The sequence below is a fragment of the Planotetraspora silvatica genome, from assembly GCF_016863315.1.
Taxonomy (GTDB): domain Bacteria; phylum Actinomycetota; class Actinomycetes; order Streptosporangiales; family Streptosporangiaceae; genus Planotetraspora; species Planotetraspora silvatica.
On record NZ_BOOQ01000045.1, the window covers coordinates 1 to 115,343 of the forward strand.

Below are 115,343 nucleotides of genomic sequence, written 5' to 3' on the forward strand. Positions count from 1 at the left end.
TTTTCATTTCCCCCGGCAAAGTCCCCCGCAAAGACGAACACCCCCCGCTACACCGCAATAGCCGGCGAGCACCCGGAGACGCGGGTCGGGAGTCACACCATGGTGATCTGCCCGTAGGCTGACAACGTGGAATACCGTGCCGTCGAGCAAGCGATCATGGATAGAGGAGTCGAGTGGGACTTCGATCCCACCCTCGACCGGGTCAGGGCCCTGATGGAGCTCCTCGGCGACCCTCAGAAATCCTTCCCCGTCATCCATATCGCCGGGACCAACGGCAAGACGAGCACCGCGCGGATGACGGAGTCGCTGCTCCGGGCGCGTAATCTCCGGGTCGGCCGCTACACGAGCCCGCACCTGTCCTCCATCAGGGAGCGCATCTCCGTCGACGGTGAACCGCTGTCCGAGGAGCGCTTCACCGAGGTCTACCTGGACGTCGCCCCGTACCTGGAGATCATCGACGCCAAGACCGGCAGGCTCAGCTTCTTCGAGGTCCTGACCGCCATGGCGTTCGCGGCTTTCGCGGACGCGCCCGTGGACATCGCCGTCATCGAGACGGGTATGGGCGGCACCTGGGACGCCACCAACGTCGCGGACGGCGCCGTCGCCGTCATCACGCCGATCTCGCTGGACCACACCGAGTACCTGGGCCCGGACGTCGAGACGATCTCCAAGGAGAAGGCCGGCATCATCAAGCCGGGGGCGACGGCCATTCTCGGGCAGCAACCGCTTCCCGCGGCCGAGGTCCTGGTGAGGCGGGCGGCCGAGGTGGGCGCCACGGTGGCCCGGGAGGGGCTGGAGTTCGGCGTCCTGCACCGCGAGCTGGGCATGGGCGGGCAACTGCTCCAGCTCAGAGGGCTCAACGGGGTCTACGAAGACGTCTTCCTCCCTTTGTACGGCGAGCACCAGGCGAGTAACGCGGCCACGGCGCTCGCGGCGGTCGAGGCCCTGTCGGCCGGCGGCGACCCCCTCGGAGACGAACTCGTCAGGCAGGCGTTCGCGGAGGTCACCAGCCCGGGACGGCTGGAGATCGTCAAACGTGGCCCCACGGTGGTTCTCGACGCCGCACACAACCCCGGCGGCATGGAGGCCACCGTGGACGGCCTGACCGAGTCGTTCGGGTTCACCCGGCTCGTCGCCGTCGTCGCGATGATGGCGGACAAGGACATCGACACCATCCTCGAATTGCTGGAGCCGGTCGTCGAGGAACTGGTGGTCACGAGGAACTCTTCTCCTCGGTCGATGGAGCCGGAGGAACTGGCGGCCAGGGCCGAGAGCGTGTTCGGCACCGACCGGGTCCACGTGGCCGAGCGTCTCGACGACGCCATCGACATCGCCGTCGGGCTCGCGGACCAGGGTGACGAGTTCGGCTCCGGCGTCCTGATCACGGGATCCGTCGTCACGGCGGGCGACGCCCGCGTGCTTCTGAAGGGCGGCAAGTGATCGCGGAGCAGCCGGCGACGAAGGAGGGCCGCATGTTCGAGGTGACACCCGGCATGCGGCGGCTCGGTTCGAGCGTGCTCGGCATGGAGGCCATCGTCGTCGCGCTCACCACGCCGGTCGCCATCGTCATCAATCACGTACAGGCGGCGCTCGCGGTGGCGGTCGGCATCGGCCTGGCCGTACTGTGCGTGGTCGTCGCGGGCATGCTCAAGCGTCCCTCCGCCTACATAGCCGGCAGCGTCATCCAGGTCCTGGCCATCGCGACAGGCTTCCTGGTCCCCGTGATGTTCTTCCTCGGGGTGATCTTCGCGGCCCTGTGGATAACTGCCATATTCGTCGCTCGCCGTGTCGAGGGGACGACTAAGCGCTAAAGTCGGCAACCATGGCCGTCCCTCCCGTTCCGCAGGCTCGGACCGCTGTCATGGTCAAAGCCGTCCGCGTCCCTGTCTTCCTCGACGTCGTCGTCGGGCTGCTGACCGCGGTCGCGCTGCCCCTGGCGGTCGTCGCGATCCCCAACACCATCTCGATCGTGGCCGCGCTGCTGCCGCCGGACATCCCGCCCGTGTCGATGATGCGGGCGCACGGTCTGGCGTTGCCGGCGATGTTGCTGACGGTCCCGCTCGCGGCGATCGCCGTCCGGCGGTTCCGCGCGGCGCCGGTGCTGGTCGCCGGGCTCACGCTGCTGGCACTGGCCGACGTCGCCGGAGGCTACGCGGAGTCGACCTGGCTGGTCGGCGTCCTGCGGGTGCTCCACGGGATCGGCGCGGGCATGCTGGTGCCCGGCACGCTCGCGGCCGTCCTCGAGCGACCGCGGAAGAACGTCCTGCTGCCCATCTGGGCGGGCATGCTCGCGGCGAGCCTGCTCTCGGCGCAGGCCCTGGCCCTGTGGCCGCTCGACAAGGTCGAGTCGTGGCGGGTGACCCTCCAGCCCTATCCCCTGCTGACGGGGATCGCGCTGGCCCTCGCCGCCGCCTATCTCGTGCTCTGGCTGATCGGAGGCGACGCCGAGCGCGCCTCCGCGTCGTCCGACGACACGGCGGCATCCGCCGACCAGGACGCCGAGACCGCCACCGGGTCCACGGCCGCGCAGGGGGAGGCCGCGGGGAACCGGTCCACGCGCGTGGAGCGGGTCAGGCTCGCGCGTACGGCCGTGCCCTCCGCGGGCATCGCCGTCCTCGCGATCGGCATGACGTTCGACTGGTCGCCGAACCTCGTCGTCATCGCGGCCGCCCTGGCCCTGGTCGTGATGCTGGGACTCGTCGCGACCGGGACGTTCGACGAGCCGGGCGGGCGGACGCTGGCCTTCACCAACGTGGCGGTCGGGCTGGTCGTCCTGCCGACGGTGGCGCAGACCACCTATCTCGAGCTGGGCGGGGTCGGCGGGCCGGGCCTGTCCGGGATCTGGCTGCCGTTCGTGCTGGCGGCCGTGGCCGCCGTGCTGGCCGCGCTCCTGGCCGGACGCGCCCCGCTGTCGATGGTCTTCCGGCTCACCAACGGCGGTCTGGCCGTGGTCGTGGCCGGGCTCTGCGCGATCAGGCTGCTCGTGCCGCAGCCGTATGGTCCGCCGCTCGTGGTGCCGTTCGTCCTGCTCGCCGTCGGAGCCGCCGTAGCGCTGGTCAGCGCGCTCAGGCTCGCGGGCCAGGGGTCGGCGCTCCTCGGCCTGTCGCTGTGCGTCCCCGCCGTGATGGCGGGCTTCCTCCTCGGCTCGGGGATCCAGTTCCTCCTCCTCCAGGAGGTCAGCCGTTCCACCGATCCCAGTCAGCAGGCCGTCCTCGGCGGGTTCGTCGACGCGCTCCACACCGGGGCGCTGGCCGGTGGCTTCGTCGTGGTGGTCGTCATCGTGCTCGCGTCCGTCCTGGCACGCCGGGACGCGGCCTCCGGCACGGCCTTCGCCCACGGCGGTGCCGTACGGGGTGAGCAGGTGGTGATCCCGGCTCCGACGCCTTCGCCCGAGGGGGAGGACGGCGCGACCGGAGAGTCGCTTACGGACCGGTAAGCTGCCGTTGCGCCGGCTCTGCCGTAGCACTGAGGCCTCGGAGAACGCGGCCGCCGGGAGATCCGGTGGCCCGAACGCGGGACATCCGCGGCCGAGGCCGTCTGTGCGACCGCGCGACCCTGCGCAACCATGTCACCGAGCACTTGAACGAGGAGAGAATCCGTGTCCGAGCGTACCCTTGTCCTGATCAAGCCGGACGGTGTCCGTCGTGGCCTCATCGGCGACGTCATCGGCCGCATCGAGCGCAAGGGCCTCACGATCGTGGCGATGGACCTGCGCACGCTCGACGCCGAGACGGCCAAGGCCCACTACGCCGAGCACTCCGAGCGCCCGTTCTTCGGGGAGCTGGTCACCTTCATCACGTCCGCGCCGCTGGTCGCGCTCGTCGTCGAGGGCCCGCGGGCGGTTGAGGCGTTCCGTGCGCTCGCCGGCCTGACCGACCCGGTGAAGTCGCCTCCCGGGACCATCCGCGGCGATCACGCGCTGGAGATCGGCGAGAACATCGTGCACGGCTCCGATTCGCCGGAGTCCGCGGCCCGTGAGATCAAGATCTTCTTTCCGGACCGTTTCTAGTCCTTGCCCCGCCTGAGGCCCCGGCCAAACCGGGGCCTCAGGTGTTTTCCAAGGTGGTGGCACATCCCTGGCCCGGGAAGCGCAGATTTTCCCCGTGCCTGATAGCTCGATGTGCCCAGTCATGGGTACATCGCGTTACGATTCGAGTGCGATGCGTTATCCCGCCAACCACCTGAAGGAAGGCTTCCTTCCGCATGGGCAGCAAGCTGACATTCCTGGGCCGTGACATGGCGGTTGACCTTGGCACGGCGAACACCCTGGTCTACGTGCGAGGGCGCGGAATCGTGCTCAACGAGCCGTCCGTCGTCGCCATCAACGTCACTACCGGCAAGATCGTGGCGGTCGGGATCGAAGCGAAGCGGATGATCGGGCGCACGCCCGGCAACATCGTCGCCATCCGTCCACTGAGGGACGGGGTCATCGCGGACTTCGACGTGACCGAACGCATGCTGAGGTACTTCATCCAGAAAGTCCACAAGCGCCGGCACTTCGTCCGGCCCCGCATCATCGTGGCGGTTCCCAGCGGCATCACGGGAGTCGAGCAGCGCGCGGTGAAGGAAGCGGGATATCAGGCAGGAGCACGGCGGGTCTACATCATCGAGGAGCCCATGGCGGCCGCGATCGGTGCCGGCCTGCCCGTCCACGAGCCCACCGGCAACATGGTGGTGGACATCGGGGGCGGCACCACCGAGGTGGCGATCATCTCCATGGGCGGCATCGTCACGAGCCAGTCGATCCGCGTCGCGGGCGACGAACTCGACGACGCGGTCATGTCCTTCGCGAAGAAGGAGTACTCCCTGATGCTGGGGGAGCGCACGGCGGAGGAAGTGAAGATCGCAATAGGGTCCGCGTACGCGCTGGGCGAGGATTTCCACGCCGAGATCCGCGGCAGGGACCTGGTGACCGGGCTCCCGAAGACGGTCGTCATCTCAGCCGAGGAGATCCGCAGGGCGACCGCCGAGCCGGTCAACGTGATCGTCGACGCGGTCAAGTCCACGCTGGACAAGTGCCCGCCGGAGCTCTCCGGTGACCTCATGGACAGGGGCATCGCCCTGACAGGCGGAGGCGCCCTGCTCAGGGGCATGGTCGATCGGCTCAGGGAGGAGACCGGCATGCCGGTCCACCTCGCTGACAACGCGCTCGATTCGGTCGCGCTCGGCTCCGGAAGGTGCGTGGAGGACTTCGAGGCGCTCCAACAGGTCCTCGTCCAGGAGCCTCGCAACTAAGGAGCCGTTCATGAGAGACACCCGCCGCGCCCGTCTCGTGATCGGAGTCCTTCTGGCGGCCGCGTTGATCCTCATCACTGTGGATCACCGGGCCGCCAACGGGACCCTCCTGGCTCCAGTGCGCGACGTAGCGTCCTCGGTGTTCGGGAGCGTCGAAGGGGCCACTGCGACCGTCACCGGGCCGATCACCGGCTTCTTCAAGACGATCAGCAACGCGCCGGGCGCGGAGCGGGCCATCACCGCGCTCCGCAAGGAGAACGCACAACTGAAGAGCGACCTGGACGCGCAGCGCCTGAACCGGGATCGGGTCGTGAAACTCGACCGGATGCTCGGACTGGCGGGTCTCGGCCGCTACCGGATCGTGCCCGCCCAGGTCGTCGCCCGCCGTGCCTCGCCCGGCTTCGAGGACGCCGTCGAGATCGACATCGGCACCGGCGACGGTGTGCGGACCGACATGACGGTGCTCAGCGGTGAGGGCCTGGTCGGTCGCGTCGTCCACGCGGGCCCGAGCACGTCGACCGTCGTCCTGCTGACCGATCCCGCGCTTGCGGCGGGCGCCCGGATGGAGGGCGGCAACGAGCTCGGCGTCGTGAACGGCCTCGGGGAGGCCGGAGGCAATGACAACCTCATCAAGTTCCGGATGCTCGACTCTTCGTCTCCGGTGCAGGTGGGGCGCAGAATCGTCTCCTTCGGCTCCCAGGGAAGCGCGCCGTACGTGCCGGGTGTGCCGATCGGGGTGATCGAGCGGGTGGACACCACGCCCGGAGAGCTCACCAGGACCGCCTATGCCCGGCCGTTCGCGGACTTCTCGTCGATCGACGTCGTGGGAGTGGTGACCGAGGCGCCCAAGCGTGACCCGCGTGACTCGGTGCTGCCGCCGGTTCCCAAGCCCGCGGTCTCGCGCCAGGCGAAGCCCGTTGAGCGGCCCAGACTGCTGCCCGCGCCGAGGCCGGTCGAGACGAGTCAGGCCGAGACGCGTGAGACCGATCAGACGGTGGAACAGCCCGCCGCGGCGGCCCCGGGCGCGAACGCGCGTTTGAGGCAGTCCGAGCCGCCGAGGTCGGGGCACGAACCGCGGGAACAGACCCGTCTCGCGCCGTCGCCAACGCCGGAGCGCGCGGCGCCGGGACAAGTGGGACAGGCGGGGGATCAGCGGAGACAGGACAGGGGGGCCTGATCCTGATGTTTCGCAACCTCGTCGCGGCCTTGCTCATCCTCGCCGCTCTGGTGCTTCAGGTCGGCCTGGTGAACAGGGTGTCGCCCAGGATCGCGCCTGACCTGGTGCTTCTCGTGGTCCTCAGTCTGGCGGCGCTGCGCGGGGCGGCCGTGCCGGGGGCGGTGATCGGCTTTTGCGGTGGTCTCGCCTACGACCTCCTGCCGCCCTCGGACCATGCGCTCGGACAGTGGGCGCTGGTGATGTGCGTCCTGGGATTCCTGGCGGGCCGGGCCGGCGGGCAGTTGTCCCTGCTCGTCGTGGCGTTGTGCGCGGTCATCGCTCCCGGCCTGGCGGCCGGGATCGGCGCGTTGCTCGGTGATCCGGGAGTGACCTGGACCGTCCTCAGGACGGCGTGGCTCTGGGTCGGCCTGTGCAATCTCGTGTTCGCCCCCGTGGTGCTCTGGGCGGTGTCGGCACTTCAGCCCAAGCGGCGGGCCAGAGGGTCGGAGTTCGTGACGAGCTACAGACGGGGGACGGCATGACACGGTTGAGGGGGCGACTCTTCGTCCTGCAGGTGCTCGTCGTCGCACTGCTCGTGGTGCTGGTCGTGCGCCTCTGGCAGGTCCAGATGGTGCAGGGCAAGCAGTTCGTGGCGGTGGCCACGGAGACACGCACCCGGGAGGTGCGTGTACCCGCCCTCAGGGGGGCGATCCTCGACTCGACCGGTCACCCGCTCGTCCGCAACCGTCCCAGCCTGGTCGTCTCGATCGACCCGGCCCGGTTCGAGCGGATGCCCGACGGCGGCGACTCCGTGCTCAGGAAACTGTCCGCGGTTCTCGGGGTGCAGTTCCAGGCGCTGAAGCAGCGGATCCGCCCCTGCGGGCCCGGGATCTCCCGGCCGTGCTGGCCGGGCTCGCCGTACCAGCCGACTCCCGTCGCCGACCACGTCACCAGCCGCCAGGCCTTGCAGATCCTGGAGCGTCAGGAGGACTTCCCCGGCGTCACCGCGGAGATCCAGGCGATTCGCAACTACCCGTACGGCAAGAACGCGGCGCAGCTGCTCGGCTACCTCCAGCCGGTCACGAAGGAGGAGTTGGAGCGGCGCGAGGGACTCAAGGCCAGCTACTCGGGCGTCGACCTGATGGGCCGCGACGGGCTCGAGGCGGAGTACGACGCCGCGCTCAGAGGCCAGCCCGGTGTGCGCCGGGTCCAGGTCGACCGCATGGGCAAGACCATCGCGGTGCAGCAGCAGGCGGCACCGACTCCCGGCGACATCCTCATCACCAGCATCGACGCGAAGGTCCAGGCGATCACCGAGAAGGCGGTCTCCGACGCGATGCGGGACAACCCGCAGGCGGACAGCGCCGCGGGCGTGGTCCTCGACGTCAAGACCGGCCGGGTCATCGCGATGGCCAGCAGGCCCACCTATGACCCCTCGGTCTGGACGGGCGGCATCGCCGAGAAGGACTACAGGCACCTGCTGTCCGACAAGTCCGGCAAGCCGCTGGTGTCGCGGGCGATCAAGGGCACGTACGCCCCCGGATCGACTTTCAAGATCAGCTCGGTCGCGGCCATGGTCGCGGACGGCCAGCCGTTGCACGGCACCTACGAGTGCCCGAGCGCGTACAACGTCGAAGGCCGGGCGTTTCCCAACGCCGGTGGCATGAGCCTGGGCTCCATCTCTCTGCACACGGCGCTGGTGAAGTCGTGTGACACGGTCTTCTACCGCGCCGGATACGAGGAGTGGCTGCGCGACGGAGGGAAGACGGCCAAGTCGAAGGTCAAGGAGCCCATGTCGAACATGGCCCGCTCCTTCGGCTTCGGCAAGCTCACGGGCGTCGACCTGCCGGGCGAGTCGGCGGGCCTGATCCCCAACCGCGCCTGGAAGCGCGACCTGTGGAACGCCACCAAGGACCAGATGTGCCGGCGGGCCAAGACCGGCTACCCGGAGATCAAGGACGAGGCCCGAGCGGCGTTCTCCAAGCGCCTGGCCAACGAGAACTGCCTCGAGGGCTACATGCTCCACGCCTACGAGGCGGCCAACTTCTCCATCGGCCAGGGCGACGTGCAGGTCACCCCGCTCCAGCTCGCCCGGGCGTACGCCGCTCTGGTGGGCGACGGGAAGCTGCGCAGCCCGCGGCTCGGCTGGGCGCTGGTCAAGCCTGACGGCACGCTCGTCAAGGAGATCCCGGTGCCGGTGGTGGGCAAGCTGCCGATCAACACCGAGACCCGCGACTACATCCGCAAGGCGCTCAGCGAGGTGCCCTCGGACGGCACGGCGGCGGGCGCGTTCGCCGGGTTCCCGATGGGCGTCGTGAAGATCGGCGGCAAGACCGGTACGGCGGAGGTCTTCGGCAAGGCCGACACCTCGTGGTTCGCCTCGTTCGCCCCCGCCGACAACCCGCGCTTCGTGGCCGTCGTGCTGGTCTCGCAGGGTGGATTCGGCGCCTCGGCGGCGGCTCCCGCCGTCCGGCAGATCTGGGAGGGGATCTTCGGCCTCGGCAAGGGCGACGACGGCAAGGCGGTCAAGGCGGCGCTCCCCGATGGGAAGCCCGCGAGCCGTCTCCCGGTGATCAGGCCTGACGGGACCGTGGGCCGGTGAGGCGGCGCCATGCCTGAGGCGCTCAGGGTCGGCAGACGATCCCTCGTCAAGCGCACGGTCGGCCAAGGTTCGCCGATCTGGCGGATGGACGGCGTGCTCTTCGCGGCGATGATCGCCCTCAGCGTCATCGGGACGCTGCTGGTGTGGTCCTCCACCCGGACCTGGATCTCCAACGAACCGACCGCGCTGGCCAAGAAGCACGTGCTCAACCTGTGCGTGGGCCTGGTGCTCTATTTCGTGGTCGCGATGGCCGACTATCGCTGGCTGCGGACCTACGCGCCGGTCGTGTACGGCGTCGCGATCCTGATGCTCCTGCTCGTCATCACGCCCATGGGCTCGACGATCAACGGCCACCATTCGTGGATCATGGTCGGGGGCGGCTTCGCCGTACAGCCGGCGGAGCTGGTCAAACCGGCGTTGATCGTGATGATGGCCCGCCTGCTCGCGCGGCACACCGAGGGGAAGAAGAAGGACCGGCCGCGGCCGCTCGACGTGGCGTTGTGCCTCGCCGCCGCGGGCGTCGCGGCGGCCCTGGTCATGCTCCAGCCCGACCTCGGCACCACGATGGTCCTCATGGTGATCACCGGAGGGGTCATCGTGTTCGCGGGGCTGCGCAAGCGCTGGATCGCCCTGGCGCTGGTCGCGGCCGTCGCCTGCGGGTCGGCGGTGTGGTCGCTCGGGCTCATGAAGCCCTACCAGGTGGCCCGGTTCACCGCGCTGATCAACCCGGCGAGCGACCCCCGCGGTGTCGGCTACAACAGCACCCAGGCGCTGGTCGCGATCGGGTCGGGCGAGCTGTTCGGCAAGGGCCTGTTCCACGGCGGGCAGACCACCGGGCGTTTCGTGCCGGAGCAGCACACCGACTTCATCTTCACGGTGGCGGGCGAGGAGTTCGGCTTCGTGGGGACGGTCACGGTGGTGGCCCTGCTCGGGGTGGTCTTGATGCGCGGCCTGCGGATCGCGCGGATGTGCGAGGACCGCTTCGGCGCCCTGGTCGCAGGCGGGATCGTCACCTGGATGGGGTTCCAGACCCTGGTGAACGTCGGCATGACCATCGGCATCATGCCGATCACCGGCGTGCCCCTGCCGTTCGTGTCGTACGGAGGTACGGCCGCGTTCGCCAACATGGCCTCGCTCGGCATTCTCCAGGCGATCCACATCCGGGAGAGATGGACCTGACGACGGCCCGGAGCGCTTCCGGGCCGTCCCATCCGGCGACCGAGCTGGGGTGCCTGCCGGAGCCGATACCCTGGACGCATGTCTGTCGAGTCATTGTTTCCTCGCCTGGAAGCGCTCCTGCCCAAGGTGCAGAAGCCGATCCAGTACGTCGGGGGTGAGCTCAACTCGACGGTCAAGGACTGGGACGAGGCGACCGTCCGCTGGGCGTTGATGTACCCGGACGCCTACGAGGTCGGCCTGCCCAACCAGGGCGTGCAGATCCTCTACGAGATCCTCAACGAGCTGCCCGAGACGATGGCCGAGCGCACCTACGCGGTCTGGCCCGATCTCGAGGCGCTGATGAGGTCGGAGGGCGTCCCTCAGTTCACCGTCGACGCCCACCGGCCGGTGCGCGCCTTCGACGTCCTCGGGGTGTCCTTCTCCACCGAGCTGGGTTACACCAACCTGCTGACGGCCCTGGATCTGGCGGGGATCCCGCTGGACGCGGTGGACCGGACCGATGACGACCCGATCGTCCTGGCCGGGGGCCACGCCGCCTTCAACCCCGAACCGATCGCCGACTTCCTCGACGCCGCCGTCCTCGGCGACGGAGAGCAGATCGCCATCGCGATCTCCGAGGTCATCCGCGAGTGGAAGGGCGAGGGCGCGCCCGGCGGCCGCGACGAGTTGCTCATGCGCCTCGCCTCCACGGGAGGCGTCTACGTCCCGAAGTTCTACGACGTCGAGTACCACCCCGACGGCCGCATCAAGCGCGTCGTCCCCAATCGTTCCGGCGTCCCCTCCCGTGTCTTCAAGCACACGGTGATGGACCTGGACGAGTGGCCCTATCCGAAGAAGCCGCTGGTCCCGCTCGCCGAGACCGTCCACGAGCGGTTCAGCGTGGAGATCTTCCGCGGCTGCACCCGGGGCTGCCGCTTCTGCCAGGCGGGGATGATCACCCGTCCGGTCCGGGAGCGGTCGATCACCACGATCGGCGACATGGTGGAGGCCGGCCTCAAGGAGTCCGGCTTCAGCGAGGTCGGCCTGCTGTCGTTGTCCAGCGCCGACCACTCGGAGATCGGTGAGGTCGCGAAGGGGCTCGCCGACCGGTACGAGGGCACCCAGACGGGTCTTTCGCTGCCGTCCACGCGGGTGGACGCGTTCAACATCGATCTCGCGAACGAGTTCTCTCGCAACGGCCGCAGGTCCGGGCTCACCTTCGCGCCCGAGGGCGGCTCCGAGCGCATGCGCAAGGTGATCAACAAGATGGTCACCGAGGAGGATCTGATCCGCACCGTCACCACGGCCTACAGCCAGGGGTGGCGGCAGGTGAAGCTCTACTTCATGTGCGGCCTGCCGACCGAGGAGGACATCGACGTCCTCGGCATCGCCGACCTGGCCAAGAAGGTCATCAAGGCGGGGCGTGAGGCGACCGGTTCCCGGGACGTGCGCTGCACCGTGTCCATCGGCGGGTTCGTGCCGAAGCCGCACACCCCGTTCCAGTGGGCCGCCCAGTGCGACCACGAGACGGTCGACCGCCGCCTGCGTGAGCTCCGCAACGCCCTGCGGGGCGACAAGGAGTACGGCAAGGCGATCGGATACCGCTACCACGACGGCAAGCCGTCGATCGTGGAGGGCCTGTTGTCGCGCGGCGACCGCCGCGTCGGCTCGGTCATCCGGGCGGTCTGGGAGGACGGCGGCCGGTTCGACGGCTGGAGCGAGCACTTCTCCTACGAGCGCTGGATGACCGCCGCGGAACGGGTGTTCTCCGGCGGCGCGGTGGACGTCGACTGGTACACCACGCGGGAGCGTGAAGAGCACGAGGTGCTCCCCTGGGACCACCTCGACGCGGGTCTCGACCGTGAGTGGCTCTGGCAGGACTGGCAGGACGCCGTGAGCGACGTCGAGGTCGAGGACTGCCGCTGGACGCCCTGCTACGACTGCGGTGTCTGCCCCACCATGGGGACGGAGATCCAGATCGGCCCGACCGGCAAGAAACTGCTCCCGCTCACTGTGGTCTGAGGTGTCCTGGGCCGGAATGCGGTCCTTCGCGCCCGTGCGGGGGAGGCTCTCCCGCGATACCACAGGGCCGTTCCAGGACCTGGAGCGGCCTATCCTGAAATTCGATGGACCGAGATTCGGAAGGACGGCGGAACTCTGAAACCCGTTCCCGATGGGCCGACACCCCCGCCCGTGGTGCAGCGCCTCCGAGTGCGTTACGCCAAGCGGGGGCGACTGCGCTTCACCAGCCACCGTGACATCTCCCGTGCCGTCGAAAGGGCGGTACGGCGAGCCGGCATCCCGGTGGCGTTCAGCGCGGGCTTCAGCCCTCATCCGAAGATCTCCTACGCGGGTGCCGCCCCCACTGGGGTGGCGAGCGAGGCCGAGTATCTCGAGATCGGAGTGAGCCGGCCCTGCGATCCCGACCGGATCCGGGCCGACCTCGACGTCTCGCTGCCGCCGGGACTGGACGTGCTCGAGGTGATCGAGGCGCGTGCCGGGAGCCTGGCCGACAGGCTGGAGGCTTCGGTGTGGCAACTGCGGCTGCCGGGGGCCGATGTGGCCGCGGCGGAGCAGGCGGTGAAGGAGTTCGAGGCGGCCGACCGCGTCGAGGTCGAACGCCTGACGAAGAAGGGAATGCGGCGATTCGACGCCCGCCAGGCGGTGCGGTCGATGGCCGTCATGGACGACAGGGAGAGAACGGCAGGTCAGGAGCCGGGCCCGCCGTGTGTCATACTTCGTATGGTTGTTCGGCATGAAACACCTGCCGTTCGACCCGATGACGTACTCATGGGTCTGCGTCTCGTGGCAGGCTTCGCGCCGCCGTCACCTCCCGAGGTGACCAGGCTGGCGCAGGGGCCGCTCGACGCAACGACCGGTGAGCCCGCCGATCCGTTCGATGTCGAACGGGCAGACGGGGACCTATAAGACTTGCCGCCGCGGCCCCAAACAGGAGGCAGCGGCGGACGTGAGGACAAGAGCCTCCGCGCGGCGCGGAAACGTGCCCGGAGGCCGACGGGAGAGCGCCCGCATGCTCGAGAACGACCCTGCCGACGGGGCTGTGCGCCTCGACGGTGAAACGACCAACGAAGGCCGGGAGCAGGACTCCGGGACCGGAACGACGCAGGTGACCAGCGGTGTCGTGGTGACCTCACCACGCCGTCGTGCGGCCAGCCGACCGGCCGGGCCGCCGCCCGAGCCGGACGAGACCGAGGCCAGGCCGGCGATCACCACGACGACCGCCGCGGCCGCGGCGGTCCAGCCGCCCGCGGACACACCCGCGGAGCAGGCCCCTGCCGAGGTGGCGGAAAAGCCCAAGCGGGCCACCCGCCGTCGTGCCTCGGCCAAGGCCACTCCGGTGGAATCCGACGAGCCCGCCACGACCGGCGTGGCAGCCGATGCCGGTGCCCCCGCGGCCGATGTCGCCGCCCCCGCGGCCGGTGACGTGGTGGCCGAGGCCAAGCCGGCGCGCCGTACCCGCACCAGGAAGGCGGCCGAGGAACCGGCCGCCGCATCCGCTCCCGACGCCGAGGAGGCGCCCCCGAGCAGGCGGCGCCGTACCCGCAAGAAGGACGAGAGCGTCCCCGAGCGGTCCAGCGCGATGAGCGCGGCCGAGGCCGAGGTGGCCGCCGCCCTCCGATTCGGCCGGACCGACGAGCGCCCGCAGGCCGATGACCTGCTCGACGTCGAACCGCTCGACGACGAGCAGGCGCCCGCCGACGAGCAGGCGCCCGCCGACGCGGCCGTCGACCTCGCCGAGGACGCGGATGAGGACGCCCGCGAGACGATCGACGAGCCGGCCGCCCAGACCAGGGTCGTCGCCGACCCGTTCGGGACGTTCGAGCGCGAGTCCGCGCCGCCGTCGGTGACGTTCCAGCCTCCCGCGGCGATCTTCCAGCCACTCTTCCAGGCCCCCGACCCGTTCGCGGCCGCGCCGGCCCGGCCTCAGCCCGCCGTACCGGCCGCGTGGCCGGAGGAGCAGGACGAGGCGGAGGAGACGGACGAGGCGCAGGACGTCGGCGACGACGAGGACGGCGCCGACGGTGACGCCGACGGCGACGGCTCGACCCGCAGGCGCCGCCGCCGCCGCGGCGGCCGGGGCCGGGGAGCCCGGTCCAAGGACGCGGAGGAGGGCGAGGAGTCCGAGGCCGAAGAGGCTCAGGTCTCCGCCGCCGAGGAGGACGACGAGCAGTCCGCGGAGGACGCCGACGGCGACCAGGGCGGTTCACGTCGCCGTCGCCGCCGTCGCCGCCGCGGGGGAGACGAGGCCGAGGCCACGGTCGACGACCCGCCGAACACGGTGGTCCGCATCCGCGCGCCCCGCGCCACGCGGAGCACCTCGGTCGACGAGGTCCAGAGCGTGCGCGGGTCGACCAGGCTCGAGGCCAAGAAGCAGCGCCGCCGCGAAGGCCGTGAGCTGGGACGGCGCCGCCCGCCGATCATCACCGAGTCGGAGTTCCTGGCCCGGCGCGAGTCGGTCGAGCGCGTCATGGTCGTCCGGCGCCGTCACGGTCGCACCCAGATCGCGGTGCTCGAGGACGGCGTGCTGGTCGAGCACTACGTCGACCGGGAGTCGAGCCAGTCGTACGTCGGGAACGTGTACCTGGGCAAGGTGCAGAACGTGCTGCCCTCGATGGAGGCGGCGTTCGTCGACATCGGCAAGGGCCGCAACGCCGTGCTGTACGCCGGTGAGGTCAACTTCGACACCGCCGGTCTCGAGGGGCAGCCCAAGCGGATCGAGGCGGCGCTGAAGTCCGGCCAGTCCGTGCTCGTCCAGGTCACCAAGGACCCGATGGGGCACAAGGGTGCGCGGCTGACCTCCCAGGTCAGCCTTCCGGGCCGCTACCTGGTCTACGTGCCCGACGGCTCGATGACCGGGATCTCCAGGAAGCTCCCCGACAAGGAGCGGACGAGGCTCAAGCAGATCCTCCGCAGGGTCATGCCCGAGAACGCGGGCGTGATCGTGCGCACCGCCGCCGAGGGCGCCTCCGAGGAGGAACTCAGCCGCGACGTCGCGAGGCTCTCCGCGCAGTGGGAGAACATCCAGCGCAAGGCCAAGTCGGCCAGCCCGCCCGAGTTGCTCTCCGGTGAGCCGGACCTGACGGTCCGGGTCGTCCGCGACGTGTTCAACGAGGACTTCTCCTCGCTGGTCGTCGAGGGTGACGAGGTGTGGCAGACCGTGGACGACTACGTCCGCTACGTCGCGCCCCATCTCGCCGAGAGGCTCTCGAAGTGGGACGGCGACGGCGACGTCTTCGGGGCCTACCGGGTGGACGAGCAGATCGCCAAGGGCCTCGACCGCAAGGTGTGGCTGCCCTCGGGCGGCTCCCTGGTGATCGACAGGACCGAGGCGATGACCGTCGTCGACGTCAACACCGGGAAGTTCACCGGTCAGGGCGGCAACCTGGAGGAGACGGTCACCCGCAACAACCTGGAGGCGGCGGAGGAGATCGTCCGCCAGCTCCGGCTGCGGGACATCGGTGGCATCATCGTCATCGACTTCATCGACATGGTGCTGGAAGGCAACCGTGACCTGGTGCTCCGGCGGCTGCTGGAGTGCCTGGCCCGGGACCGGACCAAGCACCAGGTGGCGGAGGTCACCTCGCTGGGCCTGGTCCAGATGACCCGCAAGCGGGTCGGCCAGGGCCTGCTGGAGGCCTTCTCCACGCCCTGTGAGTGCTGCAACGGACGAGGCCTGATCCTCTCCACCGATCCGGTGGAGGCCAAGCCTGAGCCGCGGGGCACGCAGGGCAAGATGGCCATCGAGAAGTCGGTGGCCGAAAAGCTCGGGGCGAGCGAGGGTGCGGTCGTCGCGGCGTCCGTCAACGGACGGGACGGCGTCACCGACGCCATGGCCGACGACGACGACACCCCACCCGCCCACTCGCGGGGACGTCGCCGTTCCCGCAGGAAGCAGGCCGAATAAGCCGCTTGACGGCAAGTTCGCCTCCCCGGTGTTCCGCCCGGTTCGACCTGGGTGCCGCTAATCCGGTACCCTTGTCATCCGGTGCGCCCGCTGGCGCGCCTGGCTTTGCGCGCCCGCCCGGATCGCCGGTCGTGTCATCGACAGCAGCTGGATGCGGGGCGCGCATCTACGCATTTAGCCAGAAGAAGGGTTCCGCGGTGTACGCGATCGTTCGTTGCGGCGGCAGGCAGCAGAAGGTCTCCGTCGGGGACGTCCTCGAGGTGGACAAGGTCACCGGCGAGGTGGGTTCCTCGGTGGCGCTGCCGGCGCTCCTCGTCGTCAACGACGGCGATGTCACCACCGACGCCGCCACGCTTGGCAAGTTCCAGGTGACCGCCGAGATTCTCGGTGAGACCAAGGGCCCCAAGATCCGCATTCTCAAGTACAAGAACAAGACCGGTTACAAGAAGCGCCAGGGTCACCGCCAGCGGTACACCCAGGTGAAGGTAACCGGCATCAACCCCGGGAAGTAGTGAATCATGGCACACAAGAAGGGCGCCTCGTCCACCCGGAACGGCCGTGACTCGAACGCTCAGCGGCTCGGCGTCAAGCGCTTCGGTGGCCAGCTCGTGAACGCAGGCGAGATCATTCTCCGCCAGCGCGGCACGCACTTCCACCCGGGTGACAACGTCGGCCGTGGTGGCGACGACACGCTGTTCGCACTGGCCGCCGGTCACGTGCAGTTCGGCACCAAGCGCGGTCGTCGCGCAGTCAGCATCATCCCGATCGCGGAGTAGATCCGCCCGGGACAAACGTTGCAGATGAGGCGGACCGAGCACTCGGTCCGCCTCATCGTTTTTATAGGGGGAAGCGGCAGATGGCCGATTTCGTGGACTACGTCGTCCTGCACACCAAGGCGGGTGACGGCGGAAACGGCTGCGCCTCCGTCCATCGCGAGAAGTTCAAGCCGCTCGGCGGCCCGGACGGCGGAAACGGCGGCCGGGGCGGCGATGTGATCCTCGAGGTGGATGCGAACACCTCGACGCTGCTCGAGTACCACCACCGGCCCCACCGGCACGCGGGGAACGGCAAGCAGGGCATGGGCTCCAACCGTGACGGCGCCAACGGCGAGGACATCGTCCTCACGGTCCCCAACGGCACCGTGGTGAAGGACGCGCGGACGGGCGAGGTCCTGGTCGACCTCGTCGGTGCGGGCACCCGTTACGTCGCCGCTCAGGGCGGCTTCGGCGGCCTCGGCAACGCCGCACTGGCCAACGCCAAGCGCAAGGCCCCCGGGTTCGCGCTCCTCGGCGAGCCCGGCGACGAGGCCGAGATCGCGCTGGAGCTGAAGACCATCGCCGACGTGGCGCTGGTCGGCTTCCCCAACGCCGGCAAGTCGTCGCTCGTCGCGGCGCTCTCGGCGGCCCGGCCGAAGATCGCGGACTATCCGTTCACCACGCTGATCCCCAACCTCGGCGTGGTCACGGCGGGGGAGACGGTCTTCACGGTCGCCGACGTGCCGGGACTGATCCCCGGCGCCTCCGAGGGCAAGGGGCTCGGGCACGAGTTCCTGCGCCATGTGGAGCGCTGCTCGACGATCGTGCACGTCCTCGACTGCGCCACGATCGAGCCCGGGCGTGACCCGCTCACCGACGTCGACGTGATCGAGGCGGAACTGGCCGCATACGGCGAGCTGCAGGACCGGCCCCGGCTGGTCGTGCTCAACAAGGTCGACGTCCCCGACGGCCGGGATCTCGCGGACATCGTCCGGCCCCTTCTGGAGGAGCGGGGCCTGCGGGTCTTCGAGATCTCCGCCGCCACCCACGAGGGCCTCCGGCAGCTCACGTACGCCATGGGCGAGATGGTGACCCAGGCGCGGGCGGCGGCCCCGGTCGAGGAGCCCACCCGACTGGTCATCCGGCCGAAGCAACTCGGCGATACCGGGTTCGCCGTCCGGCGGGTCGACGAGAACACCTTCCAGGTGACCGGGGAGAAGCCGGAGCGCTGGATCCGCCAGACCGACTTCACCAACGACGAGGCCGTCGGATACCTGGCCGACCGCCTGGAGCGTCTCGGCATCGAAGAGGCGCTGATCAAGGAGGGTGCCCAGATGGGCGCGGAGGTCGTGATCGGCCCGATGGAGGGCGGTTACCTCTTCGACTGGCAGCCTTCCGAGGGCACCAGGACCCGCGTGGGCGGGCCCCGGGGCACCGACAACAGACTGGTGTAGGTCCGACGGGCAAAGGAGCGGCGTGGCAGGCAGGGAGCGGATCCGGGAGGCTTCGCGGCTGGTCGTCAAGGTGGGCTCGTCATCCCTGACGACCCCGCAGGGCATGATCGACGTGGATCGCGTCGACGCGCTCGTCGACGTGCTCGGCGCGCGGCGCCAGGCCGGCACGCAGCTCGTGCTGGTCTCCTCCGGGGCCATCGCCGCCGGCCTCGGACCGCTCGGCCTCCGGGCCCGGCCCAAGGACCTCGCCACCCAGCAGGCCGCGGCCTCGCTGGGCCAGGGCGTGCTGATCGCCCGCTACACCTCCTCCTTCGCGCGGTACGGCCTGCGCGTCGGGCAGGTGCTGCTGACCGCCGACGACATGATGCGGCGATCGCACCACCGCAACGCCCAGCGGACGCTGACGAGGCTCCTGGAGCTCGGCATCGTCCCCGTGGTCAACGAGAACGACACCGTGGCCACCGACGAGATCCGCTTCGGCGACAACGACCGGCTCGCCGCCCTGGTGACCCATCTCGTCCACGCGGACGCGATGGTGCTGCTCTCGGACGTGGACGCCCTCTACGACGGCGACCCGCGCCGGGAGGGCGCCACGCGGATCGCCGACGTCCGCGGGCCCGAAGACCTCGAAGGTGTCGAGCTCGGCACGTCGGGCCGGGTCGGGACCGGCGGCATGATCACGAAGGTGCAGGCCGCCAAGATCGCCACCGGTGCGGGAGTGCCCGTGGTGCTCACCGCGGCGGCCCACGCGGCGCAAGCCCTGACGGGGGCCGACGTCGGCACCTACTTCCACCCGGGGGGCCGCCACCCGGGCACCCGCCTGCTGTGGCTCGCCCATGCCGCCACAGGCCGGGGCCGGCTGCACCTGGACGCCGGAGCGGTCGACGCCGTGGTGGGCCGGCGCATGTCACTGCTCCCCGCCGGCGTGGTCAAGGTCGAGGGCGACTTCGCCGCCGGCGACCCCGTCGACCTGTGCGGACCGCAGGGCAGCCCGGTGGCCCGCGGCCTGGTCAACTACGACGCCTCCGAGATCCCCGAACTGCTGGGCCGGTCCACGCGCGAGCTGGCGAGCGCGCTCGGGCCGGAGTACGAGCGAGAGCTGATCCATCGGGACGACATCGTCATATTGGAGCCGGAGGGGTAAATGGAGCGCGAGGCCATGGCTGAGGCGGAGGAGTTCCTGGCGGTCGCCCAGGCGGCCAAGGACGCCACGACGGTGCTCGCGCCGCTGCCGCGAGCTCCCAAGGACGCGGCGCTCCGGGCGATCGCCGACGCACTGGTCGCGGCGACGGACGAGATCGTCACGGCCAACGCCGCCGACGTCGAGCAGGCCCGGCGGAACGGCACGTCCGAGGCGATGATCGACCGGCTCAGGCTCGACGCGGGGCGGGTGGAGAAGATCGCGGCAGCCGTACGGCAGGTGGCCGACCTGCCCGACCCGATCGGCGAGGTCGTGCGGGGGAGCACGCTTCCGAACGGCCTCGAACTGCGCCAGGTCCGGGTTCCGCTGGGCGTCATCGGGATCATCTACGAGGGCCGGCCGAACGTGACCGTCGACGCGGCCGTGTTGTGCCTGAAGAGCGGCAACGCCGTTCTGCTCCGGGGCTCCTCCAGCGCCCACTCCTCCAACCGCGTCCTCGTGCGGATCATGCAGGAGGCGCTGGAGGGGACCGAGGTGCCGGCGGGAGCCGTACAGCTCGTGCCGGGCGTGACCCGCGAGTCGGTCAAGCACCTGCTGCGGGCCCGCGGGCTGGTCGACGTGCTGATTCCGCGCGGCGGCGCGTCGCTGATCAAGAGCGTCGTGGAGGAGTCGTCCGTTCCGGTGATCGAGACCGGCGTGGGCAACTGCCACGTCTACGTGGACGCCGGCGCCGACGTCGAGATGGCTCTCAAGATCCTCGTCAACGCCAAGGCGCAGCGCCCGTCGGTGTGCAACGCGGCCGAGACGTTCCTGGTGCACGCCGACATCGCTCCGGAGTTCGTCCCGAGGGCGCTCGCGGCGCTCAAGGACGTGGGGGTGACCGTCCACGGAGACGAGCGCATCCGTTCCTACAGCGCCGACGTCGAGCCCGCCACCGAGGACGACTTCACCGTGGAGTACGTCTCGCTGGACATCGCGGCGGCGGTCGTCGACTCGCTGGACGAGGCGGTGGCGCACATCAGGCGGTACGGCTCCGCGCACACCGACGCCATCGTCACGCGCTCCCAGGCGGCGGCGCGGCGGTTCGTGGCCACCGTGGACTCGGCGGCCGTGGCGGTGAACGCCTCGACGCGGTTCACCGACGGCGGCGAGTTCGGGTTCGGCGCGGAGATCGGGATCTCCACCCAGAAGCTCCACGCGCGGGGCCCGATGGGCCTGCCCGAGCTCACGTCCACCAAGTGGATCTACGTCGGCGACGGGCACGTACGCCTGTAGCGCCGGCGGACAAGCGCCGCGTCTCCGGGGCCGGGAAGCGGCGCGCCTCCGGGGAAATGTCGGAGGCGCCCGCTATGGTAGGCGCTCCTATGTCTGGACGTCTCGGGCGGGTCGGCCCGTACACGCTCCTGGAGCGCTTGGGCCGAGGCGGAATGGGCGAGGTCTACCTCGCCGCCAACCGCCGGGGCGAGCATGTCGCGGTCAAGATGCTCCGCGAGCCGATCGAGGCCGACTCCGACGCACGGTTACGGCTCGACCGGGAGATCCGCGCGTTGCGGAGGGTCGAGAGCCCCTACGTCGCCGAGGTGATCGACGCCGATCTCTCCGGTGACCGGCCCTACCTCGTGATGGAGTACATCGAGGGCGAGACCCTGCTCGAAGCCGTCCAGCGGGGCGGCGCCATGGAGGAATCCGACCTGATCCCCCTGGCCCAGGGGCTGGCCACCGCTCTGGCGATCATCCACGCCGGAGGTGTGGTGCATCGCGATGTGAAGCCCGCCAACGTGCTGGTGCGCGAGGACGAGCCGATCCTGATCGACTTCGGGATCGCCCAGATGCTCGACGCCACCCGGCTGACCCTGACGGGCACCTTCCTCGGCACTCCCGGCTACGCCGCGCCGGAGTTGTTCGCCGACGAGGTGGTGGGCGAACCCGCCGACGTGCACGCCTGGGCCGCCACTGTGGCGTTCGCGGCCACCGGCCGCCACACGTTCGGGCGGGGGACCGTGCAGTCCCAGATGTACGCCGTTCTCAACGGGAAGGCCGATCTCGCCGGCGTTCCCGCCTCTCTGCTGCCGCTCGTCAGGGCGGCCCTCCATCGCGACCCGGCCAGGCGGCCCACCGCGGCGCTGCTGTCCGACCGGCTGGCCAGGCTCGCCCGCGTGTCCGGCGACACACCCCGTGGCACCGCGACGCAGCGCCGTACCCGGCCGGACAAGGCCGGGACGGAGGCGGACGTTCCCGAGGGGGAGGACCAGGAGGCGGACGGCACGGGCGGAGGCCGGCGGGTTCGCCCGAAGAAGGGCGGCACCACGAAGGCCAAGGCGGCGAAGACCAGAGGGGCGAACGGCGCCGCGGTGAACGGCGGCTCCCCGGGCGGCTCGGCGGGTGGCGCCGGGGGCGGCTCCCCGAGTGGTTCCGCCGGAGGCTCGTCGGGCGCGGGTTCGGTGAACGGAGGTTCGGCGAGCGGCGGTTCCAAGAACGGCAAGGGGGCCAGGGCGGGAAGCGGCGCCTCGGCGGCCCGGCGGCCGAGGGCGGGCGACAGGGCCGAATCGGCTCTGGCGGTCGAGGCACCCGTCGCCGGGACCGGTGCGGGCATCCCCACGGGCGGCACGGTCCTGCTCGCGCTGGGGCTGCTCGGTGTGCCGTGCGTGGTGGTGTCGGTGGTCGAACCGCTGGCCACGTTCGCGATCAGCGGAGCCTTCGCGGTCGTGACCAGAGCGGCCTGGGTGACTCACTGGATCGTGCGGAACCGCCGGTCGCACCGCACGCGGGGGCTCCTCGGCGTCCTCAGCTATCCGGTGACGCTGGTGGGCTCGCTGGTGTCCGGAGTCGTGTGGCCGGGGGCGCCCGCGGCCGCGGCGGCCTTCCTCGCACTCTGGCTGACCGCCGGGACGCATCTGGAGGCCGAGTGGTGGACTCAGGTGGCCCCCGTCACCGTCGCCGGAGCCGTCTTCGGCGTCGTCGTCGGCGGGATCATCGGCCGGGAGATCGAGCGGATGGGCGCGAGGATGCCCGAGCTCAGGAGGGAGCCGCTGCGGGCGCTGGCCGTGTTCGGCGGGTTCGTCGCTCTGTGCGCGGGAGCCGTACAGGCGGTGTCCCTGTTCTTCTAGGGGCGCCCGCGTCTTCTAGGGGCGCCCGCGTCGACCGTGGCACCCCTGTCAGTTCTCCCTGCGCGCGAACCTGTTGAAGATGCGCTCGCCCGCGTGGACCGCGCCTTCGGCCACGTCGCGGAGGACGCCGATGAAGGGATCCTGCGACTGTGCCCAGGACTCGCGGTAGGAGTTCGCCGCGGCCTTGATCTCCTCAGTGATCTTCGTGTTCGCGTCGTCCTCCCGGCGAGGGTAGGTGCCGCCGAGGATCGCGTCGTAGCTGCCCGAGCGCCGCCAGCGGTCGAGCTCCGCGACCCGGGTGACCGCGAACGGGTGTGTGGTGCCGAGGAGGTTGAGGACCTTGAGCAGGCCGTCGCGGACGTCGCCCGCGGTGTCGTACTCCCTGGCCTGGTCGAGGAAGGCCTCGATGTTCATCTCATGCAGGCGCGATCCGCCGGCCAGCTTCATGAGGGCCCGCAGCGCCGCCTCGGGGTCCTGCCCGGCGAGCAGTCCGCCGCGGTCTGCCGACATCTCGGCCTTGCGCTGCCATTCCTCGAGGGCCGCCACGATCACACGCAGGCCGATGTAGCCGAGCGGGATCCAGGCCACCCGGGTGGCGAGGCGGGTGAGGACGGCGAGCATCGTGCCGTAGACCGCGTGCCCGGAAAGGATGTGCGAGGTCTCGTGGCCGATGACGAACCGCAACTCCTCCTCGTCCATGAGATCGAGCAGGCCGGTGGACACGATGATGAACGGCTCGTCGAAGCCGACCGCCATGGCGTACGCCTTCGGGTCCTGCTGCACGTAGATCTCCGGGATCCGGTGCAGGTCAAGGATGTAGGCGCTGTCGCGGCCCATGTCGTAGAGCGCGCGGAACTGGGTCTCGTCGGTGCGAACCGCGGACGCCAGGAACATCAGTCGCAGGCGGCGCTCGCTGAACAGCCCCGACATGCGCTTCAGCACCGAGTCGAACCCGCTGAGCGAACGCATCGCCACCAACGCTGAGCGGTCGGCGGGGTGTTCGTATGCTCGGGAGCTGATGCCGGGCAGCTGCACGCGATTGCGATCCGGAGTGGTCATGTCCGCATGCTATGCCTCGTCGGCTGGGCGTGCGCGGGGCGGCGGATCCCCGGGAGGTGGCGCTGAGAGAGGGGTGGTGTCCGATTACTCCCGGTATGCAGGTTAGGGTCCGTCCCATGAGAAATGGGGCTCCGACGCGGCGTCTCGGCATCATGGGCGGCACCTTCGACCCGATCCACCACGGGCACCTGGTGGCCGCCAGCGAGGTCGCCCACCACTTCGATCTGGACGAGGTGGTGTTCGTCCCGACCGGACAGCCGTGGCAGAAGGCCGAGAAGACGGTGTCCGCGCCTGAGGACCGCTATCTGATGACGGTGATAGCGACGGCCTCCAACCCGCGCTTCTCCGTCAGCAGAGTCGACATCGACCGCCCAGGCCCCACCTACACCATCGATACGCTGCGTGACGTCGGGGCGGCGTACGGGCCGGGCGTGGAGCTGTACTTCATCACGGGTGCCGACGCCCTCGCCCAGATCCTGAGCTGGCGGGACGTCGAGGAGCTGTTCACGATCGCCCACTTCGTCGGTTGCACCAGGCCCGGACACACCCTCCAGGACCCCGGCCTGCCCGACGGCAAGGTCAGCCTGATCGAGATCCCCGCCCTGTCGATCAGCTCCTCGGAGTGCCGCGAGCGCGTGGCGGACGGCCAGCCGATCTGGTACCTCGTCCCCGACGGCATCGTGCAGTACATCAACAAGCGCGGCCTCTACCAGGACGGCAATCACTGACGAGCGTGGATGGTGTGCCGGCAGAGATGCAGTCCGGTTCCTCGGAGATGCCAGCCGCGTCGGCAGCCGGGCGCCAGATGCCGCTCCAGGTTCCTCGCTTGATCGGCGTGCCGCGTGAGGTCGTGAACACCAGGCCGGCGTCACGAAGCATCGGCCTACGCGGGTTGGTCCGATCCTCGATCTGTATCAGCGCCGGCGGGAGCGCCGCCAGGTGCTCTGACAACGCAGCCAACACGCCATCAGAGAGGGGAATCGTCCTGAAACTCTTGGGTGTCTTGGGGGGTCCCAGATAGGCCACATTGCCCTTAGCCGAACTCGTGATCAACTGCTGCTCGACCCTAAGGACCTTGCGGCGAAAATCGATCTTTTCGACTTCCAGTCCGAAGATCTCCGATGGTCGCAGACCCGTTCCAACCGCCACCAGGGCAATAGACGACAGACGTCAGCTCTTCCGAGGCGTTTCATTACTATGGCATCGAAATGCCGCATTCGATGAAGAAGCTGCGGCCAGCTCCGTTCATCGGAGCTGGCCTTTCTTGGCGAGCGGCTGCCGCGGCCTCGTAGTTCCACGCCGAGAGGCTCGCTTGCTCTGAAGTTCCTTCGACGTAGCCGCTCGTCGAGTGCGACCTCATGTCGCAGCAAGGTCCACATCCTTCGCTGGACATTCATGCCAGGTTTGCTCGCCATTAGGCGGGTCCGCGCACGATCGGCGTGATCGCTTCCCGCCGGGGAGAAGCGAAGGCCCAATTCCGCATCCTCACTTTTCCCGCTGATCGATTCATGCAGTCACAACCGAAGCGTTGGCGACACCTGCTCTGGTATCGACCACGCAAGGGAGATCCCAGCAGCCCAAATGGAGCGTTCCTTCACCGGTCTATCGAACACTCGAACATGCCGGCCCAAATCGATCTGATCAAGGAAGATCCCATGGGACGAATTCTTGTGAGGCCACGAAAAGCCGCCCAAGCGCTGGCGTTGGCCACGGCGCTGGCCACGACGATGGTGGTCCAGGCGGCTCCAGCGTCGGCCGCCGGAGGCCCCGACCTCGCGGCTGTCCGGAGCCTGCCCCTTCCGGTGGCAACGGTCTACCAGCCCGAATATATCGGCCCCAACTGGCTCTCATTCCTTACATCGGGGAGCCCCGATATCAGCGCCGACGGCAACGTTATCGGCTACACCGTGAATGGTCCTGGTGGCCGCTGCGACGTCGCGTCGTACGTGGTGAACCGGAAGACCGGAGAGACGAAGACTGTCGGTACCCCTGGTCCCACCACCACCATCACGGATCTAAGTGAGAACGGCAGCCAGGCCGTCTATATCAAGGGATGCAATGGCAGCGACGGCGTCTACGTGCAGGATCTGGCGACGGATGTCGTCACCCGGGTGGATGTGAGCAGCACCGGTCAACTGCCAGGCGGGTACCAATCCATTAGAGGGGTTGAGTTCGACGGGGTGCGTACCGTCGTGTTCGGATCATTCGCCACGGGTTTGGCCCCAGGCGCGCCGCTGAACATGGAAAACCTGTACCTCCACGATCTCGTGACCGGCGAGACCCAATGGCTCAGGGATCCTCAGGCCCCGATCAATTCCTTCGTCTACTCCGCTGCGGGGGTGAGCCCGGGTGGCCGGTACATCGCCTTCCTGTGGCGGGACCCGACGAATGTGACGGTCACGCTGTCGGTCTTCGACCAGGTCACCGGACGCTACTCCCGGGTCATCAGCACGCCCAACGCTTCGGCGATATGGACCTCCCCGTCCATCAGCAACAGCGGCAAGCTGGTGTTCGCCACCAAGGAACGGTTACTGCCGCAGGACACCGACAACCTGCCCGACGTCTATCTCCGGGATCTCGTGAGCGGGACGACCACATTGGTCAGCGCCGATGAGAATGGAGCGGCTGCTGGAACGGGCGCCGCACCGGAGATCACTGCCGACGGCAGGTACGTCGTCTACACGAGCCCGGGACCTGAATTCAAGCTGATGTTCCGGAATGTCATTACAGGGAGTCAGCGGGTGCTGACCGGCTTGGACGGCACTCCGCTGCAGTACCCCACCACGGACCCCGTTGAAGTCCCCTTCGTCAAGTTCGGTTTGTCCCGGACCGGCCGCTACCTCACGGTCCAGGCGAACGCCGAGAACGGGTTTCCGGCCATCGTCCTGCGTGACCAGGCTCAGGACTGTGCCGGTGACTTCGCCACGAGCACGGGCTCCGGCACCATCTACGGCTCGCCCGGGGACGATGTCATCTACGGTTCACCCGGCCCGGACACGATCTATGGCGGCTACGGCGGCAGCGACGTCATCTGCGGCATGGGCGGTGACGACACCATCGACGGCGGCCTCGGCGACGACGCCATCTATGGCGGCGAAGGCACCGACCGGGTCGAAGGCAACGAGGGCAATGACGTGGTCGACGCGGGGTCCGGCGCGGACTCGGTGAACGGCGGCACCGGGACCGACGCTCTGCTGTATCGCTCGGCCACCGCCGGGGTGGACGTGAGCCTCAGCCGGGTGACTCCCAACGGGATGCCGGGCGAGGGCGATCAGGTCTTCAACGACTTCGAGGCGATCTTCGGGTCGGCCTACAACGACACGCTGAGCGGCCGTGAGACCGCTGAGTGGCTGTTCGGCCTGGGCGGTGACGACACGCTGCTCGGCATGGACGGCAACGACGAACTGTACGGCGGGGACGGCAAGGACGTCCTCGTGGGCATGGCCGGCGACGACTACCTCAATGGCGGACCCGGCTCGTCGAACTCGTGCGCCGGCGGCCCCGGCATCAACACCTTCAACGACTGCAAATACATTTCCGGCTAGCCCTGACCGACACTAGACGGCGCAAGCGTCTCCCGGTGGTGCCGGGAGACGCAGCGCCATGTCCAATTGGCTTCGCATCGAAGAGGTCAGGGCACACCGAGGGCACATGACCACCAGAAACCGTGGACATCAACGAGAGACGTTGAAAGGCGAAACTACGGCCTGACCAGCATCGATCCGTATCACGCCTGGTCAGGTGACCAGCGTGCGCGCTACATCAACAAGCGCGGCCTCTACCAGGACGGCAACCACTGACCAGCGCAGGTGTGCGTCCGCTGGTAACGCTCCAGCACTCCGGTCCCTCCACCCCGCATGATCGACTCGGTGGTGTCCTCAGGGAGCGTCGACATGCGGCTTGATCCGGACGGATGATCAATAGGCGCCCGCAGGGTCGATCAGAAGTCGAACTGCTCCAAATGAATGCGGCGATCAGGCACACCGGCGCGACGTAGGGCCTGCCGGGCCGCGGTCGTCATCCCGGCGGGACCGCACAGGTACACGTCGTGCATGGCCAGGCTGGGAATGAGGGCCCTCAGTGACCGTCCGGTCAGCGGTACGGCACGGCCGCGCCGTGATCCGGGTGTCTCGTCGACGGTGTAAAGGACCTTGGCGCCCCGCGCTGCCGCGATGGCGTCCAGCTCGTTGCGCAGGATCAGGTCCTCGTCCCGGCGAGCCAGGTAGACCAGCGTCACCTGGCCCGGCAAGGTCTCGAAAAGCGCGCGCAGCGGGCTGATGCCCACGCCACCGCCCACCAGCAGCACCTGGGGACGCCGCCGGCGAGCCGCGGTCAGCGCGCCGTACGGACCCTCGGCCCACACCCGGACACCAGGCCGCAGACCGGCGAGTGCGCGGCTGTGGTGGCCGACCGCCTTTACGGTGATCCGCAGGAAGCGGGGGTTGGGCGGAGCGGATAACGAGTAGGGATTGGCGGTCCACCACAAGCCCCGAGTCAGGAATCGCCAGCGGAAGAACTGCCCGGGCTCGGCGCCCAGCTCGCGGAGGTGCTCGCCGATCAGATAGACCGACACCACGCCGGGCGACTCCCTGCGGATCTCGGCCACCGTGAGACGGTGACGCAGACCCCGGCGCACGGGCGTGAGGAAGCGATACCAGATCAGCAGGATGGCGGCAGACGCGTAAAGAGCCAGCCACAGGGCTGTGGCCAGTGGGTCGCCGAGGAAGTCCGGCCCGAGCAACTGGTGCCCGTACGCCAGAAAGATCCCGGCGTAGGTGACGAAATGCAGGTAATGCCAGAGCTCGTAGGGCAGCCGGCGCCGCACCTTCCGGACCGAGACGATCCCGACGCCGACGAGGAGCGCCAGACCGACCGTCGCCTCCGGCAACTCGGGCCCGTCCACGATCAGTCTCACGGAGCCGCCCAGCAGGCCCGCTCCGGAGCCGTCGATGCGGGCAGCGGTCGCGAAAACCATGTGCGCGAGCGAGAGCACGATCGTGTACCGGGCGATCACCGCGTGCCAGCGGGCCAGGCGGTCCGAGCCGATCCCCCGGTCCAGCAGCGGCGTCCGCGACACCAGCGTCACGAGAATCGCGCAGGCATATCCGGCGAGCAGGCCGGTGAGCCGGCCCGCCCAGGCGAGCCAGCCGTCCAGCCCGTTCACCGAGCCCATCCCCGACCAGCATCCGGAGGTCGCGGCGACGGCGCCTCCGGCGATCAGGATGAGCACGACCAGCGGATGCGCGTGCGGCGCCGCTGCCCGTTGAGGCATCCTGCGCCGCCTGGGCGCGGTGGGAACGGCTTTGCCGTCGTGAACGGGTCGCACGGCCGCGGCGTTCCTCACTGCCCGACGCCTTCGAGCCCGGTGAGCTCACCCGCGTGAGCCTCGGCCATCGTCGCGGCGAACGCCTTGGTGTCCGCGTCGGCCCCCTCGTCCTGCTCTCCCTGCGCCACCAGCACGGACTGCCTGAGGAAGTCGCGCGCGTGCTGGGCGAAGAGCCGGTCGAACGCCGCGCCGTCGGCCGCGTTGATCGCTTCGAGATCGGCCGCCGTCACCATGCCCGGCATGTTGTGTCCCTCGTGCACGTTCACGTACGGCACGCCTGACCGGTCGAGCAGGCTGTGCAGGCGCCCCAGCTCGGCGCGATGCGCGGCGCCGAGGGTCATGGACAACGACACGATCTCCGGGTTGGAGGTCTTGTCCGGGGCCAGATCGAAGAGCCGCACGGCCTGCTCGGTCATCGGGATCATCAGTTGCAACCACGCGACGTCGGTCGCGTTGAAGGAGTCCGACGAGGTGACCGCTGGTGCCGGCGCGCCGCCCGGAATCGGCTGCACGGCCTGCGCCTGCGCTGCCAGATGGCTCGAATGGGCGGCCGGCCCGGCGGCGACGCACCGCGTGACGAGCAACACCGCGACCACTGCGAGGATCGGCGCACCGATCGTGCCCGCTCGCATGTCAGCTCCTCTCGCTAGGGCCGCTCGGATCTCGGAAGAAGCGAGGCCCAGATACGAGCGAACGCATGAGATCTCCTCACAAGCAGGCGACACCGGATCTGCTCGGTCTCAGACCGTGAGGCCATGACGAGAACGCTCTCCGTACAGAGAGTCCTTTCTTTATGGAGACGCTGTGGAGACTCGCCGAATCACAGAAAAATCGAGCCGAATGCGATTGGCAACGAACCACACGACATGGGAACGATCCACAAAGACTCCCTGGGAACGCGACATCATTCCCTTGCGGAAATATGCCAGCCGTGATCTTTCGTGCGCCCAGCAGGACGGCGCTGACGACGTGACATTGCGGCGGATCTTTGTGTCCGTAAGCTCGTCGCCTGCCGGTGGAAGTCCCGTCCGGGTACCTCCACCGTGCCGGTGACCCCGCGAATCGCGGAATCACCGGCACGGTCGTGCGAAGTGGGGATCGGTCAGCTGTTCCAGCCGGGGGTGGTGCCGCACTTGGCGTCCGCGTTGATGCAGATCTTCACCAGCGCGCCGAGCTTCTCCGGCTTCCATGCGTTCATGAAGTCCCCGTGCATCGAGGACGCCATGCCCGACGACAGCTTCAGGCCGTTACCGCCGAGGGAGTTGTAGCCGACCATGAGCGAGATGTTGGGGACCGCTACCGGATACTTGCCGGAGCACTTGCCGTTGGTGGCCGGCCCCATGTGCGACTTGTGGTCGGGCGAGTCGATGTGCTTGCCGTCCCAGCAGTCCTCGAACGTCACCTGACGAATCAGATTGCCGCCCTTCGCGCAGACCGGCCAGTTGCCGTCGGCGCTGCGTCCGATCTCCGCGCTGCCGGCGCACCAGAACTGGCCGGAGGCGCCCTTCGGCGTCGCCACCTGTCGCTTGGCGTCGCCGGTCACCATGACCAGACCCGGGGGGAACGGCACGACCGTCGACGGGTCCTTGAGCCGGGAGCCGTAGTACACGCGGAAGTTCTTCATTGGGACCGGCTTGCCGTCACGCAGCAGTTGCGGAACCCAGTAGGCGCTGTGGTCCCCGGGCGCGTTGCAGGTCGTGGGGCTCGTGAACAGCTTGGCCGGCGTGGTGGTGGCATTCACTTTCGGACCGAAGAAAGTGTGCATGTGGGAGGCGCCAGGCAGACCGGGCAGCACGATCGGGTCGTCCGCCGCCCGGGCGGACATCGAGCAGTCGGTGTGGAACTCGGGGACTCGCACGATTCCCGCGGGGACCTTCTTGGGTGCGACCTTGTGGTAGACGTCCAGGGCCTGCTTCCATGCGGCCTGGTTCACCGGCACCCAGCCGCCGCGAACGGCGCCGGCCGCCGCACTGCGCGACGGTGTCGGCGAGGACGGTGCCGACGGCTTGGGGGGCTTGGCCGACGTCGACGGCTTGGCCGGCGTGGACGGCGTGGCCGGCTTGGCCGGCGTGGACGGCGTGGACATTGCGGCCCCCGCGGCCGAGACGGTATCCGTATCGGTTGCTGACTCGAGACCGGTGGACTGGGACGAACCGGAGACGCCGGGGGGCGCCGCCTGGCTGTTGCAACCGGTGGTCAGGGCCACGGTGAGCAGCAGGACGGCAGCCACAGGTGGGAGTTTACTTACGCTGTTTTGCCAATTCATCGAGGGGCGCACCTTTCTCTCGGGGAGGAACAATACAGCCCCGTGACCCTCTCTTTGGAAGGTAATGGTTAGGTCTACTTCGACCCACCCGCATTGCGTCCGACCTGCCGCGTCAGTCCGATGTACTTTTCCTTAAATTCTCAAAAAACTGTTATCCGACGATGATCCAGAGCGTCAGCACAATTGCCGGTTCCTTTGACTCGCAGGACAGTCCGACGTACGCATTGGACGGGCGCACCTTTTCGTTCGAGCGCGTGCTGGCCGCGCCCGGGACGTCGTCTGGCGGCATTGGGTCGACTCGGACCTGCTGGCGTCCTGGGGCCCCGCCGCCGATGACGGTCACCGACTGCGCTCTCGAGCCGCAGGCGGGCGGGCGCATCAACAAGCGCGACCTCTACCAGGACGGCAACCACTAGATGTTCCGGCGGTGCGCCCGACCGTCGCGCCGCCGACGGCTAAGGGACGGTGCCCTCGCAGGTGACGATTGAGTGTGGGCCCGACGAGGTGTTCTCGCTGATCACGTCTCCGTCAACGTAGATCTGGCAGGTCACCTCGCCGGACTCGCCGCAGTTCTGCAGCTGGACGTAGGTGAAGTCGCCGGAGCTCATCTCGTAGCTGATTCCCTGCGGCAGGGTCGCGTTCGACGTCTGCTCGGCCCCGGCCGGGCTCTGCATCACCACGTCGACCGTCTCCGCGGTGCCGCCGATCGAGTAGTGCACGTAGTGCGGGCGTTCCCCGATGGGGACGGAGGTGGGAATGTCGTCGGCGGCGGGCGGCGGCGCTTCGCCCCGGCTGAGGACGGCGATGACGACCGCTGCCAGGAGGACGGCGCCGACGATCAGCATGATCCGTCCGTGGTACGCCTGGGGAGGTGCGGGCTCGGCCGGTGGGGCCGTCAGCTGCCTCTCGGGTTCAGGAGTTGACATGGATCGCTCGCCACGCTTCTTCGATCGCTCAGTGCGCCGGCCTATTGCCGCATGGTGCGCTTCGAGGGAGCGCTCCGCGAGCGAGAGAGACCGCATTGTTACTCACGTGAGCGGTATCCGGTAGTCCAAACCGGTCAGTCGTACCTCCTGCGAAACGACGGACCTCGCCCTCCTCTGAGCAGGTGCGCGGGAAGGCCGGGAAGCGCTGATCGAGGAACACCTCGACGATGTCGCCGGCGCACGGCAGGATCGAGGGGTGACGCACTTTCTCATCTCCTTCCCCAGCGCCGCCATGGTGATCTCGGACGAGGATTTTCCTGACGTGGTACGCGACTCCCACGCGGTCATCCAGGAGGCCAAGGATGCCGGCGTGTACGTCTTCGGCGGCGGGATAGACGAAGCCGTCGCCCCCGTCCTCGTGGCCGGTGACGGCACGGTGACGGACGGCACCTATCCGCAGACCACGCAGTTGAACGGCGGGTACACCATCTTGGACCTGCCCTCCCGCGAGGCGGCGCTGGAGTGGGCGAAGAAGATCGCGGCCTCCTGCCGCTGCTCGCAGGAGGTTCGGGCGTTCCAGTACGACCCGCTCACCTGACCGCGTACGGCCACCCCCGCGCCGTCGGCATGTCCCGCCTTCTCACATGCGGGCGGTGCGGACGCGGTCGGTCGGCGTCGATGCTCATCGGGCCGAGGGCACACCGAGGGGCGCATGACCGTCGAAAACCGCGGAGAGCAGCGAAAGCCATTGAAAGTCGAAATCGCTGCCTGGCCAGCATCGTTCCTGGTCCCGTTGGATGGAAAGGGCTCACTCGAATGGCCTGATCGACGGTTCGGAACTCCTGGGCGAGCGGTGATCGTTGAGCTGCCTGACGGCCCTGCTGCGGGAGGCGTTCATGCAGTTCATCGAGAGCAGCATCATCGGGGTCCGATCCGCTGTCCTGACGTTCCGGCAGCCGGGCTCACCGATGAGATTCCTCCTCGTCCCGATGCTGCATGTCGCCGAACAGGCATTCTACGATCAGGTGTCGGAGCGGCTGCGCGAGTGTGACCTCATCGTCGCCGAAGGGCAGCCCTATGCCGATCTTCCCTTGCATCGGAGGCTCGCCAGGATCCGCGCCGACGGCCTCGTCCACCAGCTGGTCGGCCTTGAGGTCGAATCGCTCGATATTCCCGTCCTTTGGCCTGACGAGGACGATGAGACCAAGCCTGCCAGGTGGCTCAACATCGTCATCGACACTGTCGCCGCGGTGCCGGACTGGCTGATGGCCATCAGGTGGCCGGGACGCGCCATCGACATCACCGACCTCACCGGACATGATGGGTGGGCCGGCGGGCGCGCGAAGACGGCCTGGCGCAGGGCCATCCTTCATGACCGCGACAAGCAGCTCCTCGACTGCCTCGCGCGGATCCACCAGGAGCGAGGCAAGGAGCCGATCACGGTGGGCGTGCCGTGGGGCGCGGCCCACATGATCGCTGTGGCCGGCTACCTCTTCTCCGAGCTCGGTTACCGCGTGGTTGCGGCGGAGTGGCTGAACGTCCGCACCGCTCGCTGAAGGCGCCCTGCCTTCGGTGCTGTTCGTGAACATACGGTGGGAGAGGGCGGCGACATCTGCCTGAGCTTCGAGGGTGTTCGCCGGCAGTTGATCCGGGCGAAAGGCATCCGGGGTACCTGGCGGGGCTGTCGATCCGGGGGAACGGCCCGATGGCTACGCCGGGCCGCGATTCCTCCAGTCCTTCCGAAGGACGAGGACCAGACTCGCGAATGCCTTCACCAGTCCCAGGCCGCCGAGGACCACCGCGATGGTGAATGCGTACGACCACGGCAGGTTCGCGAAGTCGGGGCTGAACATCACGACAGCGGCCAGCCACCCGAGCCCGACCAGCCCGACGCCGCGCACGATCCTGCGCCAGGAAGACTGCGGAGGTTGCATGCCGCATACTCTCCCAGATCCAGGTACGGCAGAAGCCGCCCTCCGATCGGAGAGCGGCCTCTGTGTTCGAGCGGTGACGGTCAGAAGACGACGCTGTGCGCTCCGCCACCGGAGATGGAGACGATCCCGATGCGGCCGGTCCGGATGCCGACGGGAACGGTGCGGTTGGTGGTGCTGCCGTCGCCGAGCTGACCGGAGAGGTTGTCTCCCCAGGTCGTGACCGGTCCGGCGCTCGGGTAGGCGAGGCTGTGGAAATTGCCCGCGCTGATCAGGGCGATCCCGGTGAGGCCGAGGACGGCCACCGGGGCAGACCGGTTGGTCGTCGTCCCGTCGCCGAGCTGGCCGGAGCTGTTCAGGCCCCAGGAGCGGACGGTGCCGTTCGTCAGCAGGGCCAGGCTGTGGAAGCCGCCCCCTTCGACGGCCTGCACGTTGGTGAGGGCGAGAACGCTCACCGGAACCGTGCTCATGGTGTTCGTCCCGTTGCCGAGCTGGCCGAAGTCGTTGCGCCCCCAGGACCGTGCGGTGCCGTCCGTCCGTACGGCCAGGCTGTGGAACCCGCCTGCGGCGATGGATCGGACGGCGGTCAGGCCGGAGACCGCGACGGGGAGCGAGCTGCTGATCAGCGTGCCGTCGCCGAGCTGGCCGAAGACGTTGGACCCCCAGGTCCGGACGGTGCCGTCGGACAGGAGCGCCATGCTGTGGTCGATGCCCGCGGCGATGGCGACCACGCCCGTGAGGTTGAGGACCGGCACGGGAAGCGCCCTGTCGATGTTCGTGCCGTCCCCGAGCTGGCCGTTGTCGTTGTTCCCCCAGGCCATGACGGTGCCGTTGGACAGCAGCGCGAGGCCGTGGTTGGCGCCCGCGGCGATCGCGCGGACGCCGAGCAGGTTCGCCACGGTGCCGGGCGTGGAGTGGCCGACCCCGCTGCCGTCGCCGAGTTGGCCGTCGCTGTTCAGCCCCCAGGCCTCGACGGTGCCGTTCGTCAGTAGCGCCAGGGTGTGAGACTCCCCGGCCGACACCTGCGAGACGTCGGCGCCGGTCTCCCCGGCCGCGGTCGCCGGCGTGTGCCGTTCGTTCAGTGTGGCGTCGCCGAGTTGGCCGGAGCTGTTGAGGCCCCAGGCCTTGACCCGGTCGGTCGGCGCGGCCGAGGCCGGGCACGCGCCCAGGGTCACGACCATGGTCACGAGCGTCACCCCGATTCCGGCGGCGGCCCGGCGCGCCCAGGCGGTGGGCGCAACGGAAAGCGAATGCATAGATCCCCCGAAGAACACACATGGAGATTCGCCGGGACTGCGCATCACGCGCCTCCGGCGTACCCGAGATGATCAGGACGGTACCAAAGGCGCCTGTGACCAGCGGGGACGCGTGAAGTCGCTCGCGTGCCGCGTCCTAGGACGGTTCGAGCCGCCTGCGGAGCCTCCGGGGGAGGAGCCTCAGCGCGGGCGTCACTGCTCCTTGAGGCGGTCGGCCACGGAGTCGTAGCGCCTGAACGCACGGACGGAGAGACCCGTGATCAGGACGAGCACGGCGCAGGCCACTCCGCCGCCCGCCCACGCGGGAACGAGCCCGAACGCGCTTGCCGTCGCGCCCGCCCGCAGATCCCCGAGCCGGGGACCGCCCGCGACCACGACCATGAACACTCCCTGCATGCGCCCGCGCATCTCGTCGGGCGCGTAGGTCTGCAGGATCGTCTGCCGCCACACGGCGGAGACCAGGTCGGCGGCGCCGCCCATGGCCAGCAGGACGACGACCAGCCACAACTGCTGGGCGAACGCCGCCGCGGCCACGGTGAGGCCCCACACCGCGATGACGAAGGTCAGCGCCATTCCCTGGCGGCGCACGCGTCCCATCCATCCCGAGAACACGCCGGCCGTGACCGAGCCGATCGCGATGCTCGCCGACAGCCACCCGAAGGCGACGGTGGATCCGTCGAACCGCTCAGCCGCCATCTGGGGGAACAGTGCCCGGGGCATCGCGAACGCCATGGCGATGATGTCCACGGCGAAGGACATCATCACGATGGGCTTGCTCACGATGTAGCTCAGCCCGTCGACCACCGAGCGCAGGCCCGGCCGGGAGATCTCACCCAGCGGTTCGAGGCGCGGCAGCCGTATGGCGGCGTAGAAGCCCGCGCCGAACAGGATGCCGTCGACCAGGTACGCCGTGCCGTAGCCGCCCTGCACGAGCACCACGCCGGCCAGCAGCGGGCCCAGGACCGAACCGAGGCTGCTCACCAGGAAGTTGAGCGTGTTGGCCGCGGCGACGCGCTCCCTCGGGAGCAGCCTCGGGATGATCGCGCCGCGCGTCGGCGAGGTGATCGAGAATCCGATCGACTGCAGGACGACCGCGACCAGGATGAGATAGACGTTCTTCAGCCCGGCCCACGTCTGGATGAGCAGGGCCAGCGTGGCCAGCCAGGCGACGACCGACCCGGCGAGCAGGAGTTTGCGGCGGTCGACGGCGTCGGCGATGGCGCCGCCCCAGAGCCCGAAGATCACCAGTGGGATGAGGTTCGCGGGGCCGAGCAGGCCCACCCACAACGATGATTTCGTGATGTCGTAGATCTCGGCGCTGACGGCCACGGACGTGAGCTGGAAGCCGATGAACGACACTCCCTGGCCCACGAGCAGCCGACGGTAGGCGGGGATCTTCAGTGGACGGACATCGAGCGCGACACGTCTCAGGCCTGACTCGACCTCCGTCATCCCCAACCCCGCCGATCTAGGACATATGTAATATCGGGGCACTTTACCGATATGACCTGGGCCGCCACCCACCGGGCAGGAGCTCCAAGCCGGAATCGGTGGTCACCGCTACGCGTTGAAATGTCTACGCCTGGGGATAACTCGGGATTGTCGGCGTGTCCCGATAGGGTCACTCCGGGAAACAGGTTGTGGGGACCACCATGGAGTGGGCACCCTGGAGATGCCGTCAAAGGAGGACAGAGCCGCATCGTGACCGCATCTGAGAGATCAATACAGCTGGTGAAGGTCGCAGCCGAGGCCGCCGCTGAGAAGCTGGCCGACGACATCATCGCCTACGACGTGAGCGACCAGCTCGTCATCACCGACGCGTTCCTACTCTGCTCCGCGTCCAACGACCGTCAGGTCCGCGCCGTGGTAGATGAGATCGAGGACCGCCTGCGCATCGAGGCCGACGCCAAGCCGGTTCGCCGGGAGGGCGAGCGGGAGGGCCGCTGGGTGCTCCTCGACTACCTCGACATCGTGGTGCACGTCCAGCACGAAGAGGACCGCACCTTCTACGCCCTGGAGCGGCTGTGGAAGGACTGCCCCTCGATCCCGCTTCCGGAGAGCGTCACCCAGGTGGCCGCCCAGCGCTCCCGCGGGGCTGGTCAGTGACGCAGCGGTACTCGGTGACGCAGCGGAATTCAGTGACGCAGCGGTACGAGGAGGCGGAGTGAGCCGCCGGATCGTCTGCCTCCGTCACGGCCAGACCGTGTGGAACGTCGAGAGGCGCTTCCAGGGGCACACCGACATCGCCCTCGATGAAACCGGTGTCGCGCAGGCGGCCCGGGCGGCGTCCCTGCTCGCGGCACTGCAGCCCACGATGATCGTCTCGTCCGACCTGCGCCGGGCGTACGACACCGCCTCCGCTCTCGGACGCGTCAGCGGTCTCGAGGTCGTGGTCGACAAGGACCTACGGGAACGTGGTGGCGGCGAGTGGGAGGGCCTCACCCGGGAGGAGATCAAGGCCGGGTGGCCCGCCGAGTTCGAGGCGTGGGACGCACCCGGCGGCGAGCACGTGACCGACGTGGCCGAGCGCGTCTCGGAGGCGATCCTCCGGTGGTCTGCGAGGACCGGTGACGACGGTCTGCTGGTCGTGGCATCGCACGGCGCGGCCCTCCGCCTTGGCATCGTCCGTCTCATGGGCCTGCCGCAGGAGTTGTGGCCGGCCCTGGGCGGCCTCGGCAACTGCGCGTGGTCCGTCCTGGAGCAGGGCCGTAAGGGCTGGCGTCTCCTGGAGCACAATGCGGGCACCCTGCCCGAGCCTGTGATCAGCGACGACAGTCCGGCCGCCACCGCCGACGCCTGATCGCGCCACGCCGCCGGGGATCACACTGGCGCGGACCACATCGGTGCTCCGCGCCGGTGTGGTGAGCGCTCCCGAGCCGTTCGACTGAGCCGTCCCCCCGGATGCCTTGTGCGGGCCGCACCCGCGAGCCGTCCCCGGGCTGATTCACGCAGCCGTACCCGCGAGCCGTCCCACGGGGCGCCGTGTGCGGGCCGTGCCAGCGCCGTGTGCGGGCCGTGCCAGCGGAAGTCGTGATCGTGGGCGCATGACTTCTCCACCATCGAATTCCGTACAGTCGGCTTCCGCGCGGCCCAACGCGATCGAGGCCGAAGGCCTGGTCAAGCGCTACGCCGAGACGACAGCACTGGCCGGCCTCGATCTGGCCGTCCCGCCGGGAAGCGTGTGGGGCCTGCTGGGGCCCAACGGCGCCGGCAAGACCACAGTGATCCGCATCCTCTCGACACTGCTGCGCCCGGACGCGGGCCACGCCTCGGTCTGCGGCGTCGACGTCCTGCGGCGCCCCGAGCAGGCGCGCGCTCTGATCGGGCTGACGGGCCAGTTCGCGGCTGTGGACGAGGCGCTGACCGGGTTCGAGAACCTGCTGCTCGTCGCCCGTCTGCTCGAGTTTCCCGGACGGCGGGCGCGGGAGCGGGCGGGCGAGTTGCTCGAGCGCTTCGGGCTGGCGGAGGCGGGTGGCCGCCTGGTCAGGACGTACTCGGGAGGCATGCGCCGCCGGCTGGACGTCGCCGCGAGCCTGGTCGGGACCCCGGCGGTGTTGTTCCTCGACGAGCCGACGACGGGGCTGGACCCCCGGTCGCGGGGTGACGTGTGGGACCTGGTGCGCGGCCTGGCGGCCGGCGGCACGACGGTGCTGCTGACCACGCAGTACCTCGAAGAGGCCGACCAGTTGTCCCAGGGGATCTCGGTGATCGACCACGGCCGGGTCGTGGAGACCGGCACACCGGCGCAGCTGAAGGCGAAGGTGGGACGGCAGACGATCGAGTTGCGGCCGGTCGAGCGCGACCGAGCCGGGGACGTCGAGGAGATCGTGGCCGATGTCACCGGGGTGCCGGTCGTACGGGACCGAGAAGGGGGTCTGGTCTCGGCGGCGCTGCCGCTCGGCAGCCGAGCCGGAGCTGTGCTGGCCGCGGTCGCGGCCCGGCTGGAGATCGCGGGGATCGAAGTGGCCGAGATCGGCGTGCGACTGGCCAGCCTGGACGAGGTGTTCCTGGCTCTGACCGGGCCCGACGCTCCGGTGGAGGCCGCACGATGAACCCCATGCGGACGGCCCGCCACAGCGTGACGCTCGCGTGGCGCGACATCGTGAAGTTCCGGCACACCCCGGATCAGCTGCTGGACATCCTGCTGATGCCGGTGACGTTCGTCCTGACGTTCGTCTTCCTGTTCGGCAACGCGGTCTCGGGTGACTGGCACGCCTACCTGCGGTTCGTGATCCCGGGCATCGCGATCCAGGCGCTGATGTTCGCCTCGCTCGGCAGCGCGCTCGCACTCAACACCGATCTGCGCGACGGGGTCTACGACCGGTTCCGCAGCATGCCCATCGCCCGGTCGGCGCCCCTGATCGGACACATCCTCGGCGACTCGGTCAAGTACGCGCTGTCCGTCGTGCTGGTGTTCGCGATCGGGGCGGCGTTGGGCTTCCGGTTCGGCGGTGGCGTGCCGGCGGTGGCGGGCGCGGCCGGGCTGATGATGGCGTTCGCGCTCGCCACCTGCTGGATCGGCGTGCTGATCGGCGTGGTGGCGAGGACCGCGGAGACCGTCCAGGCGCTCAGCATGGTCCTGATCTTCCCGCTCACCTTCGGGAGCAACGTCTTCGTCCCGACCGCGAAGCTGCCCGGCTGGCTGCAGGCGTGGGTGAGGATCAACCCGGTCACCCAGGTGTCGGACGCGGTGCGGTCCCTGACGCTCGGCCTGCCCGCGGCCGGATCGGTGCCGTCATCGCTCGCCTGGTCAGCGGGCATCGTGGTGGTCTTCGCGCCGCTGGCCGTGCTCGCCTACAGGCGCCGGGGCTGATCGTCGGGAAGGTCGCGGGCGGAGTCGGCGAAGGGCCGGCCGGCGCCGGGGCTAGCCGGCGGACACGGACTCACGGAGCCGGTCCAGGGCGACGGCGGCGTCGAGTGAGGCCGCGGCCGCGTACTCGTCGTCGAAGACCTCGCCGAGCTCGGCGCGGGCACGTCGTTCGCTGTCGAGGACGTCGGGATTGCCGCGGTCGGGGGTGCCGCGCAGGGCCGCGGCGAGGCCGAGCGACGTGGCGGCGGAGCCGGGGCGATGCTCGGCCAAGGCCACATCGGCCAGCGCCTCGGCCACTCCGGCCGCTCCCAAACGCGCCGCCCCGCCCGCGTTGAGGTCTCCGGCGGCGTCACGCAGGTGGGCGCGCGCCTCCTCCAAGTCTCCCGACAGGATCGCGAGCCGGCTCAGCTCGACCAGGGCGAGGACGCGCATCTGGGTCTCGGCCCATCTCTCCCCCCGCAGGCCCGCGATCACCTGGGCGAGCGACCCCCTCGCACCCCTGTGATCTCCGGCGGTACGGGCGGCGGTGGCCAGCCCGATCCGCACCGTGGCGACCACGGTGATGAACCGGCCTGCCAGCCCGGCGCGTTCGGCGTTCGTCAGATCAACGAGAGCCTCCGCCGCCTGCCCGGCGCGCAGCCGGTGGAGGCCGCGTTGCGCCTCCATCCAGGCGGCGTCGGACGTCGCACCCAGGGCTCGCATCAGGTCAAGCGCCTCGCCGGCGGCTTCGATGGCCGCGCTGTGCCTGCCGGACATGCCGTGGAAGCCGGCCAGGATGCTCGCGGCCGAGGCGATGCCCCACCTGTCGCCGGTCGCGGTGAACCTCGCGTGCGCGCTTTCGTAGTGCGTTCCGGCCGCGTCGAGGCGGCCGTCGTTCTGTGCGGCGTACCCGGCCAGCAATTCGGCCTGGGCCGAGATCCAGTCGTCCGGATGCGTGGTCAGGCGTCCGTCGCGGGCCCCGCCGTGGAGTTCGCCCAAGATCATGACCATGAAGGCGACGGCGGGATGCCACAGACGTTCGTCGTCGCCGGCCAGCGCACGCGCCGTGGCCGCCGACGAGGCGCTCCGGGGGGGATCGCCGCCGCTCTGGTACAGGGCGTGGTACGCGTACGCGGTGGCCAGGGTGCGGCCGGGGACGGCGGCATGGCTGGGAGCGGGGGCACGGCTGAGGGCGGCGGCGTGACTGGGAGTGGCGGTGGGAGCGGGGGCGTGGCTGAGGGCGGCGGCGGTGCGGCGACTGAGGGCGGTGGCGTGCCCGCCCGGCGGGTCCAGCACGCGGCGCAGCCATCCGACCGCGTCGTCGTGGGTGTCGCGCAATACCCAGAACCATCCGAGTGCGGCGGTCAGCCGGACCGCGGTCCGTTCGTCGCCGCTGTCCACGGCCCAGCGCAGGGCGGCGGTCAGGTTGCCGTACTCCCGGTCGAACCAGGCCAGGTGCTCCAATTGGGCGCCGGCCCGCAGGCCGGGCTCCGCGGTCTCGGCCCGCGCCAGGTAGAACGCGGCGTGCGCCCGCCGCGCCCGATCCGCCTCGCCGGAGTCCGCGAGCCTCCCGGCCGCGAAGGCGGCGATGGTGTCGAGCATCCGATATCGCGACGGCAGTCCGGGGGTCTCGACCATCTCGACGAGCGACTTGTCCACCAGCGCCGAGACCGCCTCGGCGATCTCGTCCTGGCTGACGCTTCCCGCGCATACGGCCTGGGCCGCGTCCATCGTCGCGCCTCCGGTGAAGACCGCCAGCCCACCGGCCACGGTGCGCTCGGCCTCCGTCAGGAGCCGCCAGCTCCACTCGACCACGGCCAGCAGGGTCTGGTGGCGCGGCAGCGCCGTCCGGCTGCCCCCGGTGAGCAGCCGGAACCGGTCGGAGAGCCGGGTGGCGATCTCCGCGGGGCTCAGCGACCGCAGGCGGGTGCAGGCCAGCTCGATGGCCAGCGGCAGACCGTCGAGGCGCCGGCAGATGTCGAGGACGTGGGGCAGGTCGCCCGGAGTGAGCGTGAATCCCGGGCGCACGGCCGCGGCACGGTCGAGGAACAAGCGCACCGCCGGATAGCCGGCGGCGCCGGCGAGCTCCACGTCCTCCGGCGGCAGCCGGAGCGGCCCGACCGGATGGAGGAACTCGCCGGAGATGCCGAGCGGCTCCCGGCTCGTCGCGATGATCCGGACACCGGGGCAGCCGGCGAGGACGCGGTCGGCCAGGCGGGCGCACGCCTCGATGAGGTGCTCGCAGTTGTCCAGCACCAGGAGCGTGTGCCGGTCGCCGATGCGCGCGGCGAGCCTGGCCGCCGCGCCGTCGGTCCTGCCGTCGTCTCCGGCGTCGGTCCCGCCTCCCGCGTCGGTTCCGTCTCCGGTTCCGCCGCGCAGGCCGGCCTCCCGCAGCCCGAGCGCGCGGGACACCGCGGCGGGCAGCCATTCCGGGTCGCGGACGTCGGCGAGCTCGATCGACCACACGCCGTCGGCGTACTGAGCGGCAAGCGTCGCGGCGATCTCCTCCGCGAGCCGGGTCTTGCCCGCGCCGCCCGGCCCGACCAGCGTCAGGAGCCGGGCCTCGCCGAGGACGTCGCCGACCCGGGCCACGTCGTCCTCACGCCCCACGAAGCTCGTCACCGGCGCGCGGAGATTGCCGCGCCGATCGCCGCGCCAGCCGCCGCGCCAGTCGCCGTGCCGCCCGGCGCCGTCCGGTGCTCGATCGCCTGCTCGATCGCCTGCGCGGACGTCCGCCCGGACGCCTGGCCGTACGGCACGGCCGTGCGCACCCTCGGATGCGCCCAGCGGTACGGCAGGCGCCGGGGTGCCCCGCAGGATCGCGGTGTGCACCTCGCGGACGGCGGGGGAGGGGTCGGCGCCCAGCTCGTCGGCCAGAACCCCGCGCAGCTCCTCGAACACCAGGAGCGCCTCGGACGGCCGGCCCGCGGCCGCGAGCGCCCGCATGCGCAGCGCGCTCAGTCGTTCCCGCAGCGGGTGCGCCGCGGCCAGGGCTGCGAGCTCGGTCGCCAGGTCCGCCGGGTCCCCGCCGGTCGCCAGCTCCACCTCGGCGCGGTCCTCGACGATCCGCAGCCGGAGCTCGCCGAGGCGGGCGGAGGCGGCCGCGCCGAACCCGGTCGACGCCAGATCGGGAAGCGGTCCGCCCCGCCAGAGCCGCAACGCCTGGTCGAACAGGTCGCCGGCGGCCGTCAGGTCACCGGCGTCGCGCCACGCCCGCCCGTCGGCGGCCAGCCGTTCGAACACTGGGACGTCGACGTCTTCGGCGGGCACGGCCAGCCGGTAACCCGTGGGCAGCAGCTCCAGGAGGCCCTCGGCGGGAAGGACGCGCCGCAGCCGCGACACCAGGGTCTGCAGGGCGTTCGCCCCGCCCGCCGGAGGCCGGCCGTCCCAGACGGCCTCGACGAGCTCCGCGCCGGAGACCGCCCGGCCGGGATCCAGCGCGAGCCGGGCCAGCAGGGCGCGCAGACGTGTTCCCGGGATGTCGACGGTCCGGCCGGTGTCGTCGAGGACCTCCAGAGGTCCCAGCAGCCTGATCCGCATGTGTCCAGCGTCTCACGCGCCCTGCCGGACGCCCTCCCGTCAGCCGACAGTGATCTTGTCGACGTTCGGCCCGCCGTGGCCTGACGTCGCGGTGGCCCTCACCGTGTTCGTCCCGGCCCTGAGATTCGCCGTGACCACCCGGTCTGCCCAGGTGTCCCAGCCGCCGGTGCCGTTGAAGGCGACCTTCGAGGCCACCACTTTGCCGTTGACGGAGATGTCCATCGGGCGGTTCGCCGTGGTCCCGTTGGCGTACCGGATGGTGAGCGGCGTGGGTCCCGCCGCGGCGGCGTCGACGGTCCACTCCACGTAGCCCTTGGCCCTGTCGCCGTAGTCGACGAAGCCTGAGCCGGTGTACCCGGTGTGGTCGGTGGACGCCCCGGCCATCGACAACCGCGCGTCCTCCGCCTGGTAGACCTTCGACGGGGACGGGCCCGTCCCGCCGAACGTCACCGTCTGTGTCGAGGTGTTCCACCCGGTGACGCGAACGCCCGCGGCGGAGCCCCGGTAGGTGACGGTGAGCGTCTTCGACTCACCCGGCCAGAGGCTGATCGCGTTGTCCGACCACTGGGCGGGCAGGACCGGGGTCCCGGACGCGTCGACCACGTGGGCGTCGAGGTAGAACGCGGGGACCTTCCCCGTGCCTGTGTTCTTCACCGTGACCGTCGCGGTGCCCGCCGACGCCGACGTGGCGGTGACCGAGATCGGTGCCTGCGCCATGCCCGTCAGGCCCTTGAGGTCCGCGTACGACGTGGTCGGCGTGTAGTACCAGTCGCTGTCGTCGTAGTCGAGCGTGTCGTTCGCGGTCGACAACCAGTAGACGTTCCGGTCGATCTCGCCGGACTTGTCGCTCAGCGTCAGCCGCAACAGGTAGGTGGAGGGGAGGCCGCTGATCGAGGGGATGGTGACCGCGGTGGCCCGGCCGCCGTCGGCGGGTGCGGTGACCTTCGCGGTGTTGCTGTACTTGTTCGTGCCGTCGAGGGCGAAGACGTCGGTCTTCACGGTCAGCCTCGCGGCGGGCGTGTGGGTCGAGTTGACGACGACCACGGACTTGTCGTCGTAGGAGTACTGCACGTGGAGCGGCGCCGTGGCCTTCTTGGTCCCCCAGTAGGCGCCGCCCTGGTCGAGGTAGGTGTCGAACAACTGCCAGTGCAGCGAGCTCCAGCCGCTGTTGAGCATCCAGTAGATGACGCCGGTCGAGGGGTCGGACGCGTCGGTGAAGTTGCGCCCGAACGCCTCGAACTGGGCGCGCACGTTCTCGTACTGGGCGAGCTGGGCCTTGCGCACGTAGTCGTCGAGGCCGGTGGGCGCGCCGTACCGGCCCACGAGGGCGTTGTTGAACAAGGTGAGGTCGTCGAAGGTTCTCGACGGAGAGCGGTGGTACTGGGCGGCGTTCAGGTTCTGCCAGAGCGTGTTCTGCTCGTCGGGGGAGAGCATCCGCTTCAGCGAGTCGACCGTGGGGATGTCAGGCCCCGCGCTGACTTCGGACGCGAAGCCCGAGGCTCCGCCGAGCCGCTTGTCATACCAGTAGTTCGGCGGGATCCAGTCGTAGGGCCCCTCCATCTTCATGCCGGAGTCGCCCAGCTGGGGTGAGGAGTTGTCCGAGGCCGCCGCGACGACGGGCGTGTTCCAGTCGGCCGCGTCCAGCGCACTGAGGTAGTCGGCTTCCTGCGTGGCGTTCGGCGCGAAGTCGCTGCCGATGAGGAAGGTGAACACGCTCGGGTGGTCGCGCAGCCGCGCCGCCTCCGCGGCCATGGAGGCCTTGGCGATCGGATAGTCGGCCGCGGTCCACGGGTCGCCAGATTCGCCGCCGTTGGTCTGGCCCTCCCACTTGTCGCAACACTCCCAGCCGGCCATCACGAGGATGCCCATCCGGTCGGCCATGTCGAACAGCTCGTCCGACTCCAGGTGGCCCTCCAGCCGGATCGTGTTCAGGCCCATGTCCCGGACGTACTTCAACTTGTCCTGGACGTACGTGGCGTCCCAGCGCAGGAAGATGTCCGAGGACCAGCCGCCGCCGCGGATCAGGATCGGGCGGCCGTTGATCTTGTAGAGGCGGTGGCCGCTCGCGTCGAGCGACGAGGTCACCGAGCGGATGCCGTACTTCGACGATGAGGAGTCCGTCACGGCGCCGTTCACCGTGGAGGTCACGTTGAGGTCGTAGAGCGGCTGGCCGCCCATGCCGTACGGCCACCAGACCCGGGGGTGGGTGACGGTGAGCGGGAAGGACACCGTCTTCGTCTCGTGGGCGGCGAGCGACACGGCCTGGCGGAATCTCCGCGAGCCGGCCGTGCCGGCGATCGTGGCGGTGACCGGGGAGGAGGAGTCGTTGCGCGCGTCGACCTTGACCGTCAGGTCGGCGCGGTTCAGCGCGCTGTTGAGTGAGGTCACGACGTGGGCGTTCCGCAGGGCGACCGAGGCGCTGCGCCGGACGAGGACGTCGCGGAAGATGCCCATGTTCCGGTCGGGCGGGTTCTGCACCCAGTCGATCCAGCCGAGCGTCAGCTGTTTGTTCGGGTCGTTCGGGTTGACCTTGAAGGCGACCGAGTTGGTCCCGGGGTGCACCAGCGAGGTCACGTCGATCTCGTTGCGCGTGTACGCCCCGGCGAGCCCGGTGGCCACCTGGGTTCCGTTCACCCAGACGTCGCCGCCCGAGATCAGCCCGGTGAAGTCCAGGAACGTGCTCAGCCCGGTCTCCGGCCCGAGCGTGAAGTCCGAGCGGTACCACCAGGGCACGGTGAAGGCCGACGCCGGAACGTTCTTCATGTTGGTGGAGTAGAAGGGGTCGGGGTACACGCCGTCCGCGACCAGGGCGGCGAAGACGGTCGAGCGGGGTCCGGCGGCGTACCAGCCCGGCGCGGCGTAACCGGGCGAGGAGATCGTCGCGCCGGTGTCCGGGGTCACCGACGACGACTGGATCTTGTAGCCGGGAAGGACGATCGGCTGGGTGGCCGCCTGCGAGGCGGCGGCGGGCAGTGCCGTCAGGCCGGCGAATGTCAGGGCGAGCGCGGCGAGTGATCGGAGCAGGGTCCGGGGGCGCACAGATCCTCCTGAGCTTTTGTTAATAAGGGTTATTAACAAATTGCCCAGATCGTAGGACGCGTTCAAGATCGCGTCAAGGGTATTCCGCGTGACGTGGGTAGTGAGCTGGCATGACGCTGAGAAGACCGGTGGGTGTGGAAGAGGAGTTCCTCGTCGTCGACCTGGAGTCGCGGCGGCTGACTCCGCTGGCCCAGGCGATGCTCGATCGCCTGCCGGGGGAGGGGTTCGCCGCCGAGCTGCAGCGCTCGGTGGTGGAGACCAACAGCACGCCGTGCGAGGACCTGATGGACGTGCGGGCCGAGCTCGTACGGCTCCGCGGCGCGCTCAGGGCGGCCGCCGAGCCGCTGGGGGTCGGCATCATCGCGTCGGGGACGACTCCGCTGGCCGGCGTGGACGGTTTCACCATCTCGCCGGGCCGGCGGTACCAATACCTGTCCGACTCCTACCAGTTCCTCGCCCAGGAGCAACTCATCTGCGGAGCCCAGGTCCACGTGGAGATCGATGACCGGGACGTGGCCGTGCTCGCCGTCCAGCGGGTGGAGCCGTGGCTTCCCGCGCTGCTGGCGCTGAGCGCGAGCTCGCCGTACTGGCAGGACGCCGACAGCGGGTACGCCAGCAGCCGGGCACTGGCGTGGCAGCGGTGGCCGACGGCTGGCCCCGTCGGGCCGTTCGGCAGCGCCGCCGAGTACGACCGGGCCGCGGACGACCTGGTCGCCTCCGGCGTCATCGAGGACACCGGCATGGTCTACTTCGACATCCGGCTCAGCGCCCACGTGCCGACGGTCGAGCTGCGGGTCTGCGACTCGTGCCCCCTGGTGGACGACGTGGTGCTGCTCGGGGGACTGTTCCGGGCGCTGGTCGTGAGGGAGAGCGAGGCCGTGGTGAAGGGCATGCCCCCGGCGGGCGAGGACCGCGTCGCGCTCCTGCGGGCCGCGAACTGGCGGGCGGCGCGCTCGGGTCTCGAAGGCGACCTGTTGTCGCCGCTGAACAGCCGGCCGATGAGCGCCCCCAAGCTGATCACCTGGCTGCTCGACGACCTCCGGCCGACGCTGGAGGAGCTGGGGGACTGGGAGGTCGTGTCCGAGCTCGCCGACGAGGCGCTGCGCAGGGGCAGCTCGGCCTCGCGCCAGCGCGGCGCCCACGCCCGGGACGGCCGCCCGCAGGACGCCGTCGACCTCCTGCTCCAGGAGACGCGCAGGTCATAGGAGTGCTCCGCCCGTCCCTCGCCCTGCGTCACGGACGGCGGGACCGGGCCGATAATCTACTGGCCATGTCCCCGACGTTCCCGGCCTTCGGCGCGCGATGACGGCCGCCTATTCGGGGTGGGTCATCGCCGCCGCACTGCTCCTCGCCCTGGCCGGGATCGTCACGGCCGTCCGTGACCGGACCATGGGCGTGGTCCTGCTGGGGGGCCTCGCGCTGCTCGAAGTGGCGCTGCTGGTGCAGGCGGGCATCGCCCTGTCCGGGATCGGGCACGTGCGGGAGAAGGCGACCTTCATCGGCTACCTGGCCGGAACGCTCGTCATCCCGCCGGCCGCCGTCTGGTGGGGGATGGCCGAGCGCACCCGCTGGGGGCCCGGCGTCATCGCGGTGGCGGGCTTCACCGTCGCCGTCATGACCGGCAGGCTGATGCAGATCTGGAACGGGGCCGCATGACCCAGGGTGAGCCGCAGGTCAGGTCCGGGCCGGGGCGTCTGCTCGTGGCGGTCTACGGGGTGTTCGCCCTCGCCGCCACCTCGCGGGCCGGCGTCCAGATCGCCACGAAGTTCGCCGAGGCGCCGCTCGCCTATCTGCTGTCGGCCTTCGCGGCGGTCGTCTACATCGTGCTCACGGTGGCGCTGGCCAGGAACAACCGCCGTGTGGCGCTGGCCGCGTGCTCGATCGAGCTGGCCGGGGTCCTGATCGTCGGAACGCTGAGCCTCGCGGACTCCCAGGCCTTCCCCGACGCGACCGTGTGGTCCGGCTACGGCAGCGGCTACGGGTTCGTGCCCCTCCTGTTGCCGGTGCTCGGCCTGGTCTGGCTGCTGCGCCGCCGCCGTCCCGCCGCCTAGCGACCCGGGGGACCCCCTCACCGCGTGGAATATCCTCGTTGGTACGGTTGTCGAAACATGGGATGACTGGACAACCCTTTCGAACGGGAGTGAACACCGGCATGAGTGCCGTCGCCGCACACAGACAAGGCAACAGGTCGATGGCCTGGCTGATCGCAGCGGGAATCGCCCTGGCGGCGCTCAACCTGCGGACGGCCGTGACCAGCGTGGGACCGGTGCTCGACCAGGTCAGCGCGAGTCTCGGCATGTCAGGCGTGGCGACCGGCCTGCTCACGACGCTGCCGGTGTTGTCGTTCGCCGTGTTCGGAGCCGTCACGCCCGCGCTGTCCCGCGTCATGGGCGAGCGCCGGTTGCTCCTGGTCGCGCTCGCCCTGCTCGGCGTCGGCCTCACCGTACGCGCCCTGGTGGGGAGCACACCGGTGTTCCTGGCCGCGAGCGTGGTGGCGCTGTCCGGCGGCGCGATCGGCAACGTCGTGATCCCGACCCTCATCAAGCAACATTTCCCCCGCCGTGCGGGTGCCATGACGACCGTCTACTCGACGGCTCTCGCGGTCGGAACGATGGTCGCCGCAGCGGCGACCGTGCCCATTCAGCGGGCAGCCGACGGCAACTGGCACATCGCGCTGGGAGTGTGGGCGGCCTTGGCCGCTGTCGCCGCCATTCCGTGGCTTGCGCTGTCGCGCAATGAGCCGGAGCGGTCCCGCACCCTCGCGCACACGGGATCCGGCGATCTCGTCCGCACCAAGCTGGCCTGGGCCATCGCCGGTTACTTCGGATCCCAGTCGCTCATCGCGTACGTGATGTTCGGCTGGCTCCCCGAGATCCTCCGGGACAACGGGTACACCTCGGGTCAGGCGGGGACCGTCCTGGCCGTCTTCACCGGCCTGGGCATCCCGATCTCCATGGTCGTGCCCTCGCTGGCGGCGCGCCTGCGCGACCAGCGCCCCCTCGTCGCCGGATTCGCCGTCCTCTACGCGGTGGGGTTCGCGGGCCTGATGACGGGCCACGCGCTCTGGGTGTGGTCGCTCGTCGTGGCCGTCGCCATGGGCACCTTCCCGCTGGCGTTGTCGATGCTCGCCCTGCGCACCCGTACGCCCGAGGCCACCAGCGCGCTGTCCGCGTTCGGGCAGAGCATCGGATACCTCATCGCGGGTGCGGGACCGCTGGCGTTCGGCGTGCTGCACCAGGTGAGCGGCGGGTGGACGGTGCCGTTCGTACTGCTGTTCGCGGTCGTGGCCGGGCAGGTCGTCACCGGCTGGTACGCGGGCGCCGACCGGACCGTCGAGGACGAGTACCGCGGACCCCGCGGCGGCAGGCGCGGCGCGCACAGGGCCACCCCGGACAGGTCGCCGTTCCACGACGAGCAGGACGCGTCCCTCCAGGTGGCCGCCTGACCACGGAGTCAGCCATCGAGTGATCCCAACAGAGAGGCGTGCGCCACCGCGGGGGCGGCGCAAGCCTCACGGGACCACCTTCCGGGGCGAGGGCCGGCGATCACGGCCTCCCCCACCCCAGACGCGCCTCCCCGGGCCGCGGTGAAATCCGCGACTGGGGGTGTCGCCGCGTCGGTTCCCTCGGTACGGCCCGCACCGCTACAGCGGAGTGCGGGCCGTACCGAAGGCATGTTAAAGAGTGTTATCGCAAACACATTCTCCATCACCACTCCACCTCCTTTTAGGGCTGGCATATTCCCTGGTCAGGGCCATTTTCCGTATTAGTGGAAAAGTGGGTCTTGACGAGGTTGCTGTTACCGCAAACACTCGGGGAAACCTCACTGAAACACGCTCCGCGGGTGTGCCGCGAGCGGAATCGCAAGGAGTGCCCAGGCCTACAGTTGTTAACGCTAACGCAAGCAAGCGTTAGGTTGATAAGGAGTGGAGAGGTGATCCATGACCTTCGACCGTCGTGACTTCATCAAGGTGGCGGGAGGGACGGTGGCCGGCCTGATCGCCGCCGGAATCGTGCCGGCCACCGCGAACGCCGCCGCCAGGACCGACTTCGGGGTATCGGTGTTCCCGTTCCCGTTGTCCCAGGTCACCCTGCTCGACGGCCCCTTCAGAAGCAACATGGGCCGCACCGCGGGCTACTTGTCCTTCGTCGACGCCGACCGGCTGCTGCACACGTTCCGGCTCAACGCCGGCCTCGCCTCCTCCGCCACCCCCTGCGGCGGATGGGAGTCGCCGACGACCGAGTTACGCGGGCACTCCACCGGCCACCTGCTGTCGGCCCTCGCCCAGTCCTACGCCAACACCGGTACGGCGGCGCACAAGACCAAGGGCGACTACCTCGTCGCCGAACTCGCGAAATGCCAGAAGGCCAGCGGTTACCTGTCGGCCTTCCCGGAGAGCTTCTTCGACCGGCTGGAGAGCGGCCAGTCGGTGTGGGCGCCGTACTACACGATCCACAAGATCATGGCCGGCCTGCTCGACCAGTACCTCCTTGCGGGCAACGCCCAGGCGCTCACCGTCGTGCAGCGGATGGCGGCCTGGGTGAACACCCGCACCGCCCGGCTCACGACCGCGCAGATGCAGGCCAGCCTGCAGACCGAGTTCGGCGGGATGCCGGAGGTGCTGGCCAACCTCTACCAGGCCACCGGGGACGCCGCCGTCCTCACCACCGCGCAGCGGTTCGACCACGCGGTGATCCTCAACCCGCTGGCGAACCGGCAGGACCAACTCGCGGGCAAGCACGCCAACACCCAGATCCCGAAGATCATCGGGGCGATCCGCGAGTACCACGCCACCGGGACCCAGCGGTACCGCGACATCGCGACCTACTTCTGGGACACCGTCCTCGCCCGCCACAGCTACGTGATCGGCGGCAACAGCAACGGGGAGTACTTCCAGCAGCCCGACGCCATCGCCTCGCAGCTCAGCGACACGACCTGTGAGGTCTGCAACACCTACAACATGCTGAAGCTGGGCCGTCAGCTCTTCTTCACCGACCCCACCCGCGCCGACTACCTCGACTACTACGAGAAGGCCCTGTTCAACCAGGTGCTCGGCCAGCAGGACCCGCAGTCGGCGCACGGTTTCGTCACCTACTACACGCCCCTGCGGGCGGGCGGCCACAAGACCTACAGCAACGACTACAACGACTTCACCTGCGACCACGGCTCGGGGATGGAGAGCAACACCAAGTACGCCGACACGATCTACTTCTTCTCCGGCGAGACGCTGTACGTCAACCTCTTCATCGCCTCCCAGCTCAACTGGGCCGCCCGCGGCATCTCCGTACGGCAGGACACGACCTTCCCCGAGCAGGCCTCGACCCGGCTGACCATCACCGCCGGCGGCGGCCACATCGCCCTGAAGATCCGGATCCCCTCCTGGGCCTCCGGAGCCCAGGTGCGGGTCAACGGCGCGGTCCAGGCGGGGGCCACACCCGGCTCCTACCTGACCGTCGACCGCACGTGGGCCACCGGCGACGTCGTCGACGTCAGCCTGCCGATGGCGATCACGCTGGAGCGCACCCCCGACAACGCGTCGGTCCAGGCCGTGAAGTACGGCGGGATCGTCCTGGCCGGGCAGTACGGCTCGGCCACGCTGAGCGCGCTGCCATCGCTGGACCCTGCCACGATCGCGCCAACCTCGACGCCGCTGCAGTTCACCGCGCGCGCGAACGGTGCCAACGTCACGCTCGCACCCTTCTACAAGACGCACCACCAGAACTACACCGTCTACTGGTCGGTGACCGCCGCACGGCCGCCTCTCCTCGCGTGGTACCGCTTCGACGAGACCAGCGGAACCACGGCGGCCGACGCCTCCGGCAGCGGCAACCCGGGCACGTTGTCCGGCGGCACCACCTGGGTGGCCGGCCGTACGGGCAACGCGGTCAACCTCGCCGGTTCCAACGGATACGTCCGCCTGCCGAACGGCGTGCTGTCCGGCGTCGGCGACTTCACCGTGGCGTGCTGGGTGCGCCTGACCACGCTGTCCGCCTGGTCGCGGATCTTCGACTTCGGCACCGGCGCCACCGCCAACATGTTCCTCACCCCGAGCAGCGGGTCCGGCACCGCCCGCTTCGCCATCACCACCGGGGGGGCGGGCGCCGAGCAGCGCGTGGACGCGCCGTCGGCCCTGCCCACCGGCGTCTGGACGCACGTCGCCGTCACCCTCTCGGGCAACCTCTGCATCCTCTACGTCAACCGCGCGGAGGTGGCCCGCAACACCGCCGTCACCCTGCGCCCCAGCGGGCTCGGCGCGACCACCGCCAACTACCTCGGCCGGTCGCAGTACGCCGACCCGTACCTGAACGGCCAACTCGACGACTTCCGGCTCTACAGCCGCGCTCTTTCCGCCGCAGAAATCGGAGCACTGTGATGAGACGCCACATGAGACGACTCTGCGCCGCCGTACTCACGCTCGGCCTGGTCCTGCTCGCCGCGGGCCCCGCGTTCGGGGCCGCCCCGATCACCACGTCGATCTACACCGCCGACCCCGCCGCACTGGTGGTCGGGAACACCCTCTACCTCTACACGGGTCATGACGAGGCGGCCACCGGCGGCACCAACTTCGTCATGCGGGACTGGCACGTCTTCTCCTCGACCGACGCGACCGCCTTCACCGACCAGGGGGTCAAGCTGTCCCTCGCGGACTTCCCCTGGGCCGGCGGCGACGCCTGGGCGGGCGAGGTCGAGCCGCACGGAGGCAAGTACTACTGGTACGTCCCGGTCAACGGCAGGGGCGCCGGCTGGATGGACATCGGCGTGGCGGTCGGCGACACCCCGCTCGGCCCGTTCCACGACGCCAAGGGCGGCCCGCTGATCAGCGACAGCACGCCGAACTCCTCGCCGCTCAACATCGACCCGACCGTCTTCACCGACGACGACGGCCAGGTCTACATGTACTGGGGCTCCTACAACGGGGTGCGGGCCGCCAAACTCAACTCCGACATGATCTCGCTGAACGGATCCGTCATCACCCCGCAGGGCGTCACGAACTTCTGGGAGGCGCCCTGGATGTTCAAGCGGAACGGCGTCTACTACCTGGCCTACTCGGCCAACGACTCGGGCTGCTCCGCCCCCGGGTACGCCTGCATCAGGTACGCCACCGCGAGCAACCCGCTCGGCCCGTGGACCCAGCGCGGCGTGGTCCTCGACCAGGTCACCTCGACCACCAACCACCCGGCGATCATCGAGTTCAACGGCCAGTGGTACATGGTGTACCACAACGCGAACGCTCCGGGAGGGGGCAACTTCCGCAGGTCGGTCACGCTCGACAAGCTGTACTGGAACGCCGACGGCACCATGCAGAAGGTCGTCCAGACGACCACCGGCGGCGGTGGTGGTGGCGGTGGCGGGCAGCCGTCCGGCGTCAACCTCGCGACGAGCGCCACGGCCTCCACGTCGTACGTCTCCTCCTGGGAGACGCTGAACGCGGTCAAGGACGGGTTCGTCCCCACGAGTTCGGCCGACCACTCCCACGGGGCGTACGGGAACTGGAACCACCAGGGCACCGAATGGCTCGAGTACCGCTGGGCGACCGCCCAGAACGTCAACCGGGTCGCGACCTACTGGTTCGACGACAACCAGGGCCTCGACCTGCCGGCCTCCTGCCAGGTGCAGTACTGGAACGGCAGCGCGTACGTGGCGGTGCCCGGCCAGTCGGCGTGCGGCGTCGCGGGCAACACCTACAACGTCACGACGTTCTCCTCGGTCAGCACCACCCGGCTGCGGCTGAACATCACCTCCAGAACCGGCTTCTCGACCGGCGTGCTCGAATGGATGGCCCTGAGGACGGGGTCGTGAGCGGCATCTAAACAGCGGTCCGGTACGGCGTGCGCCCGGGTGCACGCCGTACCGTGTATTCCGATATATATCCGTATGTGGCCGTAAATTTATTTGCGAGTGTTATGATAGGAAAATAATCATTTTGTCGTGAGTAGCATCACCGGCGTATCTCCCAGAGAAAGGGAATTCGCCCGTGTGCTACGAATCAGACGCCGTGCCGCCTGTGGCCGCGTCGCCAGTCGCCGTCACCACCTCGGGGCACGTCGCGCTGCCCTCGGCCGACGGAACCGAGGTCGCCGCCTTCCACGCGGAGCCCGCCGACGTGTCCGGGGTGGGAGTCCTCGTCCTCCCGGACAACCGCGGACTGTCGGGGTTCTACGAGCAGCTTTCGGTGCGGCTTGCCGAACATGGCCACCCGGCGGTCGCGATCGACTACTTCTCCCGGACGTCGCGGCTGGACGAGCGGGGAACCGACTTCCCGTTCATGGACCACCTCGGCAAGCTCACCAGGGACGGCCTCTACGACGACTTCACCGCGGGCGCCGACTGGCTCCGCTCACGCGGGTGCGAGACCGTCGTGTCGCTGGGCTTCTGCATGGGTGGCCGGTTCGCGTTCACGACCGCGCTGGAGCGGTTCGGCCTGGCCGGCGTCATCGGCCTGTACGGCTATCCCGACGAGTTGTTCGGGGCGGCGGGCCCGACCCAGCTCGCCCCCGGCTTCACCGCGCCCGTCCTCGGCATGTTCGGGGGCGGCGACGAGGGCATCTCCCCAGAGGCCGTCGACGCGTTCGGCCACGCGCTCGAGGACGCCGGCGTGGCCCATGAGTTCGTCACCTATCCCGGAGCGCCGCACGGGTTCTTCGAGTTGGGGAACGAGGAGTTCGCCGACGCCTCGGCCGACGCCTGGCGGCGGATCCTGGCCTTCCTCGCGCAGCGGGCCTGACTCGCACGAGTGGCCGCCCGAGGCGACCTGACCTCGCCTCGGGCGACCACCCTGCAAGGGTAGGCGCCCTCCGCCGATATCGGAATCTCCCTCACCGCACGGGCTGTTAGAGTCCCGGCATGCGATTGATCGTCTCTCCGCCGCCCGCGTCCTAGCGGGCGGACCTCCTCTCACGAACCGGGCCGGCGACGGCCCGGCCGGTGGTCTGCGCCCGCGTACGGGGCCCTGATCGACCACTCACCCGAGAGAGACGTCACGATGACGCGCGTTCACACCCTGTCCGTACGGCAGGGCTTCTGTTATGTCCTCGTCGCCGCGATCGCCTGGGGAACCGGCGGTGCAGCCGGGGCGCTCCTCACCCGCACCGGTGACCTCGGCCCGGCGGCCGTGTCCTTCTGGCGGTTCGCGATCGGTGCTGCTCTGCTCGTCGCGGTCCGCCGCCTCGGCCGCCGGTCCCGGTCGGGCCGGACCGACTGGCGCGACGCCGCCATGGCCGGTCCGCTGATGGCGGTGTGCCAGGTGGCGTACTTCGCCGCGATCGCCGACACCGGTGTCGCACTCGCCACGATGATCACCATGGGCGCGACGCCGGTGCTGGTCGCGCTCGGCGGCCGGGCGTTCCTGCGCGAACCGCTGGGCCGGGCCGAGGTGGCCGCCGTCGGCCTGTCCGTGGCCGGACTGCTCCTGATGACCGGAGGAGGCGGGACCTTCTCCCCGGTGGGGGTGGCCTGGGCGCTGCTGTCGGCCGCGGCCTACGCGGCGACGACGCTGCTCGCGAAGGCGTCGGCGGGCGACCCGTACGGCCGGGCGGTCGGAGGGTTCTGCGCCGGCGCCCTGTGCCTGCTCCCCGTGGCGGCGGTGTCGGGACTGGTGCCGTCGCACGCGGACCTGCCGGTTCTGGCATACCTCGGGGCGATCCCGACCGCGCTGGCCTACGGGCTGTTCTTCACGGGCCTGACCCGGGTCGGCGCGACGACCGCCTCGGTGGTCGTGCTCCTGGAGCCACTGGTCGCGGCCGTCATCGGCGTGGCCGCGCTGGGGGAGCGCCCGACTCCCGGCCAGATCGCGGGCGGCGTCCTGCTCCTGGCCACCGTGGCCGTTTTGGCCCGCGCACAAGTAGGCGAACGGTCCCGATGATTTGAAGGCCTTCCGGCGGCGTGGACCACGCCGCCGAAAAGGTTTCTGTTTGCGTTATCAGATAACTTACCAAGCGATTCGCCGGATTACGACCGGACCGTATTCGTTGTTCCCCAGGTCGCACGGTTAATCAAATTGTGCCCTTGACGGGAATAAGTGTTATCGCAAACACTCGGGAAACCGAGAAAGGGAAACACATGACGACTCCCCCGCACCGTGGCGACGCCCCCCATCGGCCGAAGGTGGCCGTGATGGAGGATGTGGCCGAACTCGCCGGTGTCTCGGCGATGACGGTGTCGCGGGTGCTCAACGCGCCGGAGAAGGTGCGGCCCGAGACCCGGGCACGCGTCCTGGCCGCTGTGCAGGAGCTGGGATATCGGCCCAACTCGGCGGCGCGGGTCCTGGTCACCGGCAGGTCCGGCGTCCTGGGTGTGGTCAGCTTCGACACCACCCAGTACGGACCCGCCTCCACGTTGTACGCCATCGAGCGGGCGGCGAGGCAGAACGAGTACTCGGTCAGCATCGCGAGCCTGGACGCGCTCAACCGCAGGTCCATCGCCGAGGGCGTCGGACGGCTCACCTCCCAGTCGGTGGACGGCGTCATCATCGTGGCCCCGCACGAGTCCGCGACGGACGGGCTGCGGCACCTGCCGCCGGACCTGCCCGTGGTCGCGGTCGACGCGGGCGACGGAGTCCCGTTCCCCGTCGTGATGGTCGACCAGCACGCGGGGGCCGCGCGGGCGACCCGGCACCTCCTCAGCCTCGGTCACCGGACGGTGTGGCATCTGTCCGGCCCGGCCAACTGGGTGGACGCCAGCGCACGCGTCGCCGGATGGCGGTCGGTGCTGGAGGCCGAGGGCCGTGAGGTCCGCGAGCCTCTGGCGGGGGACTGGTCCGCCCGCTCGGGCCATGAACTCGGCCGGCGCCTGGCCCTCGAGGACGACCTGACCGCGATATTCGTGGCCAACGACCAGATGGCCATGGGGCTGCTCAGAGCGCTGAGGGAGGCGGGGCTGCGGGTTCCCGAGGACGTCAGCGTGGTCGGCTTCGACGACATCCCGGAGGCGGCCTACTTCTGGCCGCCGCTGACCACCGTCCGCCAGGACTTCGCCACGGTCGGCCGGCTGGCCTTCCAGCTCGTGCTCGACCGGATCGACGGCGTCCTGGGGGAGCGGAGGCTCAAGGTCGAGCCCGAGCTCGTCGTAAGAGAGAGCGCGGGCGTGCGTCCCCCCGGCTGAGACGTGGTCCGTGCTCAGGGATGCGCACGGCCACAAATGTTAGCGCAAACACAACCAAATGCTAGATCAAGTCGATCCACCGCTCTCCACGGGCCGAGGCCCGCGGAGGACGGCTGGACGGACGTACTCCTCCACCACCCCCCTGAGAAGAAGCAAGGAGAGAGTAATGAACAGGAAGCTGCCGGCAGTGCTGCTCGGCGCCGCCATGGCATTCGTCCTCGCCGCCTGTGGAAGCGGATCCGGTGGATCCGGCGGGGACGACGGAAAGATCACGCTGGGCTTCTCGCAGGTCGGCTCGGAGAGCGGCTGGCGTGAGGCGAACACCAAGTCGATCAAGGAGTCGGCGCAGACCGCGGGGATCGACCTGAAGTTCTCCGACGCGCAGCAGAAGCAGGAGAACCAGATCGCCACGATCCGGTCCTACATCCAGCAGAAGGTCGACGTCATCGCGTTCTCGCCGGTCGTCGTCACCGGCTGGGACGCGGTGCTCAAGGAGGCGCAGGCGGCCAAGATCCCGGTCGTCCTCACCGACAGGGCCGTCGACTCCGACCCGTCGCTGTACGTGTCCTTCCTCGGCTCCGACTTCGTCAAGGAGGGCGAGGCGATCGGAGACTGGACCCTCAACGAGTACAAGGACGCCACCGCGCCGGTGAACATCGTCCAACTCGAGGGCACGGTCGGGTCGGCGCCCGCGATCGACCGCAAGAAGGGCTTCGAGAGCAAGATCGCCTCGAACCCGAACCTCAAGGTGATCGCCTCGCAGAGCGGGGACTTCACCCGGGCGGACGGCAAAGAGGTCATGACGGCGATCCTCAAGGCCAACCCCAAGATCGACCTGCTGTTCGCGCACAACGACGACATGGGCATCGGCGCGATCCAGGCGATCGAGGAGGCCGGCAAGAAGCCGGGAGCGGACATCAAGATCGTCACGATCGACGCGGTCCACGACGGGATGCAGGCCCTGGCCGACGGAAAGATCAACTTCATCGCGGAGTGCAGCCCGCTCCTCGGCGACCAGCTCATGGACATCGTGAAGAAGATCAAGGCCGGTCAGCCGGTGGAGAAGCGGATCATCACGGAGGAGACCACCTTCACCCAGCAACAGGCCTCCGAGGCGTTGCCGAACCGCAAGTACTGAGATACGACCACTGAGACCAGACTGCGAGGGGACGGGGCCCCTCGCCTTCTCTCTGAGAGGAGCCCAGCATGCCCGGAGCCGTGCTGGAGATGATCGGCGTCAGCAAGGGATTTCCGGGAGTGCGGGCGCTGGCGGACGTCGACTTCCGGCTGTTCCCCGGAGAGATCCACGCCCTGATGGGCGAGAACGGGGCCGGGAAGTCCACCCTCATCAAGGTGCTGACCGGAGTGCACGCCGCCGACGCGGGGGAGGTGCGGCTCGGCGGTGACCGGGTGTCGGTCACCGGCCCGCAGCACGCGCAGACCCTCGGCATCAGCACCGTCTACCAGGAGGTGAACCTCTGCCCGAACCTGACCGTGGCGGAGAACGTCTTCATCGGCCGCGAGCCGTCGAAGGCCGGCGCGATCCGCTGGCGTGAGATCCGCCGCCGGGCCGCCGAACTGCTCACCCGCTTCCACGTCGACGTCGACCCGGGTGTGCGGCTCGGCGCGTGTTCCCTGGCGATCCAGCAACTCGTGGCCATCGTCCGCGCGGTCGACATCTCGGCCAAGGTGCTGATCCTCGACGAGCCGACGTCCAGCCTGGACCGCGACGAGGTCGAGCAACTGTTCACGGTCATGCGCAGGCTCCGCGACGACGGGGTGGCGATCCTGTTCGTCTCGCACTTCCTCGATCAGGTCTACGAGGTGAGCGACCGGATGACGGTGCTGCGCAACGGCCGTCTGGTCGGGGAGTTCCCTACGGCGGACCTGAGCCGGATCGACCTCGTCGGCCACATGACCGGCCGGATGCTCAGCACGCTCGAGCAACTGCACGTCCCCGAGGAGACGGCCCGCGTCCAGGCCGAGCCGGTCCTGAAGGCCCAGGGCGTCGGCCGCCGGGGCTCGATCGCGCCGTTCGATCTGGAGATCCATCCCGGCGAGGTGGTCGGTCTCGCCGGGCTGCTCGGCTCGGGCCGTACGGAGGCGGTACGGCTCATGTTCGGCGCGGACGTCGCCGACTCGGGCACGGTCGCCCTCGGTGGAAAGCCCGTTTCGCTGCGCGGTCCGAACATCGCGATCGACCACGGCGTCGCGTTCTGCCCGGAGAACCGTAAGAGCGAGGGACTCATCGAGGACCTGACCGTCGGCGAGAACATCGTGCTCGCGCTGCAGGCCGCCAACGGCTGGCTGCGCCCGCTGTCACAGGCCAAGCGCCAGGAACTGGTCGGGCGCTACATGACCGCGCTCCGGATCAACCCGGCCGACCCGGACATGCCGGCGCGGAACCTCAGCGGCGGCAACCAGCAGAAGGTGCTGCTCGCCCGCTGGCTCATCACCCAGCCGAAACTGCTCATCCTCGACGAGCCGACCCGCGGCATCGACGTCGGCGCCAAGGCGGAGATCCAGAAGCTCGTCGTCTCACTGGCGGAGGACGGGGTCGCCGTGCTCTTCGTCTCCGCCGAGCTCGAAGAGGTCCTGCGGATCAGTCACAAGATCGAGGTCCTGCGGGACCGCCGCCTGATCGCTGAGATCGGCAACATCGGCTCCGTCACGCCCGAGGGGATCTTGGAGATCATCGCGAACGGAACGACATCATGAAGGCGGTCACCGGGCACCGTCTCTTCTGGCCGGCCGCCGTGCTGGTCGTCATGCTGCTGGCGAACCTGGTCGTCACCCCGGGGTTCTTCTCCATCCAGGTGCGGAACGGTCACCTCTACGGAAGCCTGATCGACATCCTGCTGCTCGGCTCGCCCCTCATGCTCGTCGCACTGGGGATGACCGTCGTGATCGCCACCGGCGGGATCGATCTGTCGGTCGGTGCGGTCGTGGCGATCTCGGGGGCGCTCGCCTGCTACCTCATCAGCGGGCAGGAGGACCAGGGCGCGGTCTCCGGGGTGCTGGTCGCCGTCGCGCTCGCACTGGTGCTGTCCGCGGTCCTCGGGTTCTGGAACGGGCTGTTCGTGGCGCGCGTCGGCATCCAGCCGATCATCGCCACGCTGATCCTGATGGTCGCCGGACGCGGGGTCGCCCAGCTGATCACGTCGGGGAAGAACATCAACGTCAACAGCCCGCCGTACAAGCTGATAGGCGGCGGCTACTGGCTGACGCTGCCGTTCGCGGTCATCGTCGTGGCCGTGGTGGTGGCCCTCACCGGCCTCGCCGTACGGCGGACCGCCCTCGGCATGTTGCTGGAGGCGATCGGCGGCAACGCGGAGGCGTCCCGGCTGGTCGGCATCCGCTCCCGGCGGCTCATCGTCCTGGCGTACACCTTCTGCGGGGTGTGCGCGGGCATCGCCGGGCTCATGATCAGCTCCAACATCTCCACGGCGGACGGCAACAACGCGGGGCTGTGGATGGAACTGGACGCGATCCTCGCGGTGGTGATCGGCGGCACGGCGCTGACCGGCGGCCGTTTCACCCTGGCGGGCACCGTGCTGGGCGCACTGGTCATCCAGACGTTGTCCACCACGATCTACACCACCGGCGTCCCCCCGCAGGTGACGCTCGTGTTCAAGGCGGTCGTCGTGGCGATCGTCTGCCTGATCCAGTCGCCGGCCTTCCGGGCGAAGGTGTTCCGACGCCGAGCCAGGCCCGCTGCACCTCCGCCGGCCTCACCGGCCGCGGCGGACGTGGAGGTGAACGCATGACCACGCTCGGTATGAGAGGCCCCGTGCGGATCCGGCGGGAGCACGCCGCCGTCCTGGTCACCTTCGGGCTGCTGGTCGCCATGTTCGCGGCCGGTTCGATCGTGTACCCGGGGTTCGGGTCCGGCCAGGTCGTGGTCGACCTGTTCATCGACAACGGCTTCCTGCTGGTCATCGCGATCGGCATGACGTTCGTCATCCTCACCGGAGGCATCGACCTGTCGGTGGGCGCGGTGGCGGCGCTGTCGGCCATGTTGTGCGCCTTCTTACTGGAACAGTGGCACTGGCCGGTGGCGGCCGTGCTGCCGCTCGTGCTCCTGGTGGGAATCGGGTTCGGGTTCGGGATGGGCTACGTCATCCACCATTTCGAGATCCAGCCGTTCATCGCGACGCTGGCCGGGATGTTCCTCGCCCGTGGCCTGTGCTTCGTCATCAGCATCGACCAGATCTCGATCACGAACCCGTTCTTCACCGAGTGGGCGCAGACGCGGATCCCGCTGGGGGAGGAGACGAACCTCACGCCGACGGTGCTCATCGGGCTCGCCGTCCTCGCCGGCGCGTTCTGGACGTTGCACTACACGCGCTTCGGCCGGGCCGTGTACGCCATCGGCGGCAGCGCGCAGTCGGCGCTGCTGATGGGCCTGCCGGTGGCCAGGACCAGGATCGGCGCCTACATGGTCAGCGGCCTGTGCTCCTCGCTCGGCGGCCTCCTGTTCGCCTTCTACACGATCTCCGCGAGCGGGTTGCACGAGGTGGGGACGGAACTCGACGCCATCGCCGCCGTGGTGATCGGCGGCACGCTGCTCACCGGCGGCTCCGGCTATGTGGTCGGCACCGCGCTGGGCGTCATGCTGCTCGGGACCATCCAGACCATGCTCAGGTTCCAGGGCACGCTGAGCTCGTGGTGGACGCGGATCGCCATCGGCGTCCTGCTGCTGCTGTTCATCCTGCTCCAGCGCCTGCTCGGGTCGTCGAGGACCAGACGCTGATCCCATGCCCCGTACCGGCGGGCCGGCACCGATCAGGGGCGCCGCCGGTGCGGTCGGGGGAGCGCGGGTCGCTCACGTCACTCCGGACGCGGGCGGCCCGGGGAGATGGTCGATCTTGTCGGGGTTGGCGATGAGGTAGACGGTCTCGATCAGCCCTCCGCTGATCACGAGGGAGATGACCGTGATCACGCGGCCGTCCGCGCTCAGGACCACACCCGGGGCGCCGTTCACATCGGTGATCTCCATGCCGATGTCCGTGGTGAGCGGGGCGCCGATCGACTGGAGGAAACGGATGATGCCGTCCTCGGTCGCGATGGCGGTCAGGAAGGCGGCGACGTTGCGGGAGCCGTCGAGGACCCGCAGTGGCGCTCTGGCCTTGCCTCCGCCGTCGCCGACCAGCGTGACCTCGCCCGCCAGCATCTTCATGAGACCGTCGAGATCGCCACCGGTGCACGCGCCGATGAACCGCTCGGTCACCTGCCTGCGCCGCGCCCTGTCGACGTCGAAACGCGGCCGCCGCTCGCGCACGTGGTCACGCGCCCGCCTCGCGAGCTGCCGTACGGCGGGCTCGCCCCGGCCGATCATCTCGGCGATCTCGGCGTGGGAGAACCCGAACGCCTCCCTCAGCACGAAGACCGCGCGTTCGAGCGGCGACAACGTCTCCAGCACCACCAGCAGGGCGAGTTCCACGCTGTCGGCCACCTCGGCCCGCTCCGCGACGTCCGGCGCCGTGATGATCGGTTCGGGCAGCCACGGGCCGACATAGGTCTCCCGCCGCGACTTGACCTTGCGCAGCCTGTCGATCGCGAGGTTGGTCGTCATGCGGACGAGGTACGCCTTCGCGTTGCCGATCTCCGCCGAGTCGACCTCCGACCACCGCAGCCAGGTCTCCTGGACCACGTCCTCGGCGTCGGCGGCGCTCCCGAGGATCCGGTAGGCCACGCCGGTGAGGAGATCGCGGTGCTCGTTGAACCGTTCAGTGGTCATATGCGATCAGATGTATCACAGGGGCCCGTATGCCACATCTCTCCGGCGAGACTCCTTCGATTACCGGCTCCCGCGCGGAGTCCTATATAGTTTCACTCGTTGCAAGGGGCTATAGCGCAGCTGGTAGCGCACCTCCATGGCATGGAGGGGGTCTGGGGTTCGAGTCCCCATAGCTCCACTCGTGACAGGGACTTGCCGGTCGCCATTCTCAGATGGCTTCCGCAGGTCCCTTTGTCGTTCAACCGGGGAGTCTCCGGAGCCCTCGGCGGGCTGTCGGCGCATCCGCGAAGCCGAGACGATCGACTTCGACCAGGACAGCGTGCCCGACGCGTACAAGACCACTCAGGTGTTCAGGTCACACCGCCGAAAGGCGAACGGGCGGAGCCGGCAGGCGCGTCGGCGGCGGATAGAGTCGCCGGACGGCTGTTCGCGGAAGCGCCGGCAGAGTCGGCAGGAGACCGGATGAAGGACCAGGACGGGGCGCGGCGGGGCGCGGACGACGGCGTGATGTATCGCCGGGTGGCCGCGGATCTGCGCGATGCCATAGCGGACGGGGTGTACGGCTCGGGCGGCAAACTGCCCGCCGAGGCGGCCCTCGCCGAGCGTTACGGGGTCTCCAGGGGCACCATCCGGCAGGCCCTGGCACTGCTGCGCTCGAACGGCCTGGTCACTTCCCGGCGCGGCACCCGGCGCGTGGTGCTCGGCACCGCGCCGGTGCAGAGTTTCTCCGAACTGCTCAGCTTCACCAGCTGGGCGCGGTCGATAGGCGAAGATCCCGGCGCCGTCCTGGATTCCATGGTGGTCCGCCCCGCGGACGACCAGGAGCGCAAGCGGCTCCGCCTGGAACCGGACGCCGAGGTGTACGCGGCGCTGCGTGTGCGTACTCTGTCGGGCCGTCCGGTGATGATCGAACGGACCTTGTACCCGGTCTGGGTCGGCGAACTCGTGGCCGAACTGCCCGTCACCGAGGTGTCCTACACCGAGCAGCTGCTGGAGCACGGCATCGTGTTCGCCGACGCCGACCACACGATCGACCTGGCCTACGCGGACGCCGACGACGCCCGGCTGCTGGGATGCGCCGACGGGACCGCGCTTCTGCGCGAACGCCGCCATACGACCGATCCGGCGGGGCGGCCTCTGGAGTGGTCCGAGGACCGTTACCTGCCGGGCACCGTCGCCTTCACGGTGCACAACTCCATCGCCGCCTCCGCGTTCTCACGCCTGCGCCGCGCCGGCCCGGCCCGCTGACGCGCGGTCAGCGGCGCAGCAGCGAGGCGAGCAGCGGCCGGAAGTGCTCGAAGTCCGGGGTCGACGCGTCGGCTTCCTTGGCTTCGTCGTCCCAGCGCCGAACCGCGACCGCGTCGGCCGCGCCGGGCAGGGCGGCGAACGCGGCGGCCTGCTGTTCGTCCATGGGGCCGCCCTGCACCTGAAGGGTGTACTCCGACGCCTCCGAGAGACGCGCCCGGTAGCCGGGCTCGACCGCGCACAGGTAACGCTTGGCGGCGACGTGCAACCGCACCGGTTCGGTGACCTCCGGACCGAACCAGCGGGCCAGCAGGTCGGCGCCGGTGTGGCTGTGCCGGTTGTCGGTGCCCGCCATCAGTTCGTCACCACTGATCGGCCCCGCGAAGTGGCCGACGTCGTGCAGGAGGGCGGCCGCCACCAGGTGCGCGGGAGCGCCCGCGGCCTCGGCGAGAGCGCCCGCCTGCAGCATGTGCTCGGCCACGGTGACCACCTCACCGAGGTAGTCGGCCGAACCCGGGCCGTTGAAGAGCTCGGCGAGCTCGTCCAGGACGGCGGTGCGCCGCAGCACCGCCAGGGTGCTCGCCAGTCCGTCGAGGTCGGCGTAGGCGCCCTGCAGGTGCCGGGCTCCCGACTGTTCGAAGGCGGTGCGGGCGTGCAGGAGCCGCGTGTTGTCGAAGATCAGGCAGTCGCCCGGCTCCAGACGGAACGTCAGCTGCAGTTCGGGACGCAGCAGCAGCTCGGCGAAGGTGCGGTAAGCCGCGTAGAAGGCTTCGAGTTCGCGGGCGGGCAGTCGCAGGGTGCCCATCGACCGGTTGTTGAACCGCACCTCGCGGATGCGGCCCGTCGGGTCGAGGTCGATCAGCGGGCGGTGCGCCGTCAGTTCGGCGCGGGCGTCGCGGTAGCCGAAGGGTACGGGGGTGCTGGTCAGCACGGCGAACGCCTCGGGGTCCTGTTCGCGGAGCAGCGCCGCGGCGCGGAACCCGTCGACGAGTCCGGAGTCGCCACCCTCGGCCGCGTTCCGGAGGCAGTGCAGGATCTGGATGGTCGGGACCGGGTCGCGGTACGGGTTGTCGGTGTGCGGGGTGATGGCCAGCGAGGAGAAGGCGAGGTTGTCCGGAGCGGGCTCCACCCGGACATCGAAGAGCTCGCCGTAGTTGGTCTCACGAACGAATCCGAAAGACCGGGCGACGGCCAGGACCTGGCCCTCCTCGGCAGGCACGGACCGCAGCAGCGCGAAGCCGAGCCGCTGCACGGCCTCCAGCACCCGCGCACGCTCCCGGTCGGCGGACAGATAGGCCGACCAGTCCGCCTCTGGCAGTGCCCCCAGGTCCGCGGCTTCCCACAGCTGCTTTCCGGCCTCGTTGCGGTGGTCCCCCTGGGCCGGGTCGCCCGGCCGGGCGGTCAGCCACTCAACGGCGTAGAGCGAACGGTGGCCGTCCGGCGACCAGATCACCTCCACCGCGTCCGCGCCGTGGACCTGCCGCGCGGCCGCGGTACCGATGGCGAGGGCATCCGGCAGGTCGGTGATCTGGAAGAGCTTCTGCCCGCTGCGCGGATCGCGGCACGCGGCACACGGGCAGTTGTCCCGCAGCCACATCGGAGGCAGCCCCGTGACGAGGGCTGCGGGGTCGGTCGCAGGGGGCACGGAAATCGGCAGATCCGGCATGGTCGTCCTCCAGAAGAAAAGTTGTATAGCCAACTTTGCCCAACCTGGTGTCCGACAGGCGAGCCAGGGAGGACCACGCGGTGAACCCACGCTGTCGTGTTCAGGGGAGAGCGGATCCGATCACGTGGCCGGCGCGCCGGAAGGCGGAACGCTCAAGCGCGTCGATCACGAGCCCGGCCTGCCGTGTTGATCTCCGGTTCCTCGATGGACCCCGGGTCAGGCCGGGACGTCACGCCTCCGGCGACGCCGCCAGGCGAGCGCCGCGGCCTGGAGGACGAAGAACGTGCCGCCCGCGGCCGTGTAGGTGACCAGCGGGTCGAGGCTCGGGTGCTCGCCCGCCGCCTGGACGAAGTACGTCGCGCCCGCGATCACCGACAGCGCGCCGGCGATCAGCATCGGCCACTGCCGGCCCAGTTCGGGGCCGCGCCGCCGTACGGCGACCGTGAACTGGGCCGCACCGGAGACGACGGCCCAGACGCCGAACGCGATCAGCACCGCAGCGGCGCCGCTGACGGCCGTGACGCCCAGGGCGACGGCCGCGAGGGCACTCAGCGCGGTGTTGAACACCTGAAGCGTCCGGGCCGAGCTGCCGGGATCCTCCCGGGCGTCGAGGAGTGAGGCCACCACGTCGATCAGCGGATACGCGACGAGCAGGGCGACCGACACGGTGGAGAGCGAGTCGTGCACGGCCGTGAAGCCCACGGCCCAGGCGATCGCGACGAGGCCGCGGACGAGGTAGATGCGCTGCAGGATGGACATGAGAGTGCCGGCCTTCTTCCAACATCGGTGCGGGGAACGCGGCGGTCCCGGGCTGCTCCCGGGACCGCCGCCGTCAAGCGGTGCGGATCAGGGGGTCGCGCAGCGGTGGCTGGAGGCCGCCGCCGGGTCGCCGTGCCCGGTGTAGCGGTCCACCTGCGGGTACCGGCACACGTCGCGGGTGACGGGCCTGCCGTCGGCGCCGGTGGTCGACGCAGCGAGGGTGGCCGGAGCCTGGCCCCTCTCCACCCACTTCACCAGCGCGCCCAGGGCGTCGGTCGGCTGCGGGCCGGGGCCGCCGCCGCAGTGGGCCACGCCGGGGAGCAGGAAGAGCCGGAAGAAGTCGTCGACCTTCTTGTCGCCGCCCATCAGCCGGTCGACGCGTTCGCGGTAGTCGACGCTCCCCTGGGTGGGGACCAGCGCGTCAGCCTGGCCGTGCCAGCTCAGCAGCTTGCCGCCGGCCTTGCGGAACGCGGACAGGTCCGGGTCGTCGGTGCCGATGACTTCGTTGAAGTCCTGCTGGGACTGCCGGAAGATCTGGGCGAACTCCCGGTAGGTCAGCGTGGTCGTGTCGAACCGCGGATCCTTTTCCACGAAGTACCTGACCCAGCTGTCCGCGACGAAGAACGGCGCGCCGACCTGGGCCAGATAGCCGAAGCTCGCGCCCTTGTTCGGGCCGTACCAGAGCTTCTCGCCGTCCGGCGAGACCGGGCCCGCCCAGATCTTGTCGACCACGTCGGCGTCGGCGGCGGAGATGGTGATCTCCTTGCCGTCGCAGAGAACCTTGGCGCCGATCAAGCGGTGCGCGTCCCAGTGGCAGCTCTGCGGATCGCCGATGATGCCGTCCTTGACGCCGTCGAGGGCGTCACAGGCCTTGACCGCCGCGGTGTTGAACGCCTCGAGCTCGCACTGGGTCGGGTAGGTCTTCTCCTCGTTGAAGACCACCTGCGGCCAGAGCGTGGCGACCGCGAACCGGTCCCAGTTGGTCGCCGGCGCGTCGGCCAGGATGCCCTGGAAGTCGTCCGGATGGTCCTGCGCCTCCGCGAAGCCCTGACGGCCGCCGGTCGAGCAGCCGTTCCAGTACGCGTACCGCACCGGGCTGCCGTAGAACTTCCGCGCCACGTCCTTGCCGACGACCGCCATGTCGTGCAGCGACCGCGAGGCGAAGTCCTTGAGCAGCGGGGTGTCGACCTCGCCGTCGGCGGTCAGCGCCCATCCGCTCACGTCGATCGGGGAACTGCCGACACCGGCGTCGGTGGCCGCCGCCACATAACCGGCCTTGACCGCGGTGACCAGCGGGGCGCCGAAGTCGCCGGCCAGATAAGCGCTGCCGCCGGTGGCCTGGAACCGCCCGGTCCACCTGTGCGGGTCCTGGGGCAGCGAGATCTTGACCTTGACATGGTCGTTCGCGCCAGGATGGGTGAGTGTGACCGTGACGTCGCACCAGGCCGGGACGTCGGTGATCGGTGCCGGCGTGGGCAGCGGGGGTGCGTCGGGGAACGTGACGGTGCCTCCGGCGTGCGCGGCCGCCGTCACCGACTCGACCCTGGCGCCGGGCGGCGCGGAGACGTGAACCGTGGAGCACACGGTCGTGGCGGCGTCGCCGGCGGCTGTCGGCGCGAGCGCCGCCGACAGCGGAACTATCGCCGCGGCCATCAACATGATCAGGCGTTTCATGCCTGCCACTGTCACTCGGAGTGCACCGGCGTCGCCCCAGGGAGGTACACGGGGGTTCTCCCCGGCGTCCCTGGTCCGGGCCGGCGCCGTGGCCGGGTGTAGCGTCCTGGCGAGGGGAGGACGCAGGGGGAGGACGAGGTGCCGAGTAACACCCGGGGTTTCGAGCTGCGCGGCCGGCAGCGCGAGCGGGACACGATCGACCGCCTGCTGCGCGACGTCCACGACGGCCGGAGTCACGTGCTGGTCCTGCGTGGTGAGCCGGGTGCCGGCAAGACCGCTCTGCTCGATTATCTGATCGGGCGTGCGCCGGCCGGCCGGGTGACCCGCACGGCCGGGGTCGAGCCGGAGTCCGAGATCGCGTACTCGGCGCTGCAGCAGCTCTGCGCGCCGCTGCTCGGCCGGCTCGAGCGGTTGCCCGAGCCGCAGCGGTCCGCGCTCGCCACCGCCTTCGGGCTGACCCCCGGCGACCCGCCGGAGGGCCTGCTCGTCGGGCTGGCCGTACTCGGCCTGTTCGCCGAGGCCGCGTCGGAGCAGCCGCTGGTCTGCGTGGTGGACGACGTGCAGTGGGTCGACCGGATGTCGGAGGTGATCCTCACCTTCGTGGCCCGCCGGCTCGACGCCGAGTCGGTCGCACTGGTCTTCGCCTCGCGCAGCCCCGGAGACGAGCAGGTGCTCAGCGGCCTGCCGGAACTGCGCGTCGACGGGCTGCCCGACGCGGACGCGCGGGCGCTGCTCGACTCGGTGCTCACCGGCCCGGTCGATGCGCGCGTACGCGATCGAATCATCGCCGAGACGCGGGGAAACCCGCTGGCCCTGCTCGAACTGCCCCAGGGCCTCACACCGGCGGAGCTGGCGTTCGGGTTCGGCCCGCAGAGCGCGACACCCCTCGTGAGCCGCGTCGAGGAGGGTTTCCGGCAACGCATCGCGGCGCTGCCCGCGGACACGCGCCGTCTGCTCGTCACCGCCGCCGTCGAGCCGGTCGGCGACATGACCCTGCTGTGGCGCGCGCTCGAACGGCTGGGCGTCAGTCCGGACGCCGTCGCGCCCGCGGAGGCCGCCGGACTGGTCGAGTTCGGCACCCGGGTTCGGTTCCGGCACCCGCTGGTGCGTTCGGCCGCGTGGCGGTCGGCCGACGCGGCCGAGTTGCGCGAGGCGCACCGCGCGCTGGCCGAGGTGACCGACCTGGGCCGGGATCCCGACCGGCGCGCCTGGCACCGGGCGCATGCCGCGGTGGGACCGGACGAGGAGGTCGCGAGCGAACTGGAACGCTCGGCCGACCGGGCGCTGGCCCGCGGCGGCCGGGCGGCGGCGGCGTCCTTCCTCGAGCGGGCGACCGAGCTGACCGCGGACCCGGGACGACGGGCGACGCTGGCTCTGGCCGCCGCTCATGCCCACTTCGCCGCCGGGGCCCCCGCTCAGGTGCCGGGCCTGCTGGCCGCCGCCGAGCTGGGTCCGCTCGATCCGCTGCAGCGGGCCGGCATGGAGCGCCTGCGGGCCCAGGTCGCCTTCGTGCTCAACCCCGGCAGGACGGCGGGCCCGCCGCTGCTCGCCGCCGCCCGCAGGCTCGAGACGCTGGACCTCGCCGCGGCTCGGGAGACCTACCTCTCGGCGCTGGGCGCCGCCGTGTACGCCGGTCGGCTCGGCGGAGGCGACCTGCGCCGGGCCGCGGAGGCCGCCCGAGCCGTCCCCGCCGGTGAGGAGCCGGCCGGTCTCCTGCTGGCCGGTCTCACGGCGTGGAGCCTGGACGGGTACGCGCCGGCTGCGCCGCTGTTGCGCCGGGCGCTGGAGGCGCTAACGGCGGACGAGGATCTGGGCCTGTTGTGGCTGGCCGGACCCGTGACGCACGAGGTGTGGCAGGACGAGAGCTGGCACCGCCTCACCGAGCAGGCGGTCGGCTTCGCCCGCGCCACCGGGGCGCTGTCGCTGCTGCCCACCGCGCTGGTCTTCCGCGCCGGCGCGCTGCTGTTCGAGGGCAGGTTCGCGGACGCGTCGGATCTGCTCGACGAGGTCGGCGCCCTTGGACGGGCCACCGGCCTGGCCGTGCATCCGTCCGCCTCGCTCGCCCTGGCCGCCCACCGAGGCCGGGAACTCCCCGCGCTGGAGCTGATCGAGGCCACGGTCAAGGACGCCGACGCCCGCGATGAGGGCCGGTTGCTGGGCCTGGCCGGCTATGCCAAGGCGGCGCTCTTCAACGGGCTCGGCCGTTATCCGGATGCGCTGGAGGCAGCCCGGCAGGCCGTCGAGTACGAGGACCTGGCGGTCCTCAACTGGACGCTCGGTGAGCTGATCGAGGCGGCGGTGCGCAGCGGCGACCCGGCGGCCGCGTCGCAGGCGCGCGAGCGGCTCGCGCAACGGGCCGCGGCCGCCGGGACGGACTGGGCGCGTGGCGTCCGAGCCCTCGCCGACGCGCTGGCCGGTCCGCAGGGGCAGGCCGAGGAGCACTACCGCGAGGCCATCGAGCGGCTGTCCGCCACGCGGATCCGGCTGCCACTGGCCCGGGCTCGCCTGCTTTACGGCGAGTGGCTGCGCCGGGAGAACCGCCGCGGCGACGCCCGGGGCCAGTTGCGCGCGGCCCACGACGCGTTCACCACCATGGGCGCGGAGGGCTTCGCCGAACGGGCCGGCCGGGAGCTGGCCGCAACCGGCGAGACCGTCCGCCGGCGGACCCTGGGAGCGCGCGAGGAGCTCACCTCCCAGGAGGCGCAGATCGCCCGCCTGGCCGTGTCCGGCCGGACCAATCCCGAGATCGGCGCCGTGCTGTTCCTCAGCCCGCGAACGGTCGAGTGGCATCTGCGCAAGGTCTTCATCAAGCTGGGCATCGGATCGCGCCGCGAGCTCGCCGCGGCGCTGCGTGGCCGGTGAACCCCAGGGGCCGCCCCAGGGAGTCTCCCTGGGGCAAGGCGCCGCTCGGGCCGCGATCGTGGACACCGGATGCCGACCGGCATCCGGTATCGCTGAGGAGCGGACATGGTGGAGTACAAGCTCGAGGTGATCGTCCTGCCCGTCGCGGACGTCGACCGGGCCAAGGACTTCTACAAGCGGATCGGTTTCCGGGAGGACGTCGACTATGTGAGCGGCGCCGACTTCCGGGTCGTGCACTTCACCCCGCCGGGCTCCCGATGCTCGATCATCGTCGGCACCGGGATCGGTACGGTCCAGCCGGGCTCTGTGCAGAACCTGCACCTCATCGTGGAGGACATCGAAGAGGCGCGGGCCGACCTGGTCGGCCGCGGCGTCGAGGTGAGTGAGATCTTCCACGACGAGGGCGGCGTCTTCCACCACGCGGGGACCGAGAAGCGGGTGCCGGGCCTCCAGCCCGACCGGCGCTCCTACGGCTCGTTCGCCTCGTTCAGCGACCCGGACGGGAACGGCTTCGTCCTGCAGGAGGTCACCGAACGCCTGCCCGGTCGCTGAGCCGCTCGGGCCCGGGGAGGCGCGGAGCCTCCCCGGCGCATTCCGATCGGGCGCATTCCGATCAGGCGCGCGCCGACCGGTGTTCCTGGGGGCTGACCCCGTGGACGCGCTTGAAGGCGGTGCTGAGCGCGAACGGGCTGCCGTAGCCGACCTGCCTGGCCACCGCGCCGACCGTGGCGTCGGAGTCACGCAGCAGGTCCGCGGCCAGGGCGATGCGCCGGCTCGTGAGGTAGGTCATGGGCGGCTGGCCGACCATCTCGGTGAACCTCCGGGCCAGGGCCGCCCGGGAGACGCCCGTCCTGGCCGCCAGTGACGCGACCGTCCAGGGATGGGCCGGGTTGTCGTGGAGCAGCCGCAAGGCCGTGCCCACCACCGGATCGCCCTGGGCCTGGTACCAGGCCGGGGCGTTCGCCTCCGGCCGGGAGAACCACGCCCGCAGGACCGCGACCAGGAGGAGGTCGAGAAGCCGGTCGAGAATGACCTCCTGGCCAGGATCGTCCTTGACGATCTCGTCGCAGAGCAGCGGGATGAGCGAGGCGCCCGCGGCTCCCGCCGGGAGGGTCAGCGACGCGGGCAGCGCCGACAGCAGCCGCCCGCCGACCTCGCCGCCCACCTGGTAGGTGCCCGTCAGCATCATCGCCGCGCCGTCCGGGGCGTTGCCCCAGGTGCGGACGCCCAGGCTCATCGCGTCGCACAGGTCCTCGCCCGCAGGGGACGTGGTGCACCCGCCGGGACGGATCACGGCCTGCACCGGGGTGGCGGGGTCGTCGGACACGGTGTACGGGTCGGGGCCGCGCATGAGCGCGATCTCTCCCGGGCGGAGCCGTACGGTCTCGCCTCTGTCGGGGACGACCCAGGCGGTGCCCCGCACCATGGCGACGAGCGTGAGCGGCGCACGGTCCTCGACGCGGAGGGACCAGGGTGGGGCGAGGATCGAGCGGATCAGGAACGCTCCGCGGGCTCTCGGCCCGTCGAGGAGGCCGGCGAACGCGTCCATGCGCCAGAGTCTAGACACTCGGACATGCCATCGGGATTCTCAGCGATGGCCGGGAACGCCCGCACGGACTTCACTGGCCCTATGACAGGAAACGGAGACAAGAGGGCGACGCTGGTCGTCGGAGGCACCGGGAAGACCGGCCGTCGTGTGGCGGAGAGGTTGCGGGCGAGAGATCTGCCGGTGCTGGTGGGGTCCCGGTCCGGCGCGCCGCCGTTCGACTGGGACGATCCGGGCACGTGGGCCCCCGCGTTGCGCGGCGCCGATTCTGTGTACGTGACCTACTACCCGGATCTGGCGTTCCCCGGGGCGGCCGCCGCGATCCGCGACTTCTCGCGGCTCGCCGTGCAGAGCGGTGCGCGGCGGCTGGTCCTGCTGTCCGGCCGCGGCGAGCCCGAGGCGCAGGCCGCCGAACGTGAGCTGAGGGAGTCGGGCGCCGAGTGGACGATCCTGCGGGCCGCCTTCTTCTTCCAGAACTTCAGCGAGCACTTCCTCCTCGGGCCGGTGCTCGACGGTGAGATCGCGATGCCGGCGGGTGACGTCGCCGAGCCGTTCGTCGACGCCGAGGACGTCGCCGACGTCGCCGTCGCCGCGCTGACGGACGACCGCCACATCGGCGAGGTCTACGAGCTGACCGGCCCCCGGTTGCTGACCTTCGCCGACGCGGCCGCCGAGATCGGTGAGGCGGCCGGCCGGGACATCGCCTATGTGCCGGTCTCCCCGGAGGAGTACGCGGCCGCGCTGGCCGAGCACATGCCCGCGGACGAGGCGAGGCTGCTCACCGACCTGTTCGCCAGTGTGCTGGACGGGCGTAACGCCCATCTGTCCGACGGCGTCCGCCGGGCGCTGGGCCGGCCGCCCCGCGACTTCGCGGACTTCGCCCCCGACACCGCCGCCACCGGCGTCTGGGAGGCCTGATGTCCCCGGTGCTGCGCGACCTGGCCCTGTTCGCCGCCACGATGGCCACGGGTCTGATGGCCGGCCTCTTCTACGCGTTCACGATCGCGGTCATGCCGGGGCTGGCCGCATCCGACGACCGTACCTACGTGGTGGCGATGCGGCGGATCAACATCGCGATCCAGAACGGATGGTTCGGGATCGCCTTCGCGGGGTCGCTGCTGCTGACCCTCGCGGCGGCCCTCCTGCACCTCGGCGAGCCCGAGTTGCCCTGGCTGGGGGCCGCCTTCGTTTCCTACGGACTGGTCCTCGTCCTCACGTTCTCCGTCAACATCCCGCTCAACGTCGCGCTCGACAAGGTCGACGAGGCCGGTCGCGCGGCCGAGCACGCGGCGGCGCGCGAGCGGTTCGAAACGAAGTGGGTGCGCTGGAACCTCGCCCGCACTCTCCTCAACGTGGCGGCGTTCGGCTTCCTGATCTGGGCGCTCGCGTTGTGAACGCCCGCGGACGCGGACGTGCCCGCCCCACGCCGCACCGGGGGGCGGGCACGACTCGCGCGCTCAGTTGGCGGAGACGAACTGCTGGGAGAGTTGCTGGCCGAGGGTGACGGCCTGCTGGTGGTTCTCGACGGCCGAGACCTTGGTGCCCGAGCCGGTGAAGACGATGTACGTCACGGGGCCGTCGGTGCCGCCGGTGCTGGGATCGGGGTCGATGCCCAGGTCGGAGGCCGTCTTGTGGGACGCCTCCCCGATGATCTGGGTGGGTCCCGTGTCGCCGACGACCGCGTACTCGATCTTGCCGTTATAGATGACGGCGACCACCGTGCCGCAGCCGATTCCCTTCGACGTGTAGTTCCAGATACCGCTCGAACTCGGCACCACGACGTACGGGAGGGTCGCGGAGTTGAGTGGGGAGTCGCCCGTCGTGTGGCAGGCGGTGTCGGGGTAGAAGCAGCAGTCGGTGTTCTCGTTGCACTGGGTGGTGCGGACGCCGTCGCAGTCGATGTCCATGTCGGCCTTCCAGAACACCGCGCCGGTCTTCTGGCACACCGGCACCGTCGCCGTGCTGACGTCCTCGTCGGTCTTGTACTTGCCGTTGGAGATCTGCGAGCACGACGTCACCTTGGCCAGCAGCTGGTCGGCGGTGACGGTGCCGCCGCCTCCGCCGGGTGTGGTGGCGTCGATGTAGTCGAAGTTCGGGTTGCCGTCGGCGGTCGTGGCCGTGATCCGCACCTTGTTGGCGCCCGCGTTGAGGTTCGTGGTGATCGAGACGGTGGCCCAGGTGTCCCAGTTGCCGGTGCTGTTGAACGCGCGATTGGCGGAGACGACGGTGCCGTTGACCGCGACGTTCGCGGTGCGGGCCGGGCTCGTCCCGTTGGAGTAGCGGATCGCCAGGGTGGAGCTGCCGGCCGTGGCCGCGTTCACGGTCCACTCGGTGTAGCTGCCCGAGGCGTTGTCGCCGTTGACGAAGCCGCTGCCGGAGTAGCCGGCGTGGTTCGACTCGACCACGCCCTGGGAGACGACGGCGTTCTCCGCCTCCAGCCGGTTGGTCGCCGCGTTCGCGGAACCGCCGACGAACAGGCCGACGGCCACGAGACCCAGCGTCACCAGCGCTGATGCGAAGCGGGGGGTCCTTCGCATCGCTCACCTCCAGAAGTTAGGAAGCCTTACTAACAATTGGCGGCTACGGTAGATCGAGAGTCAGGATCTGGTCAAGTCCCGAGAAAGGATGAAAAAATCCTGCTTGTCAGGTCACTCCGGGCGAGACGCACGTCTGTGGCCGACGGAGCCCCAGAGCGCGACCGCGACGACGACCGCCGTCGCGGCGGCTGCCACCGCGAGCGGCGGCGCGACGAGCCCGGCGGGAGCCAGGGCGATCAGGGCCGCCAGCCCGGCGAGATGGGACGTGGGGAAGCGCCCCCAGAGCACGCGCTTGAACAGGGCGTGCCCGGCGAGGAAGAGCGCCGGCCCGCCCAGAACGGTCAGGGTGACCTCGACGCCGGTCTCGCCCGGATGGCTGATGACCAGCTCGTCGCCGACCGCGGACACGACGATGCCCGCGACCATGGGCAGGTGGAGGAAGGTGTAGGCGGAGCGGGCCAGCCTGCCGGGATCGTCGGCGGAGGAGATCACGCGGCTGCCCGCCGTGGCGCTGCGCCCGAAGTAGACCCACCACAGGCCGGCGCTTCCCGCGAACGAGACCGCGAAGGCCGCCGCCGAGGAGGCGGACATGGCCTGGCCGAAGGTCGATCCGGTGACCAGGATCGACTCCCCGAACGCGATGATCAGGAACAGCTGGCAGCGTTCGGCCATGTGCGCACCGTCGATGGACCAGTCCGTCGTCGCCGACCTGCCGAGCCCCGGCGTCACGAACCCCACCCAGGGCGCCACCAGGTCCGCGCCGACGGCGGCCGCCCACAGCAGTTCGCGTGCCGGTGCCTCCGCCAGGCCGCCGGTGATCCAGAAGACGCCGGACAGGAGCGCCCAGGCCAGCACCCGGGCGAGATTGCGGCGCAGGGGTGTGTTCCGGGGCGCGGCGATCACCGAATGGGCGGTGCGGCCGATCTGGATCGCGACGTACGCGCAGGCGAACAGCAGGCCGTTCCGGCCGAAGGCGTCGGGCAGCGCGGCGGACATGATGAGGCTGACCAGCATGACGCCGCCGAGCACCAGCCGGACGGAGGAACGTTCAGGGTCGAACCAGTTGGTGTGCCATGCCGTGTAGACCCAGGCCCACCAGACGGCGAGCAGCAACAGCCCGGTCTGGGCCGCGCCGTGCCACGTCAGATGGGCGAGCAGCAGGTGCGAGAGCTGCGTGATCGCGAAGACGTACACGAGGTCGAAGAAGAGCTCGGGGAAGGTGACGCGGCCGCCTGTGGTCCGTGAGCGCAGCAGGCCTGTGTCCGTCGTCACGGATCACACGTTAGGGATCTTCCGTATGAAACGGAAGTAGATGGGGGGTTATCTCCACGTTGATGGTCATATCTCTCGAATGCCGGTATTCGTGCGAACAGGGCGCATTGACAAACGGTCTTGACGGCGCAGAACTGGGATAATGCCGAATTTATGGTGAAATGACTTGACTGGAATAGGGGGCACCCCCTATTCAAGAGAAGGCGGAGACGGCTGAGCACCATTGGTGGCATAGATGACAATCGAATCTGGTTCGGGTAACGCCCGGCAGGAGTACCGCGCACTGCAAGCCGAGGCGTTTAACCGCATCGGCGTTCGATACGACGACGCATTTCCCCATAAAGAGGGACAAGTTGCCGCCGGGGAGTGGTTGATCAAGCAGCTCAAGCCCGGCTCACGTGTCCTCGACGTGGGTTGCGGAACCGGAGCCCCCACCGCGCGGCAATTCGCCCAGGCCGGGTGTGAGGTGACCGGCATCGACATCTCCCCGGTCATGCTCGAGATCGCCCGGGAGAACGTCCCCGAAGGCACGTTCCTGGAGCGCGACGTGCTCGAACTGGACGGCTCGCTCGGCACCTTCGACGCGGTGACCGCGTTCTTCGCCCTGCTGATGTTGCCCCGGGCCGATATCACCGCCGCCCTCGGCAAGATCCACGCGGCGCTCGCGCCCGGCGGGCTGTTCTCGCTGAGCATGGTGGAGATCGACCTCGACGATGTTCCCTTCCAGTTCCTCGGGGCGCCGGTGCGGGTGACGGGCTACCTGCGCGACGAGATGCGCGCGGCGGTCGAGGACGCCGGTTTCACCGTCCTGACCGAGAACCACATCTCCTACGCGCCGGCGACCACCCAGGCCCCACCGGAGATCCAGCTGTTCTTCAACTGCCGGCGCGAGCAGTTCTGAGCGGCAGCACCCGTGTCCTGGGACGGGGAGTCGCTCGCGTTCCTCAGCTTCATGAGCGACGCCGTACAGGCGATCGGGGACAGCCCCGAGCCGGAGCAGGCCACCAGGCTCTTCTGCGAGGCGGCGGTGCCCCGGCTGGCCGACGCCGCCGCGGTCTACCTCGACGGAGGCGCGCAGCAGCACCGGGTCGACCCCGGAGGACGGCTGCCGCCGCGATGGACCGGTGACCGGGCGGGCGCCCCGGAATCGGTGGACGAGCGCCTGATCGTGGTACCCCTCCGCGCGTACGGCAGGCCGGTCGGCTCCGCCGTGCTCGCACGGGACCGGGAGCGGTCGCCGTTCGCCGAGGTGGACCTGCTCGCCGCCCGGCAGCTCGGCGTGCCCGCCGCCCTGACCGTCTTCCACGGCCGACTGCACCGCCGGCAGCTCGAGACGGTGGAGACCCTGCAGCGGGGGATGCGCCCCGGGAGCCCGCCCGACCTGCCCGGGCTGGAGATCTCCTTCCGATACCAGCCCGCGGCGGAACGGGTCGGCGGCGACTGGTTCGACGTCATCCCGCTGCCCGGCAGCCGGGTCGCGCTGATCGTGGGCGACGTGATGGGCCACGGGCTCGCCGCCGCCGCGGTGATGGGGCAGCTTCGCACGGCCGTCCAGACGCTCGCCTCCCTCGACCTGCCGGCCGAGCAGGTGCTCCACTCGCTGGACGAGATGGCGCAGCGGCTGGCCGCCCAGACGCTGACGACCTGCGTCTACTGCGTGTACGACCCGGTGCTCCGGCGTTGCACGATCGCCAACGCGGGTCACCTGCCGCCGGTCCTCGTCAGGGCGGACGGCAAGGCCGAGGTGCTGACGCCGCCTCGCTGCCCGCCGATCGGTCTCGGGCGCACCCCGTTCGAGACGATGGAGATCGCCGCGGACGACGACAGCATGCTCGTCCTCTACACCGACGGCCTGGTGGAGGAGCGCGGGCAGGACATCGGGCAGAGCGTGGACACGTTGTGCCGCAAGTTGTCCACCGGCGCGCCCATGGAGGAGCTGTGCGACGGCGTCCTTCCGCCGGCCAGGTCCGACGACGTCACGCTCCTCGCGATCAGGTTCAAGGGCATCCCGAGCAACGACGTCGCCCAGTGGCTCGTCGAGCCGCAGCCCATGACGCCGGGACGGGTGCGCCGCCTGGTCCGCAGGACGCTCGCCATGTGGGGGCTCGAGTCGATGATCCCGATCGCGCAGCTGCTCGCCTCGGAGCTCGTGACCAACGCCGTCCGCCAGACGTCCCGGCCGATCACCATCAGGTTGATGCGGACCGACGCCCTGCTGTGCGAGGTCAGCGACGACGACCACCGCATGCCGATCATGCGGGAGCCCGGCGCCCTCGACGAGGACGGCCGGGGGCTCTACCTCGTCAGCCAGCTCGCCGGCCGGTGGGGGACCAGCCGGGTGGCGGGAGGCAAGACGGTGTGGTTCTCCCTGCCCATCCCCGACGGCCGGGCGCGTTGACGCCCGGCGTGGCGGGCGCGTAGGTTCCGATACCGACTGGTCGGTTCGGAGGGGTCGCATGCGAGTTCAGGACAAAGTGGTCGTCGTGACCGGCGCGGCGAGCGGGATCGGCCGCGCCATGGCGCTGCGGTTCGCCGAAGAGGGAGCGGCCGGAATCCTCGTGGCCGACCTGGACGAGGCGGGCGCGGCCGCCGTCGCCGAGCGGATCGGCGAACGCGCGCTGGCCCTCAGGGCCGACGTGAGCGTCGAGGACGACGTCCGGGCGATCGTCGACACCGCGGAGCGCTCCCTCGGCCCGATCGGCCTGTTCTGCTCCAACGCCGGGATCATCACCGGCCACGGCGTGGAGGAGGCGTCCGACGAGGAGTGGTCGCGCACCCTCGCGGTCAACACCCTCGCCCACGTCTACGCGGCCCGCGCCGTGATCCCCGCCATGGTGGAGCGCGGCGGCGGTTACCTGCTCAACACCTGCTCGGCCGCGGGCCTGGTGAGCTGCCCGGGTGACGCGCCGTACGCCGTGAGCAAGGCCGCGGCGATCTCCTTCGCCGAGTGGGTGGCCATCCACTACCGGGCCAAGGGCATCGGGGTGAGCGTGTTGTGCCCGCAGGGTGTGCGCACCGGGATGATGCGCGAGGACCTGCTGGATGAGAACCTCACGGCCCGTGCCGTCATCTCCTCCGGAGCCCTGCTCGAACCCGAGGAGGTCGCCGGCCACGTGGTCGACGGCCTGGACGCGGAGCGGTTCTACATCCTCCCCCATCCGGAGGTGGCCGGCTTCTTCCAGATGAAGGCCGGTGACCCCGACCGCTGGCTCAGCGGGATGTCACGCTTCGTGGAGTCGCTCGCCCGCTGAGATGGGGTGCCCGTCCCGAGGAGACCGGCGGTTGAACGCCCGCCGGTACGCTGAGGGCGACGTGCGCATCGAACGGGTGAAATGGTGGCGGAACGTCACCGGGCTCTCGAAACCGACCGCGGTCGCGATCTCCTCGACCGGTACCGCCGTCGTCTCCAGCAGGGGCAGGCTGGCCGTGATCCGCTGCGAGATGACCCACCGGAGCGGGCTGGTCCCGGTCCGGCGGTTGAAATGGCGGACGAAGCTCCGCGGCGACATCCGCGCCACTCCGGCGAGCACGGCCACCGTGATCGGCTCGGCGAGATGGGCCAGGGCCCACTCCATCGTCCGGCCTACGGCGTCGTCCTCCTCCACCGGGGTGACCGCGGCCTCGATGAACTGGGCCTGACCGCCATCGCGGTGCGGCGGGACGACCATCCGCCGGGCGACCGCGTTGGCCACGCTCGGCCCGTGGTCCAGCCGGACGAGGTGGATCAGCAGGTCGATCCCGGCGGCGCTGCCCGCGCTGGTGAGGACGTCCCCGCCGTCCACGTAGAGCACGCCGGGGTCGACCCTGACCTCGGGAAAACGTTCCTGGAGGAGGCCGGCGTACTTCCAGTGGGTCGTCGCCTTCCTGCCGTCGAGCAGTCCCGCCGCGGCGAGGGCGAAGGCCCCGGAGCAGATCGAGACGATCCGGGCCCCGCGATCGTGTGCCGTCCGCAGCGCCGCGACCAGGCCGGGGGAGACCTCGCCGCGGACGTCGGGCACGCCGGGGACGATGACCGTCCGGGCCGCGGCGAAGTCCTCCAGGTCGCGGGCCGCCTGGATCGTGAAGCCGCCGACGGCCCTGAGCGGCCCGGCGGACTCGGCGCAGACCTCCAGGTCGTACCACGGGATGCCCAGTTCCGGCCGGGGCAGGCCGAACAGTTCGACCACGCAGCCCAGTTCGAAGGGGCTCATCCCGTCGAAGGCCAGGACCGAGACCGTACGGTTGCCACGGCGCTCGAGCATGGCTGGATATTAGCGAGATGGGGCATTCATGCCACTCCTCGGGCCGGGTTCCCGCCCGGGATCCTTGCTTCCAGAACGAACCGAGATCTGGGAGCGGAAGATGTCCTTCGTCACGAGCACTCCGGCGGCCGTCGCGGCCGACGCGGTCGCGCACTTCTCCGGGCGCCTGTCATACGAGGCGGATGTCTCCGACGTGCACGCCGATCTCGCTGCGGGCGAGCCCGGCATCGTCGTCGTGGACTCCCGCGGGGACGAGAGCTGGCGGCAGGGCCGGATCAGGGGCGCCGTGCACCTGCCCACGGGTCAGATCGCCGAGCGGGCCGCTTCGATCATCCCCCGGGACGTCACCGTGGTGACGTACTGCTGGGGGCCCGGCTGCAACGGCGCGACCCGGGCCGCGCTGGAGTTCGCCAGGCTCGGGTATCCCGTCAAGGAGATGATCGGCGGTTTCGAGTACTGGGCACGTGAGGGATTCCCCGTCGAGACCGACGACGGCGTGGAACGCCGGCCGGCCGACCCCCTGACCGCTCCCGTCGGCGGCATCGCCTGCGACTGCTGACGGCCACATGAAAGGGCAGGTCTCGGGTAGTCGAACCGGTATGAAGCGGATACTTCAGCTCTTCGCCACCCGCTGGCTCGCCCGCACGCCGCTGGGCCTCATCGTTCTCGGCATCGGCTGGTGGATCATGCGGAAGAGGCGCGCGGACCGGGAGGGACGAGCCCCCGGCATGCGCGAGCCGGGTCGCGGGCCTCGCGATCCCTCCATGTACCGGGGGCCTTCCGACCGCGGCCGCCGCAGGTCGCGGGTCAGCTAGCCGGGCGCGGCGGTCTGAGGGCGAGGGCCGCCGTGACCAGGGCGAGCGCGGCGAACACCGCGCCGCCGCCGAAGGCGACCGCGATGCCGTGGACGAGGGGCCCGTGTCGTACGGCGGAGCCGTACACGGTGACGAGGGCCGCGGAACCCAGCGCCCCACCGGCCCAGACCGTCGTCTGCGCCAGTCCGGAGGCCGCGCCGGACTCCTGAGGGGCGACTCCCGTGAGGATGGTGGCGTTGAGCGGCATGAAGCTGAGGCCGCCGCCGAGCCCGAGCAGGACCATCGGGCCGAACAGACCGCCGAGGTAGCCCGTGTCCGCGGAGACCTGAGTCAGCCACGCCATCCCGGCGAGGCTCACGGTGACGCCCGCGAGGACGATCCGCCTGGCGCCGAAACGCGGCAGCAGGCGCGGAACGACCCGGACGACCGAGAACTGGGTGACCGCCATCGGCAGGAACGCGAACCCCGCCGCCAGCGGGTCCATGTGGAGCACCCACTGGACGAACTGGGTCATGAAGAAGAAGAAACCGAACATGCCCGCCGCCAGGAGCAACTCGATCAGATAGGCGGCCGAGCGGGCGCGGTCGGCCAGCAGGCGCAGGGGCATGATCGGCTGCCGTGCCCGGGTCTCCACCGCGACGAACGCCCCGAGCAGCACGAGCGCGGCGGCCAAGCCCGGCAGTGCCTCGCGCCAGCCGCTGTCGGCCGCGGTGATCAGGGCGTAGACCAGCGACACCATGCCGCCCGTCACGGTGGCCGCCCCGGCGAGGTCGAACCGGCCGGGATGCGTGACCGGGCGGGCGATGAACCGAGGGGCCAGCACGACGACCGCCATGCCGATCGGGACGTTCACGAAGAACACCCAGCGCCAGGACGCGGCGTCGGTGAGCACGCCGCCGAGGATGAGCCCGATCGCCCCTCCCGCGCCGGTCACGGCGGAGTAGACGCTGATCGCGCGGTTCCGCGCGGCTCCCTCCGTGAACGTGGTGGCGATCAGGGCGAGGATGCTCGGCGCGGCGATCGCGGCGCCCACACCCTGTACGGCCCTGGCCGCGAGCAGACCCCATTCGGCGGTGGCCAGGCCGCCCAGCAGGGAGCCGAGGGTGAAGACGACCACTCCCGCGGTGAAGACCCTGCGCCGGCCGAGGATGTCACCGGCCCGTCCTCCGAGGAGGAGCAGCCCGCCGAACGCGAGCAGGTACGCGTTCATGACCCATGACAGGCCGGTGGGGGAGAAGCCGATGTCCTGCTGGATCTCGGGCAACGCGATGGTGACGATCGTGGAGTCCAGACCGATCATGAGCTGGCAGGTCACGACGATCGCGAGGGCCACGCGGGGGTGCGCCGCCGTACGAGGGGATACGGTGAGCGTCGACAAACGAGCCTCCAGGAGATTAAGTGGAGGAAGCCTCCGAATCGCAATATACGGAGGGTGCCTCCGCTTTGCAAGGGTGTCGACTATGAGCAGGCCCATGCGCGCCGACGCGCGCCGCAACTACGACCGTCTGCTGGAGCAGGCCCGGGAGCTGTTCGGGCAGGACGGCCCCGACGCGCCGATGGAGGAGATCGCCCGCCGCGCGGGTGTCGGGATCGGGACGCTCTACCGGCACTTCCCGACGCGCCAGGCCCTCCAGGAGGCGGTCTACCGGGACCAGATCGAGATCCTCGCCGCGGAGGCGGAGGAGCTCGCGTCGCTCCCGGATCCCGGGGAGGCGCTGGCCCGGTGGCTGCACTCGACGCTCGCCCACGCCGCCGCCAAGCGCGGGCTCAACACGGCGCTGGTGGCCACGCTCGGCCGGGAGTCCGAGCTGTTCGCCACCTGCCGTGACCTGCTCAACCGCGCCGCCGGACTGCTTCTCGGCAAGGCTCAGGCGGTGGGAGCCGTACGCAAGGATCTGGAAGTCGCGGAGCTGTTCAAGGTGATCCACGCCCTGTCGGTCGCGACGGAGCAGTCGCCCGAACTCGCCGACCGCATGGTCACGCTCGTCATCGAAGGGCTGGGGAGCCGGTAGCGCCGACCGTGTCGGCGAACGGCGTGCGGAAGGTCTGACGGTAGGCCAGGGGCGAGACTCCCACGGCCGTGTGGAGGTGCTGCCGCAGCGAGACCGCCGTGCCGAAGCCGGCCTGCCGGGCGATCACGTCCACGGGGAGGTCGGTCGTCTCCAGCAGATGGCGGGCGCGCTCCACCCGCAGCCGCGTCAGCCACCTGGCCGGACTCAGGCCGGTCTCCTCACGGAACCGCCGCGTGAACGTCCGGACGCTCATCCGGGCGTGCGAGGCCAGGGCGGCCAGGTCCAGCGGGTCGTGCAGGCTCTCCAGCATCCAGGCGCGGGTGGCGGCCGTGCTCGTGCCCGCCGGGTCGGGAAGCGGGAGTTCGATGTACTGCGCCTGGCCCCCCTCCCTGAACGGCGCGGTCACGCAGCGCCTGGCCGTACGGTTGGCGACCCCGCTGCCGTGGTCACGCCGGATGACATGCAGGCACAGGTCGATTCCCGAGGAGACGCCCGCCGAGGTCAGGATGTCGCCGTCGTCGACGAACAGCACATCCGGCGTGAGCCGTACACGCGGGTAGAGCGTGCGGAACAGGTCGGCGTTGCGCCAGTGCGTCGTCGCGGGCCGGTCGTCGAGCAGGCCCGCGGCGGCAAGCACGAACGCGCCGGTGCAGATGGACAGGATCCGGCTGCGCCGCGCCGCCTCCCGAAGCGCGTCCCGCAGGTCCGGGTCGATGGTGCCGTCCGTCATGACCGAACCGCTGTGGACCCCAGGGATCACCACCGTGTCGGCGCTCGCCAGCACCCCGAGGTCGTGGTCGGGCACCACGCTGAACCCCGCGGCCGAGGTCCGCACCGGCAGCCCGCCGGGCGTGCAGGTGACCACCTCGTAGAGGGGATCCGGATCGACGGCGCACCAGAACACCTGGCCCGGGATGCCGACGTCGAGAGTGGCGAAGTCGTCCAGGACCACTACGGCGATGCGATGCATGGCCTGATTCTTTCACATATTGGCCATCCGGCCACTGGCCGGGTGGAACGCCGCCGTTCAGGATTGGGGCCCATGAGATCGCTGCATCGCGCCTGGATCGTGGCCGCCGTCGCCTTCGTCGCCATCATCGGGGCCGCGGGCTTCCGGGCCACCCCCGGCGTGTTGATCACGCCGCTTCAGGACGAGTTCGGGTGGACGAGGGGCACGATCTCGCTCGCGGTCTCGGTCAACCTGATGTTCTACGGCCTCTTCGCGCCCTTCGCGGCGGCCCTGATGGACCGGTTCGGGATGCGGCGGGTGGTGACCCTCGCCCTGCTGCTGGTCGCGGCGGGCAGCGGCCTCACCATCTACATGACCGCGAGCTGGCAGCTCATCGCCCTGTGGGGGGTGCTGGTCGGGGCGGGAACGGGCTCGATGGCGCTCGTCTTCGCGGCCACGCTCACCGACCGGTGGTTCGTCCGCCATCGCGGGCTCGTCACCGGGGTGCTGACGGCCGGCGGCGCCACGGGTCAGCTCGTCTTCCTTCCGGTGCTCGCGCACATGGCCGAGATGCAGGGCTGGCGGACCGCGGCGCTGACCGTGTCGGCCGCGGCCCTCGCCGTCGTCCCGCTCGTGTGGTTCCTGCTCCGCGACACCCCGGAGGAGGTCGGCCTGACCGCGCTCGGCGCCACCGAGCCCGCCGTACGGCCCGCCGGCGGGGGAGCGGCCGCGCGGGCGGTCAGGGTGCTGGGCCAGGCGGCTCGGCGCAGGCAGTTCTGGTACCTCGTGGGCGGCTTCGCGATCTGCGGGGCCAGCACGAACGGGCTGGTGGGCACCCACTTCATCCCGGCGGCGCACGACCACGGCATGGGCGAGACCGCGGCCGCGTCGCTGCTCGCGGTCATCGGCGTCTTCGACATCGTGGGAACCGTGGCCTCCGGCTGGCTGAGCGACCGGGTCGACTCGCGGATCCTGCTCACCTTCTACTACACGCTCCGCGGCCTGTCGCTTCTGGTCCTGCCGCAGTTGTTCGCCGCGACGACCCAGCCGAGCATGCTGGTGTTCATCATCTTCTACGGCCTCGACTGGGTGGCGACCGTGCCTCCGACGGTGGCCCTGTGCCGCAAGATCTTCGGTCGGGAGGGGTCGGTGGTCTTCGGCTGGGTGTTCGCCTCGCACCAGGTCGGCGCGGCCATCGCGGCGAGCGTGGCCGGTGTGACCAGGGACCATCTCGGCAACTACGACCTCGCGTGGTACGGCGCTGGAGTGTTGTGCCTGTTCGCCGCGCTGATGTCGTTCCGCGTCATCACCGGGACAGGCCAGAACCGGAAGGCTGCGATCCTGGTCGGGTGACCGAACGTGTACTTCCCCTCGTGGTCAGGATCGAGCGCGCCGCCCCACCGGAGCGGACCGACGCGCTCGAGGCCGCGGCGACGGCCGTGCTGAGCCTGCTCGACCCCCTCCAGGACCACAGGGACGCCTGGGACGAGGCCATCGTCGAATGGGAGGACCACCGGATCAGGAAGGTGGTCAGACGGGCGCGGGGCGCGGAGTGGCGGCGCGTGCTGGCGCTGCCCGGCATCACCGTGACGGTGCGCACGGCGGAGGTCCGCGTCCATCCGCCGGTGCCCCTGGACGACTGGCCCAAGGACCTGTCGCGCCTGCAGGTCTCCGGCACCGATCTCGCCGACTCCGCGCCGCCGCCGTCCGCCGCGGACGGGCCGGTGCTCTGGGTCAACCCGCACCTCGACATGACCGCCGGCAAGGCGATGGCTCAGGCGGGGCACGGTGCGCAGCTCGCGTGGTGGGGATCCGACGAGTCCGCCCGGGCCGCGTGGAGGGACCGCGGGTTCGCGACGGCCGTGCGGACGGCGGGTCCGGACGAGTGGTCCACGCTGGTGGACAGCGGCCTCCCGGTCGTCAGGGACGCCGGCTTCACGGAGATCGAACCGGGCTCCGTGACGGTGGTCGCCGACGCCCCCTGGCTGCGGCTGGGCGTTTTCGAAGTGTGATCGAGATCGGACGCGAAATACCGGGATATGCCGTACGCTCCGATCCGTGGCACCTGGGGACTATGGGACGAAAGCTGTTCCCACTTACGTTGCGGCCGAGGCGGAGACGACCCCCCTCCCGAAGATCACGGTTCCGCTGGCTCCGCCGGCTCCACCGGGCGGGCGCAAGGGTCTCGGCGACCTCCCGATGCGGGTGATCTACCGGATCATCGCCGGCGCCGCCGCGGTCGTGGGGGTGGGCACGGTGGCGACCATCGTGGTCCTCGGCAAGACCGGATCCGCGCCTCCTCACGCAGCCGCCGCGAAGCCGGCGCACTCCCCGCTGATGGCCACGGCGACTCCGACCCTGAGCCCGACGCCCACGCCCAGCCCCACGCCGACGATCCCGGCGGTGCTGGCGGCGGCGTTCGCCGACTCGCGGCTGCAGGAACTGCCCGACGCCGACAAGAAGCTGGGCCGGTTGCCGGGAAAGCCCGCACCCAGGCGCGGCGTGCTCAAGGACCGCCGGTCGGGCGTCTCCGTCCCGAGGTTCACCAAGGTCTGGCGGCCCGTGAAGACCAAGGCCTTCGGCTCGCGGCAGGATCTCCCGCAGGTGAAGGGGTCGCCGGTCCGCGGCATGGTCATCTCCTGCCCGCTGCCCGTCGCGGCGCAGGACGACATGCGCGACACCGCCCTGCTGGCCGCCCGGTGGACGCTCAAGTACCAGCCGAAGGGCACCACGCTGTCGTGGACGGCGATGGACGACCTCACCATCGGCAAGAGGGACGCCGTGGTGCTCGGCTTCAACGCGCACTACAAGGTCAAGGGCAAGAAGCGGACCTCGTCGGCCGCGGTCGTCGTGATCGACGTCCCGAACAAGAAGCCCGCCCTGGTGTACGCCGTCATCCCGGACACGCAGAAGAAGGCCTGGCGCGACATCAACAGTGTGGTGTCCGGGATCAAGGTGCCCTGACGCGGGGTCAGCGTTCCGCGAGCACGATCACCGAGTCGCCGGACCCGAGCGCCACGAGGCGTGACCTGTCCGGGTTGAGGACGACGCCGAAGTGCGGCGCCTCTCCCGATCCGGCGGCCAGGCGGTAGCCGATCGCGGTCTCTCCTCTTCTGCGGGCCGCCTCGACCACGGTGGGGAAGGCGACCGGCGCGCCCCCGGCGACGTAGTCGTCCGCCGGGCGCGGATAGATCTCCGATCCCCGGGAGTCGAAGAGGTAGCCGAACACCTCGCTCAGGTGCGGGCTCTCGGCGAGCTGCGCGAGCAGCAGACCGACGACCGTGTCGCTGATCACGATGTCGTCGGCCTCGGTCACCTCCGCCAGAGCGCGGTTGTTCTCGTCGTGCATCTCGCTCACGATCGAGTACCGCTCGCCCAGGGTCGCCTGCATGTCGCGAAGCTGCAGCAGGGTCATCAGCGTGCGGGTGTCCGCGTGGTGGGGATGGTGCCTGTCGTCCGACAACACGATCACGTGCTGGTAGAGCCCGACCCCCAGCGCCTCCAGGGCGTACCTGTCGGTGGTCTCGCAGTCCTTGACGCTGATCGTGAGGTTGTGCAGGCCCACCAGCCCGTCACCGGCTCCGGGATGGTCGCTCGCGACGTCGAGGACCGACCCGGCGGGGACGTAGCCGTCGAGATAGCGCACGATCTGGGCCGCCCGTCCGTTCCAGCCGAGCAGCAGTGTCCGTCCGGGCCCCGGCCGCGCGCGTTCGTGGTCGCGGATGTGTTCCTCGTCGATCGCGACGGCATCTCCCGCCAGCCGGATGAGGGAGTCGTCCTGGGCGATCACGATGATCTGGTCGGAGGTGCCCAGCAGGGTGTCCATCGGCGGGTTGAGCATGACGCCCTCGGCCGTGCGCAGGCCGATGACGGTCGCGGAGGCGTAGGCCCCCAGCGTCTCCCCGTACGGCCGGCCCGCGAGCGCCGGGTCGGAACGGAGGTAGATCTCTCCGCCGTCGAAGTTCAGCAGGTCCATGCACACGACCGACATGCCGGACTGCCGGGACGACTGCACGATCAGCCGGGAGATGGTGTCGACGGAGTCGACCAGGTGGACCCCCGGGCCGCCGGCGAGGCGGGCGGCCGCCATGTTGGCGGAGGCGGCGATGGCGGCCACCACCGGCGGATGGTCGCCGGCCCGCTTGGCCAGCGCGAGCAGCGTCTTGATGACGTGGGCGTCCGGCTCCTCGCTCTGCGGGGACAGGACGACGACGGAACGCGCCGCGTCGAGGTTCATCAGGTCGAGGTCGGCGGGCTCGGTCGGCCGCCCGGTGCGGCAGACCAGGCGGGTCCTGCCGGTGTCGCCGACCCGCGTGCGGATGGCGTCCTCCATCGCGGGCTTGTCCATGTCCGCGAGGATGGCGATGACCGATCCCCGCTGGCTGGCGTGCGCCTTCACAAGCTCGGAGACGATCGTGAAGACCTGCTCGGACCAGCCGAGGATCACGGTGTGGCCGCTCTCGATGATCCGCGAGCGGCCCTTGCGCAGCTCCTCGAGCTTGCCCTTGAGGCCGGTGGAGAGCACGCCGACCAGGATGCTCACGATGAAGATGCCACCGAGTGACGCGATGAGCATCAGGCCGAGGAACGGGGCGGTGCCGGTATCGCTGGCGATCTTGCCGGGGCTCAGGGCGCGCATCAGCGTCATCCACAACACGCCGGTCCAACCCTCGTGGGCGTTCACCTCGTCCGGCGTCAGCCACATGACCAGCCCGCTGACGGCCAGGATCAGGGTGACCGACAGAAGGGCCAGCCAGCCGATGAGGGCGCCCGTGCCCTTCGCCATGATGTTGTCGAACCAGTACCTCAGGCGTTCCCTGACAGTCGCCCTCGACAAAAGACAGCTCCTCAGGACAAATACGATCATTGATCGACTCATATTAGGGGCCACTAGGCTCTGTGGTGTGACTCAGCTCGTTCTGGCATCCGCTTCCCCCGCCCGTCTCGATGTGCTGCGGGGGGCCGGCCTCGACCCGAAGGTGATCGTCAGCGGGTTCGACGAGGAGGCCGTCGTGGCCGACTCGCCCGAGCGCCTCTGCCGGGCCCTCGCCGAGGCCAAGGCGTCCGTAGTGGCGAGAACCCTGAAGTCGGGGATCGTCATCGGCTGTGACTCGGTGCTCGAACTCGACGGAGTCGCGTACGGCAAGCCGGGATCGCCCAAGGAGGTGGTCGACCGGTGGCGGGCGATGCGGGGCAGGCACGGGCGGCTCCTGACCGGCCACTGCGTCATCGACGTCGAGGCCGGCCGCGTGATCTCCGAGGTCGGCGCCACGGTCGTCCGGTTCGGCACGCCGACCGACGAGGAGATCTCCGCCTATGCGGCGAGCGGTGAGCCGCTGCGGGTCGCCGGGGCGTTCACCCTCGACGGCCTGGGCGGCTGGTTCATCGACGGCATCGACGGCGACCACGGGAACGTCCTCGGCATCTCGCTTCCGCTACTGCGCCGCCTTTTCGGTGAATTGGGTGTGTCCGTCACGAGCCTGTGGCGCTAGCCTGCCGGGCATGAGCGGCATCGGACGGCGGGGAGTGGGCGGTTTCGCCGACGGCATCGGCTTCGTGCTCAAGGGAGCCGGCTGGGTCGCCAGGCATCCACGGTGGTGGCTGTTCGGGCTGATCCCGGCGTTGATCGCGCTGGTGCTCTACGTTTTCGCGCTGATATGGCTCGGCACCCACGCGACCGACGTGGCGGAGTGGGTCACCCCGTTCGCCGACGACTGGGGCTGGCGTGACGTCTTCCGCACCCTCGTCGGGATCATGATCTTCGTGGGTGGCCTCGCGCTCGCCGTGGTGACCTTCACGGCGGTCGCTCTGGCCATCGGGGAACCCTTCTACGAGAAGTTGTCGGAGAAGGTCGAGGAGGATCTCGGCGGCCTTCCCGGTGGGGTGGACCTGCCCTTCTGGCGGACGTTCTTCCGGTCGATCCGCGACAGCCTCATCACGCTCGGCTACGTCCTGATGTTCACCGTTCCCCTGTTCGTGCTGGGTTTCGTGCCGGTCATCGGGCAGACGGTCGTCCCGGTTCTCGGCGCGCTCGTCTCCGGGTTCTTCCTCACCGTGGAGTTGACGGCCCTCGCCATGGAACGGCGGGGCATCGCGCGCAAGGAGCGGTTCGCCCTGCTTCGCTCGAACCTGGCCGTGTCGCTGGGCTTCGGCATCCCCGTCTTCCTGGCCTTCCTCGTGCCGCTGGTCGTCGTCGTCGCGATGCCGGGGGCCGTGGCGGGGGCCGCCATGATGGTCAGGGGACGGCTGGCCGCTTCGCCGTCGTGAACGCGCCCGGCGGGCGGCCGGTGCACGATGGCGGGCCGCGCGTGGCGGATCACGCCGGCGGTCCCTCGGCGTCGACGGCCGCCGCCCAGAGATCCGCCGTGACATCCATGAACCGCTCGTGGTCGGCGGCCCGAAGGCGTACGGCGAGCTCCGTCTCCGGATGGGTGAAGATCAGGAAGCGTTCCTCCCGCAACCCCTCGACGACGATGTCGGCGACCGCGGCGGGCTCGATGGGCCCACCCTTGAGGCGCAGGAACCGACCGACGGGCATGTCGTGCACCGCCGCGGTCAGCGGCGTGTCCACCAAGGCGGGGCACAGGCACGAGAAACCGACGCCCGACCCCCGATAGAGCACGGCCAGCGACTCGGCCAGGGCCAGAGCGGCGTGCTTGGTGACGGTGTAGGGGAGGGCGCCGGGGATCGTCAGCAGGCCGACCGCGGAGACCGTGTTGAGCAGATGACCGCCACCCCGCCGGATCATGGCGGGAACGAGCGCGCGAGCCGCCCAGACATGCGCCATGACGTGCACGTTCCACTGCGTCAGCCAGCCGTCGTCCGCCGCGTCCAGAGCTCCGAGGGGCTGCGCCTGGCCCGCGTTGGAACAGAAGAGGTCGATGGGGCCGTAGACCCTCTCCGCCTCCGCGATCACTCGGAGGATCTCCCGCTCCCGGCCCACGTCGGCGGTGATAGCCACGCCTCCCGCCTCGTCCGCCACCTTCCTGGCCGCCGCTCCGTCGCGGTCCACGACGACCACTCCCGCGGCGACCGTGGCGAAACGCACCGCCATCGCGCGGCCGATGCCGCTGCCTCCGCCCGTCACCACCACGTGCTTTCCGTCCAGTTCCATACCGGCCACCCTTCCCCTCGCGGGACGAGACGTCCCCACCCGAAGGTGACCGTGCGACACCCACCTTGGGCGTTCGGCCGCGGGCAGGCACGCCTGTGCTCCTGTGGACAACCGCTCTCCTCCACAGAACAGCGTTAAAGGTCCGGTCGCCACGGGTGCCTCGGCGAGGCTCACGGCCATGACCACCACCCCGAAGCTCGTGCTCACCAGCCCGGCGGACATCCTCGCCGCCGTCCCCTACCTCGTCGGGTTCCACCCCGCCGACAGCCTCGTCGTGATCGGCTTCGCCGGGACGGCGCTGCAGCTGAGCACGCGGTGGGACCTGCCGCCGGAGCCCGGCGATCTCGATCGCCTCGCCCCGTTGTTCGTGCGGGAGGGGGTCACCATGGCCGTCCTCGTCGGCTACGGCCCGGAGCCGGTCGTGGATTCCGCCGTGTTGGAGACCGGCCGGCTGCTGGAGGAAGCCGGCGTCCGCGTGACCGAGGCACTGCGCGCCGAGGACGGGCGCTACTGGTCCTACGCGTGCCCGACCATCGTGTGCTGCCCCGACGAGGGCCTGCCGTACGACCCGGTGTCCAGCCCGGTGGCGGCCGAGGCGGTCGTGCACGGGCTCGTCGCGCTGCCCGACCGGGGCAGCCTGCGCAGGACCGTCGAGCCGAGCGCGGGAGCCGCGATGCGGGAGGCCTCACGGCGCGTGGCGGGCGAGCTGCGGGCGAGACTGGCCCGGCAGGGGCAGGTGAGCGACGCGGTCGCGGCGGAGCTCGTGGCGGGCGGCCTGGCGAGGGTCAGGGCCGCGATCGACCTCTACGGCTCGGGCGGGCGTCTCGACGATCGCGCCGCGGCGCGCCTCGGGTTCGACCTCGCGATCATCCGCGTGCGCGACGAGGCGTGGGCCCTGCTCGACGACCGGGACGCCCACCTGGCTCTGTGGAAGGACCTGACCCGGCGGCTGGATCCCCGCCACGTCGCGCCGGCCGCCTCGCTGCTCGCCGCGGCGGCCTGGCGGTCGGGGGACTGCGCTCTGGCGGGCATGGCGGTCGAGCGCGCGCTGGAGGCGGACGACGCGTACTCGATGGCCCACCTCCTCCGGGAGGCGCTGGTCCACATGCTGTCGCCCGCATCGCTCCTGGACCGGATGCCCACGCCGGAGGACCTGGAGGCCGAGATGGGGCCGCCCAGAGGGTGCTGGCTCGGCCCCCTCGTCACATGGTTGTCCGGCGAGCCGTCCGCGCGGGCGGGCTGATGGGGGAGGGGTCGGGGGCGGGGGTCAGGCGTGCTCGCCGCTCTCGGCCTGGCGGCGCCGGTCGTTGTAGGCGCGCATCCGCGCCGGGTAACCGGTGAGCTGGACGTCGTACACAGGCAGGGCCAGATCCCTGGCGACCTTCCTGATGACGGCGGGTGATCCGACGCGGCGGCGCGTCCACTCCCCGTCGTGGGCCACTGCGACCGCGGTGGTGTCGGTCGCGAACGTCTCTGGTTCCACGAAGAACTCCACGCCGCGTCGTGACTTGGCGAAGTCGATGAGGCTTTCGATGTCGGAGTTCGTGGCCTCACGGTCGAATTTGGCGATCCGGGGGCCTCGAAGCCGCCGGATCCCGTAGCGATCGCGCCATTTCATATGCCTTGTATACCGTTCCGATTATCACGTTGGTGTTAAGAGGGACTTCTCGGGGCCAGGTAAGGGAAGTCCCCGATGGACTGGACGGCGATCCGCCGCGCAAGATGGAAGGAGACCCGGCGCAGCGCGGGTGATTCCACCGACGGAAGGCATGGTGTGATGCCGGCGGCAGTGACACCACCGTGGCAGGGGCGGGCACCGATGCCCCACCCGGGGCTGAGGGTGACGAACCAGGATCGCGAGCGGGTGGTCGAGCACGTCCAGGCGGCCTTCGCCGAGGGCAGGCTGGACAAGGACGAGATGGACGAGCGGCTGCATCTCGCGATGACCGCCCGCACCCACGCCGACCTCCTGCCGATCATGAACGACCTGTACGGCGCGCGCGCGGAGTTCGACCAGCCGCCGCCGTTCGCCGCGGCCGATCCGGAGCCGGACGCGGGGGAACGCGTCGGCGGGGCGGCCGCCCACCTGCTCACCCTCTGCGGGCTCTTCGTCATCGGTCCCTTGATCATGCTGCTCGCGGGGGGACGCACCTCCCCCTACATCAGGCGGCACGCGATCGAGGCGCTCAACTTCCACCTCACCGTGCTGGGCGCGACGCTGCTGCTGCCGTTGACCGTGATCGGCGTGGTCCTGCTGCCGTTCATCTGGATCCTGGGGTTCGTGTTGTCCGTCGTCGGCGGCGTCGCCGCCCTCGCGGACGGCCGGTTCCGCTACCCGCTGACGGTCCGATTGGTGAAGTGACGGGCGAGCCTGAAGTCAGGGCATGAGCGCGCGCACCGCGGCCACCGTGTCGGCCTCGTCGGCCCGCTTGTCGGGCCGGTAGCGAAGGACGCGGGCGAACCGCAGCGCCATGCCGCCCGGGTAGCGGGTGGACCGCTGGACGCCGTCGAAGGCGATCTCCACCACGAGCTCGGGTTTGACGGAGACGACCCAGTCCTCCGTCGGTCCCGCCGCCAGGCGCAGGAACTGCTCGGTCTGCCAGGTCAGCAGCTCGTCGGTCAGGCCCTTGAAGGTCTTGCCCAACATCACGAACCCGCCGGTCTCCGGGTCGAGTGCGCCCAGATGAAGGTTGGACAGCCAGCCGTTGCGCCGCCCGCTGCCCCACTCGGCGGCCAGCACGACCAGGTCGAGGGTGTGCCGCGGCTTCACCTTGATCCATCCGGCGCCCCGGCGGCCCGCGGCGTACGGCGTCGACGGCGACTTGACCACGACGCCCTCGTGGCCTCGCCGTACGGCGTCGGCGAAGAACGCCTCGCCCTCCTCGGCGTCGGCGGTGACCAGCCGGGGAGTGACCAGCTCGGGGGGGACGGCCGCCTCCAGCGCGGCGTGACGCTCCTCGTCGGGACGGTCGAGCAGGTCGGCGCCGCCGGCTCGGAGGGCGTCGAAGAAGAAGACGCTGAGCGGAACGGTCTCCCGCAGCATCGCGACGTCGGTCTTGCTGGCCACTCGCCCACCGGTGACCTGGAAGGGCTCCGGCCGGCCGTCGGGCCGCAGCGCGATCACCTCGCCGTCGAGGACGAGATCGTCCGACGGCAGCGCGAGGACGGCCTCGACCAGTTCGGGCACCTGCGCGGTGATGTCGTCCAGGGTGCGGGTGAAGACGCCCACGTGCTCGCCGGAGCGGTGTGCCTGGACCCGCACGCCGTCGAGTTTCCACTCCACGGCCGCCGGTCCGCCGATCTTCTCCAGCGCGGCGGTGACGGTCGGGGCGCTCTGCGCGAGCATCGGGGCGACGGGACGGCCGACCTCCAGCCTGAACGCGCGCAGTTCCTCGACGCCGCCGCGCAACGCCGCCGCCCCGACGGCGGGCAGCCATCCGCGCAGCGTCAGCGCTCTGCGGACCTCCGCCGAAGGGGCGCCTGAGGCCTTCGCGATCGCCTCGATCATCACGCCGTCGAGCGCGCCCTGCCTCAGCTCCCCGGTCAGCAGGCGCTGCAGGAACGACTGCTCCTGCCGTGTCACCGCACCGAACAGGTCGGCCAGCAGCGCCCTGCGCGCGGCCTGAGAGCCCGCCCCCGACTGCGCCTTGATCCGCCGCAGCAGAGAGTCGATCTCGGTCAGGGTGGCGACGGCCACCTGGCGCGGCTCGGGCACGTCCTGGAGCGTGCGCCACCCGACGCCGATCTGGCGCTGTGGCAGCTCCCCCGAAAGGTAGGCGACCGCGATCTCGGCCTCGTCCGGCCCCACCCGGCTCAGGAGCTCGGCCAGATGCGCGATCTTGGCCAGGCGGGCGGCATCGGATGCGACCGCCGCGGACGTCCTGGCGACGTCAATCAGCAACACATCGTAATCCTGCCCTACGCACCGGCGTTTGCCCACGGTGGGCCGTCACCTGTAGTGGCGCATCTCGGGCCACATCTGCTTCCAGGGCCGGATCGTCGTGTCACCGGGCCGCCCGCACCACCCCCCGGGGGCGGCCCCGGCGATCGGCGCGCCGAGCGCGCCGAACGAAGCGATCAGCCGACGCCGAGCAGGTCGACGACGAAGATGAGCGTCTCACCCGGCTTGATGGCGTTGCCCGCGCCGCGGTTGCCGTACCCCAGGTGGGCCGGGATCGTGAGCCGGCGACGCCCGCCGACCTTCATGCCGGCCACCCCGCGGTCCCAGCCGGCGATGACCCGGCCGCCGCCGAGCGGGAACTGGAAGGGCGTCCCGCGGTTCCAGGACGCGTCGAACTCCTCGCCCGTGGAGAACGCGACGCCGACGTAGTGCACGGTCACGGTGTGCCCCGGCTTGGCCTCCGGTCCGTCCCCCTCGACGAGGTCGACGATCTCGAGGTCCGCCGGAGGCGCGCCCTCCGGGAAGTCGATCTCGGGCTTCTCGAGTGCCACGTGGGTCTCCTGTTCTATCCGCGCCGGATGTTTCCGGCCGACCGAACGACTCTACCGAAGATCGCCCAGACGACCGACGCCCTCCCCGAGTCTGGTGGAAAGGGCGTGGTCAGCGGCACGACGGACCTGCTTCCGAAACCTCCGGAGCTGTCGCGGTTGGAGATGGTTTACTGCGGACGGTTCCGGTGGCTGTCGGCCCCCGGTCCGCGCTCCATGTCCGGCCGTCCGGACTCGGTCCTGCTCGTATCCGTGCGGCGCGCCTCCGGCCGATCCATCGACGGCCTGCCCGGCATGCCCGTCCGGTCCTGCCCGGACGGCCCCTGCATGCCGCCGCCCTGTACGGCACCGCCCGGCATGTGCATGGTGCCGGGGCTCTGTCCGGCGCCGCCCTGGCCGGGGCCGCACGTCATGCCGGCGCCGGAGTTGGCCAGCGCCGCCCGGGCCTGCTCGACCATGGGCGCCGCCACGAGCACGTCGTAGCGGCCCGCGACGATCGAACTCCTGGACGAGAAGTCACGCGCTCCACGACTCAGGGCGTGGGCCACGAATCCGAAGATCGCGCCGACGATGGCGGCCCAGATGACGGACCACACCACGATGCCGATGAACGAGATCGTGGTGGCGGTGAACAACGCCAGGAACAGGCCGATGACGAGGCCGATGACGGCTCCGTTGCTCAGCCCGCGCAGCGCCGCCCTGCCGGGGGTCAGCCTGCCGGTGACCCGCTCTTCGAGCCGGAGGTCGCTGCCGACGATCGCGGACTGCTCCACCGGGAAGCCGATGTCGGACAGGGCGTCGACCGTCCGCTGCGCCGACGCGTAGTCGTGGTAACTGGCCAGCGGGCGCATGTCGACCATGGGTGCGACCGTCCCACTGGCGGGAGAACCGAACATCTTCGCCTCCGTCGGGTTGTGCGGTCGTGACGACACGGCCCTACCCGACGGTGGCCTGATATGCGCGTCCTTACCAGCTCTGGTGGAGAGGCATGCCTTCTGTGTACCCGGACGCGCTCTGGATGCCGACGACCGCCCGCTCGTAGAACTCCTCCAGGCTGGCGGCTCCGGCGTACGTGCACGAGGAGCGCAGGCCGGCGACGATCTCGTCGATCTGGTCTTCGACGCTGGGGCGCACGGGATCCAGGTACATCCTCGAGGTCGAGATCCCCTCCTCGAACAGGGCCTTGCGGGCCCGCTCGAAGGGCGAGTCGTCCACGGTGCGCAGCCGTACGGCACGGGCGGAGGCCATGCCGAAGTTCTCCTTGTACTTCCGGCCGTCGGCGGCGGTGCGGGTGTCGCCCGGGGATTCGAACGTGCCGGCGAACCAGGAGCCGATCATGACATTGGACGCGCCCGCGGCGAGCGCCAGCGCCACGTCGCGAGGGTGCCGTACGCCGCCGTCCGCCCACACGTGGCGGCCCAGACGGCGTGCCTCGGCGGCGCACTCCAGCACGGCGGAGAACTGCGGCCTGCCCACGCCGGTCATCATGCGGGTGGTGCACATCGCGCCGGGCCCGACGCCGACCTTGAGGATGTCGGCCCCGGCCTCCACCAGGTCGCGGACTCCCCGGGCCGTCACGACGTTGCCCGCGGCGACCGGCACGCCGGGGTTCAGCCCTCTCACGGCCCTGAGCGCCGCGAGCATCTTCTCCTGGTGGCCGTGCGCGGTGTCGACGACCAGGACGTCGGCGCCCGCGTCGAGCAGCTCCTTGGCCTTGGCCGCCACGTCGCCGTTGACGCCGACCGCCGCGGCGATCCGCAGCCGGTTGCCCGCATCGACGGCGGGCTCGTAGAGGGTCGCCCTGAGCGCGCCGGTGCGGGTGAGGATGCCGACCAGATGCCCCTCGGCGTCCACGACGGGCGCCAGGCGGTGGCGGCCCTCGTGCAGCGCCTCGAAGGCCGTCTGCGGGTCGGTGTCCTGGGGCAGCGTCTGCGGCGACGGCGTCATGACCTGGGCCAGCTGGGTGTACATGTCGACGCCCTGGCAGTCGGCCTCGGTCACGACGCCGACCGGGCGGTTCTCCCAGTCGACGACGATGACGGCGCCGTGCGCCCGCTTCGGCAGGAGGTTGAGCGCCTCGCCGACGGTGTCGTGGGGCGTCAGCGTGAGAGCGGTGTCGTGGATCAGATGCCGGCTCTTGACCCAATCGATGACGTTCGCCACCACGTCGAAGGGGATGTCCTGCGGGATGACCGCGATGCCGCCGCGCCGCGCGATCGTCTCGGCCATGCGACGCCCGGCGACGGCGGTCATGTTGGCCACGACGATGGGGATGGTGGTGCCGGTGCCGTCGTTGGTCGACAGGTCGACGGCGAGCCGCGAACCCACGGCAGAGCGTGATGGGATCATGAACACGTCGCTGTACGTGAGATCGTAGGGCGGCGTCACATCATTGAGGAATCGCACGTTTGCCCAGCCTACGTCGTGAGCCTTCCATTCCCGGCATTCCCCGTGGGAGACGGCGCCAGACGCTGTGAACGCCGGATAGATTTACTCGGTTGAGAGGAGGAGCCGTGGTCATCGTCGACCGGCCTGAACTGCTCATCGTCGGCCATGCCGTAAGGACGACCAACGCCGCGGAGGCGGATCCGTCCCGCGCGCAGTTGCCGGGCCTGTGGGCACGAGCGGGGGCGCCCGGCGCCTTCGCGCACGTGCCGAGCCGCGTCGATGAGAACCTCTATGCGGTGCTGACCGACTACGAGGGCGATCATTACGGGGCGTACACGCAGGTCGTGGGCATCGCGGTGCACTCCGCCGCCCGGCTGCCCGAGGGAATGGTGGCCGTCCGCGTGCCCGGCGTGCCCGCCATGCAGGTCGAGGCGCGCGGCCCCATGCCGGGCGCGCTGATCGAGGCCTGGCAGCAGGTGTGGAAGCACACCGAGTCGGGCGGGACGCCCCCGAGGGCGTTCACCACCGACCTCGAGGTCCACCACCGGGGAGGGGCGGACCTCTACGTCGCCGTCCTGCCCTCCTACGGCGACCCCCGCCCCACCCCCTCACCTCCCGCGTGATCATGCACAGGTTCGGCGGCACCCGCCCCGACCTGCGGATGTACCGTTCGTGATCATGCACTCGTCTCGTCGGCGGACCAGAGCGGCTCGGGGATCTCGAAGCCGACCGGCTCCCCCCACTGGTTGCGGTAGCTCACCTCGTGCACCGGCCTGCGCGGCGCCACGCCCCACCGGCCGGTCGGATACCCGAAGGTGACCGTGCAGGCCATCTCCCAGCCCTTGCCCTCCGGAACGCCGAGGATCCGCATCGCCTCGGCGCCGTGGAAGAGCCCCAGCACCGTCGTCAGCGCGCTGCCGACGCCGAAGCCGCGCGCGGCGAGCTGCGCGCTCCACACCGAGGGATAGATCGAGCCGCCGCTCGGGTCGTTCCTGGTGAAGGCGAACAGGAGCAACGGGTAGCCCTCGAAGTGCTCCGCCAGGTGCATGGAGGACTTCATCACGCTCAGCGTCCTGGTGTCCCCGGACGCCTCGGCCCGCTCCCGCGCGGCCTTGTAGTGCCCGTCGTACAGGGTGCCGAGCGCGTCGCGGTAGAGCGGCCCGAGCTGGGCCTTCACCGACGGGTCGTCCACCAGCATGAAGCGCCAGCCCTGCGTGTTGCCGCCGCTCGGCGCCCGGACCGCGGCGTCGAGGATCCGCTCCTGGATCTCCTGCGGGATCGGGTCGGGCTTCACCCGGCGCATCGCGCGGGTCGTGTACAGCGCCTCGAAGAGGTCCATGCTCATCGGCCGTTCATACCTCGCTCACGGTCTTCCGGCGCACTGGGCGCCGCGGTCTGGTCGGTCTCCGGGGGGTCACGGGGCTTGAGACGCTCAGATCAGGACGCCCGCGTCGCGGTACGCCTTGGCCTCCTCTTCGGGCAGGCCCCAGGCGCCGAGGTCGCGCAGACGGGTCGCGGGGGACAGGTCTCCTCTGCCGCTCCCGAGCAGGCGGGGCGCGGGGACCGGCTGCACGACGCCGTCGACTTCGACGAACGTCCCGCGCGCCTGGTTGTGCGGATGCCGGGCGGCCTCGCCCATCGACAACACGGGGGAGACGCAGGCGTCGGAGCCGTCGAAGACCTCCTCCCACTCCGCCCGGGTCCGGGACCGGAATGCGGTGGTCAGCCGATCCCGGATCGCCGGCCAGTTGGCCTGGTCGCTCCGGCTCGGCATGTCCTCAAGGCCCATCCGGGTGATCATCTCGGCCCAGAACTGCGGCTCCAGCGGCCCGACCGCGAGGAACCTCCCGTCGGCCGTCTCGTACGTGTCGTACATCGGAGCACCCGTGTCCAGCAGGTTCGTGCCGCGGTCGCCCCACGCGCCGCTCTGGACGCCCTGGTAGAACATCGAGAACAGCAGGGCCGCGCCGTCCACCATCGCGGCATCGATGACCTGGCCCCTCCCGGTGCGCTCCCGCTCGAACAGGGCGAGCAGCACGCCGTACGCCAGCATGAGGCCGCCGCCGGCGAAGTCGCCGAGGATGTTGATCGGGGGAGTGGGCTTGCCGCCCGCGCGGCCGAGCATCGACAGGACGCCGGAGATCGCGATGTAGTCGATGTCGTGCCCCGCCGCCGTCGCCAGCGGGCCGTCCTGGCCCCATCCGGTCATCCGGCCGTAGATCAGCCTCTCGTTGTCCGCGCGCAGGTCGTCCGGTCCGATGCCGAGCCGCTCCGCGACGCCCGGCCGGAAGACCTCGATGACGACGTCGGCTCGGGCCGCCAGCTTCTTGAACGCCTCGACGCCCGCGGGCGACTTGAGGTCGATGCCGATGGTGTGCTTGCCGCGGTCCATGACGTCGGGGCGCGGGCGGTCCGTCACGGCGGTGACGCGGTCGACGCGCAACACCTCGGCACCGTGATCGGCGAGCATCATCCCGGCGAACGGCCCGGGCGCGAGTCCGGCCAACTCCAGCACGCGTACCCCGGCCAGAGGGCCCTTCCGGGGCTGTTCCATGCCACTCTCCTCGGTGGGTCCTACATTTGCTGCGCCCAGTAGAACATGTTTCTGGAGCGTGCGAGACTCCGACCGTGACGTGGAAGATCCTTGCGCTGCCCCCACTGCCGGAGAACGCCCTTCGCGGCCTGCTCGGGGGCCTCGGCGACGACGCGGAGCTCGCCGTACCCGCCCGCCGGGACCGGGCCGCCCTGCTGGACGCGCTACCCGAGGCCGACATCGTCGTCGGCGACTGGAGCGGCGCGCTCGTGCTCGACGCGGAGGCCGTACGGCATGCACCGAGGCTGGCGTTCGTGCAGCAGCCCTCGGTCGGCGTGGACGGTCACGACCTGGAGGCGCTGGCGGAGGCCGGTGTGCCGGTGTCCAACACGGCCGGTGTCAACGCCGACGCGGTCGCCGAATGGTGCCTCGCCGCGTCGCTGGCGTTGCTGCGGCATCTACCGGACGCGGATCGCGAGATGCGGGCCGGAGGCTGGCCGCAGTTCACGTTCCAGCGGCGCGAACTCGCGGGCGCCCGGGTCGGCGTCGTCGGCTTCGGACCGGTCGGGGCCGCGTGCGCGCGCATGTTCGGCGCACTGGGATGCCGGGTGTCCTACTGGTCGCGCACGCCCAAGCCCGATTCGCACGGCGCCGCCTACCTCGACCTCGACGAGCTGACCGCCTCCAGCGACGTGCTGGTGCTCGCCATCGCGCTCGCCGACGAGACCCGCGGGCTCTTCGACGCCGTACGGCTGTCGCGGATGCCTCCGGGGGCCGTGCTCGTCAACGCGGCCCGGGGCCCGATCGTCCATGACGACGCGTTGCTGGCCGCGCTGGACTCCGGCCATCTCGCCGGTGCGGCGCTCGACGTCTACGACACCGAGCCACTCGGGGCGGCCGACCCGCTGCGCGCGTCCGAGAAGGTCCTGCTGTCTCCGCACGCCGCCGCCGTGACACCGGAGGCGAGCACGCGTCTCATCCAGTGCGTGCTCGACAACCTCGCGGCGGCGGTCGCCGGCCGTCCCGTCATCAACGTCGTCAACGGCGCAGACCCCGTGATCCGGCGACGCACCTGAGCCGTCGTGTTCGAGCCTTCCCCGAGCACGTCGTCACCGGAGGGCGTGCCGTACCCAGACGTTGGGCTCGACGTAGACGGCGTGGTCCTCCTCGACGGCGACGTGCACGGGGTTCAGCGCCTTGGGCACCTCGGCGGGGCCCGTCCGGTCGAACGGGAGGCCCGTCCACCGGCGCCACTGGTTCAACGTGCCGGGGATGGCCATCGACCTCGGGGCCACGCTGTCGATCGTGCCGCCCGCCCGGACGTGCACGCGAAGCCACGGATCGTTCGGGAGGCCGTCGTCGCGCGTCCTGAAGGCGTACTCGGACATCGGCGTCGACTGCTCGAGATGCTTGGCGTTGGGGCGCACCGGGGCGATGAGTTCGGCGAATCCGAGTCCGGCGGCCTGCTCGCGCAGTGCGTCGAGCATCACTCCGGAGATCCCACGCCCGAGCAGGTCGGGCCGGATCGAGATCTCGAGCGCGGAGACGGCGTTGGGACGGTCCCCGCGCAGCCGGGTCCGCCAGGCGCGCATGACGACGCCGTCCCAGCCGTTCGCGGGAAGCGGGCCGTCGTCGAGTTGCAGGGGGACGGACATCGCCTTCGCGGCGAGTCGTCCGTCGGCGGTGGCGACGACCACGAACTCGGGGTAGGCCGTCGCGGCCACCGTGTAGTACAGGTCGGCGATCGGATCGTTGAGCATGAACTCGGGCCAGGCGGTGGGCATGTTCCCCACCTCGCCGGCGAGGTGGGGGCGCTCCGCCAGGGTGCTGATTCGCAGATCCACGAGACGTCATCCTGGCCGCAGGCCACCGCGTCGTCCATGGGTTTATCCGGGTGCCTGCCGTCTGACCTGCGGCGATCTGACAGGCTCGGTCGGAGTGCACGCCTCGCCGCTCGCTACGGCATACCCCGATGGTTTTCGCAGCCGTAACGTGTCTAATCTGGTCTGCGGTGTTTTCGAAGGATAACGTGCCTAGAGGCGGTCTCAATGATCCATGGGGGTGGTGCCATGCCCACGCGCAGCACGACCAGTATGACCGCCCACCAAAAGGCGGTCGAGCAGATCAGGGAGTCCTACGCGGCGATCCCCGACGACGCCGCACCCCGGCTGTCGAAGGCCACCACGAACCTCTTCCGATTCCGCGAGCCCACCAAGACGGCGTCGCTGTCGGCCCGCGACCTGGACCAGGTGATCCAGGTGGACCCCGAGACCATGACGGCCGAGGTCCAGGGCATGACGACGTACGAGCACCTGGTGGACGCGACACTGCCCTACGGGCTCATGCCGTACGTCGTGCCGCAGCTCAAGACCATCACCCTCGGGGGCGCGGTCACCGGCCTCGGCATCGAGTCGTCCAGCTTCAGGGACGGCCTGCCGCACGAGTCGGTCGAAGAGCTCGAGATCCTGACGGGGGACGGGCAGATCCTGGTCGCGCGGGCCGACAACGAGCACGCCGACCTCTTCAACACCTTCCCGAACTCGTACGGCACGCTCGGCTACGCGCTGCGGATCCGCATCAAGCTGGCACCGGTCAAGCCGTTCGTACGGCTGACGCACATCCGCTTCACCGACGCCGACAAGTGCATGCTCGCCCTGGCCGAGATCTGCGAGAGCCGCACGCACGAGGGCGAGCCGATCGACTTCGTCGACGGGACGTACTTCGGTCCCGGCGAGCTCTACGTCACCGTCGGAACGTTCTCCGACAAGGCGCCGTACGCGTCCGACTACACCGGGATGCGCATCTACTACCAGTCGATCCAGACCCGGCCGCGTGACTGGCTCACCATCCGCGACTACCTGTGGCGCTGGGACACCGACTGGTTCTGGTGCTCGCGCGCCTTCGGCGTGCAGCAGCCGCTGGTCCGGTCGCTGGTGCCGCGCCGGTGGCTGCGCTCGGACGTCTACCGCAAGCTGGTCGGGTTCGATCAGAAGCACGGCGTGACGGCCCGGCTCGACCGCTGGCGGAACAGGCCGGTGCAGGAGTCGGTCATCCAGGACGTCGAGGTGCCGGTCGAGCGGGGCGCGGAGTTCCTCGAGATCTTCCAGAGCGAGGTCGGCATGACGCCGGTCTGGATGTGCCCGCTGAAGGCGACCCGCGACTGGCCCATCTACCCGCTGGAGCCGGGCAAGCTCTACATCAACTTCGGCTTCTGGGGCATGGTCCCGCTGCCGCGTGGTCAGCAGGACGGCTACTACAACCGTCTCATCGAGCATGCCGTGCACAGGCTCGGTGGCCACAAGTCGCTCTACTCCAGCTCGTATTACGAGCGGGAGGAATTCTGGCGCTTGTACAACGGGGACTCGTACTGGCCGGTCAAGCATGCGTACGACCCGGGCGGGCGACTGCTCGATCTGTACGACAAGTGTGTCCGGGCCAGGTAGGCAGTTCCTACGTGTGGATTGCGTACGTGATTTCGTACGTGGGGAGAGGTTGACATGACTCTTGCCGAGATTTTCGAGAAAGTCGTCGGTAGTGACGCGGGTGTGCAGTTCGAGGCCTACGACGGCAGCAAGGCCGGCGCATCCGACGCGGACATCCGCATCGAGGTCAAGTCACCCGCGGCGGTGGCCTACCTGGCCAAGGCGCCGGGGGAGCTGGGCCTCGCCAGGGCGTACGTCTCCGGGCACCTCGATGTGCACGGTGACATGTACACGCTGCTCGACCGCATGTGGTCGCTGACGCTCAACGACCTGCCGCTCAGCGAGAAGGTCGCCGCGATCCGCTCCCTGGGGACCAAGCCGCTGCTGATGCGTGCCACGCCGCCGCCGCAGGAGATGCGCCGCAGCGCGATGGCCAGGCTCGGCAGCCGCCACGCCAAGCAGCGTGACGCGGAGGCGATCCACCACCACTACGACGTCTCCAACAAGTTCTACGAGTGGGTGCTCGGCCCCTCCATGGCGTACACCTGCGCGGTCTTCCCGTCGGCGGACGCGACGCTCGAGGAGGCGCAGTACGCCAAGTTCGACCTGGTGGCCAAGAAGCTCGACCTGCAGCCCGGCATGCGACTGCTCGACGTCGGGTGCGGCTGGGGCGGCATGGTGATGCACGCCGCCCGCGAGTACGGCGTTAAGGGCCTCGGCGTGACGCTCTCCCGCCAGCAGGCGGAGTGGGCCCAGAAGGCGATCGCCGAGGCGGGGCTCTCCGAGCTCGCCGAGGTCCGCTACATGGACTACCGCGACGTCCCGGAGACCGGCTTCGACCGGGTCAGCTCGATCGGCCTGACCGAGCACATCGGCAAGGAGCAGCTCCCCTCCTACTTCTCCTTCCTGTACGGCAAGCTCAAGCCGGGCGGGCGGCTCCTGAACCACTGCATCACGCGCCCGACGGGCACCGAGAAGACGATCAACAAGGGCGGTTTCATCAACCGTTACGTCTTCCCCGACGGGGAGCTCGAGTCGGTCGGCTACCTGGTCCGCCAGATGGAGGACATCGGCTACGAGATCCGCCACGAGGAGAACCTGCGCGAGCACTACGCCCTGACGCTCCGCGAGTGGTGCAAGAACCTCGACGCCCACTGGGACGAGGCCGTCGCCGAGGTGGGCGAGGGCACCGCCCGGGTCTGGCGCCTCTACATGGCGGGGTGCGTGGTCGGTTTCGAACGGAACAAGATCCAGCTCCACCAGGTTCTCGGCGTTCGCCTCGACGATCAGGCCGACGCGCACGTCCCCCTCCGCCCCAGCCTCGACTGGCCCTGATCCCACCCGCTCTCTCCGCGGCTCTCCCGCGCTCTCCCGCGCTCTCCCGCGTGATCATGCACAGATTCGGTGATTGCGCGGTTGAGCTGGGCGAGTACCGTGCGTGATCATGCACACATTCGTGGATGGTCGGCGTGACGTGCGCGAACGCGACGCGTGATCATGCTTGGGTTTGGTGATGGCCGGCCTGACCTGCGCAGACATGGTTCGTGATCATGCAGGGATTCGACGGCGGCGCCCCTGAGCTGGGCGTGAGCCGTACGTGATCATGCAGTGCGGGTGAGGTCTTGACGCAAGCGGTCGCTTGCACAAGATTGGCGGCATGAGCGTGGCGCCGGAGCTCGACCTGTCGCGGATTCCGTTCTGGGCGCTGCCTCGAGCCGAACGGCTGGAGGCCTTCCGACGCCTGCGCGAGCTGGACCGGCCGGTCTTCCTGACCGAGAGCAAGATCCCCTTCATTCCGCAGGGGGCCGGTTACTACGCGCTCGTACGGCACGCGGACGTGACCGAGGCCAGTAGGAACGCCGGGATCTTCAGCAGTGAGCCGACGTCCAACAGCATTCCGGACATGCCGCGCTGGCTGGCGGTCTACTTCGGCTCGATGATCAACATGGATGACCCCCGGCATGCGAGGCTCAGGCGAATCGTGTCCCGGGCCTTCACGCCGCGCGTCCTCGCCAAGATGGAGGAGGATCTCCAGCGGGCCGCGGAGGAGATCGTCGGCAGGGCGGTGAAGGAAGGGGCCGGTGACTTCGTTCCGCAGATCGCCGCACGGCTTCCCGTACAAGTTATCTGCGACATGATCGGCATTCCGGCGAAATTTCATGACATGGTGCTCAGCCGTACCAACACGATCCTGGCCAACGCGGACTCGGAGTATTCAGGATTCGGCGCGGACTCCGCACGCCCTGACGAGGTCGCCGGCCGCTGGACGACGGCCCGCGGCCTGATCAAACTGCTGCGGGCGGGCCATGAGCTCAGCTCGCTGGCGCAGCGGCTCGGGCGCGAACGCCGCCGCAACCCCACCGGCGACCTGACCAGCCTGCTTGTCAACGGCGAGGAGCGGCTCACCACCCAGGAACTCGGCTCGTTCTTCATCCTGCTCGTGGTCGCCGGCAGCGAGACGACGCGTAATGCGATCAGCCACGGCCTCAAGGCGCTCACCGACAATCCCGAGCAGCGCGCGCTGCTGACCGACGACTTCGAGGGGCACGTCGCGGGCGCGGTCGAGGAGATCATCCGCTATTCGACCCCTGTCATCCAGTTCCGCCGGACGCTCACCTGTGATCACGTCATGAACGGCATGGAGTACAAAAAGGGCGACAAGGTCCTGCTGTTCTACAACTCGGCCAACAGGGACGAGAGCGTGTTCAGGGATCCGGATGCCTTCGACATCACGCGCACGCCGAACCCGCATGTCGGCTTCGGCGGCCCAGGTCCGCACTACTGCCTCGGCGCTCACCTGGCCAGGCGGGAGATCACCGTGATGTTCCGCGAACTGTTCACCCGGATGCCCGAGATCCGTGCCGAAGGCGAGCCGTCCTACCTGCTCTCCAACTTCATCAACGGGATCAAGCACCTGCGCTACCGCTTCTGACTGCATGATCGCGTACGGCTCTCGCGCAGGTCGGGGATGCCGTCGCCGAATCTGCGCATGATCACGAACCGTGTCCGGGCAGGTGAGTGCGGTTGTCGCAGAGCCTGTGCATGATCACGGGTTGTGTTTGCGCACGTCACGCCGGCTGTCTGCGAAGGCGTGCATGATCGCGCCCGGGGTTTGCGCGGGTCGGCGGCCTGATCACCGAATGTGTGCATGATCACGCGGGGGAGGGGTGGGGGGTGGATATCTTTCTTGTAGATCGCCGGAGTTGGGGTGGTCTATGGCAGGATGAAACAGAATCTGATTCTGTTTGAATACCACCAGAAGGGGACCGGCCGTGACGACCCAGCCAGTGGAGAGTTCTCCCATCAAATCGGCCGCGGACATCGACCTGTCCGATCACGCCTTCTGGTTGCGCCCGGCCGACGAGAGGGAGCACGCCTTCCGCCTGCTCCGCGATCTGGACAAGCCGGCTTTCTTCGCCGAGCCCGACGTCCCCTACATCGCGGAGAAGGGTCTCGGCTACCACGCGCTCGTCCGGCACGCCGACATCCTCGAGGCGAGCCGGACCCCTGAGATCTTCGCCTCGGGACTGGGCGGGGCCACCAGCATCATCGACATGCCGGCGGAGTTCACCGAATACTTCGGCTCGATGATCAGCATGGACGACCCTCGCCACGCCCGCCTGCGGCGCATCGTCTCCCGTGCGTTCACCCCCAAGATGATCAAGCAGTTCGAGGACGATGTGGAGGTCGCCGCCGGCCAGATCGTCGACGAGCTTCTGGAGACCGGCTCGGGTTGCGACTTCGTCACCGAGGTCGCCGCGAGACTGCCCCTGAAGATCATCTGCGACATGATGGGGATCCCCGAGAGCGACTACCGCTTCGTCTTCGACCGATCGAACATCATTCTGGGCGCGTCCGATCCCGAATACGTCTCCGACGCCGAATCCATCGGCACCGCGCTGCTCACCGCCGGCATGGAGCTTCAGGAGCTCGTGCAGAGGCTCGCTGCCGACAGGGTCGAAACCCCCACGAACGACCTGACGTCCTCGCTGGTCAACGCCAACCTCGACGGTGAGAGGCTTACCGCTCAGGAGCTGGGCTCGTTCTTCATCCTGCTCGTCGTCGCCGGCAACGAGACCACCCGGAACGCCATCTCGTACGGCATGCGCCTGCTGACGCTCAACCCCGACCAGAAGCGGTCGTGGCTCGAGGACATCGACGGCCGGGCGCCCGGCGCCGTGGAGGAGATCGTACGGCTGGCCTCGCCGGTCAACTACATGCGGCGCAAGGTGACCCGGGACCACGAGATGAACGGCAACCTCTACCGCGAGGGCGAGAAGGTCGTCCTGTACTACTGGTCGGCCAACCGGGACGAGAGCGTCTTCGACGACTCGCTCCGGTTCGACATCGCCCGCAACCCCAACCCGCATGTCGGCTTCGGCGGTCCGGGCCCGCACTTCTGCCTCGGCGCCCACCTGGCCAGGCGGGAGATCACCGTGATGTTCCGCGAACTGCTCCGGCGGGTGCCTCAGATCGAGGCGGGGGAGCCCGAGCGCCTGTTCTCCAGCTTCATCAACGGCACCAAGCACATGGAGTGCACCTTCTGACACCCTCGGGATCGGGCCCCGCTCGCCCAAGGTCGCCGGAGCGCAGCGTTGAGCGCAACCTCCAAGCCCGGCCTAGCTCGCCTTGAGCTTGCGCGTCGACTTGAAGACCGAGTTGATGTCGGGAAGCAGGTCGTCCTTGAGTTCGGGCACCGCCACGTAGACGATCGCCGGCAGGTCTTCGCCGGTGTTGAGCGCCGCCACGGCGACCGTCGTGTTCTCGTGGTCGGCCGTGACCTTGTAGGTGACGAGCATGCCGGTGATGCCGTTGTGCGAGTAGCGCTGCTGAGCGACCTTCGTGGCCGTGTTGCCCTTGGGGAAGAGCGTCTGCCGCGCGGTGGTCATCACGGCGGCGACCACAGGGGAGAGCTTGCTCGGGGTGGTGTACTTCGCGGACAGCGACTGCGGCAGCGGGCCCGACATCACCTGGGCGAACTCAGGCTTGCCGCGCGTCGTCATCCCGGCGGGCACGTACTGACGCGTCGAGAATCCGTATTTCGTGCGGACGGAGGCCGCGTTGGCGTCGAGCTTCCACGGGCCGCGGAGTCGCGGCAGTGAGAGGGCCGCGTCCGCGTCGGGCACCGTGCCCTTCACGGGAGACGGCGTGCCCTTGTAGGCCGCCAGGGCCGGGAACAGCACCACCGGCTTGGCCGCGGACGACGGGGTCGGATCCGCGGGCGGCGCGGAACTCTTCTCAGTGTCGCCGGAGCTGAGCGGCCCCGCGACGAAGGCCCACACCAGGGCGCCGATGAGCGCCACGATCACCGTGGCCACCAGCGCGAAGATCCAGACGGGACGGCCGCGCTCGTCGTCGTAGTCGTCCATCGTCTGAGAGCTGTCCCCGAAGACGGTGTCCCACAACTCCTGCTGCCGATGTGCCGGAGGGGTCTTGGGTCCGCTGATCTGTCCTGCCGTCACGAACGGCTTGTACGGATCCTCGCCTCTGGGACCGGCGGGGGAAGCCTGCTGGGCGACGTCGGCGGGCGGTCCGGGCCAAGGAGGGCTCGTCTGCGGGCTCGCCTGGGTGGGCGCGGCGCCCCAGGCCGTATCGGAGCCTCCCGCTCCGTTCGCGGGCCAGGCCGTGTCCGAACCTCCGGCCCCGGACGCGCCCCAGGAGGGATCAGCGGGCGAGGAGGGCGCGGGAGTCGACCACGCCGGCGTGGCGGGCGCAGGCGCGGACGGTGCGGATACGGAGGCGGGAGCGGGCCATGACGCGGTGTCGCCCTGACCCGGCTGGGACCACGAGCCGGTGTCGCCTTGGCTTGGTTGGGACCACGAGCCGGTGTCTCCCTGGCCTGGCTGGGACCAGGCGGGCTCTGAGGGCTCCGACGGCGCCGGACCGGGCCGGAGGGAGTCGAAGGGCCCCGGGGGCGTGGCGCGGGCGGCCTCGAAAGGCCCGGTGGAGGCGGGCCTGGGTTCGAAGGAGTTGGACGGCGACCACGCGATGTCCGAGGGTTCCGTGCCGGGCACGGGGGTGGTGACCGGGGTGAACGGCGAGCGTACTTCGGCGTTCATCTGCTGCGACGACCACGCGGTGTCGGTGCCGCCGGACCCGGCCCAGCGCGATTCGGGGGTGTCCGACGGGCCCCAGCCGGGCGTGGGCGCCGGGGAGGAATGCCGGGGGAAGGAGGCGTCAGGCGCGGCGGGAATGGGGGGCATCGCCGCGGTCGCAGGGCCGTTCTCACCGAACGGAGGCACGGGGTCGGTGAACGAGGGGGAGGTGCCGGGTACCTCTGGCCACGCCGGTGGAATCTCCGGCCAGGCGTTCGACCGGTGTGGCTCATTGCGGTCCGAGGGCACGCTACCTCCCGAATTCATGCCCGGATTGGGGGTGCCTGGCATGTTCTCATGCGCCGTGGGGGGTGCCGCAGCGAAACTGGAGAATGCCCCACGAAACTGCTCCCCCGTGGGATCGGTTGGCGGATCCTGCATGGGCAGGTCCGGGAATGGGTCAGCCACAGCGAAGACAGTAGACTAAAGGGACATAAGAGGTCACTACGGATCTGTCTCCATCAGGCATCGTGGGTTGACTGACACCGTCAGCTCCCGAATATCCGTCGGCGACCGCCTTGTCGTCTGCGCTACGCTGGACTCGCGTGTCGCGACCCTGCTTATCAGGCAGCTGTTCCGATAGTCGGCACGATATGCGGAAACGCAGGCTGCCCCTCGTGTGGAGCGGGGGGCTCCGTCATGAGCAGGCGTCTTCATCAGTGATCAGCCGCCTGGCGAGGAGTGGAAGTGGACGAGCCGGTGTACGACCCGCGGGCGCTGCAGGCCAAGTGGCTGCCCCGGTGGGAGGAGCTGAAGCCCTTCGCCGCGGTGGAGGACGCCGCCGACACCAGGCCGCGCAAATACATGCTCGACATGTTCCCCTACCCGTCGGGCGACCTGCACATGGGTCACGGCGAGGTGTTCGCCATCGGCGACGTGATCGCGCGCTTCTGGATGCAGAAGGGTTATAACGTCCTGCACCCCATCGGGTGGGACTCCTTCGGGTTGCCGGCGGAGAACGCGGCGATCAAGCGGAACGCGCATCCGGCCGAGTGGACCTACGCGAACATCGAGACCCAGGCCAACTCCTTCAAGCGTTACGGGATCTCCTTCGACTGGTCACGCCGTCTGCACACCAGCGACCCGGAGTACTACCGCTGGAACCAGTGGCTGTTCAACCGCTTCTTCGAGCGTGGGCTGGCCTACCGCAAGGGAGGCCTGGTCAACTGGTGTCCCGTTGACCAGACCGTCCTGGCCAACGAGCAGGTCGTCGCCGGCAGGTGCGAGCGTTGCGGCTCCGAGGTGGTCCGCCGCGAGCTGACGCAGTGGTACTTCAAGATCACCGATTACGCCGATCGGCTGCTCGACGACATGCAGCAGCTGGAGGGCGGCTGGCCTGAGCGCGTGCTGACCATGCAGCGCAACTGGATCGGCCGATCCACGGGCGCCGACGTCCATTTCCGGATCGAGGGCCGCGACGAGCCCGTCACCGTCTACACCACGCGCCCCGACACGCTGTACGGTGCGACGTTCTTCGTGGTCGCCGCGGACGCTCCGCTGGCCGAGGAGATCGTCGCCCCCGACCGTCGTGAGGCGCTGGCCGTCTACAGGGCCGAGGTCGCCAAGCTCTCCGACATCGAGCGGCTGTCCACCGACAAGGAGAAGACCGGCGTCTTCCTGGGGACGTACGCGATCAACCCGGTCAACGGCGAACGCATCCCGGTCTGGGCGGCCGACTACGTGCTGTCCGACTACGGCCACGGCGCGATCATGGCCGTCCCCGCGCACGACCAGCGTGACCTCGACTTCGCGGTGAAATTCGGCCTGCCGGTCAAGGTCGTGGTCCACACCGGCATGGCCGACCCGGGCGAGACCGGCATCGCGACCCCGGGAGAGGGCACCCTGGTCAACTCGGGGCCGCTCGACGGCCTGTCCAAGGTCGAGGCCATCGAGCGGATCATCGAGATCCTGGCCGAGCGTGACACCGGCAGGGCGACGGTCAACTTCCGGCTGCGCGACTGGCTGCTGTCCCGCCAGCGCTTCTGGGGCACGCCGATCCCGATCATCCACTGCCCCGACTGCGGCGAGGTCCCGGTCCCCGACGAGCAACTGCCCGTCGTATTGCCCGACGTGCGCGGCGCCGACCTCAAGCCCAAGGGCGTCTCGCCGTTGGCCGCCGCCACCGACTGGGTCAACGTCGAGTGCCCCAAGTGCGGCGGTCCGGCCCAGCGTGACACCGACACCATGGACACGTTCGTCGACTCGTCGTGGTATTTCCTGCGGTACGTCGACCCCCACTACGAGGACGGGCCGTTCGACGTCGAGAAGGTCCGCAAGTGGGGCCCGATCGACCAGTACGTCGGCGGCGTGGAGCACGCGGTCCTGCACCTGCTCTACTCGCGGTTCTTCACCAAGGTGCTGCACGACATGGGGATGGTCGACTTCACCGAGCCGTTCCTGCGTCAGCTCAACCAGGGGCAGGTCATCAACCGGGGCAAGGCGATGTCCAAGACGCTCGGCAACGGCGTCGACCTGGGCCAGCAGATCGACGCCTTCGGCGTGGACGCGGTTCGGCTCACGATGTTGTTCGCCGGACCGCCCGAGGACGACATCGACTGGGCCGACGTCTCCCCGGCCGCGTCGCAGAAGTTCCTGGCCCGCGCGTTCCGCGTGATGGTCGAGGCCGGCGAGGCCTCCGCCGCCGGGGCCGACTTCTCGGCCGGTGACGTGGAGCTGCGCAAGGTCACCCACCGGACCATCGACGAGGTCACCAAGCTCGTCGAGAGCTTCCGCTTCAACGTGGCGATCGCCCGCACGATGGAGCTGACCTCGGCCGCACGCAAGGCCATCGACTCGGGCCCCGGCGCCGCCGACCCCGCGGTGCGGGAAGCCGCCGAGGCGATCGCCGTGATGCTCTCGCTGGTCACACCGTACGTCGCGGAAGAGGGCTGGGAGAGGCTCGGGCACGGGCCTTCGGTCGTGCACGCGGGCTGGCCGGTCGCCGACGCGGCGCTGCTGGTGCAGGAGTCGGTCACGGCCGTCGTCCAGGTGGCGGGCAAGGTGCGCGACCGCCTGGAGGTCTCGCCGGAGATCTCCGAGGACGACCTGCGGGAGCTCGCCCTGGCCTCGGACAAGGTCCAGGCGTACCTGGATGGCGCGCCGCGCAAGGTGATCGTGCGTGCGCCGAAGCTGGTCAACATCGTTCCCTGACACTCGGGCTACGGGACGGCCGTCGACGCTCGCCGTATCGGCGATGAGAGCGTTGACGGCCGCCGTATCAGCGGGCACAGCGTCGACGGGCCGCCGGGCACAGCGTCGACGCCCGCCCCATCAGCGGGCGCGCCGGGCAGAGCATTGACGGCCGCCGCCGGACACGATGGCGCCCGGCGGCGGAGTGGTCAGAGCGCCCGCGCGATGCGGGCCAGCATCTCCTCGAGGATGGGACCCGAGGTGGCGAAGTTGAGGCGGGCCTGTGTGTCGGCGCCGCCGTACATCGGACCGGGGTTGAGCCGCACCTGTGCCTCCCGTTCGACGAACGCGGCGGCGTCCGTGATGCCGAAGTCCAGCCACGCGAGATAGGTGGCCTCAGGGACCCGATAGCCGACCTGAGGTGTCAGCCGCTTGGCGACCAGCTCCCGGTTGCGGTCCAGGATCGCGAGCACCTCGCGCTGCCATGCGTCACCGTGCCTCCAGGCCGCGATCGTGGCGTCGACGCCCAGCACGCTCGGCGAGCCGTAGATGTTCGGTGGCTCCGCGGCCAGCGCGTCACGCAAGGCCGAGGCCCCGAGATGGGCGACGGAGCATTGCAGGCCCCCCATGTTGAAGGCCTTGCTCGCCGATGTGAGCGTGACGGTGCGCGCCGGGAGGATCGTCGCGAAGGGGATGTGCACCGCCGGAGCGTAGACGAGCTCGGCGTGGATCTCGTCGGAGATCACCAGGGTGTCATGCCGCTCGGCGTATTCAGCGACCTCTGCCAGCTCCACGCGGGTGAACGAGCGGCCCGTCGGATTCTGGGGGTTGACCAGGAGGACCACGCGAGCGGGCTCGTCCGGCATCTCGAACCGGCCGTCGGGGCCGATCGGGATGGGCAGCAGCCGAAGGCCCATGGCCCGGAGCGTCTCGAAGAAGGGATCGTAGGCCGGCACGTGCATCGCCACGGCGTCTCCAGGCCGGGTGGTCAGCCGCAGCACCACCTGGAGCGCCTGGGCGATGTTCGTGAACGACCAGACCTGGCCGGGATCGAGCTGCCAGCGGTACCTGTCCGCCATGCGCTCGGCGAACGCCTCGGCGAGCGGAGGAATATGGGCGTCGTCCACCC

The 115,343-nt window shown here is 70.0% G+C and carries 98 protein-coding genes and 1 tRNA gene (1 of these 99 running past the window's edge); 66 read left to right on the top strand and 33 right to left on the bottom strand.

Annotated elements, in window-relative coordinates; all coding sequences use genetic code 11:
- The first annotated feature begins 156 nt into the window (after positions 1 to 156).
- From Psi02_RS30075 to Psi02_RS30160, 18 genes are all read left to right on the top strand, one after another.
- Positions 157 to 1,440, top strand: coding sequence for a bifunctional folylpolyglutamate synthase/dihydrofolate synthase (locus tag Psi02_RS30075; RefSeq protein ID WP_203979307.1), 1,284 nt, complete (start codon positions 157 to 159; stop codon positions 1,438 to 1,440).
- Positions 1,441 to 1,472: 32 nt separating this feature from the next.
- On the top strand, positions 1,473 to 1,811 hold the full coding sequence (locus Psi02_RS30080; protein WP_203979216.1) for a DUF4233 domain-containing protein: 339 nt from the start codon (positions 1,473 to 1,475) through the stop codon (positions 1,809 to 1,811).
- 11 nt (positions 1,812 to 1,822) lie between these two features.
- The gene (locus Psi02_RS30085; protein WP_203979217.1) at positions 1,823 to 3,436 is read left to right on the top strand and encodes a hypothetical protein; all 1,614 of its coding nucleotides are present in this window, start codon (positions 1,823 to 1,825) and stop codon (positions 3,434 to 3,436) included.
- Between the two features lie 162 nt (positions 3,437 to 3,598).
- Complete coding sequence (ndk, locus tag Psi02_RS30090) at positions 3,599 to 4,009, top strand: nucleoside-diphosphate kinase (RefSeq protein WP_203951810.1); 411 nt, start codon at positions 3,599 to 3,601, stop codon at positions 4,007 to 4,009.
- 194 nt (positions 4,010 to 4,203) lie between these two features.
- Positions 4,204 to 5,235, top strand: coding sequence for a rod shape-determining protein (locus Psi02_RS30095; protein WP_203884163.1), 1,032 nt, complete (start codon positions 4,204 to 4,206; stop codon positions 5,233 to 5,235).
- A gap of 10 nt (positions 5,236 to 5,245) precedes the next feature.
- Positions 5,246 to 6,412 (top strand): rod shape-determining protein MreC, encoded by a 1,167-nt coding sequence (mreC, locus tag Psi02_RS30100; RefSeq protein WP_203979218.1) that lies wholly within the window; start codon positions 5,246 to 5,248, stop codon positions 6,410 to 6,412.
- A gap of 5 nt (positions 6,413 to 6,417) precedes the next feature.
- Positions 6,418 to 6,933, top strand: a complete 516-nt coding sequence (mreD, locus tag Psi02_RS30105; RefSeq protein ID WP_203979219.1) for a rod shape-determining protein MreD — start codon at positions 6,418 to 6,420, stop codon at positions 6,931 to 6,933.
- Positions 6,930 to 8,993, top strand: a complete 2,064-nt coding sequence (gene mrdA / locus Psi02_RS30110; protein WP_203979220.1) for a penicillin-binding protein 2 — start codon at positions 6,930 to 6,932, stop codon at positions 8,991 to 8,993. The genes mreD and mrdA overlap by 4 nt, the downstream gene beginning before the upstream one ends.
- A gap of 9 nt (positions 8,994 to 9,002) precedes the next feature.
- Positions 9,003 to 10,172: a rod shape-determining protein RodA gene (gene rodA / locus Psi02_RS30115; protein WP_203979221.1), complete on the top strand. Its 1,170-nt coding sequence runs from the start codon at positions 9,003 to 9,005 to the stop codon at positions 10,170 to 10,172.
- Positions 10,173 to 10,250: 78 nt separating this feature from the next.
- Positions 10,251 to 12,173, top strand: a complete 1,923-nt coding sequence (locus Psi02_RS30120) for a TIGR03960 family B12-binding radical SAM protein (RefSeq protein ID WP_203979222.1) — start codon at positions 10,251 to 10,253, stop codon at positions 12,171 to 12,173.
- Positions 12,174 to 12,344: 171 nt separating this feature from the next.
- A complete protein-coding gene (locus Psi02_RS30125) occupies positions 12,345 to 13,079 on the top strand; it encodes a TIGR03936 family radical SAM-associated protein (RefSeq protein ID WP_239095285.1) in 735 nt (244 codons plus the stop codon).
- A 103-nt stretch (positions 13,080 to 13,182) separates the two neighbouring features.
- Positions 13,183 to 16,077, top strand: a complete 2,895-nt coding sequence (locus Psi02_RS30130; protein ID WP_203979223.1) for an Rne/Rng family ribonuclease — start codon at positions 13,183 to 13,185, stop codon at positions 16,075 to 16,077.
- Positions 16,078 to 16,274: 197 nt separating this feature from the next.
- Positions 16,275 to 16,589, top strand: a complete 315-nt coding sequence (gene rplU / locus Psi02_RS30135) for a 50S ribosomal protein L21 (RefSeq protein ID WP_203951802.1) — start codon at positions 16,275 to 16,277, stop codon at positions 16,587 to 16,589.
- A gap of 6 nt (positions 16,590 to 16,595) precedes the next feature.
- The gene (rpmA, locus tag Psi02_RS30140) at positions 16,596 to 16,853 is read left to right on the top strand and encodes a 50S ribosomal protein L27 (RefSeq protein ID WP_203951801.1); all 258 of its coding nucleotides are present in this window, start codon (positions 16,596 to 16,598) and stop codon (positions 16,851 to 16,853) included.
- A gap of 80 nt (positions 16,854 to 16,933) precedes the next feature.
- Complete coding sequence (gene obgE / locus Psi02_RS30145; RefSeq protein WP_203979224.1) at positions 16,934 to 18,286, top strand: GTPase ObgE; 1,353 nt, start codon at positions 16,934 to 16,936, stop codon at positions 18,284 to 18,286.
- Between the two features lie 22 nt (positions 18,287 to 18,308).
- Positions 18,309 to 19,430, top strand: a complete 1,122-nt coding sequence (gene proB, locus Psi02_RS30150; protein ID WP_239095286.1) for a glutamate 5-kinase — start codon at positions 18,309 to 18,311, stop codon at positions 19,428 to 19,430.
- Positions 19,431 to 19,445: 15 nt separating this feature from the next.
- Complete coding sequence (locus tag Psi02_RS30155; protein WP_203979310.1) at positions 19,446 to 20,702, top strand: glutamate-5-semialdehyde dehydrogenase; 1,257 nt, start codon at positions 19,446 to 19,448, stop codon at positions 20,700 to 20,702.
- Between the two features lie 89 nt (positions 20,703 to 20,791).
- On the top strand, positions 20,792 to 22,534 hold the full coding sequence (locus Psi02_RS30160; protein ID WP_203979225.1) for a serine/threonine-protein kinase: 1,743 nt from the start codon (positions 20,792 to 20,794) through the stop codon (positions 22,532 to 22,534).
- Between the two features lie 48 nt (positions 22,535 to 22,582).
- Here Psi02_RS30160 and Psi02_RS30165 read toward each other — a convergent pair whose 3' ends face one another.
- Positions 22,583 to 23,593 (bottom strand): M48 family metallopeptidase, encoded by a 1,011-nt coding sequence (locus Psi02_RS30165; protein ID WP_203979226.1) that lies wholly within the window; start codon positions 23,591 to 23,593, stop codon positions 22,583 to 22,585.
- Positions 23,594 to 23,709: 116 nt separating this feature from the next.
- On the opposite strand from Psi02_RS30165, the gene nadD reads away from it, so the two are divergent.
- On the top strand, positions 23,710 to 24,321 hold the full coding sequence (nadD, locus tag Psi02_RS30170; RefSeq protein ID WP_203979227.1) for a nicotinate-nucleotide adenylyltransferase: 612 nt from the start codon (positions 23,710 to 23,712) through the stop codon (positions 24,319 to 24,321).
- Here nadD and Psi02_RS30175 read toward each other — a convergent pair.
- Positions 24,284 to 24,760 carry a tyrosine-type recombinase/integrase gene (locus tag Psi02_RS30175; protein ID WP_373317713.1) on the bottom strand — a complete coding sequence of 159 codons (477 nt, stop codon included), beginning with the start codon at positions 24,758 to 24,760 and terminating at the stop codon, positions 24,284 to 24,286. The two genes, nadD and Psi02_RS30175, sit on opposite strands and share 38 nt — an antisense overlap.
- 452 nt (positions 24,761 to 25,212) lie before the next feature.
- On the opposite strand from Psi02_RS30175, the gene Psi02_RS30180 reads away from it, so the two are divergent.
- The gene (locus tag Psi02_RS30180; protein WP_203979229.1) at positions 25,213 to 27,138 is read left to right on the top strand and encodes a calcium-binding protein; all 1,926 of its coding nucleotides are present in this window, start codon (positions 25,213 to 25,215) and stop codon (positions 27,136 to 27,138) included.
- Positions 27,139 to 27,533: 395 nt separating this feature from the next.
- Here the strand turns inward: Psi02_RS30180 and Psi02_RS30185 are convergent, their stop codons facing one another.
- From Psi02_RS30185 to Psi02_RS30195, 3 genes are all read right to left on the bottom strand, one after another.
- A complete protein-coding gene (locus Psi02_RS30185) occupies positions 27,534 to 28,865 on the bottom strand; it encodes a ferredoxin reductase family protein (RefSeq protein ID WP_203979230.1) in 1,332 nt (443 codons plus the stop codon).
- Positions 28,866 to 28,933: 68 nt separating this feature from the next.
- Positions 28,934 to 29,551, bottom strand: a complete 618-nt coding sequence (locus Psi02_RS30190) for a DUF305 domain-containing protein (protein ID WP_203979231.1) — start codon at positions 29,549 to 29,551, stop codon at positions 28,934 to 28,936.
- A gap of 470 nt (positions 29,552 to 30,021) precedes the next feature.
- Positions 30,022 to 31,149: a DUF1996 domain-containing protein gene (locus Psi02_RS30195; RefSeq protein WP_203979232.1), complete on the bottom strand. Its 1,128-nt coding sequence runs from the start codon at positions 31,147 to 31,149 to the stop codon at positions 30,022 to 30,024.
- 197 nt (positions 31,150 to 31,346) lie between these two features.
- Here Psi02_RS30195 and Psi02_RS30200 point away from each other — a divergent pair, with 197 nt between their 5' ends.
- Positions 31,347 to 31,601 (top strand): hypothetical protein, encoded by a 255-nt coding sequence (locus Psi02_RS30200; protein ID WP_203979233.1) that lies wholly within the window; start codon positions 31,347 to 31,349, stop codon positions 31,599 to 31,601.
- Between the two features lie 39 nt (positions 31,602 to 31,640).
- On the opposite strand, the gene Psi02_RS30205 is transcribed toward Psi02_RS30200, so the two are convergent.
- Positions 31,641 to 32,111: an MmpS family transport accessory protein gene (locus Psi02_RS30205; RefSeq protein WP_203979234.1), complete on the bottom strand. Its 471-nt coding sequence runs from the start codon at positions 32,109 to 32,111 to the stop codon at positions 31,641 to 31,643.
- A gap of 256 nt (positions 32,112 to 32,367) precedes the next feature.
- Here Psi02_RS30205 and Psi02_RS30210 point away from each other — a divergent pair, with 256 nt between their 5' ends.
- Both Psi02_RS30210 and Psi02_RS30215 read left to right on the top strand, forming a co-directional pair.
- Entirely contained in the window at positions 32,368 to 32,709 is a 342-nt protein-coding gene (locus tag Psi02_RS30210) for a YciI family protein (RefSeq protein WP_203979235.1), read from the top strand.
- A gap of 391 nt (positions 32,710 to 33,100) precedes the next feature.
- On the top strand, positions 33,101 to 33,667 hold the full coding sequence (locus Psi02_RS30215) for a hypothetical protein (protein WP_203979236.1): 567 nt from the start codon (positions 33,101 to 33,103) through the stop codon (positions 33,665 to 33,667).
- 153 nt (positions 33,668 to 33,820) lie between these two features.
- On the opposite strand, the gene Psi02_RS30220 is transcribed toward Psi02_RS30215, so the two are convergent.
- From Psi02_RS30220 to Psi02_RS30230, 3 genes are all read right to left on the bottom strand, one after another.
- Positions 33,821 to 34,045 carry a hypothetical protein gene (locus tag Psi02_RS30220; RefSeq protein ID WP_203979237.1) on the bottom strand — a complete coding sequence of 75 codons (225 nt, stop codon included), beginning with the start codon at positions 34,043 to 34,045 and terminating at the stop codon, positions 33,821 to 33,823.
- An 80-nt stretch (positions 34,046 to 34,125) separates the two neighbouring features.
- A complete protein-coding gene (locus tag Psi02_RS30225) occupies positions 34,126 to 35,298 on the bottom strand; it encodes an RCC1 domain-containing protein (protein ID WP_203979238.1) in 1,173 nt (390 codons plus the stop codon).
- Between the two features lie 192 nt (positions 35,299 to 35,490).
- Positions 35,491 to 36,750, bottom strand: coding sequence for an MFS transporter (locus tag Psi02_RS30230; protein WP_203979239.1), 1,260 nt, complete (start codon positions 36,748 to 36,750; stop codon positions 35,491 to 35,493).
- Between the two features lie 249 nt (positions 36,751 to 36,999).
- On the opposite strand from Psi02_RS30230, the gene rsfS reads away from it, so the two are divergent.
- From rsfS to Psi02_RS30250, 4 genes are all read left to right on the top strand, one after another.
- The gene (rsfS, locus tag Psi02_RS30235) at positions 37,000 to 37,404 is read left to right on the top strand and encodes a ribosome silencing factor (RefSeq protein ID WP_203979240.1); all 405 of its coding nucleotides are present in this window, start codon (positions 37,000 to 37,002) and stop codon (positions 37,402 to 37,404) included.
- A 58-nt stretch (positions 37,405 to 37,462) separates the two neighbouring features.
- Positions 37,463 to 38,098 (top strand): histidine phosphatase family protein, encoded by a 636-nt coding sequence (locus Psi02_RS30240; protein WP_203979241.1) that lies wholly within the window; start codon positions 37,463 to 37,465, stop codon positions 38,096 to 38,098.
- A gap of 244 nt (positions 38,099 to 38,342) precedes the next feature.
- Positions 38,343 to 39,350, top strand: coding sequence for an ATP-binding cassette domain-containing protein (locus tag Psi02_RS30245; protein WP_203979242.1), 1,008 nt, complete (start codon positions 38,343 to 38,345; stop codon positions 39,348 to 39,350).
- Complete coding sequence (locus tag Psi02_RS30250; RefSeq protein WP_203979243.1) at positions 39,347 to 40,111, top strand: ABC transporter permease; 765 nt, start codon at positions 39,347 to 39,349, stop codon at positions 40,109 to 40,111. The genes Psi02_RS30245 and Psi02_RS30250 overlap by 4 nt, the downstream gene beginning before the upstream one ends.
- A gap of 51 nt (positions 40,112 to 40,162) precedes the next feature.
- Here Psi02_RS30250 and Psi02_RS30255 read toward each other — a convergent pair whose 3' ends face one another.
- Complete coding sequence (locus Psi02_RS30255; protein ID WP_203979244.1) at positions 40,163 to 43,627, bottom strand: AfsR/SARP family transcriptional regulator; 3,465 nt, start codon at positions 43,625 to 43,627, stop codon at positions 40,163 to 40,165.
- Positions 43,628 to 43,666: 39 nt separating this feature from the next.
- A complete protein-coding gene (locus Psi02_RS30260; protein ID WP_203979245.1) occupies positions 43,667 to 46,666 on the bottom strand; it encodes a glycosyl hydrolase 2 galactose-binding domain-containing protein in 3,000 nt (999 codons plus the stop codon).
- 110 nt (positions 46,667 to 46,776) lie between these two features.
- Between Psi02_RS30260 and Psi02_RS30265 the strand changes: the two genes are divergently transcribed.
- The 13 genes from Psi02_RS30265 to yjfF all read left to right on the top strand — a co-directional run bounded on the left by Psi02_RS30265 (position 46,777) and on the right by yjfF (position 62,519).
- A complete protein-coding gene (locus Psi02_RS30265; protein WP_239095287.1) occupies positions 46,777 to 47,871 on the top strand; it encodes a carboxylate-amine ligase in 1,095 nt (364 codons plus the stop codon).
- Between the two features lie 97 nt (positions 47,872 to 47,968).
- The gene (locus tag Psi02_RS30270; protein WP_203979246.1) at positions 47,969 to 48,322 is read left to right on the top strand and encodes a hypothetical protein; all 354 of its coding nucleotides are present in this window, start codon (positions 47,969 to 47,971) and stop codon (positions 48,320 to 48,322) included.
- Positions 48,319 to 48,717, top strand: coding sequence for a hypothetical protein (locus tag Psi02_RS30275; protein WP_203979247.1), 399 nt, complete (start codon positions 48,319 to 48,321; stop codon positions 48,715 to 48,717). Before Psi02_RS30270 ends, Psi02_RS30275 begins: the two co-directional genes overlap by 4 nt.
- 101 nt (positions 48,718 to 48,818) lie before the next feature.
- On the top strand, positions 48,819 to 50,111 hold the full coding sequence (locus tag Psi02_RS30280) for a CynX/NimT family MFS transporter (protein WP_239095288.1): 1,293 nt from the start codon (positions 48,819 to 48,821) through the stop codon (positions 50,109 to 50,111).
- A 495-nt stretch (positions 50,112 to 50,606) separates the two neighbouring features.
- The gene (locus Psi02_RS30285; RefSeq protein ID WP_203979249.1) at positions 50,607 to 53,039 is read left to right on the top strand and encodes a glycoside hydrolase family 127 protein; all 2,433 of its coding nucleotides are present in this window, start codon (positions 50,607 to 50,609) and stop codon (positions 53,037 to 53,039) included.
- An 11-nt stretch (positions 53,040 to 53,050) separates the two neighbouring features.
- Positions 53,051 to 54,466, top strand: coding sequence for a glycoside hydrolase family 43 protein (locus Psi02_RS30290; protein WP_203979250.1), 1,416 nt, complete (start codon positions 53,051 to 53,053; stop codon positions 54,464 to 54,466).
- 175 nt (positions 54,467 to 54,641) lie between these two features.
- Complete coding sequence (locus Psi02_RS30295) at positions 54,642 to 55,391, top strand: dienelactone hydrolase family protein (protein WP_203979251.1); 750 nt, start codon at positions 54,642 to 54,644, stop codon at positions 55,389 to 55,391.
- Between the two features lie 258 nt (positions 55,392 to 55,649).
- Positions 55,650 to 56,528 carry a DMT family transporter gene (locus Psi02_RS30300; RefSeq protein WP_203979252.1) on the top strand — a complete coding sequence of 293 codons (879 nt, stop codon included), beginning with the start codon at positions 55,650 to 55,652 and terminating at the stop codon, positions 56,526 to 56,528.
- Between the two features lie 197 nt (positions 56,529 to 56,725).
- On the top strand, positions 56,726 to 57,766 hold the full coding sequence (locus Psi02_RS30305) for a LacI family DNA-binding transcriptional regulator (protein ID WP_203979253.1): 1,041 nt from the start codon (positions 56,726 to 56,728) through the stop codon (positions 57,764 to 57,766).
- A gap of 166 nt (positions 57,767 to 57,932) precedes the next feature.
- Entirely contained in the window at positions 57,933 to 58,904 is a 972-nt protein-coding gene (locus Psi02_RS30310) for an ABC transporter substrate-binding protein (protein ID WP_203979254.1), read from the top strand.
- Positions 58,905 to 58,972: 68 nt separating this feature from the next.
- Entirely contained in the window at positions 58,973 to 60,484 is a 1,512-nt protein-coding gene (locus Psi02_RS30315) for a sugar ABC transporter ATP-binding protein (RefSeq protein WP_239095289.1), read from the top strand.
- Entirely contained in the window at positions 60,481 to 61,533 is a 1,053-nt protein-coding gene (locus Psi02_RS30320; RefSeq protein ID WP_203979255.1) for an ABC transporter permease, read from the top strand. Before Psi02_RS30315 ends, Psi02_RS30320 begins: the two co-directional genes overlap by 4 nt.
- A complete protein-coding gene (yjfF, locus tag Psi02_RS30325) occupies positions 61,530 to 62,519 on the top strand; it encodes a galactofuranose ABC transporter, permease protein YjfF (RefSeq protein ID WP_203979256.1) in 990 nt (329 codons plus the stop codon). Before Psi02_RS30320 ends, yjfF begins: the two co-directional genes overlap by 4 nt.
- 72 nt (positions 62,520 to 62,591) lie before the next feature.
- On the opposite strand, the gene Psi02_RS30330 is transcribed toward yjfF, so the two are convergent.
- Complete coding sequence (locus tag Psi02_RS30330; protein ID WP_203979257.1) at positions 62,592 to 63,506, bottom strand: RNA polymerase sigma-70 factor; 915 nt, start codon at positions 63,504 to 63,506, stop codon at positions 62,592 to 62,594.
- 105 nt (positions 63,507 to 63,611) lie between these two features.
- Between Psi02_RS30330 and Psi02_RS30335 the strand changes: the two genes are divergently transcribed.
- Both Psi02_RS30335 and Psi02_RS30340 read left to right on the top strand, forming a co-directional pair.
- Positions 63,612 to 63,684, top strand: a tRNA-Ala gene (locus tag Psi02_RS30335).
- A 284-nt stretch (positions 63,685 to 63,968) separates the two neighbouring features.
- On the top strand, positions 63,969 to 64,754 hold the full coding sequence (locus tag Psi02_RS30340) for a GntR family transcriptional regulator (protein ID WP_239095290.1): 786 nt from the start codon (positions 63,969 to 63,971) through the stop codon (positions 64,752 to 64,754).
- Between the two features lie 7 nt (positions 64,755 to 64,761).
- Here Psi02_RS30340 and tmpA read toward each other — a convergent pair whose 3' ends face one another.
- The 3 genes from tmpA to Psi02_RS30355 all read right to left on the bottom strand — a co-directional run bounded on the left by tmpA (position 64,762) and on the right by Psi02_RS30355 (position 68,850).
- A complete protein-coding gene (gene tmpA, locus Psi02_RS30345; protein ID WP_203979258.1) occupies positions 64,762 to 66,417 on the bottom strand; it encodes a 2-trimethylaminoethylphosphonate dioxygenase in 1,656 nt (551 codons plus the stop codon).
- A 216-nt stretch (positions 66,418 to 66,633) separates the two neighbouring features.
- On the bottom strand, positions 66,634 to 67,176 hold the full coding sequence (locus Psi02_RS30350; protein WP_203979259.1) for a DUF308 domain-containing protein: 543 nt from the start codon (positions 67,174 to 67,176) through the stop codon (positions 66,634 to 66,636).
- Between the two features lie 87 nt (positions 67,177 to 67,263).
- Positions 67,264 to 68,850, bottom strand: a complete 1,587-nt coding sequence (locus Psi02_RS30355) for a tannase/feruloyl esterase family alpha/beta hydrolase (RefSeq protein ID WP_203979260.1) — start codon at positions 68,848 to 68,850, stop codon at positions 67,264 to 67,266.
- A gap of 138 nt (positions 68,851 to 68,988) precedes the next feature.
- Here Psi02_RS30355 and Psi02_RS40855 point away from each other — a divergent pair, with 138 nt between their 5' ends.
- Positions 68,989 to 71,712, top strand: coding sequence for a helix-turn-helix transcriptional regulator (locus Psi02_RS40855; RefSeq protein WP_275415297.1), 2,724 nt, complete (start codon positions 68,989 to 68,991; stop codon positions 71,710 to 71,712).
- 105 nt (positions 71,713 to 71,817) lie between these two features.
- Positions 71,818 to 72,264, top strand: a complete 447-nt coding sequence (locus Psi02_RS30365; RefSeq protein WP_203979261.1) for a VOC family protein — start codon at positions 71,818 to 71,820, stop codon at positions 72,262 to 72,264.
- A gap of 61 nt (positions 72,265 to 72,325) precedes the next feature.
- On the opposite strand, the gene Psi02_RS30370 is transcribed toward Psi02_RS30365, so the two are convergent.
- Entirely contained in the window at positions 72,326 to 73,261 is a 936-nt protein-coding gene (locus Psi02_RS30370; protein ID WP_203979262.1) for an AraC family transcriptional regulator, read from the bottom strand.
- A gap of 81 nt (positions 73,262 to 73,342) precedes the next feature.
- Between Psi02_RS30370 and Psi02_RS30375 the strand changes: the two genes are divergently transcribed.
- Both Psi02_RS30375 and Psi02_RS30380 read left to right on the top strand, forming a co-directional pair.
- On the top strand, positions 73,343 to 74,176 hold the full coding sequence (locus Psi02_RS30375) for an NAD(P)H-binding protein (protein WP_203979263.1): 834 nt from the start codon (positions 73,343 to 73,345) through the stop codon (positions 74,174 to 74,176).
- Positions 74,176 to 74,652: an anthrone oxygenase family protein gene (locus Psi02_RS30380; protein WP_203979264.1), complete on the top strand. Its 477-nt coding sequence runs from the start codon at positions 74,176 to 74,178 to the stop codon at positions 74,650 to 74,652. Before Psi02_RS30375 ends, Psi02_RS30380 begins: the two co-directional genes overlap by 1 nt.
- A gap of 63 nt (positions 74,653 to 74,715) precedes the next feature.
- Here the strand turns inward: Psi02_RS30380 and Psi02_RS40340 are convergent, their stop codons facing one another.
- A complete protein-coding gene (locus Psi02_RS40340) occupies positions 74,716 to 75,795 on the bottom strand; it encodes a glycoside hydrolase family 75 protein (RefSeq protein ID WP_239095291.1) in 1,080 nt (359 codons plus the stop codon).
- A gap of 111 nt (positions 75,796 to 75,906) precedes the next feature.
- Complete coding sequence (locus Psi02_RS30390; protein ID WP_203979265.1) at positions 75,907 to 77,067, bottom strand: low temperature requirement protein A; 1,161 nt, start codon at positions 77,065 to 77,067, stop codon at positions 75,907 to 75,909.
- Positions 77,068 to 77,302: 235 nt separating this feature from the next.
- Here Psi02_RS30390 and Psi02_RS30395 point away from each other — a divergent pair, with 235 nt between their 5' ends.
- The 3 genes from Psi02_RS30395 to Psi02_RS30405 are packed head-to-tail and all read left to right on the top strand — an operon-like array spanning position 77,303 to position 80,318.
- The gene (locus tag Psi02_RS30395; RefSeq protein ID WP_203979266.1) at positions 77,303 to 77,968 is read left to right on the top strand and encodes a class I SAM-dependent methyltransferase; all 666 of its coding nucleotides are present in this window, start codon (positions 77,303 to 77,305) and stop codon (positions 77,966 to 77,968) included.
- A 12-nt stretch (positions 77,969 to 77,980) separates the two neighbouring features.
- Positions 77,981 to 79,465, top strand: coding sequence for an ATP-binding SpoIIE family protein phosphatase (locus Psi02_RS30400; RefSeq protein ID WP_203979267.1), 1,485 nt, complete (start codon positions 77,981 to 77,983; stop codon positions 79,463 to 79,465).
- A gap of 58 nt (positions 79,466 to 79,523) precedes the next feature.
- Positions 79,524 to 80,318 (top strand): SDR family oxidoreductase, encoded by a 795-nt coding sequence (locus Psi02_RS30405; protein ID WP_203979268.1) that lies wholly within the window; start codon positions 79,524 to 79,526, stop codon positions 80,316 to 80,318.
- On the opposite strand, the gene Psi02_RS30410 is transcribed toward Psi02_RS30405, so the two are convergent.
- Positions 80,289 to 81,308, bottom strand: a complete 1,020-nt coding sequence (locus Psi02_RS30410) for a helix-turn-helix domain-containing protein (RefSeq protein WP_203979269.1) — start codon at positions 81,306 to 81,308, stop codon at positions 80,289 to 80,291. The two genes, Psi02_RS30405 and Psi02_RS30410, sit on opposite strands and share 30 nt — an antisense overlap.
- Positions 81,309 to 81,408: 100 nt before the next feature.
- Here Psi02_RS30410 and Psi02_RS30415 point away from each other — a divergent pair, with 100 nt between their 5' ends.
- Together Psi02_RS30415 and Psi02_RS30420 are read left to right on the top strand one after the other, a co-directional pair.
- Positions 81,409 to 81,867 (top strand): rhodanese-like domain-containing protein, encoded by a 459-nt coding sequence (locus tag Psi02_RS30415; protein WP_203979270.1) that lies wholly within the window; start codon positions 81,409 to 81,411, stop codon positions 81,865 to 81,867.
- Positions 81,868 to 81,907: 40 nt separating this feature from the next.
- Positions 81,908 to 82,123, top strand: a complete 216-nt coding sequence (locus Psi02_RS30420) for a DUF6203 family protein (protein WP_203979271.1) — start codon at positions 81,908 to 81,910, stop codon at positions 82,121 to 82,123.
- Here Psi02_RS30420 and Psi02_RS30425 read toward each other — a convergent pair.
- A complete protein-coding gene (locus tag Psi02_RS30425) occupies positions 82,116 to 83,501 on the bottom strand; it encodes an MFS transporter (RefSeq protein WP_239095292.1) in 1,386 nt (461 codons plus the stop codon). The two genes, Psi02_RS30420 and Psi02_RS30425, sit on opposite strands and share 8 nt — an antisense overlap.
- 82 nt (positions 83,502 to 83,583) lie before the next feature.
- Here Psi02_RS30425 and Psi02_RS30430 point away from each other — a divergent pair, with 82 nt between their 5' ends.
- The gene (locus Psi02_RS30430) at positions 83,584 to 84,135 is read left to right on the top strand and encodes a TetR/AcrR family transcriptional regulator (protein ID WP_203979273.1); all 552 of its coding nucleotides are present in this window, start codon (positions 83,584 to 83,586) and stop codon (positions 84,133 to 84,135) included.
- Here Psi02_RS30430 and Psi02_RS30435 read toward each other — a convergent pair.
- Positions 84,110 to 85,105, bottom strand: coding sequence for a GlxA family transcriptional regulator (locus tag Psi02_RS30435; protein WP_203979274.1), 996 nt, complete (start codon positions 85,103 to 85,105; stop codon positions 84,110 to 84,112). The two genes, Psi02_RS30430 and Psi02_RS30435, sit on opposite strands and share 26 nt — an antisense overlap.
- A gap of 72 nt (positions 85,106 to 85,177) precedes the next feature.
- Here Psi02_RS30435 and Psi02_RS30440 point away from each other — a divergent pair, with 72 nt between their 5' ends.
- The 3 genes from Psi02_RS30440 to Psi02_RS30450 are packed head-to-tail and all read left to right on the top strand — an operon-like array spanning position 85,178 to position 88,048.
- Complete coding sequence (locus tag Psi02_RS30440) at positions 85,178 to 86,437, top strand: MFS transporter (protein ID WP_203979275.1); 1,260 nt, start codon at positions 85,178 to 85,180, stop codon at positions 86,435 to 86,437.
- Entirely contained in the window at positions 86,434 to 87,096 is a 663-nt protein-coding gene (locus Psi02_RS30445; protein WP_203979276.1) for a peptidyl-tRNA hydrolase, read from the top strand. Before Psi02_RS30440 ends, Psi02_RS30445 begins: the two co-directional genes overlap by 4 nt.
- A 46-nt stretch (positions 87,097 to 87,142) precedes the next feature.
- Complete coding sequence (locus Psi02_RS30450; RefSeq protein ID WP_203979277.1) at positions 87,143 to 88,048, top strand: hypothetical protein; 906 nt, start codon at positions 87,143 to 87,145, stop codon at positions 88,046 to 88,048.
- Positions 88,049 to 88,055: 7 nt separating this feature from the next.
- Here Psi02_RS30450 and Psi02_RS30455 read toward each other — a convergent pair whose 3' ends face one another.
- Positions 88,056 to 89,921, bottom strand: a complete 1,866-nt coding sequence (locus tag Psi02_RS30455) for a CASTOR/POLLUX-related putative ion channel (RefSeq protein WP_203979278.1) — start codon at positions 89,919 to 89,921, stop codon at positions 88,056 to 88,058.
- Between the two features lie 67 nt (positions 89,922 to 89,988).
- On the opposite strand from Psi02_RS30455, the gene Psi02_RS30460 reads away from it, so the two are divergent.
- Positions 89,989 to 90,576 carry a Maf family protein gene (locus Psi02_RS30460; RefSeq protein WP_239095293.1) on the top strand — a complete coding sequence of 196 codons (588 nt, stop codon included), beginning with the start codon at positions 89,989 to 89,991 and terminating at the stop codon, positions 90,574 to 90,576.
- Positions 90,577 to 90,586: 10 nt separating this feature from the next.
- Positions 90,587 to 91,351 carry an EI24 domain-containing protein gene (locus Psi02_RS30465; protein ID WP_203979279.1) on the top strand — a complete coding sequence of 255 codons (765 nt, stop codon included), beginning with the start codon at positions 90,587 to 90,589 and terminating at the stop codon, positions 91,349 to 91,351.
- Between the two features lie 49 nt (positions 91,352 to 91,400).
- Here Psi02_RS30465 and Psi02_RS30470 read toward each other — a convergent pair whose 3' ends face one another.
- Positions 91,401 to 92,198, bottom strand: coding sequence for an SDR family oxidoreductase (locus Psi02_RS30470; protein ID WP_203979280.1), 798 nt, complete (start codon positions 92,196 to 92,198; stop codon positions 91,401 to 91,403).
- A gap of 178 nt (positions 92,199 to 92,376) precedes the next feature.
- On the opposite strand from Psi02_RS30470, the gene Psi02_RS30475 reads away from it, so the two are divergent.
- Positions 92,377 to 93,441 carry a DUF4192 domain-containing protein gene (locus tag Psi02_RS30475; RefSeq protein ID WP_203979281.1) on the top strand — a complete coding sequence of 355 codons (1,065 nt, stop codon included), beginning with the start codon at positions 92,377 to 92,379 and terminating at the stop codon, positions 93,439 to 93,441.
- A 24-nt stretch (positions 93,442 to 93,465) separates the two neighbouring features.
- Here Psi02_RS30475 and Psi02_RS30480 read toward each other — a convergent pair whose 3' ends face one another.
- Positions 93,466 to 93,816, bottom strand: a complete 351-nt coding sequence (locus Psi02_RS30480; RefSeq protein WP_203979282.1) for a hypothetical protein — start codon at positions 93,814 to 93,816, stop codon at positions 93,466 to 93,468.
- 222 nt (positions 93,817 to 94,038) lie between these two features.
- Here Psi02_RS30480 and Psi02_RS30485 point away from each other — a divergent pair, with 222 nt between their 5' ends.
- The gene (locus Psi02_RS30485) at positions 94,039 to 94,560 is read left to right on the top strand and encodes a DUF1707 and DUF4870 domain-containing protein (protein WP_239095294.1); all 522 of its coding nucleotides are present in this window, start codon (positions 94,039 to 94,041) and stop codon (positions 94,558 to 94,560) included.
- 15 nt (positions 94,561 to 94,575) lie between these two features.
- Here Psi02_RS30485 and Psi02_RS30490 read toward each other — a convergent pair whose 3' ends face one another.
- From Psi02_RS30490 to Psi02_RS30505, 4 genes are all read right to left on the bottom strand, one after another.
- Positions 94,576 to 96,102, bottom strand: coding sequence for an ATP-dependent DNA ligase (locus tag Psi02_RS30490; protein ID WP_203979284.1), 1,527 nt, complete (start codon positions 96,100 to 96,102; stop codon positions 94,576 to 94,578).
- A gap of 173 nt (positions 96,103 to 96,275) precedes the next feature.
- The gene (locus tag Psi02_RS30495; RefSeq protein ID WP_203951741.1) at positions 96,276 to 96,650 is read right to left on the bottom strand and encodes an FKBP-type peptidyl-prolyl cis-trans isomerase; all 375 of its coding nucleotides are present in this window, start codon (positions 96,648 to 96,650) and stop codon (positions 96,276 to 96,278) included.
- Positions 96,651 to 96,817: 167 nt separating this feature from the next.
- Positions 96,818 to 97,543, bottom strand: a complete 726-nt coding sequence (locus Psi02_RS30500; protein WP_203979285.1) for a general stress protein — start codon at positions 97,541 to 97,543, stop codon at positions 96,818 to 96,820.
- Positions 97,544 to 97,613: 70 nt separating this feature from the next.
- On the bottom strand, positions 97,614 to 99,053 hold the full coding sequence (locus Psi02_RS30505; protein ID WP_203979286.1) for a GuaB1 family IMP dehydrogenase-related protein: 1,440 nt from the start codon (positions 99,051 to 99,053) through the stop codon (positions 97,614 to 97,616).
- A 107-nt stretch (positions 99,054 to 99,160) separates the two neighbouring features.
- Here Psi02_RS30505 and Psi02_RS30510 point away from each other — a divergent pair, with 107 nt between their 5' ends.
- The gene (locus tag Psi02_RS30510) at positions 99,161 to 99,658 is read left to right on the top strand and encodes a GyrI-like domain-containing protein (protein WP_203979287.1); all 498 of its coding nucleotides are present in this window, start codon (positions 99,161 to 99,163) and stop codon (positions 99,656 to 99,658) included.
- Between the two features lie 53 nt (positions 99,659 to 99,711).
- Here Psi02_RS30510 and Psi02_RS30515 read toward each other — a convergent pair whose 3' ends face one another.
- Entirely contained in the window at positions 99,712 to 100,380 is a 669-nt protein-coding gene (locus Psi02_RS30515; RefSeq protein WP_203979288.1) for a nitroreductase family protein, read from the bottom strand.
- An 87-nt stretch (positions 100,381 to 100,467) separates the two neighbouring features.
- The gene (locus Psi02_RS30520) at positions 100,468 to 101,589 is read right to left on the bottom strand and encodes a CaiB/BaiF CoA transferase family protein (protein WP_203979289.1); all 1,122 of its coding nucleotides are present in this window, start codon (positions 101,587 to 101,589) and stop codon (positions 100,468 to 100,470) included.
- Between the two features lie 74 nt (positions 101,590 to 101,663).
- Between Psi02_RS30520 and Psi02_RS30525 the strand changes: the two genes are divergently transcribed.
- On the top strand, positions 101,664 to 102,644 hold the full coding sequence (locus tag Psi02_RS30525) for an NAD(P)-dependent oxidoreductase (protein ID WP_203979290.1): 981 nt from the start codon (positions 101,664 to 101,666) through the stop codon (positions 102,642 to 102,644).
- Positions 102,645 to 102,677: 33 nt separating this feature from the next.
- Here the strand turns inward: Psi02_RS30525 and Psi02_RS30530 are convergent, their stop codons facing one another.
- Positions 102,678 to 103,412 (bottom strand): N-acetyltransferase, encoded by a 735-nt coding sequence (locus Psi02_RS30530; RefSeq protein WP_203979291.1) that lies wholly within the window; start codon positions 103,410 to 103,412, stop codon positions 102,678 to 102,680.
- 225 nt (positions 103,413 to 103,637) lie between these two features.
- Here Psi02_RS30530 and Psi02_RS30535 point away from each other — a divergent pair, with 225 nt between their 5' ends.
- From Psi02_RS30535 to Psi02_RS30550, 4 genes are all read left to right on the top strand, one after another.
- Complete coding sequence (locus tag Psi02_RS30535) at positions 103,638 to 105,011, top strand: FAD-binding oxidoreductase (protein WP_239095295.1); 1,374 nt, start codon at positions 103,638 to 103,640, stop codon at positions 105,009 to 105,011.
- A gap of 54 nt (positions 105,012 to 105,065) precedes the next feature.
- A complete protein-coding gene (locus tag Psi02_RS30540) occupies positions 105,066 to 106,325 on the top strand; it encodes a class I SAM-dependent methyltransferase (RefSeq protein ID WP_203979292.1) in 1,260 nt (419 codons plus the stop codon).
- 322 nt (positions 106,326 to 106,647) lie between these two features.
- Positions 106,648 to 107,922, top strand: a complete 1,275-nt coding sequence (locus Psi02_RS30545) for a cytochrome P450 (protein WP_203979293.1) — start codon at positions 106,648 to 106,650, stop codon at positions 107,920 to 107,922.
- Positions 107,923 to 108,262: 340 nt separating this feature from the next.
- The gene (locus tag Psi02_RS30550; RefSeq protein ID WP_239095296.1) at positions 108,263 to 109,537 is read left to right on the top strand and encodes a cytochrome P450; all 1,275 of its coding nucleotides are present in this window, start codon (positions 108,263 to 108,265) and stop codon (positions 109,535 to 109,537) included.
- A gap of 72 nt (positions 109,538 to 109,609) precedes the next feature.
- Here Psi02_RS30550 and Psi02_RS30555 read toward each other — a convergent pair whose 3' ends face one another.
- Complete coding sequence (locus Psi02_RS30555) at positions 109,610 to 111,193, bottom strand: hypothetical protein (RefSeq protein ID WP_203979294.1); 1,584 nt, start codon at positions 111,191 to 111,193, stop codon at positions 109,610 to 109,612.
- Between the two features lie 579 nt (positions 111,194 to 111,772).
- On the opposite strand from Psi02_RS30555, the gene leuS reads away from it, so the two are divergent.
- The gene (leuS, locus tag Psi02_RS30560; protein ID WP_203979295.1) at positions 111,773 to 114,235 is read left to right on the top strand and encodes a leucine--tRNA ligase; all 2,463 of its coding nucleotides are present in this window, start codon (positions 111,773 to 111,775) and stop codon (positions 114,233 to 114,235) included.
- A 188-nt stretch (positions 114,236 to 114,423) separates the two neighbouring features.
- Here the strand turns inward: leuS and Psi02_RS30565 are convergent, their stop codons facing one another.
- A protein-coding gene (locus Psi02_RS30565; RefSeq protein ID WP_239095297.1) for a MalY/PatB family protein crosses the window boundary here: on the bottom strand, positions 114,424 to 115,343 show its 3' portion. The gene runs 181 nt beyond the window's last position; the window shows 920 of its 1,101 coding nt (coding positions 182-1,101); the start codon falls outside the window, past its right edge; it ends in the stop codon at positions 114,424 to 114,426.

Bases quoted from the DNA above. Each gene is read 5' to 3' on its own strand.
- Psi02_RS30075 (WP_203979307.1), top strand. From the start codon at position 157: ATGGATAGAGGAGTCGAGTGGGACTTCGATCCCACCCTCGACCGGGTC.
- Psi02_RS30080 (WP_203979216.1), top strand. From the start codon at position 1,473: ATGTTCGAGGTGACACCCGGCATGCGGCGGCTCGGTTCGAGCGTGCTC.
- Psi02_RS30085 (WP_203979217.1), top strand. From the start codon at position 1,823: ATGGCCGTCCCTCCCGTTCCGCAGGCTCGGACCGCTGTCATGGTCAAA.
- Psi02_RS30095 (WP_203884163.1), top strand. From the start codon at position 4,204: ATGGGCAGCAAGCTGACATTCCTGGGCCGTGACATGGCGGTTGACCTT.
- mreC (WP_203979218.1), top strand. From the start codon at position 5,246: ATGAGAGACACCCGCCGCGCCCGTCTCGTGATCGGAGTCCTTCTGGCG.
- mreD (WP_203979219.1), top strand. From the start codon at position 6,418: ATGTTTCGCAACCTCGTCGCGGCCTTGCTCATCCTCGCCGCTCTGGTG.
- mrdA (WP_203979220.1), top strand. From the start codon at position 6,930: ATGACACGGTTGAGGGGGCGACTCTTCGTCCTGCAGGTGCTCGTCGTC.
- rodA (WP_203979221.1), top strand. From the start codon at position 9,003: ATGCCTGAGGCGCTCAGGGTCGGCAGACGATCCCTCGTCAAGCGCACG.
- Psi02_RS30120 (WP_203979222.1), top strand. From the start codon at position 10,251: ATGTCTGTCGAGTCATTGTTTCCTCGCCTGGAAGCGCTCCTGCCCAAG.
- Psi02_RS30130 (WP_203979223.1), top strand. From the start codon at position 13,183: ATGCTCGAGAACGACCCTGCCGACGGGGCTGTGCGCCTCGACGGTGAA.
- rpmA (WP_203951801.1), top strand. From the start codon at position 16,596: ATGGCACACAAGAAGGGCGCCTCGTCCACCCGGAACGGCCGTGACTCG.
- obgE (WP_203979224.1), top strand. From the start codon at position 16,934: ATGGCCGATTTCGTGGACTACGTCGTCCTGCACACCAAGGCGGGTGAC.
- Psi02_RS30155 (WP_203979310.1), top strand. From the start codon at position 19,446: ATGGCTGAGGCGGAGGAGTTCCTGGCGGTCGCCCAGGCGGCCAAGGAC.
- Psi02_RS30160 (WP_203979225.1), top strand. From the start codon at position 20,792: ATGTCTGGACGTCTCGGGCGGGTCGGCCCGTACACGCTCCTGGAGCGC.
- Psi02_RS30165 (WP_203979226.1), bottom strand. From the start codon at position 23,593: ATGACCACTCCGGATCGCAATCGCGTGCAGCTGCCCGGCATCAGCTCC.
- nadD (WP_203979227.1), top strand. From the start codon at position 23,710: ATGAGAAATGGGGCTCCGACGCGGCGTCTCGGCATCATGGGCGGCACC.
- Psi02_RS30180 (WP_203979229.1), top strand. From the start codon at position 25,213: ATGCCGGCCCAAATCGATCTGATCAAGGAAGATCCCATGGGACGAATT.
- Psi02_RS30185 (WP_203979230.1), bottom strand. From the start codon at position 28,865: ATGCCTCAACGGGCAGCGGCGCCGCACGCGCATCCGCTGGTCGTGCTC.
- Psi02_RS30190 (WP_203979231.1), bottom strand. From the start codon at position 29,551: ATGCGAGCGGGCACGATCGGTGCGCCGATCCTCGCAGTGGTCGCGGTG.
- Psi02_RS30200 (WP_203979233.1), top strand. From the start codon at position 31,347: ATGATCCAGAGCGTCAGCACAATTGCCGGTTCCTTTGACTCGCAGGAC.
- Psi02_RS30205 (WP_203979234.1), bottom strand. From the start codon at position 32,111: ATGTCAACTCCTGAACCCGAGAGGCAGCTGACGGCCCCACCGGCCGAG.
- Psi02_RS30215 (WP_203979236.1), top strand. From the start codon at position 33,101: ATGCTGCATGTCGCCGAACAGGCATTCTACGATCAGGTGTCGGAGCGG.
- Psi02_RS30220 (WP_203979237.1), bottom strand. From the start codon at position 34,045: ATGCAACCTCCGCAGTCTTCCTGGCGCAGGATCGTGCGCGGCGTCGGG.
- Psi02_RS30225 (WP_203979238.1), bottom strand. From the start codon at position 35,298: ATGCATTCGCTTTCCGTTGCGCCCACCGCCTGGGCGCGCCGGGCCGCC.
- Psi02_RS30230 (WP_203979239.1), bottom strand. From the start codon at position 36,750: ATGACGGAGGTCGAGTCAGGCCTGAGACGTGTCGCGCTCGATGTCCGT.
- Psi02_RS30245 (WP_203979242.1), top strand. From the start codon at position 38,343: ATGACTTCTCCACCATCGAATTCCGTACAGTCGGCTTCCGCGCGGCCC.
- Psi02_RS30250 (WP_203979243.1), top strand. From the start codon at position 39,347: ATGAACCCCATGCGGACGGCCCGCCACAGCGTGACGCTCGCGTGGCGC.
- Psi02_RS30255 (WP_203979244.1), bottom strand. From the start codon at position 43,627: ATGCGGATCAGGCTGCTGGGACCTCTGGAGGTCCTCGACGACACCGGC.
- Psi02_RS30265 (WP_239095287.1), top strand. From the start codon at position 46,777: ATGACGCTGAGAAGACCGGTGGGTGTGGAAGAGGAGTTCCTCGTCGTC.
- Psi02_RS30270 (WP_203979246.1), top strand. From the start codon at position 47,969: ATGACGGCCGCCTATTCGGGGTGGGTCATCGCCGCCGCACTGCTCCTC.
- Psi02_RS30275 (WP_203979247.1), top strand. From the start codon at position 48,319: ATGACCCAGGGTGAGCCGCAGGTCAGGTCCGGGCCGGGGCGTCTGCTC.
- Psi02_RS30280 (WP_239095288.1), top strand. From the start codon at position 48,819: ATGAGTGCCGTCGCCGCACACAGACAAGGCAACAGGTCGATGGCCTGG.
- Psi02_RS30285 (WP_203979249.1), top strand. From the start codon at position 50,607: ATGACCTTCGACCGTCGTGACTTCATCAAGGTGGCGGGAGGGACGGTG.
- Psi02_RS30290 (WP_203979250.1), top strand. From the start codon at position 53,051: ATGAGACGACTCTGCGCCGCCGTACTCACGCTCGGCCTGGTCCTGCTC.
- Psi02_RS30300 (WP_203979252.1), top strand. From the start codon at position 55,650: ATGACGCGCGTTCACACCCTGTCCGTACGGCAGGGCTTCTGTTATGTC.
- Psi02_RS30305 (WP_203979253.1), top strand. From the start codon at position 56,726: ATGACGACTCCCCCGCACCGTGGCGACGCCCCCCATCGGCCGAAGGTG.
- Psi02_RS30310 (WP_203979254.1), top strand. From the start codon at position 57,933: ATGAACAGGAAGCTGCCGGCAGTGCTGCTCGGCGCCGCCATGGCATTC.
- Psi02_RS30315 (WP_239095289.1), top strand. From the start codon at position 58,973: ATGCCCGGAGCCGTGCTGGAGATGATCGGCGTCAGCAAGGGATTTCCG.
- Psi02_RS30320 (WP_203979255.1), top strand. From the start codon at position 60,481: ATGAAGGCGGTCACCGGGCACCGTCTCTTCTGGCCGGCCGCCGTGCTG.
- yjfF (WP_203979256.1), top strand. From the start codon at position 61,530: ATGACCACGCTCGGTATGAGAGGCCCCGTGCGGATCCGGCGGGAGCAC.
- Psi02_RS30330 (WP_203979257.1), bottom strand. From the start codon at position 63,506: ATGACCACTGAACGGTTCAACGAGCACCGCGATCTCCTCACCGGCGTG.
- Psi02_RS30340 (WP_239095290.1), top strand. From the start codon at position 63,969: ATGAAGGACCAGGACGGGGCGCGGCGGGGCGCGGACGACGGCGTGATG.
- tmpA (WP_203979258.1), bottom strand. From the start codon at position 66,417: ATGCCGGATCTGCCGATTTCCGTGCCCCCTGCGACCGACCCCGCAGCC.
- Psi02_RS30350 (WP_203979259.1), bottom strand. From the start codon at position 67,176: ATGTCCATCCTGCAGCGCATCTACCTCGTCCGCGGCCTCGTCGCGATC.
- Psi02_RS30355 (WP_203979260.1), bottom strand. From the start codon at position 68,850: ATGAAACGCCTGATCATGTTGATGGCCGCGGCGATAGTTCCGCTGTCG.
- Psi02_RS30365 (WP_203979261.1), top strand. From the start codon at position 71,818: ATGGTGGAGTACAAGCTCGAGGTGATCGTCCTGCCCGTCGCGGACGTC.
- Psi02_RS30370 (WP_203979262.1), bottom strand. From the start codon at position 73,261: ATGGACGCGTTCGCCGGCCTCCTCGACGGGCCGAGAGCCCGCGGAGCG.
- Psi02_RS30375 (WP_203979263.1), top strand. From the start codon at position 73,343: ATGACAGGAAACGGAGACAAGAGGGCGACGCTGGTCGTCGGAGGCACC.
- Psi02_RS30380 (WP_203979264.1), top strand. From the start codon at position 74,176: ATGTCCCCGGTGCTGCGCGACCTGGCCCTGTTCGCCGCCACGATGGCC.
- Psi02_RS40340 (WP_239095291.1), bottom strand. From the start codon at position 75,795: ATGCGAAGGACCCCCCGCTTCGCATCAGCGCTGGTGACGCTGGGTCTC.
- Psi02_RS30395 (WP_203979266.1), top strand. From the start codon at position 77,303: ATGACAATCGAATCTGGTTCGGGTAACGCCCGGCAGGAGTACCGCGCA.
- Psi02_RS30405 (WP_203979268.1), top strand. From the start codon at position 79,524: ATGCGAGTTCAGGACAAAGTGGTCGTCGTGACCGGCGCGGCGAGCGGG.
- Psi02_RS30410 (WP_203979269.1), bottom strand. From the start codon at position 81,308: ATGCTCGAGCGCCGTGGCAACCGTACGGTCTCGGTCCTGGCCTTCGAC.
- Psi02_RS30415 (WP_203979270.1), top strand. From the start codon at position 81,409: ATGTCCTTCGTCACGAGCACTCCGGCGGCCGTCGCGGCCGACGCGGTC.
- Psi02_RS30420 (WP_203979271.1), top strand. From the start codon at position 81,908: ATGAAGCGGATACTTCAGCTCTTCGCCACCCGCTGGCTCGCCCGCACG.
- Psi02_RS30430 (WP_203979273.1), top strand. From the start codon at position 83,584: ATGAGCAGGCCCATGCGCGCCGACGCGCGCCGCAACTACGACCGTCTG.
- Psi02_RS30435 (WP_203979274.1), bottom strand. From the start codon at position 85,105: ATGCATCGCATCGCCGTAGTGGTCCTGGACGACTTCGCCACTCTCGAC.
- Psi02_RS30440 (WP_203979275.1), top strand. From the start codon at position 85,178: ATGAGATCGCTGCATCGCGCCTGGATCGTGGCCGCCGTCGCCTTCGTC.
- Psi02_RS30465 (WP_203979279.1), top strand. From the start codon at position 90,587: ATGAGCGGCATCGGACGGCGGGGAGTGGGCGGTTTCGCCGACGGCATC.
- Psi02_RS30470 (WP_203979280.1), bottom strand. From the start codon at position 92,198: ATGGAACTGGACGGAAAGCACGTGGTGGTGACGGGCGGAGGCAGCGGC.
- Psi02_RS30475 (WP_203979281.1), top strand. From the start codon at position 92,377: ATGACCACCACCCCGAAGCTCGTGCTCACCAGCCCGGCGGACATCCTC.
- Psi02_RS30480 (WP_203979282.1), bottom strand. From the start codon at position 93,816: ATGAAATGGCGCGATCGCTACGGGATCCGGCGGCTTCGAGGCCCCCGG.
- Psi02_RS30500 (WP_203979285.1), bottom strand. From the start codon at position 97,543: ATGTTCGGTTCTCCCGCCAGTGGGACGGTCGCACCCATGGTCGACATG.
- Psi02_RS30515 (WP_203979288.1), bottom strand. From the start codon at position 100,380: ATGAGCATGGACCTCTTCGAGGCGCTGTACACGACCCGCGCGATGCGC.
- Psi02_RS30520 (WP_203979289.1), bottom strand. From the start codon at position 101,589: ATGGAACAGCCCCGGAAGGGCCCTCTGGCCGGGGTACGCGTGCTGGAG.
- Psi02_RS30535 (WP_239095295.1), top strand. From the start codon at position 103,638: ATGCCCACGCGCAGCACGACCAGTATGACCGCCCACCAAAAGGCGGTC.
- Psi02_RS30540 (WP_203979292.1), top strand. From the start codon at position 105,066: ATGACTCTTGCCGAGATTTTCGAGAAAGTCGTCGGTAGTGACGCGGGT.
- Psi02_RS30545 (WP_203979293.1), top strand. From the start codon at position 106,648: ATGAGCGTGGCGCCGGAGCTCGACCTGTCGCGGATTCCGTTCTGGGCG.
- Psi02_RS30555 (WP_203979294.1), bottom strand. From the start codon at position 111,193: ATGCCCCCCATTCCCGCCGCGCCTGACGCCTCCTTCCCCCGGCATTCC.